The 114,317-nt window shown below is 62.3% G+C and carries 106 protein-coding genes and 3 tRNA genes (2 of these 109 running past the window's edge); 28 read left to right on the forward strand and 81 right to left on the reverse strand.

The features are described 5' to 3' along the window. The 13 genes from sufD to PG2093B_RS04975 all read right to left on the reverse strand — a co-directional run. A protein-coding gene (sufD, locus tag PG2093B_RS04915; RefSeq protein ID WP_129897532.1) for a Fe-S cluster assembly protein SufD crosses the window boundary here: on the reverse strand, positions 1-401 show its beginning. 826 nt of this gene lie to the left of the window's left edge; the window shows 401 of its 1,227 coding nt (coding positions 1-401); the start codon lies at positions 399-401; its stop codon lies beyond the left edge, outside the window. A gap of 3 nt (positions 402-404) precedes the next feature. Then, positions 405-1,859: a Fe-S cluster assembly protein SufB gene (gene sufB / locus PG2093B_RS04920; protein ID WP_051125530.1), complete on the reverse strand. Its 1,455-nt coding sequence runs from the start codon at positions 1,857-1,859 to the stop codon at positions 405-407. 134 nt (positions 1,860-1,993) lie between these two features. Next, entirely contained in the window at positions 1,994-3,637 is a 1,644-nt protein-coding gene (locus PG2093B_RS04925; RefSeq protein ID WP_129897533.1) for a L,D-transpeptidase family protein, read from the reverse strand. A gap of 144 nt (positions 3,638-3,781) precedes the next feature. Next, positions 3,782-5,458: a CTP synthase gene (locus PG2093B_RS04930; RefSeq protein ID WP_026643143.1), complete on the reverse strand. Its 1,677-nt coding sequence runs from the start codon at positions 5,456-5,458 to the stop codon at positions 3,782-3,784. Positions 5,459-5,509: 51 nt separating this feature from the next. After that, positions 5,510-6,412 carry a helix-turn-helix transcriptional regulator gene (locus tag PG2093B_RS04935; protein WP_129897534.1) on the reverse strand — a complete coding sequence of 301 codons (903 nt, stop codon included), beginning with the start codon at positions 6,410-6,412 and terminating at the stop codon, positions 5,510-5,512. Between the two features lie 9 nt (positions 6,413-6,421). After that, on the reverse strand, positions 6,422-8,734 hold the full coding sequence (locus PG2093B_RS04940) for an ABC transporter permease (protein ID WP_129897535.1): 2,313 nt from the start codon (positions 8,732-8,734) through the stop codon (positions 6,422-6,424). Between the two features lie 4 nt (positions 8,735-8,738). Continuing rightward, the gene (locus PG2093B_RS04945; protein WP_129897536.1) at positions 8,739-9,524 is read right to left on the reverse strand and encodes an ABC transporter ATP-binding protein; all 786 of its coding nucleotides are present in this window, start codon (positions 9,522-9,524) and stop codon (positions 8,739-8,741) included. A gap of 195 nt (positions 9,525-9,719) precedes the next feature. After that, positions 9,720-12,506, reverse strand: coding sequence for an InlB B-repeat-containing protein (locus PG2093B_RS04950; RefSeq protein ID WP_129897537.1), 2,787 nt, complete (start codon positions 12,504-12,506; stop codon positions 9,720-9,722). A gap of 225 nt (positions 12,507-12,731) precedes the next feature. Further along, a complete protein-coding gene (locus tag PG2093B_RS04955) occupies positions 12,732-14,264 on the reverse strand; it encodes an alpha-amylase (RefSeq protein WP_431520214.1) in 1,533 nt (510 codons plus the stop codon). Positions 14,265-14,583: 319 nt separating this feature from the next. Continuing rightward, positions 14,584-19,812: a type I pullulanase gene (gene pulA, locus PG2093B_RS04960; RefSeq protein WP_129897539.1), complete on the reverse strand. Its 5,229-nt coding sequence runs from the start codon at positions 19,810-19,812 to the stop codon at positions 14,584-14,586. 463 nt (positions 19,813-20,275) lie between these two features. Further along, positions 20,276-21,067 (reverse strand): hypothetical protein, encoded by a 792-nt coding sequence (locus PG2093B_RS04965; protein ID WP_129859618.1) that lies wholly within the window; start codon positions 21,065-21,067, stop codon positions 20,276-20,278. A gap of 14 nt (positions 21,068-21,081) precedes the next feature. Then, positions 21,082-21,930, reverse strand: a complete 849-nt coding sequence (locus PG2093B_RS04970; protein ID WP_129897540.1) for a hypothetical protein — start codon at positions 21,928-21,930, stop codon at positions 21,082-21,084. Positions 21,931-21,934: 4 nt separating this feature from the next. After that, complete coding sequence (locus tag PG2093B_RS04975) at positions 21,935-22,588, reverse strand: hypothetical protein (RefSeq protein ID WP_129897541.1); 654 nt, start codon at positions 22,586-22,588, stop codon at positions 21,935-21,937. A 168-nt stretch (positions 22,589-22,756) separates the two neighbouring features. Here PG2093B_RS04975 and PG2093B_RS04980 point away from each other — a divergent pair, with 168 nt between their 5' ends. From PG2093B_RS04980 to PG2093B_RS04990, 3 genes are all read left to right on the forward strand, one after another. After that, complete coding sequence (locus PG2093B_RS04980) at positions 22,757-23,182, forward strand: hypothetical protein (RefSeq protein WP_026643149.1); 426 nt, start codon at positions 22,757-22,759, stop codon at positions 23,180-23,182. A gap of 101 nt (positions 23,183-23,283) precedes the next feature. Then, positions 23,284-23,958 (forward strand): hypothetical protein, encoded by a 675-nt coding sequence (locus PG2093B_RS09065; RefSeq protein ID WP_242502825.1) that lies wholly within the window; start codon positions 23,284-23,286, stop codon positions 23,956-23,958. Between the two features lie 27 nt (positions 23,959-23,985). Then, entirely contained in the window at positions 23,986-24,951 is a 966-nt protein-coding gene (locus PG2093B_RS04990; RefSeq protein ID WP_129897542.1) for a GIY-YIG nuclease family protein, read from the forward strand. A gap of 53 nt (positions 24,952-25,004) precedes the next feature. On the opposite strand, the gene aroQ is transcribed toward PG2093B_RS04990, so the two are convergent. From aroQ to aroC, 3 genes are read right to left on the reverse strand one after another with little or no spacing between them, the layout of a single operon-like run. Then, positions 25,005-25,466 (reverse strand): type II 3-dehydroquinate dehydratase, encoded by a 462-nt coding sequence (gene aroQ / locus PG2093B_RS04995; protein WP_026643152.1) that lies wholly within the window; start codon positions 25,464-25,466, stop codon positions 25,005-25,007. A gap of 54 nt (positions 25,467-25,520) precedes the next feature. After that, on the reverse strand, positions 25,521-27,167 hold the full coding sequence (locus PG2093B_RS05000; protein WP_129897543.1) for a bifunctional shikimate kinase/3-dehydroquinate synthase: 1,647 nt from the start codon (positions 27,165-27,167) through the stop codon (positions 25,521-25,523). 5 nt (positions 27,168-27,172) lie between these two features. After that, a complete protein-coding gene (gene aroC / locus PG2093B_RS05005) occupies positions 27,173-28,360 on the reverse strand; it encodes a chorismate synthase (RefSeq protein WP_129897544.1) in 1,188 nt (395 codons plus the stop codon). Positions 28,361-28,404: 44 nt separating this feature from the next. Here aroC and PG2093B_RS05010 point away from each other — a divergent pair, with 44 nt between their 5' ends. Beyond that, entirely contained in the window at positions 28,405-28,866 is a 462-nt protein-coding gene (locus PG2093B_RS05010; RefSeq protein WP_129897545.1) for a prepilin peptidase, read from the forward strand. Here PG2093B_RS05010 and mltG read toward each other — a convergent pair. The 6 genes from mltG to PG2093B_RS05040 all read right to left on the reverse strand — a co-directional run bounded on the left by mltG (position 28,863) and on the right by PG2093B_RS05040 (position 34,682). After that, the gene (mltG, locus tag PG2093B_RS05015; protein WP_129897546.1) at positions 28,863-30,044 is read right to left on the reverse strand and encodes an endolytic transglycosylase MltG; all 1,182 of its coding nucleotides are present in this window, start codon (positions 30,042-30,044) and stop codon (positions 28,863-28,865) included. The genes PG2093B_RS05010 and mltG overlap by 4 nt on opposite strands. Before the next feature lie 27 nt (positions 30,045-30,071). Then, positions 30,072-30,521 carry a Holliday junction resolvase RuvX gene (gene ruvX, locus PG2093B_RS05020; protein ID WP_129897547.1) on the reverse strand — a complete coding sequence of 150 codons (450 nt, stop codon included), beginning with the start codon at positions 30,519-30,521 and terminating at the stop codon, positions 30,072-30,074. Positions 30,522-30,527: 6 nt separating this feature from the next. Continuing rightward, positions 30,528-33,224 carry an alanine--tRNA ligase gene (gene alaS / locus PG2093B_RS05025; protein ID WP_129897548.1) on the reverse strand — a complete coding sequence of 899 codons (2,697 nt, stop codon included), beginning with the start codon at positions 33,222-33,224 and terminating at the stop codon, positions 30,528-30,530. A 56-nt stretch (positions 33,225-33,280) separates the two neighbouring features. After that, a complete protein-coding gene (locus PG2093B_RS05030; protein ID WP_026643158.1) occupies positions 33,281-33,517 on the reverse strand; it encodes a hypothetical protein in 237 nt (78 codons plus the stop codon). Further along, complete coding sequence (locus PG2093B_RS05035; protein ID WP_129897549.1) at positions 33,517-33,918, reverse strand: DUF948 domain-containing protein; 402 nt, start codon at positions 33,916-33,918, stop codon at positions 33,517-33,519. The genes PG2093B_RS05030 and PG2093B_RS05035 overlap by 1 nt, the downstream gene beginning before the upstream one ends. Positions 33,919-34,004: 86 nt before the next feature. Next, positions 34,005-34,682 (reverse strand): histidine phosphatase family protein, encoded by a 678-nt coding sequence (locus PG2093B_RS05040; protein ID WP_129897550.1) that lies wholly within the window; start codon positions 34,680-34,682, stop codon positions 34,005-34,007. Between the two features lie 39 nt (positions 34,683-34,721). Here PG2093B_RS05040 and PG2093B_RS05045 point away from each other — a divergent pair, with 39 nt between their 5' ends. After that, a complete protein-coding gene (locus PG2093B_RS05045) occupies positions 34,722-35,087 on the forward strand; it encodes a phage holin family protein (RefSeq protein ID WP_129897551.1) in 366 nt (121 codons plus the stop codon). Positions 35,088-35,195: 108 nt separating this feature from the next. On the opposite strand, the gene rpsD is transcribed toward PG2093B_RS05045, so the two are convergent. Continuing rightward, complete coding sequence (gene rpsD, locus PG2093B_RS05050) at positions 35,196-35,822, reverse strand: 30S ribosomal protein S4 (RefSeq protein WP_022857629.1); 627 nt, start codon at positions 35,820-35,822, stop codon at positions 35,196-35,198. 216 nt (positions 35,823-36,038) lie between these two features. Next, the gene (locus tag PG2093B_RS05055) at positions 36,039-38,531 is read right to left on the reverse strand and encodes a UvrD-helicase domain-containing protein (RefSeq protein ID WP_129897552.1); all 2,493 of its coding nucleotides are present in this window, start codon (positions 38,529-38,531) and stop codon (positions 36,039-36,041) included. A gap of 213 nt (positions 38,532-38,744) precedes the next feature. Between PG2093B_RS05055 and PG2093B_RS05060 the strand changes: the two genes are divergently transcribed. Genes PG2093B_RS05060 through PG2093B_RS05075 form a run of 4 tightly spaced genes read left to right on the forward strand, consistent with a single transcriptional unit; the run spans position 38,745 to position 42,306 of the window. Beyond that, positions 38,745-39,326 carry a xanthine phosphoribosyltransferase gene (locus tag PG2093B_RS05060; RefSeq protein ID WP_129897553.1) on the forward strand — a complete coding sequence of 194 codons (582 nt, stop codon included), beginning with the start codon at positions 38,745-38,747 and terminating at the stop codon, positions 39,324-39,326. A 21-nt stretch (positions 39,327-39,347) separates the two neighbouring features. Further along, entirely contained in the window at positions 39,348-40,691 is a 1,344-nt protein-coding gene (locus PG2093B_RS05065) for a nucleobase:cation symporter-2 family protein (RefSeq protein ID WP_129897554.1), read from the forward strand. Between the two features lie 26 nt (positions 40,692-40,717). Continuing rightward, positions 40,718-41,101, forward strand: a complete 384-nt coding sequence (locus PG2093B_RS05070; protein WP_242502826.1) for a DUF3737 family protein — start codon at positions 40,718-40,720, stop codon at positions 41,099-41,101. A gap of 5 nt (positions 41,102-41,106) precedes the next feature. Next, positions 41,107-42,306, forward strand: coding sequence for a MalY/PatB family protein (locus PG2093B_RS05075; RefSeq protein WP_129897555.1), 1,200 nt, complete (start codon positions 41,107-41,109; stop codon positions 42,304-42,306). Between the two features lie 30 nt (positions 42,307-42,336). Here PG2093B_RS05075 and PG2093B_RS05080 read toward each other — a convergent pair whose 3' ends face one another. Then, positions 42,337-43,245 (reverse strand): transcriptional regulator, encoded by a 909-nt coding sequence (locus tag PG2093B_RS05080; protein WP_242502827.1) that lies wholly within the window; start codon positions 43,243-43,245, stop codon positions 42,337-42,339. Between the two features lie 299 nt (positions 43,246-43,544). Here PG2093B_RS05080 and PG2093B_RS05085 point away from each other — a divergent pair, with 299 nt between their 5' ends. Together PG2093B_RS05085 and PG2093B_RS05090 are read left to right on the forward strand one after the other, a co-directional pair. Then, a complete protein-coding gene (locus PG2093B_RS05085; protein WP_129897556.1) occupies positions 43,545-44,546 on the forward strand; it encodes an NADP-dependent oxidoreductase in 1,002 nt (333 codons plus the stop codon). Positions 44,547-44,830: 284 nt separating this feature from the next. Beyond that, positions 44,831-45,856, forward strand: a complete 1,026-nt coding sequence (locus PG2093B_RS05090; protein ID WP_129897557.1) for an adenosine deaminase — start codon at positions 44,831-44,833, stop codon at positions 45,854-45,856. A 183-nt stretch (positions 45,857-46,039) separates the two neighbouring features. Here the strand turns inward: PG2093B_RS05090 and PG2093B_RS05095 are convergent, their stop codons facing one another. Beyond that, on the reverse strand, positions 46,040-46,861 hold the full coding sequence (locus tag PG2093B_RS05095) for a helix-turn-helix domain-containing protein (protein WP_129897558.1): 822 nt from the start codon (positions 46,859-46,861) through the stop codon (positions 46,040-46,042). 360 nt (positions 46,862-47,221) lie between these two features. Here PG2093B_RS05095 and PG2093B_RS05100 point away from each other — a divergent pair, with 360 nt between their 5' ends. Continuing rightward, positions 47,222-48,430 (forward strand): ATP-binding protein, encoded by a 1,209-nt coding sequence (locus PG2093B_RS05100; RefSeq protein WP_242502828.1) that lies wholly within the window; start codon positions 47,222-47,224, stop codon positions 48,428-48,430. 39 nt (positions 48,431-48,469) lie between these two features. Here PG2093B_RS05100 and PG2093B_RS05105 read toward each other — a convergent pair whose 3' ends face one another. Both PG2093B_RS05105 and PG2093B_RS09070 read right to left on the reverse strand, forming a co-directional pair. Next, entirely contained in the window at positions 48,470-48,910 is a 441-nt protein-coding gene (locus PG2093B_RS05105) for a GNAT family N-acetyltransferase (RefSeq protein WP_129897560.1), read from the reverse strand. An 82-nt stretch (positions 48,911-48,992) separates the two neighbouring features. Continuing rightward, the gene (locus PG2093B_RS09070) at positions 48,993-49,916 is read right to left on the reverse strand and encodes a hypothetical protein (RefSeq protein WP_242502829.1); all 924 of its coding nucleotides are present in this window, start codon (positions 49,914-49,916) and stop codon (positions 48,993-48,995) included. Positions 49,917-50,128: 212 nt separating this feature from the next. Between PG2093B_RS09070 and PG2093B_RS05120 the strand changes: the two genes are divergently transcribed. Further along, positions 50,129-51,268, forward strand: a complete 1,140-nt coding sequence (locus PG2093B_RS05120) for an FUSC family protein (RefSeq protein WP_129897561.1) — start codon at positions 50,129-50,131, stop codon at positions 51,266-51,268. Between the two features lie 184 nt (positions 51,269-51,452). Here the strand turns inward: PG2093B_RS05120 and guaA are convergent, their stop codons facing one another. After that, the gene (guaA, locus tag PG2093B_RS05125; RefSeq protein ID WP_129897562.1) at positions 51,453-53,015 is read right to left on the reverse strand and encodes a glutamine-hydrolyzing GMP synthase; all 1,563 of its coding nucleotides are present in this window, start codon (positions 53,013-53,015) and stop codon (positions 51,453-51,455) included. Between the two features lie 472 nt (positions 53,016-53,487). Here guaA and PG2093B_RS05130 point away from each other — a divergent pair, with 472 nt between their 5' ends. The 3 genes from PG2093B_RS05130 (at position 53,488) to PG2093B_RS05140 (ending at position 59,295) form a co-directional block, all read left to right on the forward strand. Continuing rightward, entirely contained in the window at positions 53,488-55,965 is a 2,478-nt protein-coding gene (locus PG2093B_RS05130; RefSeq protein WP_129897563.1) for a phosphoketolase, read from the forward strand. A gap of 245 nt (positions 55,966-56,210) precedes the next feature. Continuing rightward, positions 56,211-57,890 carry a phosphate acetyltransferase gene (pta, locus tag PG2093B_RS05135; RefSeq protein WP_129897564.1) on the forward strand — a complete coding sequence of 560 codons (1,680 nt, stop codon included), beginning with the start codon at positions 56,211-56,213 and terminating at the stop codon, positions 57,888-57,890. Positions 57,891-58,068: 178 nt separating this feature from the next. Then, on the forward strand, positions 58,069-59,295 hold the full coding sequence (locus PG2093B_RS05140) for an acetate/propionate family kinase (protein ID WP_129897565.1): 1,227 nt from the start codon (positions 58,069-58,071) through the stop codon (positions 59,293-59,295). 197 nt (positions 59,296-59,492) lie between these two features. Here PG2093B_RS05140 and aroA read toward each other — a convergent pair whose 3' ends face one another. The 34 genes from aroA to PG2093B_RS05300 form a co-directional block, all read right to left on the reverse strand. Further along, positions 59,493-60,875 (reverse strand): 3-phosphoshikimate 1-carboxyvinyltransferase, encoded by a 1,383-nt coding sequence (aroA, locus tag PG2093B_RS05145; RefSeq protein WP_129897566.1) that lies wholly within the window; start codon positions 60,873-60,875, stop codon positions 59,493-59,495. Positions 60,876-61,294: 419 nt separating this feature from the next. Further along, the gene (locus tag PG2093B_RS05150; RefSeq protein WP_129897567.1) at positions 61,295-61,702 is read right to left on the reverse strand and encodes a phage holin family protein; all 408 of its coding nucleotides are present in this window, start codon (positions 61,700-61,702) and stop codon (positions 61,295-61,297) included. After that, entirely contained in the window at positions 61,699-62,607 is a 909-nt protein-coding gene (locus tag PG2093B_RS05155) for an N-acetylmuramoyl-L-alanine amidase (protein ID WP_129897568.1), read from the reverse strand. The genes PG2093B_RS05150 and PG2093B_RS05155 overlap by 4 nt, the downstream gene beginning before the upstream one ends. Positions 62,608-62,649: 42 nt before the next feature. Then, on the reverse strand, positions 62,650-62,865 hold the full coding sequence (locus PG2093B_RS05160; RefSeq protein WP_129897569.1) for a hypothetical protein: 216 nt from the start codon (positions 62,863-62,865) through the stop codon (positions 62,650-62,652). A 75-nt stretch (positions 62,866-62,940) separates the two neighbouring features. Next, a complete protein-coding gene (locus tag PG2093B_RS05165; protein ID WP_129897570.1) occupies positions 62,941-64,197 on the reverse strand; it encodes an SGNH/GDSL hydrolase family protein in 1,257 nt (418 codons plus the stop codon). Positions 64,198-64,205: 8 nt separating this feature from the next. Continuing rightward, positions 64,206-64,568: a hypothetical protein gene (locus PG2093B_RS05170; RefSeq protein WP_129897571.1), complete on the reverse strand. Its 363-nt coding sequence runs from the start codon at positions 64,566-64,568 to the stop codon at positions 64,206-64,208. A 9-nt stretch (positions 64,569-64,577) separates the two neighbouring features. Continuing rightward, entirely contained in the window at positions 64,578-65,780 is a 1,203-nt protein-coding gene (locus PG2093B_RS05175) for a hypothetical protein (RefSeq protein WP_129897572.1), read from the reverse strand. Then, on the reverse strand, positions 65,780-66,898 hold the full coding sequence (locus tag PG2093B_RS05180) for a hypothetical protein (RefSeq protein WP_129897573.1): 1,119 nt from the start codon (positions 66,896-66,898) through the stop codon (positions 65,780-65,782). The genes PG2093B_RS05175 and PG2093B_RS05180 overlap by 1 nt, the downstream gene beginning before the upstream one ends. 3 nt (positions 66,899-66,901) lie before the next feature. Further along, positions 66,902-67,633, reverse strand: coding sequence for a hypothetical protein (locus PG2093B_RS05185; protein ID WP_129897574.1), 732 nt, complete (start codon positions 67,631-67,633; stop codon positions 66,902-66,904). Then, entirely contained in the window at positions 67,630-70,593 is a 2,964-nt protein-coding gene (locus PG2093B_RS05190) for a tape measure protein (protein ID WP_129897575.1), read from the reverse strand. Before PG2093B_RS05190 ends, PG2093B_RS05185 begins: the two co-directional genes overlap by 4 nt. A 16-nt stretch (positions 70,594-70,609) precedes the next feature. Then, the gene (locus PG2093B_RS05195) at positions 70,610-70,855 is read right to left on the reverse strand and encodes a hypothetical protein (protein ID WP_129897576.1); all 246 of its coding nucleotides are present in this window, start codon (positions 70,853-70,855) and stop codon (positions 70,610-70,612) included. 98 nt (positions 70,856-70,953) lie between these two features. Further along, positions 70,954-71,304, reverse strand: a complete 351-nt coding sequence (locus tag PG2093B_RS05200; RefSeq protein ID WP_129897577.1) for a hypothetical protein — start codon at positions 71,302-71,304, stop codon at positions 70,954-70,956. A gap of 81 nt (positions 71,305-71,385) precedes the next feature. Beyond that, positions 71,386-72,018, reverse strand: a complete 633-nt coding sequence (locus tag PG2093B_RS05205) for a hypothetical protein (protein ID WP_129897578.1) — start codon at positions 72,016-72,018, stop codon at positions 71,386-71,388. 28 nt (positions 72,019-72,046) lie between these two features. After that, positions 72,047-72,433, reverse strand: a complete 387-nt coding sequence (locus tag PG2093B_RS05210) for a hypothetical protein (RefSeq protein WP_129897579.1) — start codon at positions 72,431-72,433, stop codon at positions 72,047-72,049. Beyond that, entirely contained in the window at positions 72,430-72,633 is a 204-nt protein-coding gene (locus PG2093B_RS05215) for a hypothetical protein (protein ID WP_165369713.1), read from the reverse strand. The genes PG2093B_RS05210 and PG2093B_RS05215 overlap by 4 nt, the downstream gene beginning before the upstream one ends. Before the next feature lie 11 nt (positions 72,634-72,644). Continuing rightward, a complete protein-coding gene (locus PG2093B_RS05220) occupies positions 72,645-73,013 on the reverse strand; it encodes a hypothetical protein (RefSeq protein WP_129897581.1) in 369 nt (122 codons plus the stop codon). A gap of 76 nt (positions 73,014-73,089) precedes the next feature. After that, a complete protein-coding gene (locus PG2093B_RS05225; RefSeq protein ID WP_129897582.1) occupies positions 73,090-73,482 on the reverse strand; it encodes a Gp19/Gp15/Gp42 family protein in 393 nt (130 codons plus the stop codon). A 12-nt stretch (positions 73,483-73,494) separates the two neighbouring features. Then, positions 73,495-73,656, reverse strand: coding sequence for a hypothetical protein (locus PG2093B_RS08965; protein WP_165369714.1), 162 nt, complete (start codon positions 73,654-73,656; stop codon positions 73,495-73,497). Then, positions 73,649-74,611 (reverse strand): major capsid protein, encoded by a 963-nt coding sequence (locus PG2093B_RS05230; protein ID WP_129897583.1) that lies wholly within the window; start codon positions 74,609-74,611, stop codon positions 73,649-73,651. The genes PG2093B_RS08965 and PG2093B_RS05230 overlap by 8 nt, the downstream gene beginning before the upstream one ends. 19 nt (positions 74,612-74,630) lie before the next feature. Continuing rightward, on the reverse strand, positions 74,631-75,227 hold the full coding sequence (locus PG2093B_RS05235) for a capsid assembly scaffolding protein Gp46 family protein (RefSeq protein ID WP_165369715.1): 597 nt from the start codon (positions 75,225-75,227) through the stop codon (positions 74,631-74,633). A gap of 64 nt (positions 75,228-75,291) precedes the next feature. Then, positions 75,292-75,373: transfer RNA gene (locus PG2093B_RS08970), tRNA-Tyr, on the reverse strand. 62 nt (positions 75,374-75,435) lie between these two features. Further along, the gene (locus PG2093B_RS05240) at positions 75,436-76,755 is read right to left on the reverse strand and encodes a hypothetical protein (protein WP_129897585.1); all 1,320 of its coding nucleotides are present in this window, start codon (positions 76,753-76,755) and stop codon (positions 75,436-75,438) included. Between the two features lie 67 nt (positions 76,756-76,822). Then, the gene (locus PG2093B_RS05245; protein ID WP_129897586.1) at positions 76,823-78,226 is read right to left on the reverse strand and encodes a phage portal protein; all 1,404 of its coding nucleotides are present in this window, start codon (positions 78,224-78,226) and stop codon (positions 76,823-76,825) included. Next, complete coding sequence (locus PG2093B_RS05250; RefSeq protein ID WP_129897587.1) at positions 78,223-79,662, reverse strand: terminase; 1,440 nt, start codon at positions 79,660-79,662, stop codon at positions 78,223-78,225. Before PG2093B_RS05250 ends, PG2093B_RS05245 begins: the two co-directional genes overlap by 4 nt. Then, positions 79,643-80,164: a hypothetical protein gene (locus PG2093B_RS05255; RefSeq protein ID WP_129897588.1), complete on the reverse strand. Its 522-nt coding sequence runs from the start codon at positions 80,162-80,164 to the stop codon at positions 79,643-79,645. Before PG2093B_RS05255 ends, PG2093B_RS05250 begins: the two co-directional genes overlap by 20 nt. Before the next feature lie 142 nt (positions 80,165-80,306). Further along, positions 80,307-80,630 (reverse strand): HNH endonuclease, encoded by a 324-nt coding sequence (locus tag PG2093B_RS05260; RefSeq protein ID WP_129897589.1) that lies wholly within the window; start codon positions 80,628-80,630, stop codon positions 80,307-80,309. A 270-nt stretch (positions 80,631-80,900) separates the two neighbouring features. After that, positions 80,901-81,593, reverse strand: a complete 693-nt coding sequence (locus PG2093B_RS05265) for a hypothetical protein (RefSeq protein ID WP_129897590.1) — start codon at positions 81,591-81,593, stop codon at positions 80,901-80,903. Positions 81,594-81,782: 189 nt separating this feature from the next. Continuing rightward, positions 81,783-82,001, reverse strand: a complete 219-nt coding sequence (locus PG2093B_RS05270; protein ID WP_129897591.1) for a hypothetical protein — start codon at positions 81,999-82,001, stop codon at positions 81,783-81,785. After that, positions 81,998-82,201, reverse strand: a complete 204-nt coding sequence (locus tag PG2093B_RS05275; protein WP_129897592.1) for a hypothetical protein — start codon at positions 82,199-82,201, stop codon at positions 81,998-82,000. Before PG2093B_RS05275 ends, PG2093B_RS05270 begins: the two co-directional genes overlap by 4 nt. Continuing rightward, the gene (locus PG2093B_RS05280) at positions 82,198-82,530 is read right to left on the reverse strand and encodes a hypothetical protein (protein ID WP_129897593.1); all 333 of its coding nucleotides are present in this window, start codon (positions 82,528-82,530) and stop codon (positions 82,198-82,200) included. Before PG2093B_RS05280 ends, PG2093B_RS05275 begins: the two co-directional genes overlap by 4 nt. Further along, positions 82,527-83,552 (reverse strand): helix-turn-helix domain-containing protein, encoded by a 1,026-nt coding sequence (locus PG2093B_RS05285; protein WP_129897594.1) that lies wholly within the window; start codon positions 83,550-83,552, stop codon positions 82,527-82,529. Before PG2093B_RS05285 ends, PG2093B_RS05280 begins: the two co-directional genes overlap by 4 nt. Then, complete coding sequence (locus tag PG2093B_RS05290; protein ID WP_207214999.1) at positions 83,549-83,998, reverse strand: RusA family crossover junction endodeoxyribonuclease; 450 nt, start codon at positions 83,996-83,998, stop codon at positions 83,549-83,551. The genes PG2093B_RS05285 and PG2093B_RS05290 overlap by 4 nt, the downstream gene beginning before the upstream one ends. A gap of 126 nt (positions 83,999-84,124) precedes the next feature. Then, complete coding sequence (locus tag PG2093B_RS05295; RefSeq protein WP_129897596.1) at positions 84,125-84,394, reverse strand: hypothetical protein; 270 nt, start codon at positions 84,392-84,394, stop codon at positions 84,125-84,127. Between the two features lie 118 nt (positions 84,395-84,512). Beyond that, positions 84,513-85,013 carry a hypothetical protein gene (locus tag PG2093B_RS05300; protein WP_129897597.1) on the reverse strand — a complete coding sequence of 167 codons (501 nt, stop codon included), beginning with the start codon at positions 85,011-85,013 and terminating at the stop codon, positions 84,513-84,515. A 140-nt stretch (positions 85,014-85,153) separates the two neighbouring features. On the opposite strand from PG2093B_RS05300, the gene PG2093B_RS05305 reads away from it, so the two are divergent. Next, positions 85,154-85,720, forward strand: a complete 567-nt coding sequence (locus PG2093B_RS05305; RefSeq protein ID WP_129897598.1) for a hypothetical protein — start codon at positions 85,154-85,156, stop codon at positions 85,718-85,720. 113 nt (positions 85,721-85,833) lie between these two features. Here PG2093B_RS05305 and PG2093B_RS05310 read toward each other — a convergent pair whose 3' ends face one another. Then, the gene (locus tag PG2093B_RS05310) at positions 85,834-86,511 is read right to left on the reverse strand and encodes a hypothetical protein (protein ID WP_129897599.1); all 678 of its coding nucleotides are present in this window, start codon (positions 86,509-86,511) and stop codon (positions 85,834-85,836) included. A gap of 96 nt (positions 86,512-86,607) precedes the next feature. On the opposite strand from PG2093B_RS05310, the gene PG2093B_RS05315 reads away from it, so the two are divergent. Further along, positions 86,608-86,859, forward strand: a complete 252-nt coding sequence (locus PG2093B_RS05315; RefSeq protein WP_129897600.1) for a hypothetical protein — start codon at positions 86,608-86,610, stop codon at positions 86,857-86,859. Between the two features lie 159 nt (positions 86,860-87,018). On the opposite strand, the gene PG2093B_RS08975 is transcribed toward PG2093B_RS05315, so the two are convergent. Together PG2093B_RS08975 and PG2093B_RS05320 are read right to left on the reverse strand one after the other, a co-directional pair. Further along, positions 87,019-87,183 carry a hypothetical protein gene (locus tag PG2093B_RS08975; RefSeq protein WP_165369716.1) on the reverse strand — a complete coding sequence of 55 codons (165 nt, stop codon included), beginning with the start codon at positions 87,181-87,183 and terminating at the stop codon, positions 87,019-87,021. Continuing rightward, on the reverse strand, positions 87,180-87,431 hold the full coding sequence (locus PG2093B_RS05320; protein ID WP_129897601.1) for a hypothetical protein: 252 nt from the start codon (positions 87,429-87,431) through the stop codon (positions 87,180-87,182). Before PG2093B_RS05320 ends, PG2093B_RS08975 begins: the two co-directional genes overlap by 4 nt. 94 nt (positions 87,432-87,525) lie before the next feature. On the opposite strand from PG2093B_RS05320, the gene PG2093B_RS05325 reads away from it, so the two are divergent. From PG2093B_RS05325 to PG2093B_RS05350, 6 genes are all read left to right on the forward strand, one after another. Beyond that, positions 87,526-87,912 (forward strand): helix-turn-helix domain-containing protein, encoded by a 387-nt coding sequence (locus PG2093B_RS05325; RefSeq protein ID WP_129897602.1) that lies wholly within the window; start codon positions 87,526-87,528, stop codon positions 87,910-87,912. Positions 87,913-88,031: 119 nt separating this feature from the next. Beyond that, on the forward strand, positions 88,032-88,688 hold the full coding sequence (locus PG2093B_RS05330) for a coiled-coil domain-containing protein (protein WP_129897603.1): 657 nt from the start codon (positions 88,032-88,034) through the stop codon (positions 88,686-88,688). 223 nt (positions 88,689-88,911) lie between these two features. Next, positions 88,912-89,385, forward strand: coding sequence for a hypothetical protein (locus tag PG2093B_RS05335; RefSeq protein WP_129897604.1), 474 nt, complete (start codon positions 88,912-88,914; stop codon positions 89,383-89,385). A gap of 165 nt (positions 89,386-89,550) precedes the next feature. Then, complete coding sequence (locus PG2093B_RS05340) at positions 89,551-90,585, forward strand: hypothetical protein (protein ID WP_129897605.1); 1,035 nt, start codon at positions 89,551-89,553, stop codon at positions 90,583-90,585. Positions 90,586-90,819: 234 nt separating this feature from the next. Then, positions 90,820-91,743, forward strand: coding sequence for an Abi family protein (locus tag PG2093B_RS05345; RefSeq protein ID WP_129897606.1), 924 nt, complete (start codon positions 90,820-90,822; stop codon positions 91,741-91,743). 239 nt (positions 91,744-91,982) lie between these two features. Beyond that, positions 91,983-93,251, forward strand: a complete 1,269-nt coding sequence (locus PG2093B_RS05350) for a tyrosine-type recombinase/integrase (RefSeq protein WP_129897607.1) — start codon at positions 91,983-91,985, stop codon at positions 93,249-93,251. Between the two features lie 96 nt (positions 93,252-93,347). On the opposite strand, the gene PG2093B_RS05355 is transcribed toward PG2093B_RS05350, so the two are convergent. Continuing rightward, positions 93,348-93,421, reverse strand: a tRNA-Pro gene (locus PG2093B_RS05355). Between the two features lie 96 nt (positions 93,422-93,517). On the opposite strand from PG2093B_RS05355, the gene PG2093B_RS05360 reads away from it, so the two are divergent. Next, entirely contained in the window at positions 93,518-94,747 is a 1,230-nt protein-coding gene (locus PG2093B_RS05360; RefSeq protein WP_129897608.1) for an ABC transporter permease, read from the forward strand. 90 nt (positions 94,748-94,837) lie between these two features. Here PG2093B_RS05360 and glgX read toward each other — a convergent pair whose 3' ends face one another. The 14 genes from glgX to PG2093B_RS05430 all read right to left on the reverse strand — a co-directional run bounded on the left by glgX (position 94,838) and on the right by PG2093B_RS05430 (position 111,888). Then, on the reverse strand, positions 94,838-96,958 hold the full coding sequence (gene glgX, locus PG2093B_RS05365; protein ID WP_129897714.1) for a glycogen debranching protein GlgX: 2,121 nt from the start codon (positions 96,956-96,958) through the stop codon (positions 94,838-94,840). Positions 96,959-97,093: 135 nt separating this feature from the next. Beyond that, positions 97,094-97,711 (reverse strand): NUDIX hydrolase, encoded by a 618-nt coding sequence (locus tag PG2093B_RS05370; RefSeq protein ID WP_129897609.1) that lies wholly within the window; start codon positions 97,709-97,711, stop codon positions 97,094-97,096. Then, on the reverse strand, positions 97,701-98,621 hold the full coding sequence (locus tag PG2093B_RS05375; protein WP_129897610.1) for a Nif3-like dinuclear metal center hexameric protein: 921 nt from the start codon (positions 98,619-98,621) through the stop codon (positions 97,701-97,703). The genes PG2093B_RS05370 and PG2093B_RS05375 overlap by 11 nt, the downstream gene beginning before the upstream one ends. Positions 98,622-98,651: 30 nt before the next feature. After that, complete coding sequence (gene polA, locus PG2093B_RS05380) at positions 98,652-101,483, reverse strand: DNA polymerase I (RefSeq protein WP_129897611.1); 2,832 nt, start codon at positions 101,481-101,483, stop codon at positions 98,652-98,654. Between the two features lie 23 nt (positions 101,484-101,506). Next, complete coding sequence (locus tag PG2093B_RS05385; RefSeq protein WP_129897612.1) at positions 101,507-102,292, reverse strand: ANTAR domain-containing response regulator; 786 nt, start codon at positions 102,290-102,292, stop codon at positions 101,507-101,509. A 260-nt stretch (positions 102,293-102,552) separates the two neighbouring features. Further along, on the reverse strand, positions 102,553-103,161 hold the full coding sequence (locus PG2093B_RS05390) for an NUDIX domain-containing protein (protein WP_129897613.1): 609 nt from the start codon (positions 103,159-103,161) through the stop codon (positions 102,553-102,555). Between the two features lie 102 nt (positions 103,162-103,263). Further along, positions 103,264-103,488, reverse strand: coding sequence for a helix-turn-helix domain-containing protein (locus tag PG2093B_RS05395; RefSeq protein WP_129897614.1), 225 nt, complete (start codon positions 103,486-103,488; stop codon positions 103,264-103,266). Between the two features lie 123 nt (positions 103,489-103,611). Next, a tRNA-Leu gene (locus PG2093B_RS05400) sits at positions 103,612-103,685 on the reverse strand. A 186-nt stretch (positions 103,686-103,871) separates the two neighbouring features. After that, positions 103,872-105,314, reverse strand: coding sequence for a pyruvate kinase (pyk, locus tag PG2093B_RS05405; RefSeq protein WP_026643180.1), 1,443 nt, complete (start codon positions 105,312-105,314; stop codon positions 103,872-103,874). Between the two features lie 161 nt (positions 105,315-105,475). Then, the gene (locus PG2093B_RS05410; protein ID WP_129897615.1) at positions 105,476-106,453 is read right to left on the reverse strand and encodes a TerC family protein; all 978 of its coding nucleotides are present in this window, start codon (positions 106,451-106,453) and stop codon (positions 105,476-105,478) included. A 57-nt stretch (positions 106,454-106,510) separates the two neighbouring features. After that, positions 106,511-108,622: an excinuclease ABC subunit UvrB gene (gene uvrB / locus PG2093B_RS05415; RefSeq protein WP_129897616.1), complete on the reverse strand. Its 2,112-nt coding sequence runs from the start codon at positions 108,620-108,622 to the stop codon at positions 106,511-106,513. 8 nt (positions 108,623-108,630) lie between these two features. Beyond that, the gene (gene coaE / locus PG2093B_RS05420) at positions 108,631-109,272 is read right to left on the reverse strand and encodes a dephospho-CoA kinase (protein WP_129897617.1); all 642 of its coding nucleotides are present in this window, start codon (positions 109,270-109,272) and stop codon (positions 108,631-108,633) included. Between the two features lie 107 nt (positions 109,273-109,379). Then, positions 109,380-110,861 (reverse strand): 30S ribosomal protein S1, encoded by a 1,482-nt coding sequence (gene rpsA / locus PG2093B_RS05425; protein ID WP_022858591.1) that lies wholly within the window; start codon positions 110,859-110,861, stop codon positions 109,380-109,382. Positions 110,862-111,003: 142 nt separating this feature from the next. Then, positions 111,004-111,888, reverse strand: coding sequence for a bifunctional methylenetetrahydrofolate dehydrogenase/methenyltetrahydrofolate cyclohydrolase (locus PG2093B_RS05430; RefSeq protein WP_129897618.1), 885 nt, complete (start codon positions 111,886-111,888; stop codon positions 111,004-111,006). Positions 111,889-112,012: 124 nt separating this feature from the next. On the opposite strand from PG2093B_RS05430, the gene PG2093B_RS05435 reads away from it, so the two are divergent. The 3 genes in view from PG2093B_RS05435 to PG2093B_RS05445 are tightly spaced (at most 40 nt apart) and all read left to right on the forward strand, a layout consistent with a single transcriptional unit that may run on beyond the window. Continuing rightward, positions 112,013-113,041 (forward strand): metal ABC transporter solute-binding protein, Zn/Mn family, encoded by a 1,029-nt coding sequence (locus PG2093B_RS05435; protein WP_242502830.1) that lies wholly within the window; start codon positions 112,013-112,015, stop codon positions 113,039-113,041. Positions 113,042-113,081: 40 nt separating this feature from the next. Next, on the forward strand, positions 113,082-113,963 hold the full coding sequence (locus PG2093B_RS05440; protein ID WP_129897619.1) for an ABC transporter ATP-binding protein: 882 nt from the start codon (positions 113,082-113,084) through the stop codon (positions 113,961-113,963). Between the two features lie 22 nt (positions 113,964-113,985). Next, positions 113,986-114,317, forward strand: partial view of a metal ABC transporter permease gene (locus tag PG2093B_RS05445; RefSeq protein ID WP_129897716.1) — the 5' portion only. It continues 505 nt past the right edge of the window; 332 of the gene's 837 nt are visible here — the first part of the coding sequence; the start codon lies at positions 113,986-113,988; the stop codon falls past the right edge of the window.

Raw genomic sequence — 114,317 nt, forward strand, 5'->3', positions numbered from 1 at the left:
ACCGGCTGGTCCGGCTCTCCCAGCATGTCCACGACGGTGGCCGTGCGTACGCTGTTCCATTCCACCACCGACACGCGGTCGTTGGGCTTGCTCACCGTGCCGCTCAGATCGCAGCCGATGTCCACACGGCGCACCTGCACGACCGACTCATCGATCGCGGAGCCGTCGATGTACCGCACGTCCACGCTTGTCGCGCCGCTCGGCTTGAACACGTCGAAGAACTCCTCGATGCGCTCGACCGGCGTGAAGCGCCAATCCTCCTGCTTGCGCGTCGGCATGGCGAAATCGGCCAGGTCGAACGAGCGTGGGTTGGTGTCCGCGCTCGACGGCATCGCCGCGGGCACAGCGTACGGGTCGTTGGGATCCGCGACCGGGATGTTGATTTCTTTGCGGTCTGCCATCGGTCAGCCCACCGATCCTTCCATCTGCAGTTCGACAAGGCGATTGAGCTCAAGCGCGTATTCCATCGGCAGCTCACGGCTGATCGGTTCGACGAACCCGCGCACGATCATCGCCATCGCCTCTTTTTCTTCGATGCCACGGCTCATCAGGTAGAACAACTGGTCTTCCGAGACCTTCGACACCGTCGCCTCGTGGGCCATCGACACGTCGTCTTCGCGCACGTCGACATGCGGATAGGTGTCGGAACGTGAGAAATCGTCCACGAGCAGCGCGTCGCACACCACGTTCGAGCTGGCGCCCTCCGCGCCGTCCACGATCTTGACGAGACCGCGGTAGGCGCTGCGGCCGCCGCCGCGCGAAATCGACTTGGCCACGATCGTCGAGCTCGTGTGCGGGGCCAGATGGATCATCTTGGCGCCGGTGTCCTGGTATTGGCCTTGGCCGGCGAAGCCAAGCGACATCGTGGACGCGTTCGCATACGGTTCGGCGAGAATGCACGCCGGGTATTTCATCGTCGCCTTCGAGCCGATGTTGCCGTCGACCCATTCCATCGTGGCGCCTTCGCGCACATAGGCGCGTTGCGTGACGAGGTTGTAGACGTTGTTCGACCAGTTCTGCACGGTCGTGTAACGCACGCGCGCGTTCTTCTCGACGATGATCTCGACGATCGCGGCGTGCAGCGAGTCGGTCGAGTAGATCGGCGCGGTGCAGCCTTCCACATAGTGCACGTACGAGCCTTCGTCGGCGATGATGAGCGTGCGTTCGAACTGGCCCATGTTCGGCGTGTTGATGCGGAAGTAGGCCTGCAGCGGGATGTCGACGTGCACGCCCTTCGGCACATACACGAACGAGCCGCCCGACCATGCGGCGGTGTTGAGCGCGCCGAATTTGTTGTCTTCCGGCGGCACGACGGTGCCGAAGTACTTCTTGACGAGCTCGGGGTATTCGCGCACCGCGGTGTCGGTGTCGACGAAGATGACGCCCTGCTTGGCGAGGTCCTCCTGGATCGAGTTGTAGATGACCTCGGATTCGTACTGTGCCGCGACACCGGAGACGAGACGGCTTTTCTCCGCTTCGGGGATGCCAAGGCGGTCGTAGGTCTCGCGGATGTCGTCGGGCAGGTCCTCCCATGTGGCGGCCTGCTTGCCGACCGGCTTGACGTAGTACTTGAAGTCCTGCGCATGGAAGCCGGAAAGGTCGACGCCCCATTTCGGCATGGGCTGTTCGACGAACGCCTTGTACCCGCGCAGGCGCATATCGAGCATCCATGCGGGTTCGCCCTTGTCCGCCGAGATCTCACGGACCACCTCTTCGCTGATGCCCTTCTTGGCGGCCTCGCCGGCGGCATCCGAATCATGCCAGCCGTACGAGTATTCACCGAATTGCTCGATGATCTCGTCATCTTGTCTTATCTTGTCTTCATTGACGCGTCCTCGATCAGCCACATACTGGTTCATCTCCACGTCAGACGCTGCGTTGGGCAAAGGATGTTCCGCCACAGGTCGCCGCCTCCATTCACAAACTACCGGACAATACCAATTCCTGACCTAACGTAACAGACCGGCGCGCAAACACGCCAGAGGCCGCCACGTCACTGCTGTACATGAACGCTCGTGCCCATGCCGGCGAAGTCGTAGAACCACTCCGCCACATCCCAGCCGATGCCGATGCAGCCGTGCGACGTGTTCGCACCCATCGCGGCGATCTGCGCGTCGGAGTACGGCGTGCTCGTGGCGATGCGGTGGATCGCGCAGCCCGACTTCGAGAAGTAGTTCACGAAGCCGACGCCCTTGACGTCCCAGGTCTCCTTCTTGCCATCGGAGAGCGTGAGCGTGCCGGACATGTCCTGTGTGGGGTACTTGAGCCAGATCTCGAAATCGCCCAGCGGCGTGCACATGTCGCCCGAGGGGTTGCACGCGCCGGTCGCATAGTCGTTGCCCTGCCCAGCGGACATCGAGAACGACTTGACGAGCTTGTCGTCCTGATACGCGTAGACCTTGTGGTCGGACAGGTCGACGACCACATGGCGCTTGATCTGCTTGACCTTCATCGGGTCGACCTCGCCGGCCACTTTGACTGTGCCCTTGCCTTCGGTGAGCACCGGCAGCGCGTCGACGCCGATCGAGGCGTCTGCGCCGTCTTTGATCTTGACGCCGTCGTGGCCTTCCTCGATCACTTCCGTCTCGGTGCCGTTGCCGTTCACAATGACCTCGCGGTCCACTTTGGTGGAGGTGAGCGAGCCCTTGATCGTTTCGTCGTACTGCTGCTGCAGTTTGTCGGCGCTGAAGACGAGCACGCCGTTGCGTGCTTCGTTTTCGTCGAGCGCAGCCTCGGTGTCGGGTTCGATGCGCGACGAGGCGATGAGCATCGGCGCGGTGAACTGTGCGATCTCATGGTCGCCGACCGCGACGCCCACCTTGTTCGCCACCAGTTCGTCCACCGTCTGCTTGGCCTGCGTGGCCACGGCATCGGTGACCTGCGGTTCGATGTCCTTGAGCTCGACCGTCACCGTCTGCGGCTTGGTGTCGCCGAACGATTCGATGGCCGCGACCGCGGCTTCTGCGGCCTCGGTGGGGTCCGCGCCGCTGCCGTTGGCCGCGGGGGTCACCTCGACCTCACCGCTGTCTTCGTTGACGGTCAGCTCCGCATTGACTGGCTTGACGCTGTTGGTGCCCAGATGTTCATCGAGCACGGTGGGATCGGCCTGCGCCACGTCGATGGAAGGGGCCACGTCTTTCTTGTCCCAGAACGCGTAACGGTCCCACACGGGGTCGTTGCGCTTGGCGTCCACCGCATCATGTGCGATCGCCTGCGCGTCCACGCTCACCCCAAGGTCCTTGGCGCTCACTTCGGCGGTCTTGTCGCCGTAGGCCACCGGCACCTTGGTGGCGTTCACCTGATCGTCGATCATCGTGGCGATCTGCTGTTGTGTCTTGCCGGCCACATCGTGCCCCCACAGCGTGGTGCCCGGCAGCGCGCGGTTCTGGAAGAACGCGAATGTGCCAAAGCCCGCCGCCACAAGCAGCACGACCACGGCGAGCACGATCCACGGCCAGACATGATGCCGTTTGGCAGGCGCCGCGGGGGCCGCCGCCGCGTTGAACCCGTCGATCGGCTCGACGGAAGGCAATGGAGTGAACGCCTGGGTCCGCTCCCCCTCGGTGCGGTGGACAGGTCCATTCGGCGTGCCGCCGCCGCCCTGGGGCAACGGCTGGTTTCCATCGTGCAAAGACATTGGCTTCCTCGTGCTGTTCAGATACTGATAATGCGAGTCTTATTATGCAACATGGCCGTGAACGCCACAGTGCTCACGGCCATGATACCTACAAAACGTGCACGCGCAATGTGGTGTACGCCACATTGCACGGGGTTTGCACACTTACTGTGCGATGTGGAGGCGCTCCTCCTTGTGCTCGAGCGCGGCCTTGACGAGCCCCGCGAACAGCGGATGCGGCTTGGTGGGACGCGACTTGAACTCCGGGTGCGCCTGGGTGGCCACATAGAACGGGTGCACCTCGCGTGGCAGTTCCACGAACTCGGTGAGTTCGCCATCCGGGCTCTGGCCGGAGATGACGAGACCGCCGTCGCGCAGCTGCTGCTTGTAGGCCACGTTCACCTCGTAGCGGTGGCGGTGGCGTTCGGTCACATGCGTCGTGCCGTACAGTTCGGCCACGAGGGAATCCTCGAGCAGATCCGCCGGGTAGGAACCCAGGCGCATCGTGTGGCCCATGTCGCCATTGCCGGCCACGATGTCCTTCTGCTCCTCCATCGTCGCGATCACGGGGTTCGGGCAATCCGGGTCGAACTCGGTGGAACCGGCGTCGGCGATGCCCAGCACGTCGCGGGCGTATTCGATGACCATGGACTGCAGGCCCAGGCACAGGCCAAGCGCCGGGATGCCGTGCTCGCGGGCGTAGCGCAGGGCGCCGATCTTGCCGTCGATGCCTCGGATGCCGAAGCCGCCGGGCACCACGATGCCGTCCACCTGGTCGAGCGCCGCGGCGGCGCCTTCCTCGGTCTCGCAACGGTCGGCCGCCACCCACTTGACGTTGACCTTGGCCCAGTTGGCGAACCCGCCGGCCTTGATGGCCTCGGTGACCGAAAGGTAGGCGTCGGGCAGGTCGATGTACTTGCCCACGATGGCGATGTTGACTTCGTGCTTGGGGTGGTGCACGCGTTCGAGCAGGTCCTCCCACTCGTCCCAATCCACGTCGTGGAACGGCAGGCCGAGTTCGCGCACCACATAGGCGTCGAGGCCTTCGTCGAACAGCACCTTCGGCACATCGTAGATGCTGTTGGCGTCCACGCAGTTCACCACGCCTTCGGCGTCGACGTCGCACATGAGCGAGATCTTGTCTTTGATGGACTGGTTGAGCGGGCGGTCGCTGCGCAGCACGAGCGCATCCGGCGAGATGCCGAGCTGGCGCAGCATCATCACCGAATGCTGGGTCGGCTTCGTCTTGAGCTCATGGGCGGCCGCGATGTACGGCACGAGCGAGACGTGGATGAACATGCAGTTCTCCGGGCCCAGATCGCGGCGCACTTCGCGCGCGGCCTCCATGAACGGCTGGGATTCGATGTCGCCGACGGTGCCGCCGATCTCGGTGATGATCACATCGACGTCGTCGGAGGCCTGGGCGCGCATGCGCGACTTGATCTCGTTGGTGATGTGCGGGATCACCTGCACGCACTGGCCGAGGTATTCGCCGGCGCGCTCCTTGCGGAGCACTTCCTGGTAGATCTGGCCGGTCGTGACATTCGCCTTCTGCGAAAGGAAGACGTCGAGGAAACGCTCGTAGTGGCCGATGTCGAGATCGGTCTCCGCGCCGTCCTCGGTCACATAGACCTCACCGTGCTGGAACGGGTTCATCGTGCCCGGGTCGACGTTGATGTACGGATCGAGCTTCTGCTGCAGCACACGCAGGCCACGGCTGCGCAGCAGACGGCCGAGGGAGGAAGCGGTAAGACCCTTGCCAAGGGAGGAAACAACGCCGCCAGTGACGAAAATGTGCTTGGTGACGTGTTCTTGAGCATTGCCATGTTGTCTTCTAACCATGGGTCTTCATGGTATCGCTCCGCCGTGACATGGCGCGGTGTTCATCACCCCTCACCTGCCCTCGATGATCAGCTCGCTCGCCACGCCGTTGAGTTCGACGATGTTGGGCGAATCCTCGTCCTGTCGCACCCCTGCTCCCACGATTGCGCGCGTGCGCAGCCCGTGCGTCAGTACGGCGATCGGCACGTCCTTCGGCACGGTGATGCGCGAGGTCGACGACAGTTGGTTGACGTCGACGCGCCCGTCGATCGACGCACAGTCGATCTCCATGTCGAGGTTGCAGTTGACCTCCACATGCGCGTGCACGTCGTCGAGGCTGAGCCGCGGCGTGCGCACATCGAGTTCGAGGCCGTCGCATGTCAGGCCCCGCACATGCGCCTCCTGCGCCTTCGCCGCGCATTCGACCGTCGTCACATACCGCTGCGGCACCCAGATGATCACCGTCACGTCATCTTTCGCGAGCGTCTCGCTGATGCCGGTGCCGCGGCGCACCTGCACGTCGAGGCGTTTGGGCCTGTCGTCGACCGAGACCTTGAAGTGGCGCGCCAGGCTGGCCACGGTGTTCGACACGACGCGCACACGCAGCTGCTCGCCGTCATATCCGCGGATCACGCACGCGTAGATCGACCCGCAGTCGATGTCGAAATGCTTGCCGCCGTCGACGTCGTAGTTCGTGGCGCTTTCGTACCGGTATTCGCCGCGCGCCGGCCCCGCGTGCGCGTCGTCGACGCCGAGCAAGGCGTCGACGCTCACCGCGAAGACATCGGCGAGCGCGACGAGGCTTTCGAGTTCCGGCCGGCCGGCGCCGCTTTCCCATTTGGTGATGGCCTGCCGCGAGACGCCGATGCGGCGCGCGAGTTGTTCCTGCGAGAGCGCGGATTGTGCACGCAGGTCCTTGAGGCGTGTGGAGAATTCCATTGTGCGCGCCTTGGGTGTGGCTGTCTGTTCGTCCATGGTGGTCTCCTATTCGGTGATGAGCTGGTAGGGGCTGATGGTGCGGATCGGGGTGGCGAAGCCCAGGGCGAGCGCGCCTTGCACGGCGGTCAGGGCGAGCGCAGCGGCTATGGGCAGCAGGGCTGGGTGGTCGAATTGGCTGCGCATGACGCCCACTGTCGCGAACAGCGCGTCGGTCACGGGCCGCGCGGCCATGCCCGCGACGAGCGCGCCGAGGACGGCGCCGGCCGCGGTGGCGGGCATGAGTGCTGCGGCGATCTGGCGCATGAGCTGTCCGCTGGTGTAGCCGAGGGCTTTGAGTATACCGAAACGGCGGCGTTCGCGCACAATCGTGGACCGGATGACCATCATCAGCACCAGCCCCGTCAGGCCGATTGCGAGGATGAGCATGGCGAGGCTGACGGCCGACATGATCGATCCGTACATCTGTTGGCTCGTGTCACGCATGCGTTCCATGTCGGTGGTGTGCGTCACGAGGTCGGCGCACGTGCTTTCGATCGCACGGATGACGTGTGCGGTGTCGGCCCCGTCGCAGTACACGTAGAGCGTGTGCGGACTGTATGCGAAGTCCGGGTCGAGGCGCGTATAGCCGGCGTTGGTCAGTTCGCAGACGGTGCCGCCGTCGTTGACGCTCTGGATGTAGCCCACGACGGTGTAGCTGAGCGCGGCGCCGCCGTGGCTCACCTTGACTTTCGAGCCGATTGTATGCGCGTCGGCGAGCGCCGATCCCACGGCGATCTCATGCGCGGTGGCGGGGTGGTTGCCTTCGTACCGGATGTCGTTGCGCGTGGCGTCGAAGTCGTCGCTCACGAAGGCGGGCATTTGGGTGCCGGCGATGCCGACGCGCGCCGTGGTGTATGCGATCACGTTCTGTACGCCACGGATCGCGCGGATGCGTTGCGCGGCCTCGGCGTTGCCCCCTGCGGCTGGTGTGGCGATGACCTGCGGCGTCTCCGTGGACAGCGTGTTGTACAGGTTGCCGGGTGTGACCGCGGCGTTGTAGGCGAGCGTCGCGGCGAAGCTGACGAGCAGCGTCATCAGGAACGCCATGCACCCCACGAGCAGGTTGCGCGCAGGGGACGCGGCGGCCTGCTGCAGGCTGACCGCCGTGCGCGCACTGCCCGGCATGCGGTTGAGTGGGCGCATCGCGTGGCGCCGGCCTCGCGCGTCCGTGCCGCGGATCGCTTCGATCGGCTGCAGTGCGCGCAAGGAACGTACGCCGATCCACGCGAACAGCAGTGTGACGCCAGCGAGCGCGGCGATGGTGATGGCCCAGGCGCGCATGTCGGCCTGCGCATGGAACGTGAAGCCGGCCTGCAGCGCGATCAGCGAGCCGATCGCCGGTGTGGCGAGCGTGGACAGGGCGAGTCCAATTACCGTGGCGCCCACGCACACGAGCAGATACGGCGCCATCATCGCGCGCGAGATCATCGCACCGGTGTAGCCGAGCGCCTTGAGCACGCCCATGTCGGTGCGGTCGGTCTCCACGATGTTGCGGATGTGGAATGTGCACAGTGCGAGGCTGACGATGGTGACGAGCACGGCGAACACCACGAGGATGAGGATGATGAGCTGGCTGACCATCATGCGGGTCGCGCGCACGCTGCTGGCGTCGATCGCCGCGGCCACGGGCGTGCCCGCTTGCGCGAGCGCCCGCTCGAGGCGTGAGCGCACGGCGCGTGGGTCGGCACCGGCGTCCACGCGCACCGCATATTCGGTCATGCGTGATTCCGGATGGTCGCGCTCGAGCTGCGCGAAGCGCGCGGCCGGGGCGCTGAAGGCGAGGATCTGCGATCCGGCGTTGCCGAATTCCATCTCTTCGACCACACCGGCGATGCGGAACGACTCGTCATGGCCGGCCAGTTGCAGTTCGATCCGGTCCCCCGGCGCGAACTGCCCGAACCGCGCCGTGTACTGCGCGATATAAAGGTCGCCGCTGTCGCCCGATGTCGCCAACACGCGCGTCTGGTTGAGTGTGCGCGGCGCGTCGGCGTCGGCGATCATCGTGCGGATGGCGAAATCGGTGCCGCGGAAATCATGGATCTGCGTGTCCATGAGCAGCACGTCGTGGGGCTCGACGGCCGCGACACCAGTGGTGTGGTCGATCACGTCGCGCACATCGGCAGTGGCGGCTGTACGCGGCACCACGATGTCCACGTCCGCGGTGTGCAGTTCGTCCGCGAGCGCGGTGTAGCGCGGGCCGACGGTGAACAACAGGGTGAGTGCGGAGCCCAACATGCAGGCGGCGATGAGGATGATCACGCCGAATCCGAGGAAGGTCCCCTTGTTGCGGCGCCATTGGTGCAGGGCGAGTGTGCGCATCGGGTCACCACCCCATCTCGTTGAGGAACACGGCGAGCGTGTGTTCGCGCTCACCGTACGGTTCTCCGCCGTCCCATGCGCCGAGCGTGCATTCGCCGGCGATCGCGCCGTCGCGCAGGTACAGCACACGGTTGGCGCGCAGGGCGCTGTGCCGGTCGTGGGTGACCATGACGATGCTTTGCCCGTTGGCGTGCAGTGTGCAGAACACGTCGAGCACCGCCTGGGAGTTGTGTGAGTTGAGCGCGCCGGTCGGCTCGTCGGCGAACACGAGTTCGGGGGCGTTGATCAGGGCGCGCACGATGCTCGCGCGCTGGGCCTCGCCGCCGGAGACCTGTGCGCTCGTGCGCGCCTGGGCGCGTTCGTCGAGGTGCACGAGCGAGAACAGTTCGCGCGCTTTGGTGGTGATGCGCGGCTTGGAGCGCATCGTGAGCGCACCGGCAACGATCACGTTGTCGATGAGACTCATGCGTTCGAGCAGCTGGTGTTGTTGGAACACGAAGCCGCAGTGCGCGCGGCGGAACACGGCGAGCGCGTCGTCGCGCATGTCGGTGATGGTTTCGCCGTCGAACTTGATGGTGCCGGCGGTGGGGCGCTCCAGACCGGCGAGCGCGTAGAGCAGGGTCGATTTGCCCGCGCCGGAGGGGCCCATGATCGCGGTGAAGTCGCCGCGGCGGATGTCCACGTCGAGTCCGTTGAGCACGGTCTGTTCACGGTCGGCCGTACGGAACGATTGGGTCAATCCGCGGGCGCTGATGATTGCGGTGCCGGTCGGCGGGTGGCTGTGTGCCATGGTGGCTGCTCCTCGATGGTCAGGGCGGCGGCCGGGTGGCGCCGCGTCGATGAGGCCACCGTACGGGGTGGGTCCGGTGCCCACAAGCAACGAACGCCGACACCACGGGATTTCCATGCTACGTTCCGTAGCATCGGCGGAATTCCAACGATGTGGTGTCGGCGTGTTGTGTGGTTGCCCGGTGTGGGGCGGCCGTCAGGCGCGCTTGCGCTTGAAGGTGATCATCGCGCCTCCGGCCGCGATCGCGGTGGCTGCGGCCACCAATAGGGCGATGGCCGAGGCGCCGGTGGACGCGAGGTCGACCGACTGCTGGCTGCCGCCCGCCTGGGTGCCGCTGCCGGTGGAGCCCGGCTCGGTGCCGCCCGTGTCATTGCCGTCCGGATCCGCCGGCGAGTCCGGCCCCTCGTCGCCGGTGCCCGGTGTATCCGGCGCGGCATCGATGCGCTCGAACTGGGCCTCGACGTAGACACTGTGCGCGGGCATGGCGAAGGTGTTGTCGTCGGCGATGACCGCACCGCCTTGATTCACCTTCCATCCGGCGAAGCGGTAGCCGTCATCGGGTGTGGCGGTCAGTGTGACCGTGGCGCCGGGCGCCACGTCGGCCGTCTTGTCCGCGGACGCGGTGCCACCCTCCCCCGTGCTCACATGCACGGGGAACAGCGTGTTCGCCACACGCCACAGCTGGGTGCCGTAGAACGGGTTCGCCGTGCCGATGAGCATGTAGTCGTCGGTGTTGCTAAAGATGCGCAGGCCATGGTTGAAGGGGTCGCCGAACCCGTCGTCGGCCACGGTCTCGACTTTCACGCCGCCTTGCGCGTCCTCGCTGATCTCGAACAGGTTGAAGCCGCGCTTCGACTTGGCCAGGTACGGCAGGGACTTGAAGAACGCCTGCATGTTCTGCTTGGAGGCGAGCTTGAGGAGCGTCTCGTAGAGCTTCTTGAGGCTCTCGGGGACCTTCGGCAGCGCGGTGAGCGCGGCGAGCATGTCACCGTAGGCGTCCACGAATTCCTCAGATGCCCGCTCGTCCAGCTGCGGCGTCAGGGAGCCCAGCGCGCTGTTGATGGCGAACAGTTCCCCTGCGGTGTTGGCGTCGTCAAGGCTTTCCGGCACGATGCTGCCGTCCTTGATGCCCTTGACAAGCGATTCGCGCTGGGCGTCGGTCAGGGTGACCTCCTCCTGGGCATCGCCGCCGGCATCGGTCTGGGCGGGGGCGTCCGCGGCGGCGCGCTCGCTCGCCTGCTGGCATGCCCAATCGACAAGCGCGTCCGGATTGTCCGCCGACGGACGCACGGAACGGGTGCGCGAGAACGTGGCGGCGTCATCGCGCTTGAGCACGATCTCAAGGAACGCGCGCAGATGCTGCACCGTCGTCTTCCACTCCTGCGCGCTCATGTGCAGGATGTCGCCGTTGGTGAATTGGGCGATCGGCTCGAGCAGCGTCGTCGTGTTCATCGTCGACAGGTACATCTTGCCTTCGTGCACGGCGGTCTGCCACGTGTACTGGTTCATGTTGTTGCCGTAGCCGCTGCCCAGGCCGGTGCTGCCACCGTCGGGGAAGGTCTCGTTGGCGTCGCCCACGAGCATCTCGACGTTCTCGTTGGCGTCCATGCGGTACAGGTTGATCGACTGCTCGAGGTTCGTGGCCTGGGTCATGAAGTCCATGTTCATCGCGAATCCCTGCAGCGCACTCGACACATCGTTGTAATCGCCGATGTAGAGGTGGTCGCCGAAGACCTGCAGCGTGCAGGCGCCTGCGCTCACACGGCTGGCGTCGAGGCCGTAGGTGTATGTGGCGCCCTTGGCGATGTCTCCGACGAGCGGGCGCCAGCTCCAGTCGGCTTTGTTCGTCGCATCGCCGTTGTTCTCGCCCACATAGATGGCGAAGGAACGCAGTGTGCCGGTCTGCTCGTTGCGCGTGTCCGCGTTGCCGGTGCACACCACGACGTAGAGCTTGCCGTTGAATTCGAGCACCTGGTAGATGCCACCACCGCCATTGACGTCGGAGCGATGGATCGCCGGCAGGTTGTCGAAGCTCGCCATGTCTGCGATCACCTTGTATGACCCGGGGACCGACGGCGTGTTCGACGCCACCAGATAGGCCGCGCCGTTGCCGTTCGCGTCGACCTTGAGGTCGCCTGCGATCAGCGTGTCCTTGAACGAACCGATCGCGCGCGTGGAGGTGAACACGTTCTGCTTGACGAGCGCGCGGAACCCCTCCGTGTCCACACTGTTGTGCACGAGCGTGAGCTTGTCGCCGTCGGCCGGGTCGATCTCGTAGATGCACGGGAAGCCGTTCTGCATCGCGATGGCGGTCTGGATCTCGCGCTGGTCGAGGTCCGGGTTCGCCGTGTCCATGACCATGCCCTCGAAATAGAGCTTGCCGTTCATCTCGAACGCGCTGCGGAACGTGGGGATGATGCCCTTGCCGCCTTCAATGCCCGCGCTCTTGGACATGAGGATCTTCGTCTCGCCGGTCTTCACATTGAACTTGAACAGCACACCGCCGGCGCTCTTGCCGTCGGGCTCGCCCAGATACATGTGTCCTGCGTACATCGTCTGCATGAGGTTCTTCGCCGCTTCGGCAGACATGCCCATGTTGGACGCCATGCCATGGCTCAGGATCGCCTGCACGCCAAGGCCACCGTACATGGTGCCGATGTACACCCAATCGCCATGGGATGCGGCGGCGTAGCTGTAGGACTGGCCGCGGTCGCCCTGCCCCTTGTCTGATTCCGTGATCTTGCCATCGCCGATGTAATCGACGACGCCGTCGGCTGCGCGCAATCCGCCCTGTGGATGGCTGACTTTCTCGAAGCGCATGCCGTTGCCGTTGAGTGCGTTGTAGGCGTTGAGCACGGAGTCACCGAGCGAGTCCCGTTCGACCGCGTGCGCTGCGCCGACGCCCCCGCATGTCAGTGTGGCGCACGCCGTGATGGCGCCGATCGCCGCGGTGAGTTTTTGCCTGAAGGCCTTCGTATTCATCTATCTCCCTAATCGATGTGCTGCGGGCATCGCTGATGCCATCGCAACCACATGGTTATATACGACATTCCCGCTACCGTTGACCAGTATACAATATCGCGACTAGCGAATTATATGTGCCTCCGTTTCCACGACACCACCGCCTTCACCAAACCACCACGAATACGGCAGTGCGGCCGGTGCTTTCGATACGCACCGGCCGCACTGTGGAGGCGATCCGCAAGGTCAGTCCTGCTGTGGCGTGCTCGGATCGACCGCCACGGGAGACGACGGATGTGCCTTGGCCGTGGCCCCCGCGTACAGCGCCACCGCGGATCGCGCGGGGATGGACGTGCTCACCTTCCCCTTGCGCACGCGCACCGTCTGCGAGCAGTCCTGCACTGCGTAGACATTGCAGTATTCGCCGTCTGGCATCGAGGTCTCGAATTCCACACTGGCCTCCTCGTCACCGCCATTCATCGCGATGAATCCCTTGCCTGTGCGCGAGAAGGCGATGACAGCGGGATCCTCACCTTCCTGCCAATGGTCCACGGCGGTGCCGTGCACATAGTTGTGGAATGCGATCATGCCGCGCGTGGGCGTCCACCGCTGCTCGCAATTCCATGGGCCGTCGTTCATGGCGCACGCCTCGTTGAAATTCACGTCGGGCACGCTCGTCTCGGTGGCGCCTGGCGCGCCCGCGTCGTTGTCGGTGAACCGGTAGTCGGAGATCAGCCGGGGCGTGCCGTAGTCGTAGGCGAGCGAAAACGCGTTCGCGAGCGCGAAGGCGGCGCCGTTCTTATACGACAACGCTTGGCCGTTGCGTTCGGTGTCCCAGTTCGTCACGAACACGTTCGCCTTGTCGGTCGGGATCGCGTAAGGATTGCGTTTGGTGTCGCCAAGGCGCTCGCGCAGGTCCGACAATGCGTTGAGTGAACCGGGCACATTCGATTTCATAGCACCGGCGAACGCGAATTGGGTCACGGTGCCGGTGTCGAAGTAGTTGGAGGGCTGGATGCCCTTGGCCTCACCGGCGTTGCCGATGACCTCCTGGATCCAGTAGATGTCTTGTTCCGGCACTTCGATCTTCTTCGCCATCGCCTGTTTGAGGGCCTTCACGTCTTCGGCATCGATGTGTTTGACGGCGTCCATGCGGAAGCCCCGCACGCCAATACGGTAGAGTTTGGCCAGATAATCCGATTGCAGGTCGCGCACTTTGGCGCTGGATGAGTCGAAGTCCCACATGCCGCTCAACCGGCCCTGCTGCACTTCATCCTGATCGCGGTAGTTGCTGATCGATGCGCCGTTGTTGTAGTCATGGAAATCATGGCTGTTCACGCCTTCGGGGTGTTGCCCCTCGTTGCCGGTGAACCCGGGGTAGCTTCCGGTGCCCGGGTTGTACCGGGTGCCGGCCACACCGGTGAGTTCCTTGTTCTCCCCCGCCCCGGTCGTCTGGTTGAGCACGACATCGGCGATGATATCAACCCCGGCCGCTGAGCATTCCTCGATCATGTGGGCGAGCTCCTTCTCGGTGCCGAGTTTGGAGTCAAGCCTGTAGCTCACCGGTTGGTATGAGGTCCACCATTGGGTGCCGCGGATCGATTCCTGCGGCGGCGAGATCTCCACGTAGGCCACTCCGGCAGGACCATAGGTCTGTGTGCATTCGCGGGCGATGGAATTCCATGGTTGCTGGAACGCGATCACCTCCACATCGGTTTTGCGGGGCAATGCCGTGCTGCCTGTGTCGGTATGACCGCATGCGGCTAGCGGTGCGAGCACCAACGCCATGCCGGCGCATGCGGCACACGCCCGGACCACTGTGTGGCGCACTGTGCCAACGGGCCCACGCAGTATGGATGGTGCGGTGTGAGGTGTCCTCGTTGTCATCGGACCGTTGTCCTTCCTTCTCAATCATCACCCGGGCCGGCGGCGGCGCGGGCGCTCGTTCCCACTGTAATCGCCGATGGCGCGGCGCAACGCCGTTGGTTCGCGTGACATGCATATGTGCGCCGATAATGCGCGAGGAGGATGCCTTGTGGGGCATCCTCCTCGGTATTCAGCTGATGCGCGCCGTTATGGCGCCTGCACCGTTGCCGTCTCAGTCACGGCGGCGGACGATCAGCAGACCGGCGCCCGCGGCCACGAGGGCCACTGCCACAGCGACCAGCAGCGCGATGGCCGAACCGGTCGAAGCGACACCGGCCACCTGCTGCGCGGCACCGGAGGACGACTGCGAACCCGCGGCGTTGCCACCCGGCTGTTCGCCGGCGGCCGGCTTGTCGGTGTCGCCGGGCTCATCCGGGTTGGCCGGAGTATCCGGCTTGGTCGGCTGATCCGGGGTGTCCGGCTGGCCGAGGTCAGAGACCGGGGCGAGCAGCACCGCGCTATGGGCGGGCACCACCACGTTCTGGCCACCCTTGACCGAGATCGCGGCACCGGCCACCGAGGCATCCACACCATCGGCATTGTCGGCCTGGGCCACGGCCTGGACCGGATGCAGGTAGGTATGGCCGTTGGACACGAGCACGCCGTAGTCGCCGGCGGCCACTCCCGGCACGGCGGCGGCCTCATCGCCGGCGTTGAGCGCCACCACATAGGTGCCGTTGTCGCGGGCGATCTCGTACGCCACCACATTGTCGGCCGCCTTGAGTTCCTTCGTGCTGTTCGAGATCTTCTTATAGCTCTCGACACGCAGCGCGGAGGTCTTCTTGCGGATCGCGATGAGGTCCTTGACGTACTGGGCGTGGTCACCATAGTCGGCGTCGTTCATACGGTCCCAATCCACGGCGTTGACCGCGTCACCGGACTTGTAGCTGTTCTCGTCGCCGCCCTTGGTGCGCAGGAACTCCTGGCCCACCTGGAACTCGGAGATGCCGAACGCCATGAAGACGGCGGAGTTGGCGAGCTTCGAGGTCTCGATGACCTTCGCCTTCCGTCCGGCTTCGTTGAGGGCTTCGTTGCGGCCCTGCACAAACAGCGACTTCTCGAGCTTGTCGTTGAGCGTCAGGTTGTCGTGGATCTCCACATAGTTGACCATCTGGCCGGCATTCGCGTACTTGACGTTCGCGTTGCCGTTCGTGCAGAACGCGCCTTCGGCCGTGCCGTCGAGGTTGCGGCAGCCGAGCATGTTGTTCATGATGAGCGGTTCCATGCCCTGCTTGCCCGAGACGAACCCGTTGTCCTCATCGGAGAACACCGAGCCCTTGAGGCCGTCGCGGATCGAATCGTTGAAGAACGCGATGGTGGAGTTCGGGGTGACGAGCTGGTAGCCGTTGGGCTGGATCGACATCGCGGACTTGTCCATCGTGGTGTTCATATCCCAGCCTTCGCCGACGATGATGATCGACGGGTCGATCTTGTCGAGGGCTGAGCGCACCTGCTTCATCGTCTCCACATCATGCAGGCCCATGAGGTCGAAACGGAAGCCGTCCATGTTGTATTCCTTCGCCCAGTAGGCCACGGAATCCACGATGTACTTGCGCATCATCGCACGCTCGGAGGCGGTGTCGTTGCCGCAGCCCGAGTTGTTGACAAGCGAGCCGTTCTGGTAGCGGAAGTAGTACCCCGGCACCGTGAGTCCGAACGGGTTCGCCGCGGCATCGGCAACGTGGTTGTACACCACGTCCATGACCACGCGCAGGCCGTTGGCATGCAGACCGTCCACCATCTGCTTGGCTTCGACCACGCGGTTGGCGGGGTCGGTCGGGTCAGAGGCGTAGGAGCCTTCCGGCACATTGTAGTTGAGCGGATCGTAACCCCAGTTGTAGTTGGAGTCATCGAGCGGCTTCGTCTCGTCGACGCTCGCGTAGTCGAACATCGGCTGGATCTGCACATGCGTGATGCCGAGCTCCTTGAGGTAGTCCACGCCGGTGGACTTGCCCGCGGAGTTCGTGGTGCCGTTCTGGATCATGCCCAGGTACTTGCCGCGCTTTGCGGCGTCCACACCGGAGTTCTCGTTCTTCGTGAGGTCGCGGATGTGCGTCTCCGCGATCACCGCGTCGGTGTTCTTGGAGAACGGCGCCATGCGGCCCGAGTCCTTGACCGTCGTCTTGGCCGGCGACAGCACCACGGAACGCTTGCCGTTGACCACGGAAGCGCGGGCGTACGGGTCGGCGGAGTCGTTGACGGTGCCATCGGCGAACGACACGCGGTAGATGTAGGCGGTGCCGTCGGCGACCTTGGCCGTGGCGCTCCACACACCCTTCTCGCCGCGGTCCATCGCGATGGTGTCGGCGGCTTCGGCGTCGGCGGTCTTGGCGTCCTTGAACGTCACGAGCTCGACCTTGCTTGCGGTCGGGGCCCAGAGCTTGAATGTCGTGCCGTCATCCGCCCAGGTCGCGCCAAGGTCGTCGCCGTCGTAGGCGTATTCCTTGTCGAAGGCGTCAGTGCGCACCACGGAGCCCGCGACGGCGTCGGCCGAACCGAAGCCCTCGATCTCGACCGTGTACTTCGCGGTCAGGTCGAGGTTGTTCTTGAGCGTGATCGTCACGGTGGTGCCATTGGCCTTCACCGCGTCGATGTCGACGGCATTGCCCTTGGCGCCGGTCACCTTCACATCCCCGGCCTTGACATCGGCCGGCTTCGTCAGCTTCGCGTCGATCGCGTTGTTCTGCGCGATCTCGGCCGTCGAGATGCGGGCGCCGAGCGCTGGGCGCGCCGTGTAGACGGTCGCGTCATCCTGCAGGAGCCAGACTTCCGCCTTCGCTGTGCCGTCATTGCTGAAGACGAGGGCATTGGCGGTCATCTTGATGTCACCGTCGGAGCCGTCCTTCTTCTTCCATTCGTCCACACCGTAGCGGCGCAGCAGACCGAAGTCCGATTCGCCGTTGGATGCCTGGTAGGTGTAGTTCGAGAACGATGCGGTGGCGAGCTCGCCCCAGTCATCATGGCCCGTGAACTTCGAAGCGAAACCATTGCTGTTCGAGTTCCACATCCACAGATCCCACTGCGGGACCTTCGTCTCGGTGTCGTCGGCGTTGAAGTACAGGCCGTCGTTGCGCATGTAATGCACGGTCACGTCGACCTTGTCGGCCTTGCACTTGTAGTCGGCGGGCGCTTCCAACTGGGTCTCACGCGGCGAGTTCACGCCGTCGACCCACACTTCCACAGTGCCGTTCTTCTCGGTGAACTTGACGTCACGGTTGCCGTCCTCGGGATCGTCGCTGACCGCGACCCTCTTGGACCAGTCCTCGGTGGAGATGATGAAGCTGAAGTCGGAGAGCTCCTTGTCGAACGTCAGTTCGGCCACCTTGCCATAGCAGTCCTCACCGGTGAACTGGTAGCGTGCGCCGTCAAGGCCGTCGCCGGTCTTGGTCGTACCCCACGTCCACAGCGAATAGTCCGGATCGCCCGGGGCCTCCTTGTAGTGGATGACCACACGGGACTGGCCGCCGATCGCCTCGGGGTTGCCCACCGACAGCGAGCCGTCCTCGACCGCGACATGCGCGACGCCCTTGCGGATCAGATAGTTCTGGCCGCCGTTGCTGTCCCACTCGCTGGCACCATTATTGAAGCAGATCTGATGATCCTCACCCTTGGTGTCGATCGTCTTCGTGTAGTAGCCCTGCGCGTCCGGCCCTTCCATCTGCTCGCCGGGCACGGCGGTCCAGTCGGAGCCGGCGCCATGGTGCACGAAGACCTTGTCCCACGTGTTGACGGGCTTGTACCACACGGTCGTCGTCTGGTCGTCCGGCTTGACGGTGTTGTCCGGGATGACGACGTCCGGGGTGCTCGGGTCAACGGCCACGTCAGACACGGGGTGCGTCGTCTTCGTTGCACCGCCGTAGATCGCGATGGCTTGCATCGCCGGCACGGTCACCTTGACCTTGCCGCCGGAGACGGTCACGGTCTTCGAGCAGTCCTGCACTCCGTAGACGTCGCAGTACTCGCCGTCAGGCATCGATGTCGCGTATTCGGCCGTCTTGTCTTCGGTCGAGTTGTTGATCGCGACAAAGCCCTTGTCGCCACGCGAGAACGCGATGTTATTCGCACCGTCGTCCTGCCACTGCTCGACGGCGGTCCCATCCACGTAGTTGTGGAACGCGATCATGCCGCGCGTCGTCGTCCAACGCTGCTGGCAGTTCCATTCGCCGTCCTTCGTCGAGCACGCCTCGTCGAAGTCCACGTCAGGCACTTCGGTCGCGATCGCACCCGGGGCGCCGTTGTCGTTAACGTCGTACTTATAGTCCGACAGCAGGCGCGGCGTGCCGTAGTCATAGGCGAGCATGAATGCGTTCGCGAGCGCGTACATCGAATCGTTCTTGTACGTGATCGCACCGTCGTTGCGAGCGGTGTCCCAGTTCGTCACGAAGACGTTCGCGTCCTTGGACGCAATCGCGTTCGGATTCGACGACAGGTCGCCGATGCGCGTCGAGAGGTCCTTGAGTTCGGCGATCTTGCCCTTGAACTTCGCGTTGAGGTCCGACTTGTAGTCGAACTGCGTCACGGTGCCGGTCTCCAGGTAATTGCGCGGCTGGATGCCGGGCGCTTCGCTCGCATTGCCGATGACTTCCTGGATCCAGTAGATGTCGTTGGCGTTCTTGCCGACCTTCTGGGCCATCTTGTCTTTGATGCCCTTGATGTCCTCGTTGTTGATGTGCTTGACGGCGTCCATGCGGAAGCCCTTGACGCCCATCTTGTAGAACTTGGCGAGATAGTCGGACTGGATGTCCTGCACCTTCTCGCTCGACGTGTCGAAGTCCCACATCGAGTTCAGGCGGCCTTCCTGCACCTCCTGCTGGTTCTTGTAATCGGAGACGCTTGCGCCGTTGTTGTAGTCATGGAAGTCGGCGGCGGTCACACCTTGCGGATATTGGCCGTTTTCGCCGGTGAAGCCCGGATAGTCGCCGGTCAAGCCGTTGTACTTCGTGCCCGCCACACCGGTCTGCTCGCCTGCAGCGACATCCAAACCGGTCGTCTGGTTGAGCACGACGTCGGCGATGATGCCGACGCCCGCGGCATCACATGTCGTGATCATGTTCTTGAATTCGGCTTCGGTGCCGAGCTTCGAATCGAGTTTGTAGCTCACCGGCTGGTAGCTTGTCCACCATTCGGTGCCCTGGATCGATTCCTGTGGCGGTGAGATCTCGACGTACGCCACGCCTTGCGGGCCGTACGTGTTCGTGCATTCCTTGGCGATCGAATTCCATGTCTGCTGGAATGCGATCACTTGCACGTCCGTTTTCGCGGGGAGGGTGGTCTGCCCGGTGTCCTCCGCGGCGTTCGCCGCCATCGGCACTGCGAGCAGGGCGCCCGTGCCGACCATGGCAACGGCGACGCCTATGCCAGTGGTCCGGCGCATGCAGTCTCTAACCTGCTGAATCACCATAGATGTTCCATTTCTCTTTTCCCTGGACTGGCCCATCCATGAAGCGCTTTGTAAAAACCTCCACCACTCCATCAACGAGCCAGCATGCCAAAGTATGCAAAAGCCTCACATGCTTCTCTTGCATGGATTTCCGAGGAGCTCAGCCACGAGCTTTGCACACGTTTGCAGTGAAATCAGGAATATTCTACACTATTTCTGCACGGATCTGCCACACTTCGTTCACATTGTGCGACACAATGAATCCCCTCCGCCCAAAGAGACGAAGGGGATTCGCAAGGTTGTACACGGTTGTGCGGGATTTACCCCTGTTCAACAAGTGGATATTGCAGCTCATTTGGCGAGCTCGGCCGCCGTCTCGAGTGCGAGTTTGTACCCAAAGAACCCGAGTCCGGTGATAGCACTGATGGCCAGCGGCGCCGCATATTCAGGCATATGCGATATTCAAGTGCGGGAACAACGAAACCTAGCCAATGAACGCCCTGTTGTACACGCCACAGGACACCTCATCCACGTATTGCACTTGCTGGCAGAACATCACGAAGTGCTTATTGATCACATATTGGTTAAGCCCAACGGCTGCTTCCATCTCCTCAACGAAAGCAGCCTCCCCTTTCGTGTAGCCAATCTGCGCCACAAAACATGCAAAGGCATCGGAAGTCCATGGTTCATCCGCTTCCGAGACGGTCCCCTCAACACCTCTCCACACATTCAACCCATTGTTCGACAGCATGATTGGCGGTAGATCAGGATATGCATCACAGTGCGTGGCGTATGCCTGCGCCAATGGAATCGAGACATCCGGATGAGGGCGATTATTCATGCGCACAAGCAGCACAACGGCAACAACCGCAATCACCGCTACGATGGCCCATACTCTTGGGGACGCGCTGATGCTCGCCATGGAACGGCGCGTGGCAGCCTGTTCAGGGGGACGTCTGGAAACGGCATACGCAGACAGCATACGGTCGACATCCACACCTTGGAACAAATACGGCAATGCATAGCCATCCTCACCATCGATGTGCACATCCCATGGATTGTCACGGATCCAGAGATCCCCATGCACAGGCAATACGGCACCCGACTCCCGCCGCCTCCCCTGCAGTACGTGCACACGGTACGCCGGCACTCCATCGTACGCGACGCCTTTGGTCAGCGCGGGGTCGGTTGAGACGTCGACCACCAGGCCAAGCGCATCCAGTCCAGCACCGTCAACGACGATGATATCACCCAATCTCATGGCTCTGCGGGTCATCTGCCATCCTCCATTCAAGTCATGCGCGAGTAGAACACCATATCGTCAGAGACGCTGTTGGGTTGCGCTTCGCCGTACGGTTTGATGATGAGATACGCCACTTGCGCCGGTGGGTTCGATGCATCGATCCCATCGATGGGCAATATGTTGTCAGGCCCCACGCGGACCACTTCCAATGGCTTCTGCACCATGATGATGCCGGCCGAGGCAGGAGCGCCAGTGGACTGGTCATATGCCGGCTTATGCACTGTCTCGCCGTCACATGAGCTTGCATCCGTTTGGGTGCTGCAGTCGATGCGGTAGGTGTATTCGGTGACCATGTGGAATTGTTGCCTGAGCGTCGCGGGGTCTTGCTGGCTTTGATAATTAGGGACCATCAGGGTCGACGTCTGCCCGTCCGGCAACGGGTTCGCATCACCCATCTGGGAGGTGTCCAGCACAAGCGGCATCGCCTGCCCCTCGGTCTGTGGCGTGATGACGACGCAAGTGACACCATCCTTCTGGCACCATCTGCCACGGACGTTATCCGGATCGAACTCACCCTCCCCTGATTGCGCTCCGGCTTTCTCGGAGCTGTTGGCGGATGATGTTGATGCATCTGTGGAAGCCGATCCGCTCGACGCCGAATCATCCGAGGAGGCGCCACCATTCGTATCCCCCTCGCCGAATGATTCATCCCCACTGCGGACATCACACATGACCACACTGTCGAAACCCATGCCACAGCGAATCTTGATATCCATCACCGTTTGCCAAGGCAACGATTCCAATTGTTTGGGATTCGTCACGAGGTTTCCGACGGAGGCGCCGATAAGTGCTCGCCAGAGCGACAATTCATTGGCTCCCGTATCCTGCTCGCCCATTGACTCAAGCATGCACCCCAATGTCGCTGAATCGAGCCCATCGGTACGGGGGGGCAACCGTTGCATATTGTGCGCCGAGCCCTGTGCTGATCGTCTGCAGATCGCCGCACTGCCTCAGTAGCCCCAGTGCATATGAATCAGTACTGTCAATGAGGTTGTCCAACCGTTCCTGCCGTTGCTGTTCAGCAACCTGCTGCCGGTGACGCTTCACCAAGACACCCGCACCCAGCACGACCGCAACCACACAGACCACCGCGATAATCCACTTTATGATGGCTGTGCGCCGTTTCCGCCTGTTCCATGCCCCCTCCTCATCAGAGGTCATGCTTTTGCGTGCCACGCCGGCTTTCGCCAGCAGCCTTGCCACATCCTCACCTTGGAAGTGCTCCGGCAGCGCATACCCATCCTCGCCATCGACCCGCACATCCCATGGATCATCGTTGATCCAGATGTCCGTATCCGCCGGCACAGGCGACCCATCGGCATGACGGGAACCACACAATATGCGTATCCTATACGCCCACTTGCCTTGGGAGGCATTCCCCAGGCCACCGGTTTTTTCAGCATCGCCGGATATCTCCTCGACGATGCCGAGCGCCCTGACGCCACGTGCATCGACAACGACGATGTCACCAGTTTCCATCTTCCTGCGCCCCATCGCTTCTCCTTATCTTTTTATCTTTTATAAAAGATAAAAGTAGCTAGAACTGTAATCCACGCCCAGCGACCTGTCAAATCGTCGTACGGAGCCCACGGCAATCCCGACATGCCCGAATGTTGCTCTATCTTGGTAAAAAGATAATGAAGTACTTTGCACGGAAGGACGATGATGGCCGAAATCGTCACCATGAAGATCGGACCGCGAAAGATCCTGGACTACGACGAACAAGACCCCGACAACCATGCGATCACCGCAATCGGTTGGCAACCGGGCCTCTCCCAGCGAGACGTCTGGAGTTGCAGCGCCGGCTGGTGGAAGCTCGAACCGGGGCGCGCGGTGCGATGTGATATCGGCATCATCCTCAACCCGGACAACGTCGTCGTCTGCGTCGCCAAAATCAAGGGCATCGTCAAACGCGACGACATGCGCATGTGGTTCCTCGGTGACCTCGCCGGCGAGCGCTACGACCCATGGATCGGCAAAACGCTCGAACGCAACGATTCGAAAAACCCTATCGCCTATTTCGACGAGCGCGCGATCATCCCACCCGAGGCGGTCACCGCGGAGACGACGACGCTCAACAGCAAGTAAAACCGGCTGGAACACGCAATGGGGCACGCTCATCATCATTTTATCTTTTATATAAGTTATCATGATGCAAAGATACTGTCCGCGCATCGAAGAAGGCACCTATGACCACGCTTGGGTTCCGTTATCGCATTCGCCAGAACACCGATGTTCCGCGCTCGGTGCGCGCGGACAATCTCGAACAAGCGGTCACCGGATGGTTGTCCACGCTCGCTTGGTCGGATTGGACGGTCGCCTCACCCTCGGAGGACAAAACGACAGCCCTCGCCGTGCCATTCACCTCCATCGCACGGCTGCAGTCCGCCGGTGCCCCCGGGAACGACTTCCGTGAGCTCAACATCATGGCCTTCGACGGCAAGCCGTTCTATCGTGAGCTCATCGATGACGAACATGGCACGAACATCTATGATGAAGCCATCGACCGGTTGTGGCAGACCGTACAGCTGCTCGAAATCGCCGCAGATGCGGCACACAACGACGGCGCCATCATCGATATCGGCAGGCATCGTATCGCCCTTGCCGAGGAGGAGACGACGTTACTCCCCCCGTTGTGCCTTGACGAAATCCCCCGGTTACCGGATTCCCTGAACACCTTCCGCTCCAAGTTGCGCCCCGTTTGGCCGGCGGATCTCACGTTGTTCGGAACGGCGGACTTCACGGTCGACGATGGATGGTTCGACATGATGTCCCAAGGAGCCACCGCATTGGACGACGCCTATTGGCACGCGCAGCGCCATGACCTCGCCGACGCCGGGGGCCAACACCGCGTGCAGCAATGACCGCACACTGCAAGAAAGGAACAGATCATGGAGCATGACAACTCACCGATTGGATTCTTCAAGATGCTCGGCATCACCGAGAAGGAGCTCTCGGAGTATTCAATCAGGTTGAATCAGAGCAGCGACGCATGGTTCGATGCTATGACAATGTATTATGAGCAGCACGATGCGCTGATGGATTGGGTGTTCACACGCAGGTGGAACGGCAGCAGGGCCGGTGGCAATCTACGGCGGCGCAAGGTGCTGCAGTTCATCCAGCTCAACAGCCGTGAGAAACCGGCAACCCATTGGCTGTTCATCGGCGGCTATGAGGTTGGTGACACGGTGATGCGCGGAGGCAACGAGGTCTATCAACGCAAACCGATCGAGCGCTTCCGCCCCTTCGAAGCGCGCACCGTCGTCGTCTACCGCAAGAGGCGAGGCGCGATACAGATGGTGAACGACATGGCCGATGCCGGGCTGCGGGCGCGCTTCTTCGACACGATGATCGTCGAGAAGATCGCGCAATCGCCTGTGTCCGCGATGCCGTTCCCCGGATACGACAACGTACGTCTGTCCTTCAAAGAGCTCGTCGCCGCCGTACATAACGACGAATGGCGCGGCGCACTGGGAGCTGTCAACGCCGTGTATCTGCAGACCGACACGCTCACCGGTTGGCACTATGTCGGTTCGGCCTACAGCCGCCATGGTGGCGAACGTGGCCTGTTGTCACGCTGGCAGGAATACGCGCAAGGCGACCACACCGGCGGCAACACGCTATTGAAAGACCTGGTCGCCGAACAAGGGGTGTCGTACATCGAGGAGCACTTCCAATATTCGATCCTCGACATCTTCGACCCCCGTGTGGCGAACCGCACGATCATCGAACGTGAGCACTGGTGGATGGATACGCTTGGCTCGGTGCGAAATGAGAAGGCCGACCACCCCCATGGCTACAATTCCAAGCTCCAGTGGCGCCGTACCGGTGAAGGAGAGGATGCCGGCACTGACTGACAGGTCGTCTGGCGCCCTTCCCCTCATCGTATCGGTGTTGGAATGTATTCCGCTCACGCCTTCGTCAGCTCGGCCACCGCCTCAAGCGCGAGTTTGTAGCCGAAGAAGCCAAGGCCGGTGATCGTGCCGGTGGCGACCGGGCTGATCACGGAACGCTTGCGGAACTCATCGCGCGCGGCCGGGTTCGAGATGTGCACTTCGATGAGCGGCATATCCGCATCAAGCACCATGTGCGCTGCGTCGGCGAGCGCATACGAGTAATGCGTGAACGCGGCCGGGTTCATGACAACCGCCTTCTGCCCCTCGGCCGCCTCGTGCATCCACTGCACCATCTGCGCTTCGTCGTCGGTCTGCCGCACGTCCACGTCGAGACCAAGCTCCTGCGCCCACTGCGTGCACAGCCTGCGCAGCTGCTCGAGGTCCTGCCTGCCGTACACGTCCGGCTGCCGTACGCCGAGGCGCCCGAGATTCGGTCCGTTGACGACGATCACCTTGACTGGCTCAGCTTCGGCCATATCCACTCCAATCCTTTGCGGGCTTCCCAGCCCCATGATAATACCGTCTGCGCGTCACGCCTGTTGGCGCACGCGTTCGAACGCCTCGCGCACCGCTTGAGCATCGGGGGCGTTGAGGTGGAACGGCTTGCCGATCTTTTCGAGCCCCACGAACCGCAGTGTATTACCGCGCGCCTTCTTGTCGCGGTGCATCAGGGCGAGTACCGCGTCGAAATCGGCGCCGTTCCAAGACGTGGGCAGCCCGAGCCGGTCGAGCAGGTCGTAGGTGTATTCCACGGTCTGACGGTCGAGGTGCCCGGTCAGGTTCGACAGTTCGGCGGCGTAGATCATGCCGACGGCCACCGCGTTGCCGTGCCTCCAGCGGAAATGCTCGAGTTGTTCGACCGCGTGGCCGAACGTGTGGCCGTAGTTGAGGAACTCGCGCAGGCCCGCTTCCTTGAGGTCGGCGGACACATGGTGCGCCTTGACGCGCACGGTGCGTTCGATGAGTTCGGCGACGACGGGTTTGAGGGGCGAGTCGAGGAATGTCTCGCCGTCAAATGCGCGCAGTTCGCTGGCATGCTCCTCAAGGATCGTGAGGATCTCAGGGTCGCGGATGAAGCCTGATTTCGCTACTTCGCCGAGGCCTTCGATGAAGATGTCGTTCGGCAGCGATGTGAGTGTGCGCAGGTCGGCGAGCACGCCGGCCGGCGTGTAGAACGAGCCGACGAGGTTCTTGCCTTGTGGTGTGTTGATGCCGGTCTTGCCGCCCGTCGACGCGTCGACCATCGCCAGCAGCGAGGTCGGGCAGTTCACATAGCGTACACCGCGCATCCATGTGGCCGCGATGAACCCGGCGAGGTCGGTGCAGGCGCCGCCGCCAAGGCCGACAATCGCGTCGGACCGTGTGAAGCCTTCGTTGCCGAGCCTTTCCCAGATGCCGTTGGCCACGTGCGCGGTCTTGCCCGCTTCGGCGTCGGGCACCACAATGTCGCTCACCTCGTAGCCTGCCTTGCGCAGGATCGCGCGGGCGCGGTCGGAGTGGCGTTGCACGGATTGCGTATGGATGAGCGCCACGCGCACCGGACCTTCGCCGAGCACGTCCGGCAGGTGGTTCAACGCGCCTTCGCCGATGCGCACGTCGTAGGGTTCAATGCCGGAACCGTCGACATGCACAATGCCTTCGTCTGTCATCTCGATCATCTTTCTCGCTGCGGTTTTCGGGGTCATGCCGTGGGTGCGTACCACGACGTTGCTCACGGCACGGTAGGTCGGGTCGCGCTGTTCGTAGAGGGCCATCCAGCGTGCATCGGCGTCACCGTCGAGCATCGGCCGGCCGCCGGCACGGCGTGCTCGGGTCATGGCCTCATGCGGGTCCGCCTGCAGGTAGATCACCTTGCCGCCGGCGCGCGCGTATGCGGCCAGCCCTTGCTGCACGGCCGGCGTCATCGGGGCGCCCCCGCCCAGCGCGTAGATGCCGTCGAATCCTTCGAGCGTCTCGAGGATCACCTCGCGTTCCACCTCGCGGAACGCGGTCTCGCCCTGCTGTGCGAAATACTGTGGGATCGACATGCCGATGCGCCGTTCGATCTGGATGTCGGCGTCGCGGAACGGCAAGCCCATCATCTGCGCCATTTCCTTGCCGAGCCGGGTCTTGCCCGCCCCCATCATGCCGATGATGACGGCCAGGGGGCGCACTGCCCCATCAGGTGTATTGGCCATGGCACTCACCGCATGTGCTCTGGCCACGAGGCCAGGTAGCTTTCAAGGTTGCGCCGTGTCTCGTCCACACTGTCGCCACCGAACTTCTCGAGCAGTTCGCGGGCCAAGGTGAGGCGCACCATGGCCTCGACCACAACGGCCGCAGCCGGCACCGCCGTGCTGTCGGAACGCTGGTTGATCGCCTGGGCCGCCTCACCCGTGGCCACATCCACGGTGCGCAGCGCCTTGGGGATCGACGGGATCGGCTTCATCGCCGCGCGCACGCGGATCGGCTGCCCATTGGACATGCCGCCTTCGATGCCGCCGGCACGGTTCGTCAGACGGTCGATATGGCCGTCATCGCCCACCACCATCTCGTCGTGCGCCTGCGAGCCCGGACGCATCGCTTCAAGGAACCCATCGCCGATCTCGACGCCCTTGATGGCCTGCACGCCCATGACCGCGGCGGCCAAGGCGGCGTCGAGCCTGCGGTCGGATTCCACATAGGTGCCGACGCCTGCCGGCATGCCATAGGCGATCACCTCGACGACACCGCCAAGGGTGTCCGCATTGGCTTTCGCCTCATCGATGCGCGCGATCATCCGCGTTTCGGCGTCGCTGTCGAGCGTGCGCACGGGCGAGGCGTCCAAGCGCTCCACGTCGTCGGGGGTCGGGTCCGCCGACTGTCCCTCGACACCTGCGCCACCGATGGAGAGCACGTGGGAGACGGTGCGGATGCCCGCCACCTGCTCGAGGAACCGTGCGGCCACCTCACCCAAGGCGACGCGCGAAGCTGTCTCGCGTGCGCTTGACCGTTCAAGCACCGGGCGGGCGTCATCGAAGCCGTACTTGCGCATGCCGGTCAGGTCGGCGTGCCCGGGGCGTGGACGGCTCAACGGCGCATTGCGGCCCTCGCGCGCGATCTCGTGATCGAGCGGGTCGGCGCTCATCACTTCCGTCCACTTGGGCCATTCGGTGTTGCCGATCTCGATGGCGATCGGCGAGCCGAGCGTGCTGCCGTGGCGCACGCCGGTGAGCAGACGCACTTGGTCCTGTTCGAATTTCATGCGCGCGCCACGGCCATACCCCAGCCGTCTGCGGGCGAGGGCCCCACGAATGTCGTCGCTCGTGACCTCAACCCCGGCCGGAACCCCTTCGATCATCGCCACAAGCGCCTCGCCATGCGATTCGCCCGCCGTCTGCCAACGCAACATGCCCGCTCCTTTATCTCGGTGAATACTGCGACTATCTTAACGGTATGCCGTACCTTTGCTACCTGCCGAGTCTGCTCTTCGGAATCGCCGTAAGCGCGCACGATGTGCGCACGCGGCGCATTCCGCGCGCATGGATCATGTGCGGCGTGCTGTGCCAGCTGGCGGCATTCACCGTGGCCGCGGCATATGCAGGACGATGGGAAGCACTCGCCGGAGCGCTCACCGGCATGGTGGCGGGCGCCGGCATCCAGTTGGCGCTCGCGTTGATGCGTCCCGGCGCGGTCGGGCTGGGCGATGTCACACTCTGCGCGCTCGTGGGATGCGCCGTCGGCGGTCACTCCTCCACCGCCTTTGTGCTGTGGTGGATGTGCATGGCGGCCATCGGCGCGGGATGGATCCTGGCATGGCAGGCACTGCGGCATATGCAGATGACCGGTGCAGGCAAAGTGCCGTTCGCACCGGTCATCGTGGCGGCGGGAGTCGCCGCCATTGCGTTCTTGGGTTAGTTCGCGCCGTCGTTGTTCTGCTTGTACTCCTGCACGTACTGTTCGAACTGGTCGTAGTTGTCGGTGAACTTGGTCTCACCGGTCTTGAGGTTCGTCGTCACGAAGTACAGCCAATTGCCGTCGCTGGGGTGCATCGCCGCCTCGACGGCGTCATCGCCCGGATTGCTGATTGGGGTGGGAGGCAGTCCCTTGTTGACGCGCGTGTTGTATGGATTGCTGCCGTCGTTGAGCTGGTCGTTCGTCAATTCGGCGCCGTTGATGCCGAATCCATAGGCCACTGTGCTGTCCATGCCGAGCGACATGTCGTCGTTGAGTCGGTTTTGGATGACGCGGCTGACCATGCCGTAGTATTCGGACGAATTGACCTCTGCTTCCACGATGGAAGCGATGATCAGTGTGCGTTCACGGTCCGTGCCTTGCGGCACACCCAGCTCGTCGAGCTTGCTGATGCGCGCCTTGACCATATCGGTAAGGATCTGCGTGGCGCTGGGGTCCGCCGAGACGTTGTACACGCCCGGCTCAAGCCAGCCTTCGAAATTGCCGTTGGCTTCCGCCGGCAGGATCTTCGACGCCTCTTCGGCGTTGGTGGTGACGGCCTCGAAGTCCTTCAGTTCGATGCCGGACGCCTCGGATGCACGTTCGAGCACCGCCTGCAGACGTTCGCCCTGCCGCACTTCCACGAAGCCCTTGGCATTGCCTTGGTCGGAGAGGATCTGCGCGGCCTGCGACGCCTTCATCTGGTGTTTGAGCTCATAGGTGCCCGGGTACAACGTCATGTCGTTTGCGGAGACCACGCCGGTGAACGCGTCCACGGACTTGATCACGTCCTCCCGCACCAGATGCTCGGCGATTTGCGTCACGCCTTCCCCGGCGGTGACCGTGAACGCGACACTGCCGGAGCCCGGTCCCGGGTAATCCTCGACGACCGAGGAATCCGCAAGGGTGTTGTGCCGCCATTGCTTGACGGCGCGGTAGGCGTAGATGCCACCGACGATCAGCGCGATGACCACCGCAATCACGATGGTGAGTTTCACCATCCTATGGCGTTGCTTGCTTTTGCGCTTCATGCGCATGTCACGACGCGACCGGGGTGGTGCAGGGGGTGCCCCCGCATCGTCCTGTTGCGCATTCCCCCATGAATCATCGTCATTGAAAAAATCATGGATGTCGTCTGACACGCTTGCTCCTCATAACTTCATCTATGCTCATGGTCGGTCGAGCGCCATCTGGAGGATGGTCACCGCGGACTGCTGATCGACGACCGCCCTGTGGTGGCGACTGTCGACTTGGGCATCGAATAGCCGCCGATGGGCGTCGACCGTCGTCAGCCGTTCATCTATGAGCATAACATCTGGCATCCATGTGATGCCAGATTGTGGATCATTCCGCTCATGTTCAAGCCGTGTGACCAGATTGGTGGACCAGCGGCGCGCCTTTTTCGCGCTACGCCCTTCGGTCCCATCCATATCCAGTGGCAGGCCGATGACAACACGATCCACCCGGTTGTCTTCGATGACGTTGAGCACGTCATCGAACGCCTCGAAATAATCCCGCCGGACTGTGATGTTGCCGGCGGGATGCGCCAGCGTGAGCTCCGGGTCGGACAATGCCAGTCCGACCCGTGCGTTCCCCAGATCAACGCCAAGCCACACCATACACGCTCAGGCCTTCGCGGCCTCACGCTGCAGTGCTTCGAGCGCGGCGTCGATCTGCGTCGCGTCGGAGCCGCCGCCCTGGGCGAAGTCGGGCTTGCCGCCGCCACCGCCGCCGAGCATCTTGGATGCGCCACGCACCAGGTCACCGGCCTTGATGCCGTCCTTGCGCGCAGCCTCATTCGTGGCCACGGCCACCATCGGGCGGTCGTCCTCGTTCACGCCGGCGAGGGCCACCACCACGGGCTTGTCGTCTCCCAGACGGTTGCGGATGTCCATGACGGTCTTGCGCAGCACGTCGAAGGAACCGAAGTGGCCGACATTCTTCGCGGCCACCACAACCGGCGCGTTCGATTCCTTGGCGGTCTGGATGATCCGCGGCACCGAGGCGGCCAGCTGGGCCTCGTACATCGACGCGAGCTTGCGGTCGGAATCCTTGAGCTTGGCGAGCAGCGTGTTCACACGCTCGGCGAGCTCGTCGGGGCGCGCGTTGAGCGTGTCGGACAGCTGCGAGACGAGTGCATGCTCACGTGCGTTGTAATCGTAGGCGCCTTGGCCCACGAGCGCGTCCACACGACGCACGCCGGAACCCACCGAGGCTTCGGACAGGATGTTGACCATGCCGATCTTGCCGGCGTAGTCGACGTGCGTGCCGCCGCACAGCTCACGGCTCCAGCCGTCGTCGCCGATCGTCACAACACGCACCACATCGCCGTACTTCTCACCGAACAGGTGCATGGCGCCGAGCGCAATGGCGTCGTCGAACTTCATCTCCTGTGTCGACACACGCAGATTGTCGCGCAGACGGTCGTTCACGCGCGCTTCCACAGCGCTCATGAGCGACTTGGTCGGGGCCTTGGGCCACTGGAAGTCGAAGCGCAGGCGGTTCGGCGCGTCTTCGGAACCGCGCTGGGTGGCCTGTGGGCCGAGCTCCTCACGCAGCGCCTTGTGCACGATGTGCGTCGCGGTGTGCGAACGGGCGATCGCGCCACGGCGTTCGACGTCGATCTCCGCGGTCACTTCGGCGCCGACGACGAGCGTGCCTTCGATGAGGCGGCACTGGTGCACGATGAGGTCCTTGATCGGCTTCTGCACGTCGTCCACCTCAAGCACGGCGCCATCATCGGAGACGATGTCGCCCTGGTCGGCGAGCTGGCCGCCGGCCTCCGCGTAGAACGGCGTACGGTCCAGGATCACCTCGACGGTGGCGGGGGCCGACACCGCCGGCACCGAGCCGACGCCTTCCTGCATGATGCCGATGACACGGCTGCGCGACGTCATGTCGGTGTAGCCCAGGAATTCGATCGGCGACTGCATCTTGTTCTTGAAGTCGTCGTATTCGCTCAAGTCCACGTTGTGGCGCTTCTTCAGCGCATCCTGGCGGGCGCGCGACTTCTGCTCGTTCATCAGTTCGCGGAACTTGGCCTCGTCGACCTTGACGCCCTGGTCCTGCGCCATTTCGAGGGTCAGCTCGATCGGGAAGCCATAGGTGTCGTGCAGCGTGAACGCGGCGTCGCCGGAGACCACCGGCTGCGCATCCTGCTTGCCTGCCGCCTGCTCCTTGGCCTGCTTCACGGCGACGTCGAAGATCTCGATGCCGTTCGTCAGCGTACGGCGGAACGCGTCCTCCTCGCCGTACGCGGCTTCGGAGACATCGTGGAACGTGGTGGCGAGCTCGGGGTAGTTCGGCTCCATCGCGGCTTCGGAGACCGGCAGCAGTTCCGGCATCACCGGCGTCATCACGCCGAGCACACGCATCGCCTCGATGGTGCGGCGCAACAGTCGGCGCAGCACATAGCCGCGGCCGGCATTGCTCGGGCGCACGCCATCGCTCATGATCATCAGCGCCGAACGCACATGGTCGGCGACGACGCGCAGCTTGACGTCGGCGTCGGCGTTCTCGCCGTACTTGACGCCCGCGAGCTTTTCCGCGGCTTCGATGACCGGGAAGACCTCATCGGTCTCGTAGATGTTCTGCTTGCCCTGCAGCAGGTATGCCAGACGCTCAAGGCCGGCACCGGTGTCGATGTTCTTGTGCTTGAGCTCGCCGGCGATGTGCAGGTCGGTCTTCGACTTGACGTTGTCGACCATGTAGTTCTCGAACACGAGGTCCCAGATCTCGATGTAGCGGTTCTCGTCGGCGATCGGGCCGCCTTCCTTGCCGTACTCGGGCCCACGGTCCACGTAGATCTCCGAGCAGGGGCCACCGGGGCCGGGGCCGCCGGTCGTCCAGAAGTTGTCTTCCATGCCCAGGATCTGGATGTGCTCGGGGTCGACGCCCTCGTTGCGCCAGATGGCGCGAGCTTCCTCGTCGTCGGTGTAGGTGGTCATCCACAGCTTTTCGGGGTCAAAGCCGTAGCCGCCCTGCTCCACCGGCAGGGTGAGCAGCTCGTAGGCGTAGTGGATGGCCTCTTCCTTGAAGTAGTCGCCGAACGAGAAATTGCCCAGCATCTGGAAGAAGGTGCCGTGGCGGGTGGTCTTGCCCACCTCTTCGATGTCGAGCGTGCGCACGCACTTCTGGTTGCTCGCCATACGGTGACTCGGCGGGGTCTGCTCCCCCATCAGGTACGGGATGAACGGCACCATGCCGGCGATCGTGAACAGCGTGGTGGGGTTCGGCGAGATGAGCGAAGCCGACGGCACCACCAGATGGTCGTGCTTCTTGAAATAGTTGAGATAGGTCTGTGCGATCTGCGCGGTACGCATGTAGGGGGACGCTCCTTGGTATGTCCTATGTGGTTGTGGGTTGGCTGCGGCTGGGGTCACTGCAGCTTGTCGATGTAACGGTTGTTGAGCTCCGCTTCGCGCGTGCGGCGCACCTGCGTGAACTCATTAACGAGGCCTTCGAGCGTGCGCATGCCCACGTTCTCCTGATCGGGCCCCAGCAGGAATTGGCGCGCCTTGTCGGGCGTGTTGGCTTTCACATACGCTTGGGCCTTGCTGACGGCGACGACTCCGGCGACCACACCGAGCCCCACCCAGAACAGACGTTTGAACATCACTCCCCCTTGGCTTCTTCGACGATGACGGAGGCCTTGCCGGCCTTGTTCTTATGCAGGAACGATTGCGCGGTGACCTTCATCGCATAGAACGTGGAGGCCAGCTTGATGACCGGCTTGCCCAGGAACGAGCCGTAGAGGTTGGTCAATGCGCCGACGTTGTTGGCTGTGCTTGACGCGGCGGCCGAGATCTTGTTCACGTCGGTGAGCGACTTGTTGACCTGCTGCACCGTGGTCACGCCCTCATCGAGCGCCGGCAGCGCATGGTCGCCGGTCTCCTTGACGGTGTCGGCGATCTGGTCGAACAGCTTGCCAAGACGGATCAACGGGTAGATCAGGAATCCGGCGAGGATGGCGAAGGCGATCGCCGCGATTAGTCCTGCAATTTCACCAGCACCCATGGATGTGCACCTCTTTCTTGGTCACGGCATACGCCACGACGACTCTTACCCGCATTAGCGTAACCAATCACCCAGACCAGCCAAACTCAACGCTGATTGTATGAGACGACCCGCAGCGCGGAATCAAATGGCTCGCTTGTATCGAAATCGAAGACGGTCACCGAACCGTTCGCGGGCCGTTCGCTCAGGTCGTAGCCGGCCGGCGCAAAGCGTTGCATGAGGCTGAGCAACGTGTTGCCGTGCGATATCTGCAGCACATGGTCGCCGTCGTGCAGGTCCGTGTTGGAGGCGATGAGCGCATACCCGCCGGCGATGCGACGCCAGTATTCGTCATCCGACTCGGCGTCGTGGAACGGGTCGGCCTCCTTGAGGAAGTCGCGTGTGGCCGCCAGTCCGTACTGCGCCACAATCGCCTGATAGGTCGGGGCGCCGTGCGGGCCACCGGCCGCCAGCCATGCCATCGACATGTCCTGGCCTTCGTAATACCCATAGAACTGTTCCCTGAAATGCATGTCAGCCACAAGCGCAGGGCGCCTATGCCCCGCCTGCCCATTGGCGTCGAGGATGCGTTCGGCGGTCGTCTGCGCCCGTGTGGTGTCCGAGCAATAGGCGGCGGCGAGATCGATGCCCGCCAGCAGCGATCCCGCATGGTCGGCGTCGGCGAGGCCGGCTTCGGTGAGCGGCGAATTGGACCACCCTTGCAGGCGGTTGTACCGGTTGAAGAACGTCTGACCGTGGCGGACAAGATGAAGATGAATGATCATGGTTCACGATTATCGCACCGCACCGGCATAATCAATACCATGGCTTCATTTTTTATCCGGTGGCTCGTGCTCACAGTGGCGGCCGCCGTCATGGTGCTGCTGTTGCCCGGCATGCATGCCGTAGGGCACCCGCCCATTCTGGGCATCGCGGCGTTTTCGTTGTTCATGGCGTTGCTCAACGCCTCCATCAAGCCGGTCGTGCAGACGCTGGCGCTGCCGTTCACCATCCTGTCGTTCGGCATCCTCGCGCTCGTGATCAACTGGCTGTTCATGGAACTGGCATCGTGGCTTTCACTGAGCCTGTTCGACGTGGGCGTGACGATCGACGGGTTCTGGTGGGCCACGCTCGGCTCGATCATCATGTCGGTTGTCTCCGGGATCGTCAGCGCCGCGATCGGCTCGTGAGCCGTTCCCCGCTGCCGCACGGTTCCCCACAACCAACGACGCCCCGCAATTTGCGGGGCGTCGTTGTGTATGTCCTTGAACTGTATCAGTACAGTAAGTGGATCCAGATCAGCGGGCGTAGAATTCGACCACGTACTGGATGTTGACCTGAACCGGAATCTCCTCCGCTTCAGGAAGGCGGGTCAGCGTGGCCTTGAGGGAGGCCAGGTTGACGTCGAGATAGCCCGGGACCGGCGGCAGCACATCGCGGTGCGTGCCTTCGGCGGCAATCTGGAACGGCACCATGGTCTGGCTCTTCGGCTTGACCTGGATGGTCTGGCCCGGCTTCACGCGGTAGGACGGGCGGTCGACGATGTTGCCATCCACGAGGATGTGGCGGTGCACCACGAACTGACGGGCCTGTGCGGTGGTGCGGGCGATGCCGGCACGCAGCACGAGGGCGTCGAGGCGGGTCTCGAGATCGGTGAGCATCGCGTTGCCGGTCTGGCCGGCGGTGTGGGTGCCCTTCTCGTACACAGCGCGCAGTTGCTTCTCCGACACGCCGTACTGGGCGCGCAGACGCTGCTTTTCGCGCAGACGGACCGCGTAATCGGATTCGGCGCGGCGGCGGGTGCGGCCATGCTCACCGGGAGCATACGGACGCTTTTCGAAAAGGCGCTGAGCCTTGGGGGTCAGTGCAATGCCGAGGGCGCGCGAAAGACGCACCTGACGGCGGGAACGCTGAACGTTCGTCATGTGTTTGTTCCTTTGGTTGTTCTGTCGTTGTCTGAACGGAACACAACGCCTGCGGCGCTGTGTTGAGCCAGCCTCTCCGATGCTTCGTCGTGCCATACACGAACGGCGCTCATCGCGCCGCCGACCCATCGACGGGCTAAGGCTCCAGACGATGCCGGTCCTGTATGAATCGGCACCAGCAAAGCATTCTACACCGGCCCTATGGACGTGGGCCCGTCAGAGCTTTTCGATTGGCGCCACACGCAGCATGAGCCGCTTGACGCCGCTCGACCCGAAGTCCACGGTGATCACCGAGTTGCGTCCCTTGTCCTGCGCGTCCACCACGGTGCCCAAGCCGAATTTGTCGTGGGTCACCTTGTCACCGACGGCGAAGTCCTCGATGCGCAAGTGGTTGTCGGCCTTCAGCGACGACGCGGGCTGCGCCGGCTGGCGCACCGGAGCCCGGCGCGTGGTGACCTTGCCGGCATGCGCCGCGGATCCACGCACGCCGGACCCGTAGATCGAACGCGACCCGTACGACGACCCACCGAATGCGCCCGAAGCATCGAACTCGTCGTCGTTCCATCCACCGTGTTCGCCGAAGTCATGCGAGGCGTTCGCGCGCCAGCCGGAGCGCATGCGCTCCATGCCCGCCTCCTTGCGCTTCCAGTCGATCAGGTCGGCCGGGATCTCGTCGAGGAACTGGCTCGGCATCATTTCGGCCGACCGCCCCCACTGCGCACGCACGGCGGCGCGCGTGACGAACAGGTGCCGCTTGGCGCGCGTGATGCCCACGTACGCCAGACGGCGTTCCTCGGACAGCTCACTGGTGTCTTCCATGGCGCGCGCATGCGGGAACGTGCCCTGCTCCATGCCCGTCAGGAACACAACCGGGTATTCGAGGCCCTTGGCGGTGTGCAGCGTCATCAGCGTCACCTTGCCGGAATCCTGCGATTCATCGGGCAGCTGGTCGGAATCGGCCACAAGCGCCGTCGTCTCGAGGAACCCGGCGAGCGTCGCGTCCGGCGTGTTCTGCTCGTATTCGGCGGCCACGGACTGCAGCTGCGACAGGTTCTCCACGCGCGACTGGTCCTGCGGGTCCTGCGACTTCTTGAGTTCCTCGAGCAGCCCACTGCGCTCGAGCACCTCGGCCACGATCTGCGATGGCTTCGCATCATGCTCTTGGGCGAATTCGCGCAGTTCCTGCATCATCTGGGCGAAGCGCATGAGCGGGTTGAGCGTGCGCGCCGTCATGCCCTCGATCTGGTCCGCGTGCGCGACGCCGTCCCAGAACGTGCCGCCGATCTGCTGGGCGTACAGGGTGACCTGCGATTCCGCGCGCGCGCCAAGGCCACGCTTGGGCACGTTGAGGATGCGGCGCATATTGATATCGTCCGCCGGGTTCACGATCGCCTGCAGATAGGCGAGCGCGTCCTTCACCTCACGCCGCTCGTAGAACTTCGTGCCGCCGATGAGCTGGTACGGCACGCGCGCCTGGATCAGCCCCTCTTCGAGCGACCTCGACTGCGCGTTCGCGCGGTACATGACGGCGATGTCGCTGTAACGCACGCCGTCGTCCGTGTGCAGGCGCTTGATCTGCGCGGCGATCCAGTGCGCTTCGAGCTGTGCGGTGTCTGCGGCGTATGCGGTGATCCGCTCCCCCGCGCCCGCGGCGGTCCACAGGCGCTTCGGTTTGCGGCCCTCGTTGTGTGCGATGACCGCGTTCGCCGCGTCGAGGATCGTCTGCGTCGAACGGTAGTTCTGCTCGAGCATGATCGTCTTCGCGTTGGGGAAATCCTGTTCGAAATCCTGGATGTTGCGGATGTCAGCTCCGCGGAACGCGTAGATGGACTGGTCGGAATCGCCCACCACGGTGATCCACGCCGGCCCTACGCGCCCTGCGCCGACGGCGCCCATGTCCGCATGTTCGCCGGCGTCCACGCCCGCGAGCTCACGGATGAGCACATACTGCGCATGGTTCGTGTCCTGGTATTCGTCCACGAGAATATAGCGGAACTTGTGGTGGTAGTACTCGGCGACGTCCGGGCACGAGCGCAACAGTTCCACTGTGCGCACGATCAGGTCGTCGAAATCCACGGCGTTCGCCGCGGCGAGCCGGTGCTGGTATTCCGCATAGACGACCGCATACAGTTCCTCCGGATTGCCGATGCGCCCCACACGGTACCCGCGCTGCCCGGGCTTGAAGTCCGGCGCGTACTGGGCGAGCATCTCGCGCGCACTCGTCAGGTTGTTCTTGTAATCCGAGATCCGCGCAAGAATCGAGCGGGGTGTGTAGCGCTTGACATCGAAGTTGAAATCATTGGCGATGAGCTTGATGAGGCGCTCGCAGTCGGCGGTGTCGTAGATGGTGAAGCCGGATTTCAGGCCGATGCGCTCGCCGTCGCGCCGCAGGATGCGCACACACGCGGAATGGAATGTGGAGACCCACATGCGGGAAGCGACCGGCCCGATGAGCGATTCGAGGCGTTCGCGCATCTCCGCTGCCGCTTTGTTGGTGAAGGTGATGGCAAGCACCTGGCTCGGCCATGCGCCGAACTGCGTAAGGATCCAGGCGATGCGGCGGGTGAGCACGCGCGTCTTGCCCGAGCCGGCGCCCGCGCCGATGAGCAGGGCCGGTCCGCGGTATTGGACCGCTTCGGCCTGCTGGGGGTTCAAATCGCCAATCAGCGCCTCTGGTGGTCTGGCGATGACGTCGGGATCTTGCTGCACGTCGCTTCCTTTCGTAACCATGGGACCCGGGAACAGGCCGGCTACCATATCTAGCACACCGATTGGTCACCTCGCGACGGCACGCGTCGGCGCTGTACGCCGTGGTCAGTTGCACGGCGTACAGTGATGCGACATATTCACCCAATAACACGCGCACCATATTGGAGACCCTGTGCCGCCACCGGTGCCGCATTCCCAGATGGAAGGACGCAGATGCTGGAACTTGAGGAACGGATTAGGCAGCAGGGAACGGTCAAGCCGGGCAATGTGCTCAAGGTGGACGCCTTCCTCAACCATCAGTGCGACGTGGCGCTGTTCGACGCCATGGGTGCGGCGTGGGCCCAACATTTCCAAGGCAAGCCGATCACCAAGATCCTGACCATCGAGGCTTCCGGCATCGGCATCGCGTGCGTGGCCGCGCGCCATTTCGACAACGTTCCGGTCGTGTTCGCCAAGAAGGCGCAGTCGATCAACCTCGACGGCGAGCAATACGTGACGCAGGTGTATTCGTTCACCAAGCAGCGTGAGTTCCCCGTGATCGTGGCCAAGAAATTCCTGTCGGCGGCCGACCATGTGCTCATCATCGATGACTTCCTCGCCAACGGCAAGGCGCTTCAGGGGCTCATCGAACTGTGCGAGGACGCCGGCGCCACGGTGGAGGGCATCGGCATCGCCATCGAAAAGGGCTTCCAAGGTGGCGGCGACCGTCTGCGCGAAGCGGGATTCGACATTGATTCACTGGCCATCGTCGAGTCGATGGATGCCGACAACGGCACCGTGACCTTCCGGCACTGACCGCACAGGAGGAGTCCTAAGGTGAAGCAGCACCGCAGTGAGGTCTCGTTCGCCACGCTTTCGTCGCTCGACGCACCCGTCTCGTTCTGGCGCGGCATACCGTTCGGGTTGCAGCATGTGCTCGCCATGTTCGTGGCCAATCTCGCCCCCATCTTCCTCGTGGCGGCAGCAGGCCACATGAGCGCCACCGATTCCGCCCGCATCATCCAGTCCGGCCTGCTTGTGGCGGGCCTGGGCACCTGCCTGCAGCTCTACGGCATATGGCGCATCGGATCGCGCCTGCCGATGGTCACCGGCATCTCGTTCACCTATGTGGCCGCGGCGATCGCCATCGTGGGCCAACAAGGCTATGGGGCCGTGGTGGGCGCGGTACTCGTCGGCGGCCTGCTTGAAGTCGCGTTGGGGCTCACGGCCCAGTATTGGGCGCGGTTCGTGCCCCCGGTGGTGTCCGCCGTGGTGGTCACGTCGATTGGGTTCTCACTGCTTTCCGTGGGCGCCGAAAGCTTCGGCGGCGGCTCGGGCGCACCGGATTTCGGCAGTTGGCAAAATCTCACGCTCGGCACGGTCTCATTGGCCGCCTGCCTCGCGTTCCAGCTGCTCATGAAAGGCGTGGCCAAGCAGCTTTCCGTACTGTTCGGCCTGGTGGTGGGCTACCTGCTGGCACTGTGCCTCGGCAAAGTGGACTTCAGTGGATTCGCGCACCTGCAGGTGGTGAGCCTGCCCACGTTCATGCCCTTCAAGCCGGAATTCGATTGGGGTGCCATCATCTCGATCGGCCTGCTCTACGTCGTCTCATCCGTCGAAGTGCTGGGCGATACCGCGGCACTGACCAAGGTCGGCCTCAACCGCGCCCCCACCAAGAAGGAGACTGCTGGAGCCATCGCCGGCGACGGCCTGATCTCGTCGGTCTCCGGCCTGTTCGGCTGTCTGCCGCTCACCTCGTTCGCCCAGAACATCGGCCTGGTGGCCATGACCAAGGTCGTCAACCGCAAGGTGATTCTCTCGGGCGGCCTGCTGCTCGTGCTCGCGAGCTTCGTGCCGGCCGTGTCCGAGGTCTTCAACTCCATGCCGCAGGCGGTGCTTGGCGGTTGCACGATCATGATGTTCGGCAACATCATCCTCTCGGGCTTCCAGATGATCTCCGACGCCGGCTATACGCAGCGCAACATCACGATCGCCGCGCTTTCCTTGACGATCGGCATCGGCTTCACGCAGGTCTCGGCGATCTTTGTGAACTTCCCGCCGCTGTTCCAGTCGATTTTCGCGCACAACTGCATCGCAGTGGCGTTCGTGGTGGCCGTGGTGCTCAATCTGCTGTTGCCCGGCGAAGAACGCTTCCTCGCCACCCCCGACCAGCGCCGCTAACGCAATCCAATGCCACACAAAGCATATTGGGCACGAACACAATCACACAACAACTACTCACCGGAGAGCGCGCGCTGTTCCAGGCGCAGGACCTTGCCATCCGGGACTGCGTGTTCGAGAACGGCGAATCACCGCTCAAGGAATCCCGCGGCATTACCTTCGAGAATTGCACCATAGAGAGTCTGCAGGGGCTGTGCTATGTCGATGGACTCACCATGCGCGACTGCCGCCTCATCAACACCACGCGCGCCTTCGAATACTGCACCGACATCGACGCGCAGAGCACCACGCGAATCGACGGCATCGTCAATCCCACCTCGGTAATCATCCGCGCGCCGCAATTCGGCGAGATCGTGCAGAACGACCCCGCAATCGACCGGTCGCAGATCACCATTGTGGAAACGGAGTGAACGACATGGACATCAACGAACGCATACCGGCATTCGACGACGCGGTGGACCGCACCTCGATCTGTTCGATGAAATGGGACGTGGCCGAAGGCGAACTGCCGATGTGGGTGGCGGACATGGATTTCGCCACGGCACCGTGCATTGTCGAGGCGCTACGCCAGCGGGTATCGAACGGAACATTCGGCTACACCGACGTGCCTCCCACCTGGAACGCGGCGGTCGCGCAGTGGTGGGGCACACGGTACGGCATGAGCGTCGAGCAAAGCCACATCACCTTCACCACCGGTGTGATCCCGGCCATTTCCTCGCTGGTGCGCTCGCTGACGAACGTCGCGGAGAAAGTCGTCATCCAGCCGCCCGTCTACAACATCTTCACGAATTCGATTGTCAACAACGGCCGCCGTGTGCTGAACAACCCCCTGCGGTACGTCGACGGCGCGTACAGCATGGACTTCGCCGACCTCGAGCGCAAACTCTCCGACCCGCTCACCCGACTGATGATCCTATGCAACCCGCAGAATCCGAGCGGCAATGTCTGGAGCGCCGACGACCTCGCCCGTATCGGTGAGCTCTGCGCACGCCATGACGTCACGGTCATCTCCGACGAGGTACACTGCGACATCGTGCGCCCCGGCATGGTGCATACGCCGTTCGCCGCGGTCAATGATCTCAACCGCTCGATCTGCGTGACCTGTTCCTCCCCGTCGAAAGCATTCAATGTGGCGGGACTGCAGTCCGCCTACTTCATCTGCGACGATGAGGGAATCCGTGCACGCGCGGTACGCGGCGTCAACACCGACGAAGTCGCTGAACCGAACGATTTCGCGGTGTTCTCGACAATCGCCGCCTATACGCAGGGCGCGGCATGGCTCGAGCAGCTGCGCCGTGTGGTGCAACGCAACAAAGACCACGTCATGGAACGGCTCAAACGGGATTGCCCAGGCCTGATACGCATGGTGCCGTCAGACGCCACCTATCTCGCATGGATTGACTGCAGTGGTCTCCTCGAGCACACCGGAGAGCGCACCGCGGAACGGCTCTGCACGTATCTGCGCGAACATACAGGGCTCGTGCTTTCCTACGGCGGCATCTACGGGGCCAACGGCGAGCGCTTCCTACGCATGAATCTCGGCACGCGCGCTGATCTCGTCATCGATGGCACGGCGCGTCTGATCGACGGCACGCACGGCTACCTCAACGCCTGACCGCGCACAAACAGCCACAGGCGAACCCTATCAGTCGAAATCCGGCTCGTACTTCTTCTTCGCATAATGGACGACGATCCATTTGATGACGAAGGTCATGCCGAGTGTGACGGCGAGGGGAATCCAGAAATACGAGGTTCGTAGCGTCGGCAGGAAGTACAGTGCGAGTGCGCCGAGCACTCCGAGGATGGTCGCGAAGCTTGTCAGTGATGTGGAGAAGTCACACAGCCTCTTCTCCGCAAGCCGTGTTTCGCGGCGTTCGTCGGACTCCTGGGTGCCGAGCTCATAGATGTTGATAAGGCGCAACGCCTTGAAATTGTAGAGGAAGAGGTTCGTGCGGACACCCATGACGAACCCATAGATGTAGAGCCAGCATCCTATTGCGAGACTCGTACGGGACAGTCCGGCGACGAATTCCCCCGGCCAACGCGCACCCCAATGGAGAATCGCCGCATGCACGCCGATGATGACCACCGTTGCAAGGATCGCGCACAACACGCACATCTCCCATCCCTGCCTGCGGGCACGGGGCGTATAGAACTGTTCGATGCGCCTGAACGCACGGCGGTAGTCGTCATGGTCCTCCGCCACGTGCTTCAGTATCGTGTAACCGATGAGCACGCCGATAATCTCGATGATGAACGATTCCGGATGCCGTTGCACTTCCGGCAGTTCCACGATCTCATGTGTCATGAGTCCGATAAGGCGGTCGACCCCTTTGACAATCTCCTCGACGTCCGCTGTGTTGCGTTCCGGCAACAGCGCGAAGAACCGGCCGGCTGCGAAGCCGAGGATGATGATGGCCACGCCGGTCGCGATCCTGCGTGCGCGTCTGCGGGCGTGCATGTCGTAGCCGAAATAGTCGCCATGCGCGGCGATCTCCTGCAGTCTTGATTCCTTCGATACCGCGGCGGCCAAGCCGTCCCTGTCCGTGCTCATTGGTCACACCCCATCCGTGTTCGTTCCATACTCGTCTCGATTCACATGCCAGGCATTGCCGATTCCGCATCGCCTCTTTGCCGACCAGCGTAGTCCGGAGCTTTCGCGCATGCCCCACATGCTCGCTGTCAGCGTTGCGTCCCTTCCGTGCCAACGGCCCCAAGACCACACCAAACTGCGCGGTCCCGCGATGTGCAAAAAGTCGGTTTTCCGCGCCGTATTCCCATATATCTCCATAGGAGAATCAATTCCAGCTGTCATAGAATCGCATCGAGTCCCACGACGATGCAAGGAGAATCATGAAGGCAGCGGTATTGGACCGGTATGACCGCCAGGGAGCCACACTGCAGGTACGCGACATACCCAATCCGACGATAGGACCGGACGACGTCCTCGTGCGTGTGACGTTCGCGGGCGTCAATCCACTGGACAACATGATTGTGCGCGGCGAGGTGAAGCTCATCGTGCCGTACCGCACGCCACTGACGATGGGCAACGAGTTCGTCGGCGTGGTGGAGAGGACCGGAACACGGGTCACGCGATTCTCTGAGGGCGAGCGTGTATATGGGCGCATGCCGTTGGATGCCATCGGCGCGTTCGCGCAGTTCGTATCCATCCCCCAATCGGCGCTCGCGGCGACTCCGGAGTACATGAGCGACGAGGAGGCGGCCTGCGTGCCGTTGACGGCGTTGACCGCATGGCAGGCATACGAACTCATGCATGTGGCCGAAGGCGGACGCCTGTTCATCTCCGGGGCGACGGGAAGCCTGGGCGCGATGGCGGTGCCGATCGCACGCGACCTGGGCCTCGAGGTGTCCGTCAGCGGTGGCGCCTCCGGCCGGCGGCGCATGCTCGACATGGGCGTGGCGACCTTCGTCGACTACAAGACGCAGGACTACGCCACGATGCTGTCGGGCATGGACTACGTGCTCGATACGGTGGGTGACCGTGAGATCGGCAAGGAGCTGGGCATCCTCAAACGGGGCGGCACCCTGGTCTCGTTGCGCGGCACGCCGAATGGCGCGTTCGCCAGGCGCATCGGATTGCCTTGGTACAAGCGCGTCCTGTTCGACGCGGCCGGCATGAGGAACGACCGTCTGGCTCACAGGCGTGCCCAACGCTATGAGTTCATCTTCGTGCATGCCGACGGTGCCGGCCTCGACAGGGTCTCGCGCATGTTCGAGCGCCACGAAGTGCATCCGACCGTCAACGATGTCTATGATCTGGCACAGGTCAACGACGCCATGGAGCGCGTGCGTCGCGGCGGCTCGAACGGCAAGACGCTACTGCGTATCGGCTGAGCGTCCCCGCGGGGAATCATCCATTGCACACCCCCATATGCACATACCGTCGTGTGCCGTCCATTTCCATGCTAACGGCATTGCGTTCCGCTTACGCCCGCAGCTTGGCACCGCACGGGGCAATCAGGTTCCCCACCGTATTCATGGACCGGGGGCAGGGCCCTCGTCCATTTGCGCATCACCGCCCAAGGGTGGATCGGCACGGACTTCGGTGGTGCGCCGGCAGAGTGGCAAACGGGTAGAATATGAACGTCCGGGTCCGAACCGTCGGGGAATGAGGAATCATGGTGGATGAATACACGCGACAGGCGCTGGCATCGATGCCGAAATGCGAACTGCATCTGCATATCGAGGGAACGCTTGAACCACAGCTGGCGCTTACGTTGGCCGAGCGCAATGGCGTCGCGCTACCTTGGACGAACATCGACGAGCTCAAGGCCCAGTACGAATTCGAGGATCTGCAGTCGTTCCTCAACCTCTATTATGCGCTGATGAAGACGTTGAAGACAGAGGAGGATTTCAAGGACCTCATGCTCGCCTATCTCACACGGGCGAACGCGAACGGGGTCAGGCATGCGGAGATCTTCTTCGATCCGCAGGTGCATGTGTGCACGAATGGACTGGGGTTCAACACGGTGCTCGACGGCCTGCTGGAGGGCATGGCGATCGGACGCGAGCGTTTCGGCATCACCGGCGGCCTGATCCTGAGCATCGTGCGCGACATGGATATCGATTCGGCGAACATGATTCTCGATCTGGCACAGCCACGGAAAGCCGAGATCCTCGGCATCGGCCTGGATTCGGCGGAAGTCGGGCATCCACCGGCACGATTCGTCGACCAGTTCGCGCGTGCAAGGCGGTTTGGCTGGCATTGCGTGGCTCATGCCGGTGAGGAGGGCCCTGCCGCGTATATCCGTGATGCGCTCGATCTGCTGCATGCCGAGCGCATCGACCATGGCATTCACATCCAAGACGACACGGAGTTGCTGGAGCGTGTGGCGCGCGATGGCGTTCCGCTCACCTGCTGCCCGCTGTCGAACCTCAGGCTGCAGGTCGTGCACGACATGCGCGAGCATCCGATTCCCCGATTCCTTGACGAAGGGGTCATGTGCACGATCAATTCGGACGATCCCGCGTATTTCGGCGGCTATGTTGCCGCGAACTACACCGCGCTCGTCTCCATCGGCATGTCGATGGAGACGTTGGCGGCGCTCGCCGGCAACTCGATCGACGCGTCGTTCGCTCCGGAAGCTCGCAAAACGCAGCTCCATGCGGAACTCGCCACATGGCGAACGAGGCACGGGCTCTGATTATTCCTCTGCACCCACATCGATGAACGATCCCATATGGTGCATCAATGCGGATGCAGACGTGTCAACGTCGTCTCATGCGGCCCTGCGCCAAGCACCAATACCTTATCCGCCCATAAGGCGGAAGGCCGCACGGAGACATCCCCGCCATGCGGCCTTCAATGTGGCATAGCTGCATTGCGGTCACCCGACCACGGTTCTCCGGGTGAAGGCATACCGGACGAAACAGGTACCAGACGCAATCAGGAGGCATGCGATGGTGAGGGTGTCGGAGATTTCAAACTCCGGTTCACCAAGCATATGCGACAGGATGAGGTTGATGACGATTTCGAGCAAGGCCGCCAGCACGCAGGCCGCACCCCATGCAACAAGCCGACGGCGGCCATCGCATATCCGGAAGATGACAACCACCGCCCATAGGAACACAATCGCCGGAATCGCGGTCGCCGCGCCGATGGACAGTACCCGCCCCTCATTCAGCAGATGACTGAGCACAAACAGGTATGGAATCGTGAGCACCGTCAACGCGCCCAAGCCAACATATACTCCCCTGCCACCCATGCGCATCGCCGGCACGATGACCGCCCACGCATAAAGGATGGAACTGACGGGAATCCACGACCAAGTGAGTGCCCCTGATATGGACAGATCGCAGATCAGGCATATCAGTATGCCCACAAGCATCAACGCGGAAAGCGCGATCGCCGTGACACGGTTCCAACGCACGGCGCGTTCGTCTTCGCGCTGCAACGCGAGCAGGTTCTCATCGGCCTTCTCCTCGATCTCCTCTTTCGTCAGCTCCTCCCCGCTGAGCAGTTCGTTCACCGTGATTCCCAGTATGTCGCATAACGGCAACATGATGGATGCGTCCGGCATGCTCTTGCCGGTCTCCCATTTTGAGACCGCCCGGTCGGTGATGTTCAGCTTCTGCGCCAACTGCAGCTGGGTCAGGTTCTTCGCCTTGCGTCGTGTGGCGATGAACGCGCCGATTGTTGTCTGATTCATCGTCTTCGCTCCTTTCGCCCTTCACGCTACAGGCAGCATCGGCGACAAGGCGCGATCCCACCCATGTTTCGACTGAACCGTTGGTTGAATTGTGGAACTCAACCAATGGTTGAGTCCGGATTCGCACGCCCTTTGGCGGGCGTTACCGCCATCAGCCAGCTGCACGCATGTCCATGCACAATGCAGCCGAGCGCTCCCGGACAGTTTCGTCAATCATATCTGACAAATTCATCTACATCACTATGAATAACAGTTATATCTTACATTTATGCAATATTATGTTAAACTGTCAGATACAACTGACATTTTGAACAAACAGAGACCACACACATGAAACAGTACATCGACCGACCACAGTATATGGATCTGCTCGAATCCCATCTCGACTCCGAGCAGGTCAAAGTGCTACAGGGCATTCGTAGGTGCGGAAAGTCGAGTCTGCTCGAAATGCTCCGCACGCGTCTGCTCGAACGCGGGATTCCGGAACGGAATATCTATCGCAAGCGTTTCGATGAATTCGGACTCCCCCTCGCATTCACCGCAGAACAGCTCATCTCAGAGCTACAGCACATGCTGAGCCAGTCAGATGATTCGAAGATGCGCTATGTCTTCCTGGACGAAATCCAAGAGGTGCATGACTGGCCAAAGGTGGTGCGCGGACTGCACACGCTGGACAATGTCGACGTGTATATCACCGGTTCGAACGCACATCTGCTCTCAACAGACCTTGCGACCGCACTAGCCGGCAGAACAGTGACCATCGACGTGCATCCGCTCTCGTTCAAGGAATACCTTGCATTCACGCGCGCACTGTTCGAAACCCGTGCGAACCTCTCCCATGATGAACTGTTCGCGGATTACGTTCGTTTCGGAGGCATGCCCACACTCTTCGCACTGCGAGAATTCTCCGAGGATGGGATCGCCCGCGAACTCGAGTCGGTATACAACACCGTCATTCTGCGCGACGTCGCCCAGCATCTGCAGATTCGTGACATTCCTTTGCTCAATCGCCTTGTCACCTATCTTTTCTCGACATCGGGAAATCTCTTTTCCGCTCGAAAAATCGTCGGAGCGCTCATGAGCGGCGGCCGAAAGACTTCGGTCGAGACCATCGAGACATACATCGACGGCCTCACGCGCGCATTCATCCTGTTCGCGACCGTGCAGTTCGGCCTCCAAGGAAAGGATCTGCTGAATCCACTTCGCAAGTTCTATGTCGAGGATTCAGGATTACGCAACATCGCAAGCGGCTTCTCCTCGCAGAATTACGGATTCCAATTGGAGAACATCGTCGCGAATGAACTGCGCAGGCGTGGATATGATGTGCGCGTCGGGAGCCTGCGGAGAGGTGAGGTCGATTTCATTGCACAACAATTCGACAAGAGAATCTACATTCAAGTCACCGAGACGATGCTCGACGACACCACCCGTGCACGGGAACTCGCCCCTTTGCAATCACTGGCGGATTCATTCCCGAAAATCGTGCTTACGCTTGACAGATTCCACCTCGGCATGACCTCCGACGGTATCGAGATCCGCAACATCGTCGATTGGCTGCTCGATTCGTGAGCGTTGCCGGAGGCAACCACACACCCACTTCCCCGCACACTACAGCCATTGGATGAAGGCGGTCTTGTCAGTGCTGTTATAGCCGGCATGACGGTAGAAATCGAGCGTCTTCGGATCATGGGAACCGGTGAGCAGCATCATCTTGTAACAACCGGCCTGCCGTGCGAGCGCCTTCGCATGGTCGAGGCATGCGGTCGCATAACCACGGCCACGCGCGTCGGCGCGCGTCACGACGTTCTCAACGAACGCATATGGACGTACGCCACGCGTCAGATTCGGAATGATGACGCATACGCATGAGGAGACGATGTCCCCATCGTGCTCACATACGATGAGATGGTGGTCGGGATCGGCGAGGATGCGCTCCCACGTGTCACGCAGATGCCCGTTGTGTTCCGGAACCGATTGCTCGTGCAGGTCGAGGTACAGCTCGAGCAATGCGTCAAGGTCCCTTTCGTGTGCTTCCCTGATATCCGTCATGCCCCGTCTCCTTCATCATCATGCCCGCCTTCTGTATGACCGCCCATATTATCGCATCACGCGACGGCGCATCCATGCCGGCTCATGACCGTGGCGGATTCCTACGAACAAGAACGCCTTTCATATTCTCCGTCTCATTGTGCACACCGAAGATGAGCCGCTTCTCTTCCTCGGTGCAATCGATCAGGACCTTGATCTCCGAATCCCGCTTCACCAGATCCACCACGCAGATGATCGCATCGATGCCGCACGTTCCCGTCCCCACCCAGACGTCGATTCCGTCCCCATCCATCGATGTCGTATCGCGCAGATACCCATAATCAACCGGATAGATGGAATCGGGGTACCGCGGATGACTTGTACCCCTTGGCCTATCGATCACTATCGTCGATGTGGCGGCCAACCCATCCAGGATCCTCCAGAACCCATCATCCTCCATCGCATCAGTATTCTGTTGGCCCTTCGCGCTACAGGCAGCATTGCCGGCGAGGCGAGGTTCCATCAATGTTTCGGATGAACCATTGGCTGAATTGTGGGACCCGGCCACAGGCTGAGTCCGGATATGTCCCTGCGTAATGCAGGCGAGCGCTTGCGCCATCTCTTCCCGTGACATGAGCGTATGGATGCACACACCGCGATGTGCGGCGGCATAGTCCAGTGCGGCAATCATCTGTGGACGTCGCTGGGTGGGAAAGTCGATGATGCACCGCCGGAACTCCTCATCGAATTCACACTCGGCCCACGGCATGTCCTCGCGTTGCGCACCGATACGATGCTCGACGCCCGCAAGACATACGTCGGTAGGGATATCAAGGAAGAACACGGTGTCGCAATGGTCGAGACGCTGCGGCAACGTCCGGATGTAATTCCCGTCGACGATCCATGCGTCCTGTTCGAGGATCGCCTGCAGTCGTGCGTCGAATTCCTCACGCGTGACGGTCGTGCGGTCTGGTTTATGCCACAGCATGTCCAGATAGTACAACGGCAGTCCGGTCACATCACGCAACCGGCGCGCGAATGTGCTTTTGCCAGCTCCAGGGCATCCAATGACAAGTACGCGTCTCATATCCCCCTACTATGCCATGGCCTTTTGTCCATCTCCGCCCCCATGCAGGCGGCATGCGTCCACTCCCTACATGAGTCGATTCACGGTATGCCTCTTCCACACGAACGAGGAATACGCAAGCCCAAAGCCATTTGCACCATACGGCTGCTACCATGAAGCTGAAAATCACCAGGAACAGGAGACGCGCCATCAACGAACCTTCCTTCTACCAACTTCTTCAGATTGACGCCCATGGGCTATGGGCGAAGGTGAGGACGACCACAGAACCGCGGAAAAAGACGCGTCTCATCTTCGCCATGTCAGTCAGGAGCATCCTGCTCGTCTCCTTCGCCATCGTGTTCATCGGCGGGCTGTCGGCGGTGTTCGACCCCGAGAACTCCGGACTGGCCGTGGCGGGGTTCTGCATCCTGCTCGGCATCAAGCATGTTCCCTATGGATACCGTGCCGCCGACAGCGTTATCGCGCTGGGGCTCGTATTGGCTGCCATGGTCTGCGGAGGTCTGGCGGCCCAGTCATGGCCGCCCGTTCCCTGCCTGATGGTGAACCTCCTGCTCATCGCCCTCATCCTGGTGCTCGTCGCCGACGATCCTCGAATGGGCAACGCCGGGATTTATGTGTTCGGATACCTGTTCGTAAGCCAGACGCCCGTGGAGGGGACGGCGCTTGCGAGCCGGTGCGTGCTGGCGCTACTGTTATGGCTGGCCTGCGGCGCCGTACTCCTGCACAAGCACCACGGGAAGTTTCAGGATGTTCGACTGCATGACATGTTGGCCAAATTCAATGCATCCAGCGCAAAGGGACTCTGGCGGATCAGGCTGTCCGCAGGGGTGGCTGTGGCCTTGCTCATCGGGGAACTTGCGGGACTGCCCCGAGGTGTATGGGTGGGCTATGCCTGCATGTCGGTGCTTCTCCCCTTCGGCGAAGCGGGAGCAAGCCTGCCGATGCGAGGACTGCAGCGCATAGGCGGGGTTGTCGTCGGGTCGCTGCTCTATGCCGGATTCTCGCTTGCGGTGCCTCCCGGGTCCCGCATCCTGTTCGGCCCCATCGCAGGCATCTGCATGGGATTCTCCACCAAGTACATGGTGAACAACGCCCTCAATTGCTTCGGTGCCCTCCTGCTTGCCGAGAGCATTTACGGAGTCGCCGGGTCCGTGACGTTGCGGATCGTCGACAACATGATCGGTGTGCTCTTCGCGATATGCTGCACCGTGCTGTTCTCGCTTCTGGAACGCCATGTCTCCCCCGGCGAGGCACCGGCAACCAACAGCACTAAGCCGTTAACGCATATATAATCCCTTTCCAGACAGCGCGCGCGCATTCATCCCAGAAGAAAAGGCCTGCCGAAAGCACTTCGGCAGGCCTCGTCATGCGGAGCACAATCCTTAAGGCAATCGGTTCATGCGATTTCTCATGGAACAGACTCAATCATGCTCAATGGAAGGCAACGCAAAGCGTTCCCGGACCAGAGTGGCACACTCACTCCCATTCAATAGTCGCCGGCGGCTTCGACGTGCAATCGAGCACGACGCGATTGATCTGACGGCATTCGTTCGTAATGCGCGTCGAGATCGTGGCAAGCACGTCGTACGGCACACGCGACCAGTCAGCGGTCATCGCATCCTCGGAGCTCACTGGGCGCAGCACGATAGGCATGCCATACGTGCGTTCGTCACCCTGCACGCCCACCGAATGCACATCTGCGAGCAGTACGACCGGGCACTGCCAGATGTCACGGTCCAGACCGGCCTTCGACAGTTCCTCGCGGGCGATCGCGTCGGCATCGCGCAGCACATCCAGACGTTCCTTGGTGATCTCGCCGATGATGCGGATGCCGAGGCCCGGGCCCGGGAACGGCTGACGCCAGACAATTTCGTCGGGCAGTCCCAGTTCGGTGCCGATCGCGCGCACTTCATCCTTGAACAACGAACGCAGCGGTTCGATGAGTTCGAACTTGAGGTCGTCTGGCAGACCACCCACGTTATGATGCGACTTGATGTTGGCCGCGCCATCGCCACCGCCGGACTCCACGACATCTGGATACAACGTACCCTGCACGAGGAACCTCACCTCCTTGCCCTCGCTGCCGGCGGCCTCGATGACCTGACGCTGTGCCTTCTCGAATGTGCGGATGAACTTCTCACCGATGATCTTGCGCTTCGTTTCGGGGTCGGACACGCCCTTGAGGGCATCGAGGAAGTCCGCGGACGCGTCCACGGCGATCAGCCGGATGCCTGTCGCCGCCACGAAGTCATGCTTGACCTGCTCGGCCTCGCCCTTGCGCAGCAGGCCATGGTCCACGAACACGCAGGTGAGCTGATCGCCGACCGCACGGTGCACAAGCGCTGCGGCGACGGCGGAATCGACGCCGCCGGACAGGCCGCAGATGACCTGTGCATCGCCGACTTGCTCGCGGATCTTCTTGACCTGGTCGTCGATGATGTTCGCGGCGTCCCAGTCACGGCCGATGCCCGCGCAATCATGCAGGAAACGCTCGATGAGTTCCTGCCCCCGCGGCGTGTGTTTGACCTCCGGATGCCACTGCACGCCATACAGCTTGCGCATCGGGTCCTGCATGGCCGCGACCGGAGCGCCCTCGGTGTGGGCAAGCACCGTGAAACCTTCGGGAGCCTCCTTGACCGCCACACCGTGGCTCATCCACGTGGTCTGGTCCTGCGGAGAGCCGGCGAGGATGCCAGCCGGATCGTCGATGACCGTTGCGGTCTTGCCATATTCACCCAGCGCCGCCTTGTCCACGTCACCGCCGAGTTCGTGCGCCATCACCTGGAATCCATAGCAGATGCCAAGCACCGGTACACCAGCCTCGAACACCTTCTTGTCGATGGACGGGGCGCCGGGCTCGAACACCGAAGCGGGACCGCCGGAGAGGATGATCGCCTGCGGGTCCTTGGCGAGCATCTCCTCGACCGGCATGGAATGCGGCACCAACTCCGAATAGACGTTGGCCTCGCGCACGCGACGGGCGATCAATTGCGCGTATTGGGCGCCGAAATCAACGACGAGTACAGGCCCTTGTGCCATAAGTTGAACCCCTTAAATACATAGGTATGTTGTGGCGTGTAATTGACATACTCCATTGTGGGCGTGCAAGTAGACAACGCCATGCCCACATGGGGCCGCCCGGGGTGGCGCAGTGGCCGAAGCGGCCCCATTGCCCGCAATGTGCGGTTTATCGCAACACGCCGCCACACATTGCGCCCAATCGAACGGCGCCAATCACGCACATATCCTTGCAATCATTGCTATTGCAGCGTTCCACAAGAATTGAGCGGCGATTCGGGAATGCACAATTCACATGGTCAAGTTTTCAAAAGAGGTAAGAAATATCACATTCTCGCACACACATGCCCAAAAAGAAGCAAAAAGTCAGAGAGTTCACGTAACATGATTCTCGATTGGACACGGGGTTCCTCCCCAGTGGGAGGACATGCGGATCCCGTGGCCACATTGGAACAAACAATCGCACATATTGTGCAGGAGTACAGGAGTACACATGACAAATCCTGTTATTGGCACCCCGTGGCAGAAGCTGGATCGTCCGGTTTCCGAAGAAGCCATCGAAGGCATGGACAAGTACTGGCGCGTCACCAACTACATGTCCATCGGCCAGATCTATCTGCGTAGCAACCCGCTGATGAAGGAGCCCTTCACCCGCGACGATGTGAAGCACCGCCTGGTCGGCCACTGGGGCACCACCCCGGGCCTGAACTTCCTTCTCGCCCACATCAACCGCCTCATCGCTGACCACCAGCAGAACACCGTGTTCATCATGGGCCCGGGCCACGGTGGCCCGGCTGGTACCGCTCAGTCTTACGTTGACGGCACGTACACCGAGTACTACCCGAATATCACCAAGGACGAAGCTGGCCTGCAGAAGTTCTTCCGCCAGTTCTCCTACCCGGGCGGCATCCCGTCGCACTTCGCCCCGGAGACCCCGGGCTCGATCCACGAAGGTGGCGAGCTTGGCTACGCGCTCTCCCACGCGTACGGCGCTGTGATGAACAACCCGAGCCTGTTCGTGCCGTGCATCATCGGCGACGGCGAGGCCGAGACCGGCCCGCTCGCCACCGGCTGGCAGTCCAACAAGCTCGTCAACCCGCGCACCGACGGCATCGTGCTGCCGATCCTGCACCTCAACGGTTACAAGATCGCCAACCCGACCATCCTCGCCCGTATCTCCGACGAAGAGCTGCATGACTTCTTCCGCGGCATGGGCTACCACCCGTACGAGTTCGTCGCCGGCTTCGACAACGAGGATCACATGTCGATCCACCGTCGTTTCGCCGAGCTGTTCGAGACGATCTTCGACGAGATCTGCGACATCAAGGCCGCGGCCCAGACCGACGACATGACCCGTCCGTTCTACCCGATGCTCATCTTCCGCACCCCGAAGGGCTGGACCTGCCCGAAGTTCATCGACGGCAAGAAGACCGAAGGCTCCTGGCGTGCGCACCAGGTCCCGCTGGCTTCCGCCCGCGACACCGAAGAGCACTTCGAAGTCCTCAAGGGCTGGATGGAATCCTACAAGCCGGAAGAGCTCTTCAACGCCGACGGCTCCATCAAGGATGACGTCACCGAGTTCATGCCGAAGGGCGAGCTGCGCATCGGCGCCAACCCGAACGCCAACGGCGGTGTCATCCGCGAGGATCTCAAGCTCCCTGAGCTCGATCAGTATGAGGTCACCGGCGTCAAGGAGTACGGCCATGGCTGGGGCCAGGTCGAGGCTCCGCGTTCCCTCGGTGCATACTGCCGCGACATCATCAAGAACAACCCGGATTCGTTCCGTATCTTCGGACCGGACGAGACCGCATCCAACCGCCTCAACGCGACCTATGAGGTCACCAAGAAGCAGTGGGACAACGGCTACCTCTCCGGCCTCGTCGACGAGAACATGGCCGTCACCGGCCAGGTCACCGAGCAGCTCTCCGAGCATCAGTGCGAAGGCTTCCTCGAGGCCTACCTGCTCACTGGCCGTCACGGCATCTGGAGCTCCTACGAGTCCTTCGTGCATGTGATCGACTCGATGCTGAACCAGCATGCGAAGTGGCTCGAGGCCACCGTCCGTGAGATCCCGTGGCGCAAGCCGATCTCCTCGGTCAACCTCCTCGTCTCCTCGCACGTGTGGCGTCAGGATCACAACGGCTTCTCGCATCAGGACCCGGGTGTCACCTCGGTCCTGATCAACAAGACGTTCAACAACGATCACGTGACGAACATCTACTTCGCGACCGATGCGAACATGCTGCTCGCCATCTCCGAGAAGTGCTTCAAGTCCACCAACAAGATCAACGCGATCTTCGCGGGCAAGCAGCCTGCTCCGACGTGGCTCACCCTCGATGAGGCCCGTGCCGAGCTCGAAGCCGGCGCCGCCGAGTGGAAGTGGGCTTCCAACGCCGAGAACAACGATGAGGTCCAGGTCGTCCTCACCGCCGCTGGCGACGTTCCGACCCAGGAGATCATGGCCGCTTCCGACGCCCTCAACAAGATGGGCATCAAGTTCAAGGTCGTCAACGTTGTTGACCTCCTGAAGCTGCAGTCCCGCGAGAACAACGACGAGGCCCTCACGGACGAAGAGTTCACCGATCTCTTCACCGCCGACAAGCCGGTCCTGTTCGCGTACCACTCCTATGCCCAGGACGTTCGTGGCCTTATCTACGACCGTCCGAACCACGACAACTTCAACGTTGTCGGCTACAAGGAGCAGGGCTCCACGACCACGCCGTTCGACATGGTCCGCGTCAACGACATGGATCGCTACGCGCTCCAGGCCGCTGCCCTCAAGATGATCGACGCCGACAAGTATGCCGACAAGATCGACGAGCTCAACGCGTTCCGCAAGAAGGCGTTCCAGTTCGCAGTCGACAATGGCTACGACATCCCGGAGTTCACCGACTGGGTCTACCCGGACGTCAAGGTCGACGAGACGCAGATGCTCTCCGCGACCGCGGCGACCGCAGGCGACAACGAGTGAGCCTAAGGGGTAACGCTTCCCGGTAATCAGCATACAGGGAATCAGGGCGTGTGGAAATTCGTTTCCACACGCCCTTTTCATATCATCTGAGCATGCGTCCCCGGTCACAGGTGCGACCCGTGACCGGGTGAATTGCCACGTGACCGCCAATGCGTACAATGGAAGAGTGCGTGCCTTTCCCCCGCACGCGCAGCCATGCACCACCCCGCATGCACGCAACGTAGCATGCATCATAAGGAGTCATTGTGAGCCTCAAGAATGTGAGCATCATCAGTCCCGAGCCCGGCAATGGACGCAACGTAGTCGCGCTCGGTCTCATTGCCCTGCTCGCCAAGACCAATGTCACGAGTGTGTTCCGCCCCGCCGTCTCGTGCAAGGAGACCTTCACCGACACGCTGCTCGACTATGCGAACGCGCACCAGACCCGCGAGCAGGCCATCGGCGTCACCTTGCGCGACGCGCGCATCAACAAGCAGAGCGCCCGCGCGCAAATCGTCAGCAAATTCATCGACACGAACGCCCAGCTCAATCCCGAAGTGCGCGTGATCGTCGGCAGCGACCGCAATGGCGTGGGCGACCCGGAACGATTCAGCTTCAACGCCGACGTCTCCGCCGACCTGCAGGCGCCGGTGTTGTTGACCGTCTGCACGCTGCACCGCACCCCCCAGCAGGTGCATGAGACGATTGAGGCATGCACCGAGGTCATCGTCAACGCCGGCACCAAGGTCATCGGCGTGTTCATCACCGGCTGTGACGAGAACCAGTGCACCTCACTGCGCACCTATTTCAATGATTACGATGTACCCGTCTGGACGGTGCCGTTCCTCGACCTCGAGGAGAGCGCCACCCCCAACGACGCCATTGGCTCTTTTGCCGCACATGTGCCGGCAGATGAACTGCTGCACACCCTGGACTCCCCCTTCGTGCCACCGACCACCCCGTATGCCTTCCAATACGACATCCTCGCGCGCGCCAAGAAGAACCGCAAGACGATCGTACTGCCCGAAGGCACTGACGACCGCATCATCACCGCCGCGAACTACCTGCTCGAATCGAATGTGGTCGACATCGTGATCATCGGCGAGCGCGACGAGATCCTCGAGCGCGGCAAGAAGCTCGACCTCAAGTCGCTCGACAAAGCACGCTTCCAGTCGATGGAGGACGAGCAGCTGCTCACTGAGATGATCGACAAGCTGTGCGAGTTGCGTGCCAAGAAGGGCATGACCCCTGATGTGGCCCGCAAGACCTTGCGCGACCCGAATTATTTCGGCACGATGCTCGTGGTGCTCGGACAGGCCGACGGCCTTGTCTCCGGCGCCATCAGTTCGACCGCCAACACGGTGCGCCCGGCCCTGCAGCTCATCAAGATGAAGCCCGGCACCAAATCCGTCTCCGGTGCGTTCCTCATGTGCCTCAAAGACCATGTGTCCGTGTTCGCCGACTGCGCCATCAACCTCGATCCCGATCCGGAGCAGCTCGCCGACATCGCGTTGCAGTCCGCCCAGACCGCCAAGGCGTTCTCGATCGAACCGCGTGTGGGCATGCTCTCCTACTCCACCCTCGGTTCCGGCAAGGGCCCGGATGTCGACCTGGTCGTTCAGGCCACGTCGATCGTGCGTGAGAAGAACCCCGACCTGGCGCTTGTGGGCCCGATCCAGTTCGATGCCGCATGGTCGCCGGATGTGGCCAAGGTCAAGGCGCCCGGCGATCCCATCGCCGGCCGTGTCTCTGTGTTCGTGTTCCCCGACCTCGATTCGGGCAACATCTGCTACAAGGCCGTGCAGCGCTCCTCCGGCGCCGTGGCCATCGGCCCGATCCTGCAAGGACTCAACAAGCCGGTGAACGACCTGAGCCGAGGCGCGCTGGTGCAGGACATCATCAACACGATCGCGCTCACCGCCATCGAAGCCCAGCAGAACGACTGAGGTACACCACACAACCATGAACACGATGCGGGCGTTGTGGCTCCACTTCCCTATGGATCAGAGCCACAACGCCCGCATTGTGTCGTCCGTCATCTTTTTGTAGCAAACGGCGAGTACCCTGTACTTCTGGAAAGCCGCAACAGCGGTGAACACAAAACACCAATGGAGGATGCCCAGAATGGCAAAAACCGTCCTTGTTATCAATTCCGGCTCCAGCTCGATCAAGTACCAGCTTGTCGACCTTGAAACCGGCGAAGGTATTGCCTCGGGTCTCGTTGAGAAAATCGGCGAGCCGATCGACGGCCACTACAAGTACGAATACAACGGCGAAAAGCACGAGCTCGAAGAGCGCATCGACAACCACGAGCAGGGCCTCAAGCGCGTGCTCGGTTTCTTTGAGGAATACGGTCCGAGCCTCGAAAGCGCCGGCATCGTGGCCGTCGGCCACCGCGTGGTCCAGGGCGGAAGCACCTTCCCCGACCCGGCCCTCGTGACCGACGAGACGATCAAGCAGGTCGAGGACCTCGCGGTGCTCGCTCCCCTGCATAACGGCCCAGAGGCCAAGGGCGCCGAGGTCATGCGCGAACTGCTGCCGGATGTGCCGCAGATCTTCGTGTTCGATTCCTCCTTCTTCCAGCAGCTGCCGAAGGCCGCCAGCACCTACGCGCTCAACCGTGAAGTCGCCGAGAAGTACAAGATTCGCCGTTACGGCGCCCACGGCACCTCGCACTGGTACGTCTCCTCGAAGGTACCCGAGGTTATTGGCAAGCCCGCTGAAGGCCTCAAGCAGATCGTGCTGCACATCGGCAACGGCGCCTCCGCTTCCGCCGAAATCGACGGCAGGCCGATCGAGACCTCGATGGGCCTGACCCCGCTCGAGGGCCTGGTCATGGGCAGCCGCACCGGCGACATCGATCCGGCCGCTGTCTTCCACCTGATCCGCAATGCGCACATGGATGTGGACGAGCTCGACGACCTCTTCAACAAGAAGTCCGGCATGATGGGCATGACCGGCTTCGGCGACATGCGCGAAGTCCACCGCCTCATCGCCGAAGGCGACGAGAACGCCAAGCTCGCGCTCGACGTCTACGTGCACCGCATCGTGAGCTACATCGGCGCCTACACCGCCCAGCTCGGTGGCCTCGATGTCATCACGTTCACCGCTGGCGTCGGCGAAAACGACGAGATCGTGCGCCGCATGGTCTGCGAAAAGCTCGCCCCGTTCGGCGTCAAGCTCGACATGGAGAAGAACGACACCCGTTCCAAGGAACCGCGCATCATCTCCACGCCGGATTCCTCGGTGATCATCGCCGTCGTCCCGACGAACGAAGAGCTTGCAATCGCACAGCGTTCCGCCGCCATCGCCGAAAAGGGCGAAGACACCTACGGCAACAAGATCGCCTGAGCGATCTGCGCCATGCGTCTCACTGAGCGATAAAAAGAGGCCAGCCGGATTCGGCTGGCCTCTTTCGTGTTCCCCCCACAGGAATTCATTCTGCCATAGCGTAGCATGAGCGCGTCGCCAAGACCATATATGTTGACAAAACGTTCACAACTGTTTTCCTGTGGTATTCCCTAATGCATGGACTGCTCCATAACGGTTTACTTGTGCTGTGCCAGCATCGCGGTCCACAGGCCGGTGAAATCGGGGATCGTCTTGCGCGTTGTCTGCACATCCTCAACCGCGATGTCCGGGATGCGCAGGCCCAGCATCGCCGCGAACGTGGCCATGCGGTGGTCCGCATAGGATTCCATGACCGCGCCATGCAACTGGTCTTGCGCAACCGGTTCGATTGCGATGCCATCGGCGAGCTCATGCGCATGCGCGCCCACACGTTCGATCTCATGCACGAGCGCCTCCAGACGGTTGGTCTCATGCCCGCGCAGATGCCCGATGCCGGTGAGCGCCGACGGGCCGTCCGCGAACACAGCGATGGCGGCGATGCTCGGCGCGATCTCCCCCGCGGCGGACAGATCAAGTTCGCCCAATGCCCGGATGGTTCCATCAGAGCGCACCGTCAGCGTGCCACAGTGGCGGTCGTCGAATTCCTCGCAATCAGCGAGCTCGTTGAACGAAGCGTCGTCAAGCGTCACGTCGGCGCCGAACCGGTGCAGGATCGCCGGCAACAGACCGCCGGGCTGTGTGGTGTGCGCCGGCCAGTTCGGCACGCTCACCGATCCCGACGCGATCAGGGCGGCACCCAGGAACGGCGCGGCGTTCGACAGGTCCGGCTCGACGGTGATCTCCTGGGCCATCGTCAACGCACGCGGTTCGACCGTCCATTCGCCGCGCTGGGGCATCTCGACCGTGCCACCGGCGGCATTGATGTCTTCCATGGTCATGCGGATGTGCGGCAGGCTCGGCAGTTTGCGGCCGGTGTGCCTGAGCGTCAGGCCGTTCGGCAGACGTGACGCCGCGAGCAGCAATCCCGAAATGAACTGCGACGAAGCGGAGGAATCGATCTTCACCACAGGGCGACGGTTCGACTCCAGCGTCGTCGGCGGGGTGACAGTGAACGGCAGATGTCCTTCCTCCCCGTGGTAGTCGACGTGCGCGCCCAAACGGCACAGACCGTCCAGCAGGGGCTTCATCGGGCGCGCGTACGCCTGCCCGTCACCGTCGAACCGCACCGGACCATTGGCGAACAGCACAAGCGGCGGCACAAAGCGCATCACTGTGCCGGCGAGCCCGCAATAGACGTCGGTGCCGCCGTGGAATACCCCATCGACGGGAGGGGTGATGGTGACGTCCGTCGCATCCTCGTCGTTCTGCGTGCACGTCACGCCAAGCGCGCGCAGTGCCCCGATCATGAGCTCGGTGTCGCGCGAACACAGCAAACCGCGGATATGCACAGGGCGCGTGCTCAACGCGGCGAGGATGAGGAAACGGTTCGACAGCGATTTGCTGCCGGGAATGGTGACGGTGGCGTCAAGCGGCCCTTCGGCGAGGGGCGCCGGCCAAGGTTGGGTATCATGTTCGGTCATAGGCTTCATCGTAATGGCAACGGCTGAACATGGGGCGCGCATCTCACGAATGCCGGCATGGGTGCAGCGGCGCAGAGCGTTGGCGGATTCATGAAAATGCGGGGCCGTGTTGGCGACGGCCCCGCATGATCGTCGGGCTGACAGGATTTGAACCTGCGACATTCTGTCGCATATGGCAGGTTTTTCAATTCCGCCGCTAGTGTTTCAAATGTTCGCTAATGCTTGATTTTGCAATGGTTCGTGAACACCGCTCATGTTTGGCCTGTGGGTGGTTTTTTCAGGATAGTCTGCGTTCATCGTACCGTTTTCGTACCCCAGTTCTTGGTTTGTACGCGTATTCTTGACAAGTGGGTAACGGAAAAGAGCCCCATGTATCCAAGGTGACCGGATACATGGGGCATGTTTATTCGCGCTGAATATTATTCCACTGGACGCTTCTGATCGTGGTTTCCTTCGACGGTATCCGCGGTCTCGATGACGAGGTCGACGTCCGTCTGATGTTGCGGGAATCTGGATGCGATGCCGGCGATGTGGGGGTTGATCGCTTTGAGGTTCTCGAGGATGCTGACGCATTCGGTGAGGACCACGTAGACGCACACACAGGTCATGAGGGGCACGGCGAGGGTGATCTGCGGGGTGACTGCCGCAGCCCACTCGAACAGGCCTGCCAATACGATGGCGCCCATGAAGCCGATCTTGTGGAACAGGCCACGGCGCAGGGCTTGGGATTGCATGTCGTGCAGGTACCAGGCCTTGCACAGGCCGGAGATGACGTCGAGGGCCATGAAGGCGAGTGCGACGATGATGAGGACCCAGTTGATGTTCATTTGCGCGCCTCCAGTTTCGCGATGACCTTGTCTGCGATCCTGTCGATGGTCTCGTCGGTCAGGTGCATTTCGGCGGTCTTGTCAGGACGTTTGTTCCCGGGGTTGGGGATGAGCGCGCGAATGCGTTTGTCCATCCAGTCGATGCGCGTCCATAGGTCTGCGCGGTTGGGTTTGCCATCGATGCCGAGCATGCCGGATGCGCTCGAATCGGTGCGCAACAGCATATCGATGACTTTTTTGAGTTTGCCCATGATAGAGCGCAGTTGGTTGTTCGCGCCGTTGGCCGCGTTGTCGATGCCCGTGAGCCTGTCCCGTGCCTGTGTGCCGTGTGTCTTGTACTGCCATACGGCTTCGGCGATTTTGTTGATGTCGTTCTGTGTAACCACTTCGGTCTCCTCTCCTCCGCCGGTGCCGGCGAGAATCTGGTTTGCTTGGTTGATGACATACTGGTAGTCGAGCCCGTTCGGCGCGAGGTCCGGACAGGTGGTGTGGTCGGTACCGGGGATCTCGCGATGCAGATAGACGTTGCCGTTGAGGCCGTCATGGATGAGACGGGGCCATCCCATGCGTCGTGCGATGTCGGCACATAATCGGGCCGAGGCGTCCATGCAGGCGCGTGTGCAGCGGTTGGCGCTGAGCCCGCCCTCGTGCTCGATGCTGATGCCGGTGGCGTTGCTCAACCAGTCCGCATCGGCCCATGCGGTGTCGGATTCCGACACGTATTGGTGGATTGCGCCGGTTGCCCCGATGCCGTACGTACTGCTGGTTTTCGTAGCGGGGTTCAAAAATGTGGCGTCCGTGCCCGCCAGATAGCCGGCCATGATATGTAGGGTGATGTGGTCGATCTTCTGGCCGCGCCGGCCTGGTTCGTAGTTCGGCGAGCCGACCCATGTCGCATTGACCATGTCGCTCTTTTCCTTTCAGGGTCATGGGCGTCAGCCCGGTGGTTATTGGTTTTCCAAGAGCCATATGCGCCGTAGGCTTGGTGTGATGGTCTTGCGGTGTTGCACGGGTGCGGTGCCGGAGTAGTTGAGGCGTAGGCGCAGTGTCGTGGCGGCTGATATGTGGATGCTGATCTTCCTGCCGGTGCGGATCGTGTATGCTGCGTCCGTTTTGTCAGAGAACACGATCTCCGCGTACATCAGGCCGGTGGCCTCGGGCACGTGCAGTTCGTATTAGAATCCGCCATCACGCCCTCGATGAGATCCACAATCTGGTCAGTCATGATTCCTCCTTGGTTAGATGGCGTCGAGTGAGAGCGGGTATGAGGCTGTGAACGCGACCTGTGAGAATGATGCCCATGGGGTGGTGGTGTCTCCTTTGTCGAGATGGACATCCATGGTGGTGCACCCGTATCGGTTTGGATAGATTTGGACACTGCCCTGATAAACCGGTTTTCTACTCGCATAGGCACATGCCTGCGCGAAAATCGTGCGGGTTGGGGGGAACGGTAGATATTTTTTGCTTGAATCGTAGGTCGTGTTTTCCGGGCCTCGTTCGGGGATCGTGCACAATCGGAGCGTGGCGTGACGGTCTGCAGCCGTGGGAGAGCCAACGCTGGGGTCTATGTCACGTGCCCATCTGATGCTTTTGCAATCGAAATGCAGTGTGACCAGTCCCGGGCCGATCTCGAAGATAAGACGACGGTCCCCTGCGGTCGGTATTACTAATTCGCTGCTCGTCAGTGCGGTCGATTCGGGGAAATCATCCTGGCCATAGCGCTGCAAATCCGCATAGCAGACGCTGCCGGCCTTGAGGTATTCGCTGCCGCCGCGCAACGCCGCCGCGATGATGCCCGCGAAATACACGTACCCCGCTTTGGTCAGGTGCTGCAGGTTCTCCCTGGCGTCCGCGTCGGTGCGATAGAACATGAAATCCCGGTACATGGGCAGCCACATGCTCTCAGGATGCACACTCACACCGGCGTTCGTCGCGCGTTCGATCAACTCCGCATACATGAAATTGAACCCTTGGTTGGGTGTGCGGGGCATGTTCGGGAACAGGTGGGCGGGCACGCCGGGCCACGCGGCCTTCACCTTGGCGCACAAGTCCTCTGTCTGATCGATGATGTCCCTACGGGTCTGTGTGCCGTTGAAAATATTGTTCGTGCCACCGACAATCACGATGGCGGTGGGATGTTTGGCGGTCGGATCGGCGAGCGCTCGGGTGATCTGCGCGTTGGCCATGTGGGTGAGTTGGTTGCCGCTCACCCCATAGTTTTTGATCCATTGCGCGCCCAACTCCTGTTGCAGGACCTGTGGCAGGTATCCGCCGTAATAGGCGGTCCATGAGTCGCCGAGCATGATGATACGCTCACCGCCACGCCGGGTGAGTGCCTGCCATGTGGCCGACGCGTCCGAGTCGATCGCCGCGGCGATGGCCTCGTCATTGCTCACGGCGTTCACGCCCGGCAACCCCTGTTCTCCGCGGGGGCCCTGATAGCCGCGCGGCCCCGGCATGGTTGCTTCCTGTAGATCGATGATCTGATCCGTCATGGCTCCTCCTAATCGCTCAATGTCCAATAACCCCAGCCGATCGTGCGCCGCTCACCCGTGAGAGTGTTGCGCACGGTGACCTTCCATTGGCCGGATCGCCTCGTGTCCCACTGGTCGCCCGTGAACGCGTTCGCGGGGATGTCGCAGACCGCGTAGCCATCCGACGTCATCGTCTGGCACGCATGCTCAAACCACAGCTCCCGCCCATCAGGCGAGCGCAGTTTGATCTGCCCGGCCCACGCGCTCAGATCGACCGGTGTGGTCTCGCCGGTGGTGAGGTTGCGTTTGCGCCACCTGCCGCCGATGCGCTGGGTGTCGCCACGCACGAGCCGGATATCCAATCGGCCAACTTTTGTACCTGTCACTGCCATTGGTGCCTCCTACTTCTTTTCGAGTGCATCGACGCGTTTAGTGAGGTTCGTCAGGTCGAGGTCGATGCGCCATGCGGTGTCGCTGGTGGACTTTTCCAGTTTTGAGATGTGGTCCACTGTGTCGTTGAGCCGGTTGGTGAGCGATTGCAGGTTGGTGACCGTGTCGCCTTGGTCGCCGACGATGATGGTTAGCTGATCCTGCTGTCTTTTCAGCTGGTCCTGCGCGTTCTTGATGTCGGTCTGCTGGCTTGCGAGCTGTTTTTGTTGATCTGCGAGCTGGTCCTGGGCCGCTTTGAGTGCTTTCTGCTGGTTGGACAGCTGGGCCTGCTGGTCCGCGAGCTGCTGCTGTTGTTTCGCGAGTTCATCCTGCTGCTGTTCGAGCATGTCCTGCTGCTGTTCGAGCAGGACCTGCTGCACGCCCTGCGCCTGCGTCAGCTCGTCGAGTTTCTGCGTGACCCCGCCAAGCTCGGTGCCCGTTGGACGATTCGCCTCGCGTTTTTCGGCTTCACGCCGACGGGTGGCCTCGACCTGCCGGCTGGCCCAATCGTTCAGACCGCTGCTGTATGTGCGGGTCGGGGTGATGGGCTGGTCGACCGGTTCGCCTTGGTCGTCGCGGATCGCGTCGACGATCGCCTCGGCCAATCGGGCGTGCCCCTCGTCGTTGGGCAGGATCCCGGATGATTGCAACCCCGTGTCGGTGCCGAGCACGGTGCGTAGGTTGACGGCGAGCGCGTCTGCTTGCCGTGCTTGGCCGAGGATGGCGGAGACGATGGTCGTCGTGTCCGCGAGTTGGGTGTCGTTCATACCGGCGAGGCTGCCTGAGCCGGCCGCCCAGATGATGCGCGCCTGTGGAAACGCTTTTCGGCATTCGTTGGCGGCGTCGCGTGCTTTGTAGATGACGGCCGGGAGCGCGCTGACCGGGTCCTCGAGACCGCCGGCGAGGATGACGTAGGCGACCGCGTTGTGGTCGTAGCTGGTGTCGTCACGCGCAGCGTAGCAGCGGGTGACGAGCCCGTTGGACACGGTCGCGCTGGCCGACGCGTAGTTCTTTTCGGTGAGGCCGAGGTCGCGGCTGGCGATGCTGCTCATGCGGTTGGCCGGTGCGGATGCTCCCCCACCTGCGGCGATGATGCCGCCGATCCATACGATGATGGTGCCGGCGCGGGCTCCTGAGCGTAGGAGTGGCGCGGCGCTGGGTCCTGCGGTAGGCATTAGCACACCTCCTTGCATGTGACGGTGAGCAGGTCCGACCCGGTGTCCCCTGAGATGTCGGTGACTTTGAGTTCGAGGGTCTGATCGCCGAGGTAATCGTCAGAGAATCTGGTGACGGCGTGGTCGCCGACCTGTACGTCCCATTCCTCGCCGACTTTGAGGCTGAAGGTCTCGTCGGGCCAGCAGCCGTTGGCGAGTTGGCCGGTGGCGTGCTGTTGGAGGGTAGAGAGGCGTTCGACGGTGGTGTGTGCCGTGTTGGCGGATTGCATGAGCCCGTAGCCGGCCAATGGTGTGGCGGTCCTGCGGCACATGAGTGTCTTGTCGGAGTCTTTGCCTCCTGTGGCCCATACCTGGTTCGTCAGGTTGCTGCCCGACCCGGAGACCGATTCGAGGTCGACGCGGCTGTCGGGCAGCGTGGTATCCCACATGTGCGTCGTGGTGATCAATTCCGGTTTGCCGGCGCGCAGGAGGAACCGCAGATGGTTGTCTGGCGTGAGGTATGGGTCGAATACGACCTCGTTGCCACCCGACAGGTTCATAATGTCACTGATCCTGTCCGCGACCGTCGCGAGATCCCACGAGAAATAGGTCCGCTGCTTATCCCCCGGTTCCTGGATGGACGGCAGGTCGATGGGGAGGTCCTGCCATTTCTTGGTCTCGAGGATCAGGCGCACGATGCACACCCACCACCACGTGCGTTTCCACGCGAGCGTCATGTTCGCCGCCGGATGCTCTTCATCGACGAGCACCGTGCCGTCACGCCACCCGTCCTTCAAGGCCGCATTGAGCACAAGACGCTTGGTCAGCAGCGTCAGTCCCCCGCCGCAGGTCAGACTCAGCGAGCGCGAGCCGGCGTCCCACTGCAGGTCGGTCAATGGGCCGGCGTGGATCACGGAGCGGCCCCGTTGCAGGGCGATCATGCACTTCCACGGCCTGAGTGTCGACCATAAATCGAGTTGTTTGGCCTCGCGGCTGAGCGGCACCGTCACACTAAGGCTACCGGGTTGTTTAATGCTCTCTTGCCATTGGGCCGCCGAATACGGCAGCCGGTACAGATGCTCGCCCGTGGTGATCGCATAGGCGTGCACGGTGCATGGTTCGAGGTCGAGCAGGCTCATGGGTCACCTCCAAGCGGGGCGGATCCCGACGTCGAGCGTCGAACAGTCGGTCTGGATCGTGAGCAGGGTTTTACCGGGTTGGACGGGCAGCGCCCAGTCCGCAATGACCTGCCCGGCGGAAGGAATCATGTCACGCGTGTCCAGCAGGAGTTCGCTAGTGTCGCCCTCCCACTCGATCTCCGCATCGCCCCACACGGCATACAACGTCGTGATATGCGATGCGGCACGGAACCGGATCCACGTGGGCGCGGTACCGAGGTTGGCGAGGTGGAGCCGCCCGGATTGCGGGGACTGCCACAGCCATTCGCCGTATTTGTAGGGGTCGGGGCAGTAGAGCACGAGGGTGCATTCGAACGCGGTCTGGGTGACGAGCATGCCGGCGGCCGGGTCGTCGGCGAGCCAGCATGTGCAGGTGCGTGTGCCGAGCTGGTCCTCGACGGTCAGGGTCAGTGCGTGGCCCATGAGCGCGCACAGGCGTTGGCTCATGAGCGCAGCCTGCACGCTGGAGATGGCGTGTTCGAGCACGTGGATGCTGACGGTGCGCCCGGGTTGGGTCAGGCGCGACGGCCAGTAGCATCCGTCCTGTTGGGGACGGTCCAGACCGGCCTCGCGGACGGCCGGCGTGGAATACCAGCCGGTGACGCCGTCCTTGAGGATGGTCAGGTCGTGGTCGAGGCTGCCGTCGCCGTCCATGACGATCGTGTCGTCCGTCCCGGTGAGGGTGATGCGCATCATTCACCTCCCCATCCGGCCCTGGCCCGTGTCTCGCGCGCGTCGATCTTGGCGACCACGAGGTCGGGGTCGTTCGCGTAGATGTTGTATGTGCGGTTGTTGGTGTCCCCGCCATAGGATGTCGTCCCGGATTTGGCCGACCCGTTGCGCGCATACGTCTGGTCTGTCTGTTTGCGCATGCCGTATGCCATGGTGGATGCGGCCTGATCGAGGATGGCGTCCATGTTCGGCAGGGACGCCTTGGCCAGGCCCATGCCGGCGGCCGCCACGTCGCCCTCGCTTCGCTGCATACCGACCACCATGCCCGCGGCGATCTGTTTGCCGACGGTGTCGCGGAAAAGGCGGGACGGGGAATTGATGCCCAAAAAGGTCTTCACGCCGTCCCACGCGTTCTTGGCCACGTTCTTCGCCGCGTCCCACAGTTGGCCGGCCGCGCCCACCAAACCGTCCTTGATGCCGGTGATGATATTCATGCCGATCGACCCCCAGTCCACATTGCCGAACGCGTCCTTGACGGCGCCGATGATCTGCGGGATCGCGCCGATGAGTTGCGGGATCGCCTGGATCAGGCCGGTGATGAGGGCGATGAGGATCTGCACGCCCGCATCGATGATGGCGGGCATGTTGTTGGCCAATGTGTTCACGATCGATGCGATGATCTGCGGGAGCATCGCGATGAGCTGCGGGATCGCCTGCACCAGTCCGTTGATCAACGCCATGAGCAGTTGCATGCCCGCTTCGAGGATCGCCGGCAGGTTGTTGAGCAGCGTGGACACGGTGGTCTCGATGATCTGCGGGAGCATCGCCACGAGCTGCGGGATGCATGCCACGATGCCGTTGACCAACGCGGTGAGCAGTTGCGTGCCCGTCTCCAATATCATCGGCAGGCTCGTGATCACACCGTTGATGAACGTGGTGATCAGGGTGGGGATCATCTCGATGAGCGTGGGCAGCGCATTGATGATGCCGGTCACGAGGCCTTGCAGCAGTTGCATGCCGCCCTGCAGGATGTGCGGCATCTGGGTGATGAGGGCCTGGAGCAGTGTGCTGACCATCTGCACCGCGGACGGTATGAGCGTGGGCAGTTGCTGTCCAAGACCCTGCAACAGTTGGAAGACGATGCTCGCGCCCAGGGAGACCAGGCCCGGCAGGTTGAGCGTGACCGCGTCGATGATCTGCCGCACCATCTGGCCGCCGGTCTCGATCAGCTGCGGCAGCCGGGAGGTGATGGATTGCGCGAATTTTGAGATCAGCGCCGGTCCTTCCGACGCCGCCTTGTCGATCATCGACTGGATCTGGCCGAGCATCGCGGTGTCGAGCGAGCCAAGGCCGGCGAGCAATGCGGCGATGATGCCGCCGATGCCGATGAACTTCATGAAATTGCCGGGTTTGAAGAATCCGACGACGAGCGAGCCGACCTTGCCGAACACGGTCTGGAACCCGGAACCGAGCTTCGACCCGATGCCGCTGGCCCATGTGCCGAACACATCGGTCACGACATGCAACGATCCACTGATCTTGCCGCCGACCTTCTGGAAGAACCCGCCTATGGATGCGATGACGGGATTGTTTCCGAACGCCGCCGCGATATTGGACAACCCCGATTTCGCCCAGTTGACCGCTTTGCCGAGCGCGCCACCCACCGCGCCAGACAGACGCCCAGCCTTGTCCTTGATGGCCCCGGCGACCGTGGATACTGCGATGACCACGGGATTGTTCTCGAAGGCGAACGCGAGGCCGGCGAGCTTGGTGGTCGCGGTCTTTTTGAGGTCCAGTCCTTCGACGACCAGCTGGATGGCGGCCCACCCGTCCTTGGCGGCGCCTTTGGCGCCATCGAACACCTTCTTGATGCCGGACACCATGCCGGACGCCCCACGGCCGATGGTCTTGCCACCGCTTTCGATGGCACCGCCCAACTGGTCGAACACGCCGAGGATGCCGTCGACGTTGCCACCGACCAGGGTCAGGGCGCCGAATCCCCCGGCGAGCAATCCCAGTTGGTGCAGCATGCCCGTGACGCTTGTCTGTCCGGAATCCAGTTTGCCGCTGAACGTGTCGAGCCATTGGCCGGCCATGTCGACGGCCCATGCCAAATGCTGTCCGAACTTGTCGGCGAGAGCGCCGATTCCGTTGGCGAGCTGGTCGACCACGGGGATGGCCTTGTTGCCCAATTCGGTCAAGGCCCCGATGAGCGGGGTGGCGAACTTCTCGCCGGCACGGCTGAACGCGGCCTTGAGGTTGGAGAGCATGCCGTCGAAGGATTCGCCTGCGGATTTGGCCGCCCCACCGATATGCTCGCGCATGGCGGCTTCGAACTCGGCGAAGCTGACCTCGCCTTCCGTCACCATTTCTCGCGCTTCGGCCGCAGTCACCTTGTAATGATCGGCGAGGTACTGCAGGACTGGGATGCCGGATTCCATGAGCTGCATCAGCTCGTCGCCCTGCAGTTTCCCGGAGGCGGCGACCTTCTGGAAGATCAAACCGATATCGGTGAGCTCACGTCCCGAGATCTGCGCGACGTCGCCGATGGTGGTGAGAACTGTGGTCAGCTCGTCGCCCTGCTTAATACCTGACGCGATCAGGCCGGCGGCGGCGCTGGCCGCGTCACCGAGTCCGAACGCCGTGCCCTTGACGGAAGCGAGCGCGTTGCTCATGATGCCGTCGACGCTCTTGGTGTCGTGGCCGAGGGCCTTGAGTTTGGTCTGGGCGCGTTCGATGTTGAGCGCACGGTCGAAGCCGCCTTTGGCGGCCAATGCGGCCAGGCCGCCGCCGACGGCCGTGATGGCGCCGAGACCGACCTGGCCTACTTTTTTGAATGCCGTGCCGAGGTTGCTGACGATGGTGCGCCCGGATTTGCGTACGCCGGCGGCGGTGGACTGGTCGATCTGCCCTTCGATGGCTTTGCCCAGGCCTTTGGTGCTGGGGCTGATGATGATGTAGCCGGTTCCCAGTTCCTCTGCCATGGGTCACCTCCGTTGTTCAGTCGATGCCGAGGCGCTGGTTGAGCGTGTGGCGTGCCTGTGGGTCGTGTGGTTTGGGGTCCATGGCGTGGCCGGTGGCGTCGGTGGGTTGTTGCCAGTCCGGTTTGCGGGCCGAGGTCGTTGAGTGGCTGAATGCGTAGAGGATGCGGTCGGCCGAGTCGGGGATCCATGCCCAGTTCGCGAGTGTGGCGTGGCAGTGGCTGGCATGGTCCTTGAGGATCTCCCGGAACATGGCCCATGCCACGTACAGCGGTAGTGTTTCCGGGTCGTAGAGGCTGTGCCATGCGTGGAGCCAGTCGTATTGGAGGGTGGCCCTATGGTTGCACCAGAACCATATGAGGGTCAGGCTTTTGGGTCGGTGTCCCCGTATGTGCCCCATGCGTTGATGATGGCGCCGAGGTCGGCGATCTTGTCGCCGCTTTTGTCGAGTTCGCGGCCGAGCAATGGGTATTCGCGCTGCAGGTAGGCGAGGAAGACGGCGAGCACGCCGATCTGTTCGTCCTGGGTGAGGTTGTCCCATCCTCGGGCGACGACGGACAGGCCCGAGGTGAGCAGTTCGATGGGCAGTTGGGCCGAGTCGTCCAATCGGGGCAGCTGCATCTTGATGTGGCCGTATTGGATCTTGACCGGGCGTGCGTCCGCGTCGGCGTCGGCGGATACCGCGGTGGGTGTGATGGTGATGGTCTCGCTCATGGCTGTTCCTTGTCGTCGGTGTGTGGGTGTGAGGGGCCCGCCGTGCATGCGGCGGCGGGCCCTGGTGGAGATGGGTTTGGGTCAGGCGGCAGGTGTGACGTCTTCGGCCATGCCCCATGCCTTCCACATGTACGGCGCGTCCGTGCCGCCCTTGTAGGTGCGCAGGGTCATGCCGTAGTTGAGCAGGTTGGAGATGTTCCACTGGAAGTCCTCACGTTCGTTGACCTGCGCCTTGGGCAGATGCACGATGATGAGGTTGCCGGCCTGGGTGAGTCCGGCGATCACGTACTGGGCGTATTTGGTGACGTCGGTTCCCGTCACGGTCAGGGACCCGTCCGCGGCCACGGTGGCGTCGAAGTACGTTTCGAGGACCTCTTTCTTGGATTCGAGCGCGGCGAACGCGAAGGTCCAGTATCCGCCGCTGGCCATGGAGACCACGTTGTCGCCGTTGTGGGCGGCGAAGTCGTTGGAGTCACCGGATTCGGGGTGCACCGTGATGCCGTCCTCGCTGAAATAGCCGAACGGGAGTTTCCCCTCGGCCGGCCTCCAATCCGCTTTGAGCTCCCCTATGGTGGTGTCTCCCACGTCGTAGCGGAAGACCGCCGCTTCCTTGATCAGGCGCACGAAGCTGGCGTCGTTGCCGGATTTGACGAAGTCCGTGTCCGTCACGGATGTCTGGGCCGCCGCTTTGGACGGTGTGGTGGATGTGGCCATGCTGGCCTCCTTCTGGTTGTAGGTTGAGTTAGATACAGGCGACGGTGAGCAGGAGTGCGCCGTACACGTAGTCGACGCCGAGGTTGGCGTCGTGGTTGTCCATGGGACCCGACTGGACCGCCACGTCGCACAACGGCCAGTCGAGCCGGTGGTCGAGCATGGCCTGCGCGGCCAGCCTCCACAGTTGTTGCGCGTCCGTGTGGTCGGTGACGCCGGCGTCATCGTGGCTGTAGGCGCTGATGGTGAGGGTCCACCGTTGGGTGGCCGCCGTGGGCTGCGCCCCGGCTCCGAGGGTCAGGAACAGTTTCCGGTTGCCCGGTGGCATGTCGTAACCCACCGGCACGCCATCGAGCGCGGACTGGATGGTGGCGATCACAATGGCTGAGGGGTCGGCCGTGAGCAGTCGCATGCTCATATGCGCACCTTGCCCAGGATATCGCTCATCAGGCCGCGGTGCGCGTCCTCGACCTCCATCGGGATGGTCGCAACCACGGAGCCGCGGTCCCGGTCGTCGTTGCGCCATACCTTGATGCTGGGGTGCACTTCGGCCATGCCCTCGACCTGTTCCTGCACGTTGTCGAGCAGTTGCGTGTTGTGCAGGAGCTGCTTCTGCACGTTGGCGCGGTTCAGTGTGAATTTGCGGCAGAATCTACCCATTGGTCTTCCCCTCGTTCGCAGTGCCATTGCCAGCCGATGACACGTTCACCGCGCCGCCATTGCATGGGGGCTTCGGTGACGGTCATCGTCTCGCCGCGCACATCGATGAGGTCGCCCTCACGGATGTCGAGCACGGCGTGACCGCGCCGGTACAGGTCATAGCCGGAGACCAGCGTGACCCGCCCGGTCTCCATCTGGCGTTCCCTCGTAACAGGCGCTACGAGCACGCCGATCGCGCCGACCGGCTCAGGCGGTTCGGCGTGCCGGTGTCCGTCCATCATGGTCACGCGGCTCCGGGAGACCGTGACGGTCTCGTAATCCATTGGAATCACACGCAAACCTCCCCGAATCGTGTAGCGTAGTCACGCCGGTTTGTCAATGTGCTAGCAACTTTTCCCGAACTAGCAAATCTCATTATTTGGTATGTTCGTAGGTGAGGGTGAACGCGCGCCCACGCCTTGGGTTGAGCGCGCGCCGTTCCTCGTCACGCAGATAGAGGTTGCCGCTGGGGTTGTCAAACGTGTACGTGTCCTGGAACGAGCCGGTCGTCTGGCTCATCTGCCTGACACCGTCCGGCACGTCGACGCCCGGCGAGGCCATGGCACGCTGCACCATGGCGCAGCACACGTCGGCGCAGACGCCAGGATTCGCCTGTTCCGCCGCATGCCAGCCGGGGCATTGCGCGCGGATCAGGCGTGTGGCACGGGCCAGCAGCACGCCGGCCCTGCCCCGTTCGGAGTCGAGCAGCGGGTGCCACCCGGCTTCGAGTTCGTCCACCGACGCGAACGGTTCCGTATCCGGTGCCATGGCCGCCCTCCCTTATTCGCCGACGGGCTCGACCGTCTGTTCGCCGGTGTCGATGTTGCGGGTCACCCGGCGGCGGATGCCGTCCGGGCAGTCCACGTCGAACACCTCGATGCGCCCGGCCAGTGTCTCCCCGGGGGTTTCCGGCTCGGGGTCTGCGGTGGTTTTCCTAGCCATTGAGCACTCCCTTCAGGCGTGCGGCGGCCTTGCCACCGAACACGGCCATGCCGCAGTAGAACTCGATGCGCGTGCGGTAGGCGGGTTTGCTCTGCAACTGGCCGAGGTCCTCGACCTGCACGCCGCCGTTGGTCAGGCCGGTGACGGCCTGGTCGCCCTCGTCCGCGCCGAACTTGACGGCGTAGATGGAGGACGAGGCTGTGGCAGTGCCCTGCGTCTCGGTCAATGGCAGGATGTCGACGGGCGTGGCCGCGGCGGTCGTGCCCAAGTCGAGGATCGGGATGCCGTTCCACTGGATGGCGCGTTTACCGGTGATGTCCTCCATGAGCACCGTGTCCAGACCCACATGGCGCAGTGCGGACGCGATCTTGCGGATGATTTTCGCGTTCGCGTAGATCGCGCCGTTCGTGCCGTTGATGCCGGGCACTGCGGCGAGCAGTTCGTCGAGCTTGTCGAGGAACGTGTGGATGTCCGCGTTCGAACTGCCCACGACGGGCAGGCCGTTCGTGGCGGCGTCGATGACCTGGTTGCCTGTCAGGCGCTTCTTCAACCCGTCGAAGCTGTTCGCGTCAGTGGACGAGTCGCCGTTGATGAACGTGTCCTGGAACTTGTACGAGATCGCCTTGACCTTCATCGCGGTCTGGGTGGCCCGCTGATCATTGAGGTTGGAGCGAGTCTGCTGGATGAAGCGGTCCACATCCGCATCGCCACCCAATATCGCGAGCGTCTCGCTCTTCTGGTTGACGGTGCCAGTGGATTCGGAATAGGATCCGTTGACCGCCCTGAATTCCACACCCGGCAGGGTGGCCTCGGAATTGTATGCGTAGGCGTTGCCCTCGATCTCGAGCATCGGGATGCGGTCGAGGACCGGGGATGTCTGCACGAACGTCTCGAGGACGCCCTTCTGCAGGTCGGTGGTCGACAGTTTCGCCGCCTCCGTCAATGTGATGGCCATGATGGCCTCCTTTCGTCAGTCAGTTGTTGTAGGCGTCGCGCAGCAGGTCCATGCCGTGGCGGTCATCCTTGGGCATACGCCCGTCGGTATGCCCCGCCGGTGGAGCTCCCCTGCGTCCCGTCTTGCCGAACTGCTCCTTGAGCGTCTCGGCCGCCGCTTTCAGCCCCTCCTCGTCGTCCGCGGAGAGCATGGCGAGCACGTCCGCAGGCATGCCTGTCTCTTTGGCGACGCGGGAGACGAGCTCATGCCGCTGCTTCTCGGCGGCGAGCTTGTCGCGTTCCGCCTCAATCGCGGCGAACCGCTCGTTGAGCTTGTCTATGTCGGACTTGCCCGACTCCTGCTGCTCGTCGTAGGCTGCGGCCTTTTCCTTGAGCTGCTCGTAGTCCTTGAGCTTGGCCTCGTACTTCTTCTCGATCTCGGCGACGCGTTTGGCGAGCGCATGGCTGAACTCCTTGGACGCGTCCGTACTGTCGCCGGAGTGTTCGCCGTTTGGCTCCTGCTGTGGCTGATCCTTCGGTTCGGTGTCGGACGAGCCGCCTTCGCCGTCGCTGGCGATGGTGCGGTACGGGCGTGGGCTGGGCTGCTGCCAGAGGTCGGGGTTGTACAGTTTCGGCATTGCTGTTTCCTTTGCTGTGTGGTGCGCACGGTTAGCGACGCGGCGTGCGGGGTCCGCGGATACGTGGTGGATGCAGGATTCGCACCTGCGCGGCATACAGCGCCCGATGTACGGTCGGGTCCGGTCGGCTACTGCGGCAATCCACCGGTTGTGGGTATAATGGAATTGAGGTGATGCGTGGATCCTGAATAGGAGTAAGGGTGTCACCTCATTCGATTCTTAGGACATTGCCGTCCTTTTTGATTTGGATAACCCCTGCAAGACCATGCAGGCGCGCTTGTCTCGCCAACTCGGCGGACAGCCAATCATCATCGAGGTGCACATCCTTGCCGTTGAACACCACCCTGCAATCCGCAACCGGGCTCGGCCACGCCTTTTTGAATTGTTTCTTGGCTGTTCTCAGGCTATTTTCCACGACTCTTTTGCCATCTGCGGTAGGGCTCTTGATTTCCCAGAATTGGCTTCCTATTTTCAAATCGATGTTCGAGTGTCCTTCAGGGGCGTCTTCCTCAAGAGTGGTAAGGATGAAGCCGTTGGCTTGCAGTATGTCAATTGCAAATAGATCCCTCGGCTCGACTTTCTCGATTCTCTCCCGGGATTTCAGATAGGTCACTACGGGTGGGTCACCCCCATTGAGCCATTGTTTCGACCTCTGCCGGGCTTCCGATAGTTCCAGATTCCTTTTCCAACGGCTGTATGAGAACGGTTCGGGATGGCGTTTGTCCGGGGTGAACGCCTGCACGTATTTGTCGTATTCCTTTTCCGTGGTGAGTCGTGCCACGGTGTCGGCGCAGGCTCGCCACCGTTGTTCGAGCAGGTAGGGGTTGTAGCCGCTGATCTTGGATTCGACCCAGCTGGGCACGACGGCGCAGTCGCATGCGCCGTTGTGGAAGGATCCGCCCAGGGAGGCGGTTTCCTCGGTGAGGTAGTCGAAGCCGCGCGATGCGAGCATCAAGCAGAATTCGCAGGTCTCGCCTTTGGGTATGCGTGCCCATCGTGGTTGGGTCGGGTCCATGCGGATGTTGTTCTGGACATGCATGCGCCCCGCTGATTGAATCCACTTGGATATGTAGTCGAGGTAGTCGTCGATGTTGCCTGTTGACGGCCATAGGTCGTCGATGCGAATGCCGGCTTTGTTGTGCACGTTGCCGTCCGCGTCCGGGATCACGTCTCTTAGGTGCAGGCCGGGCACGTCGGTGTTGTTCGTGCCGCCCGACAACTGCCAGATCAGGTCGTCGCGCGACGGGTAGCGGGGAGCCTCATATGGGGGCAGGTCGATGTCGTACGCCGCGGATGTGGCGGTGCGTACCTGCGTGTAGTAGTCCTGCGCCACCTGGGCTCCCATGTCCCCGTATCGTTGGATGATTCGCCGTGCCTCCTCCACACGGTCCTGGTCGGTGGGCCAATGGAACTCGTCTCCCCACACGGCCTTGAGGTCCCATTGGGCCTTGCGTTGCAGGTCTTCGATCTGACGGCGGTAGTTCACGTAGCTTTGGTCGATGAGCTTTTCCGCTTGTTCCGTGCTCATTTTCGGGGGTTTCGGATACGATGCCGTCATTTCGCCCCCTCATTTATGCTGTCACTCGACTTTCATGTCACTTTCCGGATTGCGTGGCAGGGGTTTCGCGCAGTTGCTGGCCCATCGCGTCGAGCGCCTCCTGCGCCTTGCGTTCCCGGCGTTCGTACCGCAGGATCCTGCGTTGCTCGTCGCTCAAATCGAGCATGTCGTACGTTACCTCGCTGTCGGCCGGCAGGATGTTGGCCTGTACGAGTTTGACCGCGGCGTCGGCGGCCGCGGCCCGGGACGGGGTCGACGGGTTGCGCCATTGGGGACGCACGGCCTGCACGTCGCCGTCGCCGGCGGCCTGTTGGGCGCGGGCGATGATGTGGCGCCATGGGTTGCCGAACCACCGGTGGCATTTCTCGGCGAGCAGGCACAGTTCCTTGGTGGCCTTGTCGATCGCCTCGGCCGAACTGGGGTTGTCGGTGAGCACGCCCATCGCGTCCGGCGGCAGGCTCGTTGCCGACGCGAACATCGTCGCGGTCTGCCTCAACTGCGCACTGTGGGGTTCAAAGCTGTATTGCGTGAACTGGCCGACCTGAGGCACCTCGCCGGATGCGGAGTCGCGTGGCAGGATGAGCATCTGATCGAGCATGAGCCGCCAGCGTGGGATCGGATTTCCGTTCTCGTCGGTGAACATCTCCTCGCTCGCACCCAGGATGTATCGGGGCGGCACCGAGTAGAGTTCGGCCTGCAACTCGCTGCGCAGGAACGTGCGCACGGCGGAATCGGTCAGACTCATGACGGTGCGGTCGATGCGGCTGCGTCCGAACGGGCGTCGTTCATCGGGCTTGTAGGCGAACAGTTCGCATGGGATGCGTTCTGCGTCGTCCTCGTACCGGTCGGCGACATGCCAGCCGGTGCGGTCGTGTTCGATGGTGATGGTCATGCCGTAGCGCATCAGGTACGCGCAGTTGATGTGCCTGTAATCGTCGGACACGTCGAACAGGAGCGCGCTTTCAAGCCGGTGGCGCCGCTTGTCCCATATGCCGGTGGCCACGTCCGCGGTGAACTCCTGGACGATCACGGCCGGCTCTCCCAGATCCGTGTCGCCCTCGAGGACGGCCACGAAACTGCAGGAGTGCACGAGCGCGTCGCTGTGCACGCTGTCGGCGACGGCCATCAGGTCATTGACGTCCATGATGGACTGCACCTGGTCGGTCAGGTCGTCGCCGGACTCGGATTGCAACCCGTCCATGACCACTCGGTTGGACAGGCCTTCGACCGCCTTGGCGGGCCATCCGACGACGATGTCGATATCGGCGGCAACTGGCGGCAGGGCGTAGCCGATGTCGTGCAGTTCGTTGCGACCGTCCATGTAGGCGCGGCGCAGCCGGTTGCGCTTGCGTTTGGCGGTCAGGCGCCGCAACAGCGTGCGGTAGAGCTTCTGTTCACTGGAATCCAGTCCGCTGATCGTGTTGGGGAAGGTCAAGCTCATGGCAGTCGTATCACCCTTCTGGTCTCGAGCGGGTTGCGGTGTGTGGTGCACGCCCCGTGCAGGGCGAGCGTGACGGCGACGAGCGGGCTGATGTCCACGTCGGCGGTGCGTTTGTTCCAGCCGAACGCGCCGGCCTGCCCGATGTTTCGGGTGGTCGCCCCGCTGACGGCGATGTCGAGCGCTTCCTGGCCTTGCAGGTGGCGCAGGTGCCCGTCGCGCAGCATGTCGGCGAACCGGCCGCATGCCTGGCCCATGTCGGTGGCGCTGGTCAGCGTGACGCGCACGCCACGGGACTTGAGGTCGGGCACGAGCACGGTGGCCGGCGACTGGGCGTCGATGACGATGCTGCACGTGGTGGGCCAGCGGCTGGCGAGCCATTCGACGGCCCATGCGATGCCATGCTGGCCCGTGTCCCGGTATTCGGCGAGTTCGATGTGGGCCGTCTTGTCCGGGTAGCGCATGCATGCGCCGATGGCGAGCGAGCTGCGGTCCGGGGGCATGTCCACGGCGAAGCTGGTGGCCCCTCCCCCGTGGCGTTCGGCCACCGCACTATCCGCCCATTGCTGCGGGTCGATCGCATGGGTGGTGTCGGTCTTGTCCCAGATGCCGAGCGCCTCACGGCGGAAGGAGTCCTCGGAGAGTGTGTTGCGCAGTCTGCTGATGGCCTGTTCGCTGGTGCGGTGCGGGTAGCTGGGGTTGGCCTGCGCCCATTGGCTGTGGTCGTCGCTGTCGCAGTCCGGGTCGGCGGACAGTTCGATGTAGGCGGTCCCGTCACGGCCGGCGAGCGCGGCTCGCCGTTTGTCGGCGAACACCTCGCACGGATCACCGGGTTTCGGGGGGTTGCCAAGGAAGACGGCGAGAGGGTCGGGTGCGGTGTTCATGACGGGGATGAGGTTGTCCAGGGCGCGCACGGTGAGGATCTGCGCCTCGTCGAACACTTCCATGTCCGCGCCGTGCAGGCCACGGCCGAAGCCGTGTTCGCGGGCTCCGAACAGGATCGCGCTGTTGTTGGCGAACCTGATCTCCTGTTGGCCGTTCGCGCGCCTGATGCGGGAGATGTAGGGGTGGAACACGCTGGTGCGGCCGCCGGCGAGGTCGGCGAGGTCGTTGAAGGTCTGGTCGCTGGTGCGGCTGTGGTGCGCGGTCCAGATGACGGTGAGGCCGGTTTTGAGCAGGCATTGGATGAACATGCCGGTGCCCAGTGTGTAGGTTTTGCCAATCTGGCGGCATGAGCTGAGGGTCAGTCCGCTTTCCCCACATAGGTAGCGGCCGTCGTGCCCGCGGGCGAACAGGAGGGTGAGCAGTCCCTGTTGCCATAGGTCGTAGCCGATGCCCGCCTTGCGGGCGACGTGGTTTATGGCGTCGAAGTCGCTGGTGGCAATGGAGCCGGTGGGCGCGTGGAAGTGCAGGGCGAGTTCAGATAATCTGCGCTCCATGGCGTTCCTCGCTCTCGGTGTGTGTGGCCGGTTCGGCGGCGAGCAGGTCGAGTCCCGATGGCTGGTCCTTCTTGGCCGCTTCGAGTTTCTCGCTCACTTCGATCAGCATCTTGGTCAGACTGGAGATCGCACCGGGCGGGGTATCCGGGTCGTCGATGACCTGTTGCAGTTTGGCCTTGCTGCGGCGCAGGGTCGTTTCGATCGGTTCGTCGAGATCGCGTTCCAACGCGGCCGCGTCCCATGTGTGGCGCCGGTTGGAGGAGATGTCGCGTCCGGTGTATTCGAACCGGTCTCCCCCGTCGCCGTCGACCAGTGGCTTCTCGTCATGTGGCGCAGGCGGTGCCGGTGCGGGCTTCTTCCTGCGCGGGCAGGGCGATTCCGCTTTGGCGCCCATTTTCTTGCGCAGGTAGTAGGCCTTGTCCCGGCATCGTTTCGAGCAGTACTTGGGTTTGCGCCCCGACCATGGTGAGGTGATCTCCGTGTTGCAGATGCAGCATTTCATTGTGCCGGCCGCCTTTCGTCGGGTTTCGTCGGATTCCGACGAAACGGAGTGTTCCGGGGGGAGAATGGCCCTGCACCTGAGGGTGCCCAAACCGGGCCACCCGGGGTATCCTCCCCAGGTGCCTTCGGCTGGTTGCCGGCGTCTACCAACCGCTTGTGGCGAGTGGCAGTGATGTCGCTTTCGGTTGTGGCGCGCCTGCGAGATGTGCTCGCGCGTACTCGTCGCTCTTGTTGCTTTTGAGCCGGTTGCAGCGTCGGTGCGTCAAGCGCACATTGTCCCAGCTCAATGGGTCGCCGCCTCGTGACACGGGTGTGATCTCGTCGACCTCCGGGCTCAACGGGTGCGGTGTGCGCAGGTTTTTGTCGACTGGCTGTCCGCAGATCGCGCACGTGTCGTATGCGGCGAGCACACGGGCGCGCAGCTGGCGGCGGCGGGCGCCGTTGCGGTTGCGTGGGTTGGTGCCCATGGGTGCGCTCCTGTGCTCAAGTGTGGTGGCTCGTGGCCCGGCGCATGCCGGTGTGGGTGGCCGGCTGTAGCGGGCACCCCTCAATGGGTTGGTCCGCCGTGGGTTGCGGAACAGGGGGCGGGGGTCATCTGATGCACCGGGCCATGGGCCTGATATGCGAACACCCTCCCAAGCCATCACGGACCGGGAGGGTGTTCATGCGCCTGTGCTTACACGCGTAGCGCAATATTAGACATGATAGCGTCCACAGTCCAGAGTGTCAACCTTGGTTCACACCAGCTTCCTAATCACGTCGGCGAGCGCGTAGACGGGCCCTTGCTCGCTTTCGGCCACCGGGGCGATCCTGCCGCGGCGACGCCATTCGCAGATGGTCTTGCGGCGTGCGTCGTAGCCGCATGAGCGCAGGAGCGTGGCGAGTTCGGCGGCGGTGCCGACCACGCCGGAGGTGAGCAGCCGCAGTTCGTGGGCGGCCATGACCTGGTCGAGCGGCACGGGGCGGCGGCACATGTCGCACACCCAGTCGCCGGTGTGGCGTTCGGGGATCCATACCGCGTACCCGCACCATGGGCACACGCCGACATAGCGGTGCGCGGTGTCGGGTTCCGACAGGCGGCATATGCGCGTCCATGCCTGGTCGAGCAGGCGCATGATGTGCGTGGTGTCGCACCGGTTGGCGAGCGCGTGGCATGCGTGGTCGTCGTCGAGGTTCTCGTACAGGTCGGTGATGGGGCCGGTGTGGGGCAGGATGTTGGCGGCGCGGGTAAGCATGCGGGCGAGGGTGTGCAGTTGGTCGAGCAGGTCGAGTGCGGCGAGGTTGACCGGTGTGGGTGCGGTCGTGGCTCCTTGGGCCGGTTGGCGTCGGATGCGGATCTTCTTCGAGGCGATCAGGCGCAGCAGCGGCAGTTTGCCTTTGATGCGGTGGATGGCTGTGTGGATGTCGTGTGCGTTCGGCGTGGTCGTCATTGGCCTTGGGTCCCTTCTGCTAGAGTGTTCACTGCGAGCGAAACAGTCCTTGAGGTTCCCGGTGGGGGCCGAGGGGGCTTTTTCTTTTGCCGGTTGGTCTCTCTTCAATTGTATTCGAACATGTGTTCTATTCGTGTCGGCCGCCGAGCCAGCCGATCAGGACGGTCGCCAGGATGATGGCGAGCGCGGTCATCGTGTCGCGCATCGGTGTCGGATCCAGTCGATGATGTCGGTGAGGGTCTGTGCCTGCAGGTCGTAGGCGTCGGCGATGGTGACGGTGTGCGGCACGTCGTGTTGGCTGCGTTGCGCGCGCTTGGCCGTGGTGCGGGCGAGGTCGCGTCGGCGTGTCAGTTCGTCGAGCAGCGGCCCCGTAGGGATGATGGTCGGCGTTCTGGGTGGTTGGTTCATGTGGTGGGTTCCTTTCCGGTGATTTTGGCCCGCAGTGCGGCGAGGGCCACGAGTTGGCCGGTGTGGTAGGCGGCCATGGTGTGGCGGGTGGCGGTGCGCTGGTCGTGTCGGTCGGCGAGTGCCTGGTCCATGATGCGGTCGATCTCGTGGTCGATGATCTCGGCGAATCGGGCGTTTGCGGTGGGTTCCGGTCGTGTCATGCGTGGCCCTTTCGTGTGGTGGTACGGTAGCGGTCGATGAGCTCGTGGTGGTTGGCGATCCACGCGCCCCAGTCGAAGTGCTCACCGGTGTCGGTGCTGCGCCGGCCGTGGCTGTGGCGGTTGCCTTTGCGCATGGTGCAGCCGCGTCCGCAGCCGGCGGTCTGGCCTCGTCTGATCGCGGTCAGGAGCACGTCGTTGCGTTTGATGACGTGGCGGCCGCAGGCGCACTCGCATTCCCACCGGCCGATGCCGCTGCCGTCATGCCAGGGTGCGATGACGAGCAGGTGGCCGACCTGTTTGCCGGGGTGGATGATGGGACGGTTGCTCATGCGCTCGCCTCCTGCCGGTTGAGTTCGGCCGCGGCGGCCTGGCATGCGAGCGCCCATTCGCTGGTGTCGCCGAACCCGCTGGAGGTGTGGTCGTAGTCGGCTTCGTGCGGGCCCATGAGCTCGAGCACGTGTTCGCAGTCCCACCGGTGGGTGTGGCGGGTGAGCGTGGGGTCGGGCCGCCGGTCACAAGGGCGGGGCGGTTGGCGTTTGACCAGGATCCCGCGGCGGGCTCCTTGGCGCAGCCATTTGCGGAACGCGGCGTCGGGGTCGTGGGGCGTGTTGCCCGACTCGTGCACGCGCATGCGGAACCGGTTGGCCTCGGAATCCACGTCGGCGTGCAGTTCGTCGGCGAGCGCCCGTGTTTCGAGGTTCGGGCTCCACAGGTCGATTCCGTCCATGGGCCCGTTGGCCGGTTCGCGGTTGGGCGTCGATCCGGGTGTGGGTTCGTGGCCCGGGTCAGCTGTTCCCTGCTTGTCGGTCGGTCGGTGCGCGCTCGCGCGCGTCGGTTCAGACTGACGGTTTGTAAATAATTTATTATTTACTCTTACGGTTTGGGGCTCATGGGTGAGCCGTCGTTCGGTGCATGGGTGAGCCGTCGTGGCGTTCATGGGTGAGCCGTCGCTGTCTGAACGGGGGCTCACTGGTGAGCTGTCGTCTGTGGAGTCCTGGTTTCTCTCTGGGGGAACGTGCTCGGCGGGCTTTTTGGCGGGTCGGGCGGGGCGTTCGGGCATGTCGACCATGGGCAGGATGTCGTACACCTTGGGGCGTTGGTCGCCGCGGTATTTGAGGGTGTAGCCCTGGTCGTCGCTGATCTCGATCAGGCCGAGGTCGACGAGTTTGGCGCGGGCGCGTTTGACGCTGGCCAGGCTGCGCCCGGTCTGTTTGGCCAAGGTGTCGAGCGAGGGCCATGCCTTGCCCTCGGAGTTGGCGTAGTCGGCGAGGATGAGCAGGACGAGTTTGGCGAGCACGTCGCCGCCGGTGTCGACTTTCTGGACCGTGTGGCCCACGAGCAGGGAGCTCATGGCTCCTCCCTTCGGTGTGGCTCGTCGTCGAGCCAGTGGATGAAGCGCACGCCCTGTTCGCGCATGGACGTGCAATAGGTCTTGGTGAGTGTGGCGTGCACGATGCGTCCGTCGTCGAAGATCAGGCCGCTGTCGGTGACCGCGTCGAACAGGGCGCGGGCGAGTTTGTCGAGATCCGGTTTGACCGCCGGGTGGGTGCGGCGTATGGTGCGTGGGCGCAGCAGGCTCCACACCGCGTCAATCTCGCACGCGTCCTTCCTGCGAGGCAGGCGTTCGTTGGGATGCTCCTGCCACCATTGGCGGCGTATCGTATTGGCCACGGCGCTGCGCCATGGCAGTTCACGCTCGTTGTCGGCGACCAGGCGCCCGTGCTTGCGGCCGCCGACGATCCGGTAGCTGCCCTTGGTGGCCGGGATCCCAGCCACGGTGAATGTCATATCGTCCACGGTCCCCTTCCTTTCTGTGTGCGGACGTGGTGGCCACCGGTGTTGCGGTGGCCACCACGTCACGAAATCTGCGTATACGACGCCTGCCGGCCTTATCCGGTCAGCCCCCATACGATCCGTCATGGCTCATGCCATGGGTTCGCCCCGACCCGCCCTGTCGGCGCCATGCGCGTCGTCATGGACGAGGACGGCAAGCGCGCCGAAGGCGAGCGCCGCGGCCCCGACCAGGAGCGTCTGGCCCGGGGTCAGGCCGGTGTCCTCGATGCCCACGAGCAGGAAGCAGGCAGCTGCGGTTATGGACAGGATGGTGGCGAGCAGGGTCGTGATGATACGGCGCATGATGATGGTCCTTTCTTGTTCGGTGCGCGTCGTATCATCGGGATTGTTCGGTTCCATTGATGACGACGCGACCAGTGTTGTTTTCGGTGGTCGACGGGTCCGTTCCCTTTGGTGTGGGGCGGGCCCGTTTCCTTTTGTCCCCGCTGTACGCGAGGTTGGTGTCGGCCGTGGCCCATCACCCCTCCCCTTCCTGCGCGGCGTTCGCGTATTCGCCGGTGCTGCGGTGCAGGTTCGCGGCGAAGAACTCCAGGACGCGTTCCTTGGAGTATTCCCAATGGTTGGCGTCCTTGATGGGGTGCAGGGGGTGGTCGGGGTCCTTGCGCCACGTGGCGAGCACGTCCGCGCTGATGCCGCACAGGACCTTGAGTTCGCGTGGGCGGTTGCGTGGTTTGAGCGCGGCCTTGAGCGCGGTGAACACCGGGTCCGCGTGCTGGCGGCTGCCGGATTGGCGGTAGTGCCATTCGAGCACGCATTCCTTGGGGTAGAAGATCGATTTGCCGACCTTCACGAACCACGGGCCCGTGCCCAGGGACCGTTGGCAGCCGAGCGTGCCGGTCTTCGTGCCCAGCACCCTCGCGACCGCGTTGGGTGACATGAGCGGCAGCAGTTCGTCCGCGAGCGCGTCCCATTCCTCCCCCACGTGCACGATGCGTGGCGAGTCGAGTACGGCGGTCATGGTCTTGCTCCTTTCCCGCTCGTGGGCGTGTGAACTGGGTGGTGGTGTCGGGCGGCGGAGAAGGGGCCGCCCGACGGTTCTCCTACACTGGTGTCATCGCCGCGAGTACCAGTCGCGGCGCCACGTATAGGAGAAGAATCATGTTCGATGGAATCGATCCGAATCAGTTGATGCAGTCCGTGAGCGAGGGCATGGACCATGTGTCGAAGGGGTTGTCGACGCTCCAGCAGGCGTTGTCCATAGCGGAGAAGGTCAAGGCCATGTTCAAGAAGAAACCCGTGTCCAAGGATCAGGGCGGTGAGCACGGGGTCCCCGCGGCCGCGGATGGCGATGGCGCGGATGTTGCCGGCGTTGAGCCGCATGAGCATGGCGAGCTGGCTCCAGAGGAACGCCTCGGGCAATTGGAGTCGTTGGCGGTGCAGCACGCCCAGGCGTTGGAAGAGGTCCGCGAGGCGACACAACAGTTGGGACAGGCGGTGCAGATGCTCGCGGATGCGGTCATACGCAACGGTCAGGCCGTCATACGCAACGGTGATGCGGTCCTCGCCGTCTACAAGGCCGTCAACACCGATGTGGAGGCGATCGCGCAGCTGGGTGATGCGGTCCAGACGGACACGCGCGCACTCACCGACCACGCGGGCCGTATCATGGCGTTGCAGTCCGCCGTCGACAGGCTCGACGACACGGTCCGGCGGCTTGAGCAATGAGCCGATCAGCGCGGTCTCCTGCCGTATGGCCTGCATGACACATTCGATGCGAGCCATGAGCGCGGCCTCCCGCCCATCATGATCGGCGCCGCATGTCGTTGCATGGAGGATGGTCATCGCGCGCCTTCTTCCGTGTCGGCGTCGATGCTGGCGATCATGTCGTCGAGCAGTTCGCGTAGTTCGCGCAACGCGGTACGCCGGCCCTGGCGGTTGCCGAACCCCCATGCGCGGATCCGGGTCGTCTCGCCGTGTTCGATGGCGCGCACGGCGTCCCTGAGCACGTCGTCCTCCTCGGTCTCGTGCCGTTCGACCGTGGCATGGCGGCCGGCGTGCGCGTTGAGGAACCCGCCGCACAGGTACAAGGGCTCCCCGTCCCCGTCGAGATCGCCATGCGCGCTGGCGGTCGCGGCGCCGGTGTCCGTGACGACCGTGCGCATCTCCTCCGTCTCGGCCAACGGTGCAGCCGGTTCCCGGACCTCGCCGGCGGCCTCTTGGAGGTGTTGGCTGTGCCCGCTGATGGTGTGGGCGGCTGTGCGTTGGGCGTCGATCCACACGGTGTAAATGGTCCTGGTCTTGAGCCACAACTGGTGGACCTCGTTCCAACGTCGCTCGCACGCCTGCGAGCCCAGGCTGATGGCGCCGGAGGCCAGATCAGCGAAGTACTCGTCCGATGCTTCGCGGTATCGCAGCCACGCGTGCGCATGGTCCGCGGCCGCGGCATCGAGGTGTCCAACTGCCGTCTCGCACACCGGGCACCGGCTGGTGTCGGCGTTGTCATGTTGGGCGCTCATCTGGGGCTCCTTGAAGGTTGGGTCCTTTCCCGCCATCGGTAGGCTGAAGGGTGCAGTAACAACTAGCCGCCGCAAGGCGGGAAAGGAAGTATTGAAATGATGGATGTGTTGCATTTGGGCCTTCCCAGAGGCGAGGAGAAGCTCCTCTATATCCGGCAGGAGGACAAGGACGAGCATCTCCCGGAGAAACTGCGCACCGCGGCGAAATCCGGCGGGATTCATCTCGTCCATGCCAGCTTCAACTGCGACGGAAGCGACCCGGTGGATGTGATGGTCAATCCCGCACAGCTCGCATACTGGTACATGGACGAGCAGAAGCCGCAGCCGCTACCCTTCCGTGCGCACTGACGGGCAGGTCCTCGAACATCATGTCGGTGCGGTAGTCGTCGTTGGCCTTCACGATCGTTGTGACGATGGAGGCCAACGCGGCTCCCGCGAACGCGACAGCCATGCCGTATCCGAGCATCCTGATGCCGGCAAGCCACATGCGTTTGAGTTGTTTCACGGTCATTTCGCCCCTCCTTCCCTAGCTGTGAGCGCATCGACATGATCAAGCTCCTTCCATGTCGTCACACCGGCCATGACGGCGAGCGCCGCCACACCCAGGCATACGAGCGTCGCGCCGCAGGTCAGCGACAGGACGATGAAACGTGGTAACCGCATCTCGATCACTCCCCTTCCTTGGACGCGAGCGCCTCAGCACGTTGGATGATGGCGGAAAGATTGATTGTGAGCACGTCAGAGATCTGTGCGAGCTCAGCGATAGTGAACGGATACAGGTCGGGATGCTCGAGTCGCCGCATGAGCGTCGTGCGTGGAATCCCGCTTTTCTGCGCAGCGTTCGCGACCGCTATGTTTTCACAGGCGAGCTCATCATTGACTATCCGAGCCACTGCCTTTACATACTTCGTGATGTCCATAACCGTCATTCTACTGCCCGTTTGGGCACAGTCAAGACGACACGCCGCCCATTCGGGCAGTCTGATTCTGAGAATTTATGCCTATAATGCCCACATGGACATCAATGAGGCAATATCGAGGGTGCTATCTGCGGAGAGGTCCGCAGCTCACCTGACGATCAAGGAACTATCTGCGCAAGCGGATATACCCGAGCGCACATTGATTCGAGTTCTCAAGGGCGAGCGCGACATCAATGTGCTTCAAATCGCGAAGCTTGCTCCAGTTTTCGGACTATATCCACACGAAATCATGGACTCGGCAGAGAAGCTAATTGAACGCGCGGAACGAGGGAATGTACCAGATCTATCTACCACCGACGTCGATACCGCCCCTGCCGATGATGCGAATGCGGCGCTCGCGGACGCGGATAACGGTATCGATATCGATGCGTGGGCTGATCGCATTCGTGCTGAGGATGCGGTGAGCGAGGAGAAAGAATAGTTTTTGGCGCCGCATTGTTGCGGTGCCGGCCCGGCATTCATAAGGGTGGCGGGAACATAAGGCGCAGGTTGTTTGGGGCGTCGTAGAGAACCAGAGAAGATTGAGAGAAGGAGAACATCATGAGCGGGGTGAACCCTACGCCGGAGAAGAAGCATCGTCCGTGGGTCAAGTGGGTCGTGGGTGTGCTCGTGTTCTTCCTTGGCGTCGGCATCGGCGGTTCGGGGTCGGATCCTACGAAGTCGTCGGAGTACCAGGACCTGCAGCGGCAGTTGTCGAGTGAGCAGGCGAAGGTGAAGACCTCGGAGGAGCGTCTCGACGAGTTGGAGAAGCAGCTCAAGGACACAGAGGAGAAGCTCTCCGACTTGGAGGACCAATCCGACGAGTTGGACAAGAGGTCCAAGGAACTCGACGAGCAGAAGAAGAAGCTCGAGGAGCAGCAGAAGTCCCAGGATGAGCGCCAGTCGCAGCTCGACGAGCGCGAGAAGAGCATCGCCAGCCGTGAGGAAGAGAAGAAAAAGCGTGCGGAAGAGCTGCAGGCGGCGCAACGTCAGGCCGAGCAGGAGCAGCAGTCGCAGCAGGTCCAACAGGTCCAGACCAATGAGGCCACGCAACAGGCCGTACCTCAGGCACCGCAGCAGCAGGCCACGCAGAACGTGGGCACCGTGCATGGCGGCGCATTCTGCTCCTCCGAGGGCGCCACGGGAATCTCCGATCGCGGAGGCGCCACCCTCACCTGTCGTGTCGCCGCCGACGGCCGGTTGCGCTGGAAGCGGTGAGCACCGCCCGAGAGCGCGGATAACAGCAATCGGTGTTGGCCTCCGGGGCCTGCCGTAACCGTACCGAGGCTGCGGTGGGCCCTGGAGAAGGAATGGTTTTCCGGTGTCGTCTGAGTGCGGCTCCGGCTTCGTGCCCATAAGGGTGCGGAAAGGATCATGGCGCAGGTAGTCGGGGGCGCCTTTGTAGACCCGTCTTGGCGGGGGTAATAGAGAAAGGGAAATCATGAAGCAGTTGAAGTTTTTGGGAGCCGTGGCGTGTGTAGTTGCGTTGTGCGCGACGTTCGCGGCCTGTGGGTCTGATGGCGGTCAGGCGTCGTCGACGGGCAAGGAGCCGCAGAAGTCGCAGGAATCGTCCACGCCGGTGGAGAAGCCGGCGGACTTGGACGGCAAGTGGACGCAGACGAACGCGAACAGCGAGAGCATGCGCATGGACGCCGAGATCGCGGGAGGCACGATCACCGTGAACTGGGTGCAGCCGGATTCGACGTCCCTGTATTGGACCGGCTCGTACGAGGCGCCGACCGCGCCCGGCGATTGGTCGTGGACCAGCAAGGGCGACACGGAGAAGATGGCGAGCGCCCTGCTGGCCAGCCAGGATGACGCGAAGGAGTTCCATTACACGGCGTCGAGTGACGAGCTTTCGTTCGACGCGACCGCGATGGGTACCACGGTTACGGTGCGTATGAAGCGTCAGTGACGATCAGTGTCGATGCGAGCGGGGTTGCGTATGACTTCCTCGCTCCCCTGCTGTATGCCCACCAACGGCCGGCTGCGTTGGAAGTAGTGAGCAATGAGCTCAACTCTGTGGGCGCAGGATTTCATCCTATTGTCACAATGCTATCCAAAGCAAAGGAAATGTATCATGAGCGGTCTCGAGAAGCGCAAAGCGTCATCGAGGAACGGGGATCTGGCGATGCAAGCCAAGGATGGTCATGAATTAGACTCGGATGATATGTTCAGGTTGAGGAAGCGTCAAAGCAACGGGGACGAGGTTTCCGAGCTAAAGATTCGTTACACCGGGCGTGCCGTCGAGAATCATTCGATTGAGTTACGCACTTTTGCCCCTTCGTTGCTTGGCGTAGCTGACGCAGTGGATAGGTATAAGGCGCTCTGCTGCCCCGACTCGGATCTGCAGATACGGGTGACTTCCACTGAACCTGGCTCGTTCATTGTCACACTACATCTTCTGGTCGGCGCCGCCGTAAGCATCGGAACCGGGATGGGCTGGGACAACGTCGCAAACATTTCAAATGTCGCGGATGGGATTCTCACCATTCTGAAAATCTTCAAGAGGCGTTTCCAAGAATCTGGAGCGGTGTCGCCACTGCCCCACGAGGTGGTCAAAGAGACGGACACCGATGTCGAACTCAAAATCGGGAAAGCCAAATTGCGGGTGAAGCGTCACACGTACGAGGCTTCATGCGATGGCAAACTTGCCCACGCTTTGGGCGATGCAGCGAAACCGGCCACGGAACATGGATATGGCGACGTCGTGTTCTCGCATGGCAAGCATCCAGATGATATGGTGGACATCAACGCCGAAGTCTCATCGGCAATGAGCAAGGCCGTAATGGAACAGGCCGAATTACCGCCGGAGGTCGGCGAGCGCCTCCTGAAGATAGACACCATTCAGATGAATTCCCAAAAGTGGAGGCTGACCGGCGATGACGGCACAAACTGGTGGTTCATCGCCGACACTGTCTTTCTCAACGAGTTCCATGACGGCAATTACGTGTATCATCCCGGGGACATGTTGCAAGCGCAAACCGAGGTGAGGAAATGCCTTCAGGATGGAGACACGAAAGTGGTCTCAAGGAGAGTGCTGGTGGTCAAGAGAATCATTTCTTCCAAAGGGTCGGTTCACCCAATCCAACCACAATTCGATTTGGATATCTGAACTTGAGAAAATGTCTTGTGTATTATGACATCACAATTTAATCCCCACATGTTCGAAGATCGAAGCATATTGCGAGCGCGTGCGGGATGATCCAGCGAAACCCATTGGAACACGCGTTGATTGTGGCAATCAACGGAAAGGTACTAAAATGAAAACTAACAGTAGCCCTCCAGGCCTCTTCCACTTCTGTGGTATGCACAAACCGGAGGGTTCTTTTCTTTTCGGAGGACGGTCATGAAGGATCCGAAAACGCTTGATGAGATGATCGGAATCTTCGAGGAACGGGGACTGGCCCTCGATGACAAAGACATCGATAGTTTCCGCACTGTCCTCTATGACTGCAATTATTATCGTCTCTCGGGGTATTTCCGCGCATTTCAGGTGGATCCATCGCATGGGGACAATCGTTTCGTCGAAGGTACTTGTGTCGATGATTTCCTGACGCCGTACTTGATGGATGAGAGGCTCCGTTCTCTTGTGTTTGAGGGTACGTCGCGGTTGGAAAGGACCATAGGGGCGAGGTTCTCGTATCTGCTCGCCCAGAATGATGGCGCGTATTCCTATATCGATGAGAATTCGTACAACGAATACCGTACCGTCAGCGACAAGAATGCCGCGCTGTCGCAGTTCCCGTCACGTCAGAGTCCCCGCTCACAACTGTTCAATGAGCTTTGCCGATGGTTGTCCCAGTCGAAGGAGGTGTGCATCCGTCACTATCGGCGACGGAATCAGCCTGTGCCGATATGGGCCGCGGTGGAAGCAATCCCGTTCGGTACCTTGTCGAAGATGCTGTCGCTACACAAGAATACGCAGGTGTTGCGTGAGCTGTATAAATCGTTGGGGTTCCGGGGTCGGGAGTGGAGAACGTGCGCGCCGTCAGCCATCCAGTCGATGAGTTATCTGCGCAACATGTGCGCACATCATTCCCGTCTGTGGAAGAGGGAGATCATTTCGGCTCCTCCCATGCCGCAAGGTGCACAGCATCAGTTCTCCAGTATGGAGTTTTCGGACAAGTCCGTCGCGAAGTCATTGGTGGTGCTCTCCTACCTCGTGGACTACATCGCAGGCGATGAAGAGTATTCACTCCGTCTATGGGAGTTTGTCAATAGCGACGCCTCGTATTCGGATGGCATCCACCATGCCGCCCATTGGGAATAACGGCTAGAAGAAGGGTGAGGATCGACTATCCCCGAGAGGGAAGAACACCCGTGGCATTCTTATCGCCGATCCGAGAACCATCATACGCTTGATACAGCATCCATGCCAAGCTAAATCATAGTGAATGAACGCATGGGAACGGGTGTCGCCCACGGCAATGGGCGGCACCCGTAGATGCTTGTAAATGTTGGATTTTAAAGCCCTTCCAGTGTAGCAGGTGGGGCGGGAAGGAGCCCATCATGGGCAAGGTCATCATCGACGACCGTTGGCTGCGGTGCGACAAGGATGGCAATCCCCCGGACAAGAGGGCGAAGCAGGCGTTGGCCAGGGCACACGATCCCCTCACCGCGGCGGTGCCGGACAAATGGCGCGCCAGCGATTACGGGAAAGGCTCGCGTTGGCGGTGCCGCTGGTATGTGCTGCTGCCCGACGGGAGGCGCAAACAGCAGACGAAGAAGTTCCGGCGCCTGCAGGACGCGGAGGCGTTCGCCGCTGCCACGGAGGATGCGCTGCGCAGCGGCAAGTACCATGACGCACGGCAGGGCAACCGCCCGTTCGGCGAGGTCGCGAGCGCATGGATGGGCACGAAGATCGATCTGCGGGATTCGACATATCGCCGGTACGAGCGTGAGTTGAGGATCCATGTCCTGCCGAGGTGGGGCGGTGTGCCGGTGGGGCGCATCGACACGGAGAGCGTGCAGCAATGGGTGAACTCGTTGCATGACGGGTCCGCCGACACCGTGGAGTCGGGTGTCCCGTTGGCGGCGCGTACGATCCGCAACATCGTGCGTGTGGTGTTCGGTGGCGCGATGGAGTATGCGCGCGGCATGGGGTATATCGTCTCCGACCCGTTGGAGCGTGTGGTGACGCCGAGGATCGTGCGCCATGATGACGACATGGTGTTCCTGAGCATCCAGGAGGTGGAGGACCTCGCCGATGCCGCCACGGAGCTGGGTCGTGACGTCGACGGCCTATTGGTCAGGTTCCTGGCGTACACGGGTGTGCGTGTCGGTGAGGCGACCGCGTTGACCGTCGGGGATGTGGACTTCGCGGGCGGCCGTGTCAGGGTGTCGAAGACGTGGAGCGTGGACAGGGACGGCAAGGCGAAGCTGGATGCGCCGAAGAACGGGCGTGCCCGTTGGGCGGCGTTCCCCTCGTTCCTGCTGGCGGATCTGGCCGTGCTGTGCGATGACGTCGACGAGTCCTCTCCCCTGTTCCGCGCGGCGCGTGGCGGCACGTTGTGGGTGCCGAACTGGCGCAGCCGCGTGTGGACACCGGCGGTGCGCGCGGTCGGTCTGGAGGATTCCGGGGCGAGCATCCATTCGCTGCGGCACACGTACGCGTCGATAGCGATCGCCGCGGGCGCGGACGTCAAGACACTGCAAGCGCAGTTGGGCCATGCGTCGGCGACGATCACGTTGGACACGTACGCAGGCCTATGGCCCGAGCGTCTAGGCGAGGTCGCGAGCGCCGTGGACGGTGTGCGTGCGCGTGTGTTGTCCCGGTAGGTTGATGCCGTCGTACCTTTTTCGTACCCCTTGGCCGTGGGTGGTTTCATGTGGAAACGAGAAGCCCCGGGATTCCAATGAATCTCGGGGCGTTTGTCGGGCTGACAGGATTTGAACCTGCGACATTCTGCTCCCAAAGCAGACGCGCTACCAAGCTGCGCCACAGCCCGAGGCGTGAACAAAGATGCTTTCACGCACAAGCGATAACTATACCATGGCGCGTGACTAATTCGATACAATGGGGTGTCGAGTGGAAAGGCAAGCGTATGGGACGGCATCAACGAGCTGAATCATTGGGACTCATATCCTTTGTCTGTTGTGCCCTTGTCGGGTGCGGCGGCATGTATCTGTATCTGCAATTGGCCCCCGCGTTCTGGCAGTTGTCGCAACGCCGGTTCATGGCATGCGCTGCGATTGTTGCAGCTTGCGGCGTAATCTCGTTCATCATCGGCTACATCCACCGCATGCGCCTGCTCGACGTGCAGAAAGGGTGGGTGCACACGGTGCGCCGCGTCTTTGAGATCCTCGCGCTCTCCATCGTCTACGCGTCCACGCTGTTCCTCATGTCGTACATGCTGTTCTCCCTCGTGAATTCGATCATGGGCAAGGCGATCTTCACGTCGTACATCCCCGCATTGACCGCGGCCTTCGCCGGTGTGAGCGGGTATCTGACGTTTGTGCAAGCCGAGTTGATGAACGCCAAGACGCTTTCGGCGCTCCTGCCCTTCTTTGTGATTGCCGGCGTGAGCACCGCAAGCTCCACGACGACCGATCCACACTGGTTCCGCAACAATTTCTCGGAGCTCGGCGACCGTACCACCTTTGCCGCGCGCATGTTCAACACCACCCTCATTCTGGGCGGTATCTGCATCATCATCATCACGTACTTCGCCATATCGGAGCTCATCGCCACCTACCGCATCGTGCGGCCGAACGGCGACATCGCCATCCGCCAACCGAACGTCTCCTACAAGATCCCCCGCTTCAAGGTACGCATCACCATATTGACCGTCATGCTCGTGCTGTCCGGTGTGGCGTTCATCGGCATCGGCACATTCCGCTACACGCCCCACCCGATTCTGCACAATGTGTTCGCACGCGGCATGCCGGTCCTCATGTTCATCATGCTTGTGGCGCTCCCCTGGCTCGCCCCGCAGCTCTCCAAGGCCTTCTTCGCCATCTCCGACCTCGCCATTGTGGTCTGTGCGCTCGTGGGCATCTCGTGGCTCATGGGCAACAACACGCTGACGAACGTCGAAGCGCTCGCCGCCATGCTGTTCCTGGGCTGGTTCATCGGATTCTCACGCCAGATCGCCGCAATAGAAGCGGACCGCATCCAACGGCAGATCCTCGCGCATCAGGTCATCAACCCGGCGGCGCTCGACAAGATGATCGACGCCGAAGAACAGGCAGGGTTCAGCACGGTGCTCACCGATATGAGCAGCCCGATGCTGGCGAACGAGGCGAAGAACACGGTACAGTCATTGGCCAAGTGACATGGCCATTGCGTGATGGGGGCGGGCCCCGTCCACACATCGGATGTGTGGACGGGGCCCGCCCCCATCACGCAATGGCCATCCGCCGGCTCAGTTGTCCGAACGCCGTTCCTTCTTCTCGTCGCTCATGAGCAGCATGAAACTCCTCGACTGCGCGGTGATCGCGAAACCGGCCTCGTAGTTGAGTTCGGGGCCCTTCGGATTGTGGGTGTCCACGATGAGCTTCCACTTGCGCCCGTACTGCTCGTCGGGAAGCGTGAACATGATCGGCTCGTAATGCGCGTTGAAGATGAGGATGAAGTCATTGTCGACCATCGTGTTGCCGTACCAGTCGGGTTCGGGGATGTCACTGCCGTTGAGGAACACCATGATCGAGAAGGCGTGCGTGTTGGACCACGCCTCCAAGTCCATGATGTTGCCGTTGTGGTCGAACCATTCCACTTGCGGCAACGCGTCAGGCGCCATGTTCGCGTCACGCCCCATGAAGAAACGGCGGCGGTGCAACACCGGATGCTCCAGACGCAGGTGCACAAGCTTCGCGACGAACTCGCACATGTCCTTCTGGTAGTCCTTGAGCTTCCAATGCGTCCATGAAATCTCGTTGTCCTGGCAATAGCCGTTGTTATTGCCCAACTGCGTGCGGGCCACTTCGTCGCCGCCGCAGATCATCGGGATGCCTTGGCTGAGCAGCAACGTGGAGAACATGTTGCGCATCTGGCGGTGGCGCAACTCATTGACATCACGGATTGTAGTGGGGCCTTCCACACCGCAGTTCCACGAACGGTTGTGGCTTTCGCCGTCCCTGTTGTCTTCGCCGTTCGCCTCATTGTGCTTGTTGTTGTAGCTGACCAAGTCGTTGAGGGTGAATCCGTCGTGCGCGGTCACGAAATTGACCGATGCCACGGGCTTGCGCCCATTGTGCTGGTACAGGTCGGAACTGCCCATGATGCGGCTGGCGAATTCAGGCAGTGTGGACGGCTGCGAACGCCAGAAATCGCGCACGCAATCCCTGAAATGCCCGTTCCATTCCGACCAGTTCGGGGGGAAGCCACCAACCTGATAGCCGCCGGAGCCCAGATCCCACGGTTCGGCGATGAGTTTGACGCGTGAGATGATTGGATCCTGCTGCACGATGTCGAAAAACGCCGACAGTTTGTCGACCTCCTGGAACTGGCGTGCCAGTGTGGCGGCCAGATCGAAGCGGAACCCGTCGACGTGCATCTCCTGCACCCAATAGCGCAGGGAATCGGTGATGAGCTGCAGAGTCTGCGGCGAGCGCATCAGCAGGGAGTTGCCGGTGCCGGTCGTGTCGAAGTAATGCATCTGGTCGTTGTCGACAAGGCGGTAATATGCCTGGTTGTCGATGCCTTTGAAACTCAGGGTGGGCCCCATGTGGTTGCCTTCGGCGGTGTGGTTGTACACCACGTCGAGGATGACCTCGATTCCGGCAGCGTGGAACTCCTTGACCATCGCACGGAATTCGTTGACCTGCTCACCGCGTTGTCCTTGGCTCGAATAGGCGTTGTGCGGTGCGAAAAATCCGATGGTGTTGTATCCCCAGTAGTTGTTGAGGCCCTTTTCCTGTAGGAAGGGGTCATTGACGAACTGGTGGATCGGCATCAGTTCGATTGCGGTGATGCCCAGTTTCTTGAGGTATTCGATGACGCTGGGATGCGCCAGGCCCGCATAGGTGCCGCGGATTTCCGGGGGCACGTTCTTGTTGAGGTTGGTCATGCCACGCACATGCGCTTCGTAGATGACCGAATCCGAATACGGGATGAAGGGGTGTTGGTCGTTGCCCCAGTCGAAGAACGGGTTGATCACGGCGGACTTCATGGTGTGCGCCGCCGAATCGAGGTCGTTCATGTCGTTGGGGTTGTCCGAGTCGTTGAACCAGTAGGAATAGAGGCTTTCGTCGCCGTCGATGTTGCCTTCGATGGCCTTGGCGTAAGGGTCGAGCAGGAGTTTGTTCGGGTTGCACCATTGCCCGTTTGCCGGGTTGTAGGGGCCGTAGACGCGGTAGCCATACCGCTGTCCGGGTTGGATGCCCGGCAGGTAGATATGCCAAACGTATGAGTTCTGCTCGGTGAGTTCAACGCGGGTCTCGTTGTCTTGTTCGTCGAACAGGCAGAGCTCCACCTTCTCGGCCATACGGGAAAACAGCGCGAAATTGACACCCGCTCCGTCATAGCTTGCGCCAAGCGGGTACATGGAACCAGGTCTTGTTTGCATTGTTCCAGTATGGCACACCGGTCGCTAACTCGTATTATTTCGTTCAATGAGTAGTTCGTGCGCCATTGTCGGGGGCATTGTTTCATGCATGGCGCCCGGTAGGCGTGGTTGTCGTCAGCTTATGCGCCGAATCTGCTCGTGGAGAATCGCGATCATCGAATTCGATGCGGTGATGGGCATGGCGCGCAATCGCTCCCAATCGACCCAAGCCGATTCCACATGTTCATCGGCGTCGAACTCGCAGTGTTCGCGTGTCCACGCATCGAGGTGAAGCACGTAGATGTGCGCGAGTTCGTCAGTCATGCCTTCCGAGGAATACCAGTCACCCACATGGTCGAACCGTATGGCGGCATCGGATTGCGGCACCACACCGGTTTCTTCGCGCAGTTCACGCAATGCGGCGTGTTCCGGGTCCTCTTCACCGTCGATCAGGCCGGCGGGCAGCCCCACGGCATACATGTTCGATCCTGCCCGGTATTCGCGTTCCACGAGGTAGGTGTCGCGCACGGTGTCATGCACCAGCATGACGACGCACGGCGCATGATGAATCACTTGGCGACGGATTGTCGTCGTGCCGCCATCGTTGTGTGTCAATGCGACGCGCCGGTCCTCGACACTGAAAATCGCCCCCGTGTACACGGTCTCGCTCGTGACAACAGACGCAGGCACATCCATGTCGATGCCATCCGACGTATCGTCAAATGTGCGGTTGAGTTGCAGTTCATCGGCCATCGGCGTCTCCCGCCGTCATGTTCGCGCCGATCGACAGCGCCCATGGATCCGTGTTCGTCTTGTTCCACCGCACCTGTGGGCGTTGACCGGTGGCCACTTCCACCGCGTTCGGCACATCTTCGAGCGCATAGCGGAACCACAACGATTCAATGGCGCTGTGTGGCGTGTTGATCAATGCCGGCCGCAACTGTGCATCGCCAGTGCCGAGCATCACGCCCTGTGCACGCATCGCAGCCTCATATGCGGACTGCTGCAGTTCGTCGGTGGCCGGATGGTGCCGCAGGTCGCTCGTCACATAGACATCCACCCCCAATGCATTGACCGTGCCGAACATCGAATCGCCCGAACCGGGCAGCACCGCGACGGAACGCACCATGGCATCCAATGATCCTGCCACCTGCACACCCAACTTGGTGGCGGGCAGCGCCTGTGCCACGGCATCCGCGAACTCGCGCAGCCTCATCGGCTCGGCGAGTCTGCCGACACGGCCCAATCCGACCGGGTGCGCGGCCAACGGATCGTCAATCGGTTCCATCGGCGTCTGATCGATCAGTCCGAACGCGTCGGCGGCCGCCTGCCCCACACCGCGGTAGGACGCATCCGCATTGGTGTGCCCCACCCACAGCGCACAGCCATGCTGTGCCAATGTCTGCACGGTCTGCCCGCGGAACGTGAGGCCTGAGACCTCATGTACGGCGCGGAAGAACAGCGGGTGGTGGCAGATGAGCAGATCCGCCCCACTGCGCACGGCGTCGTCGACCGTCTCCATCGTCGGATCGGCGGCGAAGACAATCGACGAGACCTCATGCGTCAGGTCGCCCACGATCAGTCCCGGATGGTCCCAGTCTTCCGCGTAACGCAGCGGATAGAGCGTTTCCAGAACGTCCACGACCTGTTTGAGTGTTGCCATGCTTCGGGTCCTTTCCCGTGTTCGGTGGGGTCAGTGCGCCGCACGTTGCCAATCGGCGCCGATGCCGGTGGACACGTCGAGCGGCACCGCAAGATCCACCGCGTGTTCCATCGCGTCCTTGACGAGTTCGGTCACCTCGTCGACTTCGCCCGGCGCCAGTTCCACAACCAGTTCGTCATGAATCTGGAGCACGATGCGGCTCGCGAGCCCGTGTTCGCGCAATGCGCGGTCCGCGCGGATCATCGCGATTTTCATGATGTCCGCCGCCGACCCCTGGATCGGCGCATTGAGTGCCCCGCGTTCGGCGGCGTCGCGCGCATTGCGGCTCGCTGACGTGAGCTGCGGGAAGTAGCGGCGCCGGCCGAAGATCGTCTCGGTGTACCCGGTGCGCCGCGCGTCCGCGACCAGTGACTCCAGATAATCATGCACTTTGCCGAAGGTCTGGAAATACTGGTTCTTCAGTGCGTTCGCCTCAGATACACCGATGCCGAGCTGTTGCGAAAGACCGTAGGTGCTCAATCCGTACGCCAAACCGTAGCTCATCGCCTTCACACGGCTGCGTTCGCTCGCGCTGACGTCGTCCACAGGTTTGGCGAACACGAGGCTCGCGACGTATTTGTGGAAGTCGGCGCCCGATTTGAACGCCTCGATCAGCGCCTCGTCGCCAGACAGGTCGGCCATGATGCGCAATTCGACCTGCGAATAGTCGGCGCTGAGCAGCGTCTCGTATCCGGGCCCCGGCACAAACCCGGAGCGGATCTCGCGGCCGGCGGCGTTGCGGTTCGGGATGTTCTGCAGGTTCGGGTCGACCGAGCTCAACCGTCCGGTCGCCGTTACCGTCTGCGTGAACGTGGTATGGATGCGACCATCCTGCGGATTGATCGCGTCGATCAGCGTCTGCACGATCTGCTTGAGCTTGTTCGTTTCGCGGTGGCGCAACAACGCCCCCAGGAACTCGTTGGCCTTGGAGCCTTCCTCGGATTGCGCGAACAGCGCGGTCAGGGCCGCGGCGTTGGTCGTGTACGACCCCTTTTTGGTTTTCTTGGTGGGCGTCAGCTTCATTTCGTCAAACAGCACGGTGCCCAACTGCTTGGGGCTCTGCAGATTGACCTCACGCCCGGCGCTTGACCATGCGACCTCTTCCATGCGCGCGGATTCCTCACTGAACTGCTCATACAGTTCGCCGAATCGCGCACGGTCCACGCTCGCACCGGTCTTCTCCATCTGGAACAGCACCCGGGATGTGGGCAGCTCGATGTCGCGCAGCAGCGGGTATTGGTGCCGCTGCTCCACATCCGGCGCCAGATACCGGGCGAGTGCCGTCACCAATGCCGCCCGTTCGATGCACTCCTGCTGGGGGTCGCCCCCTTCGGTCTCGATGTCGAATGCCAACGTGCCTTGGGCCGGGGGTTCCTCCGTATCGACCGACACGTTGAGGAAGTGCTCGGCACACGCCTCAAGTGTGCCGCCTTGGAATTCGGGGTCGATCAGGTAGCCGGCGAGGTTGGTGTCGAACAATGCAGTGGGCAGCTGGATGCCTGCGGCGTCCAGCATATGCAGATGCTCCTTGAAGCCGTGCACGCACAGGCTGCCGGCACGCGTGTTCAACAGGTCTTGCACCGTGGCGCGGAATATGTCGCTGGTGGGGTCGATGACGACGGCATGGTCCGATGCCATGATCGCCATCATCTGCATCGAGGCATGGCCCGGCTTCGCGCTTCCTTGGGCGTGGAGTGTCCATGATTGAGCCACCGCTTCGGCGCATTGCACATGGTCGCGCCTGTATTGCCCCACGATGTCCAACGTGGCGGCGGGGTCGCTGCCATGCCTATCGGGTTGCGGGCAATACTGTTCGATCCAGGCTTTCAGCGCCGCGGCGTCGCCCACGGTGTCGACGACCGGTTCGACGATGCCCGGGATGTCCCGTGGCTCCACGGGCAGTTCGGTCTCTCCGGCTCCCCCATTGTTGAAGGTCTTCAGCAGTCGGGTACGCGTGCGGCTGCCAAATTCCAGCTGGCCGAACAACGCTTCCAACAGATCCGGGTGCACGTGGCCGAAGGTGAGGTCCTGCATGCCCACGCCCAGATCGAGGTCGCGCACAAGCGCGTTGACCTTGCGGTTGAGTTTGACCTGCTCGATGTTGTCGCGCAGCGCCTGGCCTTTCTTGCCGCCAATCTCATCGGCATGCTCAATGATGCCCTCCAGGCCGCCGAACTGGTTGATCCATTTGGCGGCGAAGCCATCGCCGACGCCGGGCACGCCCGGGATGTTGTCCGCCGTCTCGCCGCGCAATGCCGCCAAATCAGGGTATTGCTGCGGTGTCACATGGTATTTGTCAAGCACCGCCTGTGGATCCATGTGCTTGAGGTCTTTGAAATGGTACCCTGGATACAGCACCGTGATGTGGTCGTCGATGAGCTGGAAGGCGTCGCGATCGCCCGAGAGCACCAGTGTCTTGTACCCCGCTTGCTCACCCATGGTGGCCAAGGTGGCGATCACGTCATCGCCCTCATACCCCGGCTGTTCCACGTACCGTACGCCCAATGCCTCCAATGCCTGCTGGATGAGCGGCAACTGGCTCAGTAGCTCCTGCGGCGCCGCTTCGCGCGTTCCCTTGTATTGACCAAGCAATTCGTTGCGGAATGTGCCGCCCTTCACATCGAAGGCGATGCCGATGCGGTCGGGGTGCTCGGCTTCGATGACCTGCGCGAGCATGGTCAGGAACCCATAGACCGCGTTGGTGGGCTGTCCCTCTTTCGTGGTGAAGTTCTCTACCGGCAATGCGAAAAACGCACGGAACGCCAATGAATGGCCGTCCACGGCCAGCAGGGTTCCGTGCGTGGTGGTTGGTGAGGTATCCATGATGTCCAATCAGGTTCGGATGATCAGTCGTCGTTCGCGGCGTCGTCACCGTACTTTTCGATGATGGCCATCGCCAAACGCTTCTTGGGGATGCGCTGGTCCATCGAGGTCTTCTGAATCCAGCGGAATGCGCCTTGTTCGGAGAAGTTGGCCTTGTCCATGAGCAGTCCCTTGGCACGGTCGACGAGCTTGCGTTCCTCGAGCGTGTCTTGTGTCTTCTTGAGCTTCTCTTCGGCGTCCTTGAGCTTTTCCTGTGTGGCCTGCAGTTCGGTCTCGTTGCGTTCCACACTGTCGAGCAGGTCGTTGATCTCCGCAAAACGCCCCATGGCCACTGCCAAGGCGGGCAGGAGCTTCGATTCCTCATACGGCTTGGTCACATATGCCATCGCTCCCGCGCCGATGGCCTGCTTGACCAAATCCGTCTGCGAGAACGCGGTGAGCATGACAACCGGAGCGATGTTCTCGTCGCAGATCACACCGGCGGCGGTGATGCCGTCCATGTGCGGCATCTTGACGTCCATGCACACCACATCCGGACGCAGCTCGCGGGTCAACGCAATCGCCTCTTCACCGTTGGCCGCCTGCCCTACCACGTCGTACCCGTTGTCTTCGAGCATCGCCACCAGATCCATGCGGTTGACGGATTCGTCTTCGGCCACCACCACGGTGGGGTTGGTGCGCTCCGGTTGGGCGTCGTCCTTCGCTTGCGGCTCGCTTGCCGCCCCATCCTCCTGGTGGGCGATGTCGTCGAGTTCCTCTTCGGTGAGCACTTCCTGCTCATGCTCCTGCTCATTGTGTTCCAGTGTCATAGCAGCCTCTTTCGCGTTGTCAAACCGGCTGGGCCACGCCAACCGACGGTTTCATCGTTCCATCACCATGATGGCCGGCACCTTGCCTTGCGCCTGCGCACCGCCCCATCCCTCATGGACATGCCGGTGCATGCGCGCGCACCGCGTCTGGCACAGCGCCGCCAACCTTGGTGCAAACCATTGCATCAAGTGGTCTCCATGCAGTATAGCGCACACCATGGTGCGCCACGCATGGCACCAATGCCATGGAAAACCGGGCTTCAGCCCAGATGTTCGTCGCCCACCATGTGATTCGGCGCGAAGTACACACGCTGGATGGCGATGATCGACTTCGCGTCGAGGATGGTGCCGTTCTTGACCATGTGGAACGCTTCTTCCGGGGTGAAATAGCGCACGGACGACATCAGGGCGTCATCGTCGTTGCCGGCATGCACCGCCTTGAGCCCCGAAGCGAAGAACAGCGCGGTGTACTGCGTGGAATAGCTCGGGGTGTTGATGAAGCGGCAGAACTGCGTGAGGCGCTCGGCCTCATACCCCACTTCCTCCGCAAGCTTGCGCTTCGCCACATCCAGCGGACGCTCCCCTTGCTTGATGGCATGCCCAGCGGGAATCTCCAGTGTCCAACGGTGCACGGGGATGCGGTATTGCTCGATGAGCGGGATCAGCCCATCGTCGGTCAGACCAATGACCCCGACCGAATCGCCGTTGTTCTTGTGCACGATGAGGCGGTCGAAATGACCGATGTCACGCGAATCGAACGATGTGCGGTCGATGTCGAAGTAATGGCCGGACAGAATGGTCTCACGTGATTCCTCAGTGACAGGAGCGGCGCGCCATGGATCGAACCTGCGGTATGTGGCTTTGCTCATGATGTTCCTTTCAACCTTGAACAGCTGTGTCCATTGTACGCACAGGGTCTTTGCACGTTCCGCACCAGCGAACAAGACCATGTGCCGGACGGCTTCATGAGGTCAGGGCCTGTATTCGAGCAAGTCCCCCGGCGTGCAGCCCAGCGCTTCGCAAATCGCGGCGAGGGTGGAAAAACGGATCGCATTGATGTGGTTGTTCTTGATTTTCGACAGGTTCGCCTGCGTGATGCCCACGCGCCCCGACAACTCGGTCAACGACACCCCGCGTTCAAGCATGATGCGGTCGAGATGCACCACAATATGCGAATCATCGAAGCGCTGTACCATAATCCGCCACGGTCCTTCCACGCTGGTCCCTGCTGCCTGTGCCGTGGCTTCCATACACACGGCGCATATGGTCACCATCGGCACATATGCAAGGAGGCCCGCTTTTCAGCGGGCCTCCGGTTGTGCCCCCGGTGGGACTCGAACCCACACTGTACAGATTTTGAGGCTGTCTCCTCTACCAATTGGGATACAGGGGCGTGCGCCTTGCGGCAACAATTGACGACTATACCACATGCATCGACGGACACACCACACGCTGGCGTATTCATGGCAATGAACGAACCGGGAGACGACTGCGGGCCGGGTACCTGATCATGTAGACACCCGGCCCACAGCGGCTATCGGGGCATTCCAGCCATGTGGAGTGCCTTCAGCGTTTGCAATCAGTCGCAGGCGCCAACCGTGTGCACGTAGATCGTGTCGGTGCGGCCCGGCTTGTGGTCACCCTGGGCGGAGCTGAGCACCACGATCTTGTCGCCGTTGGAGACCTTGCCGGCCTTGCGCAGCACTTCGTCGGTGAACACCATGAGGTCGTTGCGGGACATGTCATGGTAATCCTCGTCGAGCAGCAGGCCTTCGGTGCCCCAGCTCAGCGCGAGCCAGTGGTAGGTGTGCTCGTTGGTCGTCAGGCCGTAGATCGGAGTGGCCGGGCGTTCACGGGAGACGCGGTGCACAGTGGAACCGGTCTGCGTGTAGGCCACGATCGCCTTGGCGTTGAGCTTCTCGGCCAGGTCGACAGCGGCCGACGAGACGGCGCCGGTGCTCGACATGTCGAGGTCCTTGAGCTTCGGAATGCGGTCGAAACCGTGCTCGGTGGCATAGCCGGAGATACGGCTCATCGTCACCACGGTCTCGGTCGGGTATTCACCGACGGCGGTCTCGTTTGACGTCATCGTGGCGTCGGCGCCGTCGAGCACGGCGTTGGCGCAGTCGGAGGCTTCCGCACGGCTCGGCACCGGGGAATGCACCATGGAGCCGAGCACTTCGGTGGCCACGATGACCGGCTTGGCGTACTGGCGCGACAGCTCGATGCAGCGCTTGGTGACAAGCGGCACCTCTTCGAACGGCATTTCCACGGCCATGTCGCCACGGGCGACCATGATGCCGTCGAACACCTTGACGATGTCTTCGAGGTTCTCCACGGCCTGCGGCTTCTCGATCTTGGCGACGATCGGGATGCGGCGACCCTCTTCGTCCATGATCTCGTGGGCTCGGTCGATGTCGGTCGCGAAACGCACGAACGACATGGCGATGATGTCGGCGCCGGTCTGGATGGCCCAGCGCAGGTCGTTCTCGTCCTTCTCGGTCAGGGCGGGCAGCGACACCGCGACGCCCGGCAGGTTGATGCCCTTGTGGCTGGAGACCGGCCCGGCGACAATGACCTTGGTGTGCACGTTGTTGCCTTCGACCTTCGTCACCTCGAGACGGACCTTGCCGTCGTCGATGAGGATCGGGTCACCCGGATGGCAATCGCCCGGCAGGCCCTTGAACGTGGTGGACGTGATGTGTTCATCGCCTTCGACGTCATCGGTCGTGATGATGAACTCCTGGCCTTCCTTGAGCTGCACCTTGTCTTCGCCTTCGGCGTTCTTCTTGAACCAGCCGCAGCGGATCTTGGGGCCCTGAAGATCGACGAGGACCGCCACGTTGCGGCCGGTGGTCTTGGAGGCTTCGCGCACGTTGTTGTACACACGCAGATGGTCTTCCGGGGTGCCGTGCGAGCGGTTGAGACGGGCCACGTCCATTCCCGCTTCGACGAGCGCGGTGAGGTTTTCGAGAGATTCAGTAGCTGGACCGATGGTATCTACGATCTTTGCTTTACGCATGAATGCCTACCTATTCTGTGTTGTTTCTTCGGGGGTCGCCCGAATGCCTTTTTCAGCTTACTCCACGGTGGCGCTTTGGAGTGATTTCGCGGAGCGTCATATGTGAGCGCTCACATTCTCCGTTGTACCGGTATGTGGGTACATCGGGGCACAACCGCGGGTCATTTGGATTCGACGGATTTCATTTTGACGACGCTCGCCAGGGCCGCGCCGCCGATCGCGAGCACAATGACCGCGAGCGAAAGCCATGTCGGCACTTCGGGCACCGCCGTGATCGGCTGCCCGTGGTTGATGAATGGCAATGTGTTGCCGTGCAACGCCTCCAGGATGAGTTTGACACCGATGAATCCGAGCACCACGGAAAGGCCAAGCGGCAGGTAGACGAGTTTGTCAAGCAAGGCCCCAAGCAGGAAGTACAGCTGCTGCAGACCCAGCAGCGCGAAGACGTTCGACGTGAACACAAGGAACGGGTCCTTCGTCAGGCCGAAAATCGCCGGGATCGAGTCAAAGGCGAACATGACGTCGGTCGTGCCGATCGTCAGGAACACGAACAGCATCGGCGTCCAATACTTGACGCCGTTCTTCGTGACGCGCAGCTTCTCCCCCTCGTAGTCGTTGGTGATGCGCGAGAACTTGCGCAGGACGCGGATGAGGGCGTTCTCATGGAACTCCTCGTCGTCGTCCTCGCCGCGCGCCACCTTGACTGCCGTATAGATCAGGAAGGCGCCGAAAAGGAAGAACACCCAGGTGAACCGTTCCACGAGCGCGGCGCCGATGAGGATGAACACGCCTCGCAGCACGAGCGCGATCGTGATGCCGACCGACAATACGAATTTCTGCAGTTTCTTCGGCACGGCGAAATTCGACATGATGATGACGAATACAAAGAGGTTGTCGATGCTGAGCGAGTATTCGGTGAGCCAGCCCGAGTAGAACTCGATGGCGGGCTTGGCCCCGGCGATCCACCAGATCAGACCGCCGAAGACGAGGGCCATCGCCACAAAGAACACGATATGCTGTACGCATTCCTTGGTGGAAGGCACATGCGGGCGCCTGCCCAGCACGAACAGGTCGACGATGAAGAAGGCGGCCAGCACAATGTATGTGCCGATCATGAACGCTACGGGTGTCTCAGCCATAAGCCACAAGCTTACGGAGTGTCGGCGACGGGACTGGAGTCCCGCCGCCATGCGCATCTACCGCTTCGCTTCGGTCATGGCGCGCAGCTCCTTCTTGAGGTCGCGGATCTCGTCGCGCAGGCGCGCCGCAAGCTCGAATTGGAGCTGTTCGGCGGCCGTGTGCATCTGGTCGGAAAGCTGGCGGATCAGATCGGCCAGATCCTGCGCCGGCAACCCCGCCTTGAGGATCTCCTCATGGCGGCGGTCGGCCTCCTCGGCACTGATCGAGGGAACACCCAGATGCGAGTTGCCGGCCTTGTTGGCGTTGCGGTAGCCGCCTTCGAGCAGTGTCTGCGTATCCACGTCCTCTTTCGCGAGCATGTCGTTGACATCGCTGATCTTCTTGATGAGCGGCTTGGGGTCGATGCCATGTTCCTTGTTGTAGGCGATCTGGATCTCGCGGCGGCGGTCGGTCTCCCCGATCGCCTTGTCCATGGCCGCCGTGATCTCGTCGGCGTACATGATCACCGTGCCCGACACATTGCGGGCGGCACGTCCGATCGTCTGGATAAGCGAACGGTACGAGCGCAGGAAGCCCTCCTTGTCCGCGTCGAGGATGGCCACGAGCGAGACCTCGGGCAGATCGAGGCCTTCACGCAGCAGGTTGATGCCAACGATCACGTCGATCTTGCCTTCGCGCAGTTCGCGCAGCAGTTCGACACGCCGCAGCGTATCGACATCGGAATGCAGGTATTCGACCTTGATGCCGCGTTCGAGCAGATAATCGGTCAGGTCCTCGGCCATCTTCTTGGTCAGCGTCGTGACGAGCGTGCGCTCGTGCTTCGCCACGCGGTCCTTGATTTCTGCGAGCAGATCGTCGATCTGACCTTCGACCGGCCGCACCTCGACCTTGGGATCGACCAAGCCGGTCGGGCGGATGATCTGCTCGACCACGCCGTCACTCAAGCCGAGTTCGTAATCACCGGGCGTCGCGGAAAGATAGACGGTCTGCCCCACGCGGTCCAGGAACTCGGGCCATTTGAGCGGCCGGTTGTCCATGGCCGACGGCAGGCGGAAGCCATGCTCGACGAGCGTGCGCTTGCGGCTCGCGTCGCCTTCGTACATCGCGCCGATCTGCGGCACGGTCACATGCGACTCGTCGATGACGAGCAGGAAGTCGTCAGGGAAGAAGTCGAGCAGGGTGTGCGGCGGCGTGCCGGGCGCACGGCCGTCGAAATGGCGCGAATAATTCTCCACGCCCGAGCAGACGCCCACCTGCGCGAGCATCTCAAGATCGTACGTGGTGCGCATGCTCAGGCGCTGCGCCTCGAGCTCCTTGCCCTGTTTGCGCAGTTCGGCCACGCGCTCGTCGAGTTCCTTCTGGATCGAGGTGAGCGCGCGTTCCATGCGCTCCGGGCCCGCCACATAATGCGAGGCCGGGAAGATGTGCACTTCGCTCTCCTGCCCGATCACATCGCCGGTCAGGGGGTGCAGGGTGGAAATGCGGTCGATTTCGTCGCCGAAGAACTCGATGCGGATCGCGAGCTCCTCGTACACCGGGATGATCTCCACCGTGTCGCCGCGCACGCGGAATGTGCCACGGGCAAAGGCGATGTCGTTGCGTTTGTACTGCATGTCGACGAACTGGCGCAGCAACGTGTCGCGATCGATCTGCTGGCCTTCCTTGAGGAACAGCATGCGGCCCGCGTATTCCTCCGGCGTGCCGAGTCCATAGATGCACGAGACCGTGGCGATCACCACGCAGTCGCGCCGCGTGAGCAGATTCGCCGTGGCGGCGTGGCGCAGGCGCTCCACGTCGTCGTTGATGTTGGAATCCTTCTCGATGTAGGTGTCGGTCTGCGGAATGTACGCTTCGGGCTGGTAGTAGTCGTAGTACGAGACGAAGTAGCTGACGGCGTTGTCGGGCATCAGTTCGCGGAACTCCGCGCACAGCTGCGCGGCGAGCGTCTTGTTCGGCTCGATGATCAGTGTGGGACGCTGCAGCCGTTCGATCATCCACGCGGTGGTGGCGGTTTTGCCGGTGCCGGTCGCGCCCATCAGCACGACGTCGTTCTCGCCGTTCTCGATGCGCGTGGCGAGTTCTTCAATCGCTTGGGGCTGGTCGCCGGAAGGCTTGTACGGCGACTTGACCACGAACGGTCTGTTGGTGCGCTCGATATTGAATCCCATGGCGATCCTTACTCCTCGTCGAACCATTCCTCAACGAGGTTATCAACATAATCGAACATCTGTTCTAACGGCTGTGTCGCGTCGATGACGACATTGGCGTACCGCAGCCGGGAGGCGTCACTCCCCTGCTCCCGCACGCGGATCCGCGCCTGCGCCTCAGACATGCCGCGCGTCTCGACGAGCCTGCGCACACGCACTTCCTCCGGCGCCACCACGCAGGCCACGGCGTCGAACGCGAACGGTATCGTCTCCATGACTTCGCCCAGCAACGGAATGTCATGGACGATGACGTGCCTGCGGCCATCGCCGACAAGGACGCGCTCCTTGTTTCGGGCGAGCTCATAGACCTGCGGGTGCATGATGCCATTGAGTGTGGCGACTGCGTTTTGCGGCGCATCATCCCCGAACACACGCCCGGCCAACGCGCGGCGGTCGACACCGCCCTGATCGTTCAGGATGCCGGGACCGAACGCCTCCACAAGCGGGTTGATCGCCGGCGAGCATGGTTCCTGCAGGATATGTGCAAGGAAGTCGTAATCAATCACATCGGCGCCGTCTTGGGCCATTCTGGCCGCGACAGTGCTTTTGCCTGCGGCGATGCCGCCCGTGAGCGCGATGCGCACGAACCGTTTCCCTTCGATGGTCTGCATGAGATGCCTCCTTATGTGCGCACACCACTCACAGGTCCCATATGGCAGGAGGCGCCATGCGCGCGTTGCGCATGGCGCCTCCTGCATCGAAGCTAGAGCTCAGCTGCTCACTTCTTCTCGCTCAGCAGCTGCTCACGCAGAGCGGCCAGCTGGTCGGAATCGGCGAGCGTGCCGGTGGACTCGGTCTCGGACGAGTAGTTCGAGGTTTCCTCGACCTTCTCTTCGTTGGCCGCGTTCTGGCCGTCCTCGGCGGCCGAAGCCTCGGCGTTCTCGAGTTCCTTCGCGACGAATTCCTTGTGCTGCTCCCACAGATCGTGAGCGGCGGCGTACTGGGATTCCCATTCCTCGCGCTGCTTCTCGTAACCGGGGATCCACTCGTTGGTGTTCGGGTCGAAGCCTTCCGGATACTTGTAGTTGCCTTCCTCGTCGTACTCCGCCGGCATGCCGTAGAGTGCCGGATCGAAGTCCTCGGAGCTCGGATCAACGGAGTCGTTGGCCTGCTTGAGCGACAGCGAGATGCGGCGACGGTCGAGATCGACGTCGATGACCTTGACGAAGACCTCTTCGCCCGGCTTGACCACGGTCTCGGGGTTCTCGACGTGGCGGTTGGCGAGCTCGGAGATGTGCACGAGGCCTTCGATGCCGTCTTCGACGGAGATGAAGACACCGAACTGCACGATCTTGGTGACCTTGCCACGCACGATCTGGCCGGGGACGTGGGTGCGCGCAAAGCGCTGCCACGGATCTTCCTGGGTGGCCTTGAGCGACAGCGAGATGCGCTCGCGGTCGAGATCGACGTCGAGCACCTCGACGGTGACCTTGTCGCCGACCTTGACGACCTCGGACGGGTGGTCGATGTGCTTCCAGGACAGCTCGGAGACGTGGATCAGGCCGTCAACACCGCCCAGATCGACGAATGCGCCGAAGTTGACGATGGAGGACACCACACCTTCGCGGATCTGGCCCTTCTTGAGCTGCGAGAGGAAGGTCTCGCGCACTTCGGACTGGGTCTCCTCGAGGTACTGGCGGCGGGACAGGACCACATTGTTGCGGTTCTTGTCGAGCTCCAGGATCTTGGCCTTGATCTTCTGGCCAATGTACGGCGACAGATCGCGGACGCGACGCATCTCGACGAGCGAGGCCGGCAGGAAGCCACGCAGACCGATGTCGACGATGAGGCCGCCCTTGACGGCTTCGATGACGGTGCCTTCGACAACGCCGTCCTCTTCCTTGATCTTCTCGATGTCGCCCCAAGCGCGCTCGTACTGTGCACGCTTCTTGGACAGGATCAGACGTCCTTCCTTGTCTTCCTTGGTGACGACAAGGGCTTCGATGGTGTCGCCGACCTTGACGACCTCATCCGGATCGACGTCCTTCTTGATGGAAAGCTCACGGGAGGGGATGACACCCTCGGTCTTGTAGCCGATGTCCAGGAGGACTTCGTCGCGATCGACCTTGACGACGGTGCCTTCAACCAGATCACCATCGCTGAAGTTCTTGATGGTGGAATCGACTGCCTTGATGAAGTCGTCGACGGTGCCGATGTCGTTGATGGCGACCTTTTCGACTTCTGTATTGTTCTGTGCCATTAATGTGGTTCTTACAAATAGTTGGATGGATAGGTTCGTTCTTCAGTTATGCGTCAGGCCGGCCTTTCAGTCAGCCAATCACCTATACTAACCGCAACCATGCCCAAATCATTCCATGGATTTCGGGCGTGTCGCGGGTGCTTCAGGCAAGCCCGGCCCAGCGCTCCGCGGCCTCGACCACGTTGCGCAGCAGCATGGCCCGGGTCATCGGCCCCACCCCGCCTGGATTGGGGGTGTATGCGCCGGCCACATCGTAACAGCCGTGATCCACGTCACCCTTGATGCGCATGCGGCCCGTCTGGTCGTCATAAACCCGCGAGACACCCACATCGACGAGCACCGCACCGGGCTTGACGTCTTCGGGTGTGACAAACCCCGCCTTGCCCACCGCCGCGACCACCACATCCGCCGAACGGATGTGGGAGGCCACGTCCCGCGTGCCGGTATGGCACAGCGTGACGGTGGCATCCACTTCGCGCCGCGTGAGCATCAGGCCGATGGTACGGCCAATCGTGATGCCACGCCCCAGCACGCACACCTCCTTGCCATGCAGGTCCACGCCGTAATGGTCGAGCAGCTCAATCACACCACGGGGCGTGCACGGCAGTGGCGTGGTCAAAGGTCCGCTCGTATGCAGCACGAGTTCGCCGAGATTGAACGGGTGCATGCCATCGGCGTCCTTGGCCGGGTCGATCGCATCGATGACGGCATTGGCGTCAATGCCCTGCGGCAGCGGCAACTGCACAATATATCCAGTGCATGCGGGATCGGCGTTGAGCGCGCCGACGACGTCGAGCAGCTCCTCCTGCGTGGTGTCCGCCGGCAAATCGTGCCTGATCGAGGCGATGCCGATTTCCTCGCAATCCTTGTGCTTGCCGGCAACGTATTTGACCGAGCCCGCGTCTTCGCCCACAAGCACCGTGCCGAGCCCGGGAACCACGCCATGGGCGCGCAGACGCTGTACACGCTCAGCCAAATCGGCCTTCACTTGCGCCGCCACCGCTTTGCCGTCGAGTATGATTGCCATGAGAAAAGCACCTTTCCTGTTCGATTCGCTTCGCCATATCGTAGGACGTGGGGAGCCCGCGCCGCCGTGCCGTCTCATGATGGTGCGGCATACGGGATGCATCGCATCAACGGAGGACAACACCATGACGCACACACGATTCCATTCACGCATCCGCATGGCCATGGGAGCGCTGTGCGCCATGGCCATGGTGCTGGCGGCAGCCGCCTGCAGCTTCAACCCGCAGCCTGAGCACCCCACTGCGAGTGCGTCGCAGACCACCACAGGCCCCATCACGCTCGTCGCCTCCCTCAACCAATGGGGGTCGCTTGCCGCCGCGATCGGCGGTGATGACGTGAAGGTGACGTCGATCCTCTCCTCGACCACGGTCGACGCCCATGACTTCGAACCCACGGCGCAGGATGTGAAGGCGTTGCACAACGCCGATGTGGCGCTCGTCAACGGCGCCGGCTACGACACCTGGGCGAGCAAGAACATGGCGTCGTCCACAACGTGCATCTCCGTGAGCGACATCGTGGGCGCCATGGATGGCGACAACCCCCACCTGTGGTTCTCACGCGACGCCCGCTTCGCCATCGCGAGCGAACTGGCCGACACGTTCAGCCGCCTGCGTCCGGACGAGAAGAAGACGTTCTCGAAGAACCTCAAAGCATGGCAGACGCGTGAAGACACGCTGGAACGCCATATCCACGAGTTCAGCAAGGCGCATCCGGATACGACGTACGCCGCCACCGAGGACGTGGCGTATTACCTCATGAGCGACATGGGGTTCGAGGACCGCACGCCGCAGGGGTACACGCAGGCGATGATGAACGACGCCGAGCCCACCGCCGCGGACATGCGCGATTTCAAGGCATTGCTCGCCGACGATGGTGTGGACCTGTTCATCAACGGCGCACAGACCGCCACCGAACTGACCGACGGCCTTGTCAAGGACGCCCGGAACGCGAAGATTCCGGTGCAGACCGTCACCGAGCAGATGCCCAGCAATTACAAGACCCTTACCGACTGGATCGAGGTGCTCTTCACACAGATCACCGAAAAAGTCGATCCGTCGTTCGTCCCCTCGGCTGAGGATGATGAGTCCGCATCGAGCGAGAACCCCAGCCCGCAGGCGAGCACGGACACCAGTTCACCTGCGGACGCCGACTGAGCGGCGCCGAGACGTACACACTGCACGCAAAGGAGCACTGATGGAACAGACGCGCACGCGCGTCACCGCGGACGATCCATGCATCGTCTGCACCGACGCCGCGATCCGCCGCGGTGACACCACCATATGGAGCCATGGCACCTTCGCCATCCCCCGCGGCACCGTGACCGCGGTCGTCGGCACGAACGGCGCCGGCAAGACGACGCTGCTCAACGCCGAACTGGGGTTGATCCCACTGTCGCATGGCAGCATGCGCGTGCTTGGCGGAGCGCCGGGCACGAACAACGCGCGCATCGGCTATGTGCCGCAAAGCTATACGTCAGACATCGACTCGAGCCTGACCGCCGAACAATCCGTGCTTTTGGGGTTGACCGGCACCCGGTTCGGCATCCACCCTGTCACGCGGGCGCAGCGGGCGAAGACGCGTGAGGCCATGGAGTTCACCGGCATCGCCGACAAAGCGAAACTGCGCCTGTCCGAACTGTCGGGGGGCCTGCGCCAACGTGTCGCCATCGCCCAGGCTCTCGTGAGCGATCCCGAACTGTTGATGCTCGACGAACCGCTCGCCAACCTCGACTTGGCGAGCCAACGCGCCACGGTGCGCATCCTCGCGCAGCTCAATTCCGAGCTCGGCATGACGATCCAGATCGTCGCCCATGACCTCAACATGCTGCTGCCCATCCTGGATGGTGCAGTGTACCTGCTTGATGGGCACCCGCATTACGCCCGCCTCGACCAGGTGCTCGACTCCGATCTGCTCACCCACCTGTACGGCACGACGGTGCAGGTCGTGACCACCCCGCAGGGCGACATGTTCGTGACTCCGGCGCTCACCAGGCCGGATGCTTCCGCCGACACGCACCGCACCGATGAAGTCGCGCAATTCCATCACCATGAATACGACCACGACCGCGCACAGTAGACGGTAGAAAGACCTTGTGCACATGAATTCACTCACCTACGACCCGCAGTGGGTCTCGACCATCACGTCCCCCTTCATGCTCAACGCGTTCATCGCCGGGCTGTGCATCGCGCTCGCCGCCGGCGTGGTGGGGTATTTCACCATCGCACGCAATTCGACGTTCGCGGCGCACGCCTTGGCGCACATCGGCCTGCCCGGCGCCACGGGGGCGGTGCTGCTGGGGCTTCCCGTCTCGTTCGGCATGGGCGCGTTCGCGCTTGGCGGCGCCTTGGTGATCGCGGCCCTGGGCAAACGCGCCTCGCAACGCGAGATCGCCACAGGGACCGTGCTCGCCTTCGCCACCGGCCTTGGCCT

The sequence above is a fragment of the Bifidobacterium pseudolongum subsp. globosum genome (genome assembly GCF_004155535.1).
GTDB lineage: Bacteria > Actinomycetota > Actinomycetes > Actinomycetales > Bifidobacteriaceae > Bifidobacterium > Bifidobacterium pseudolongum_C.

What these genes read in the sequence shown, in the direction of transcription:
- PG2093B_RS05435 (WP_242502830.1), top strand. Translation starts at nt 112,013, where the DNA reads ATGACGCACACACGATTCCATTCACGCATCCGCATGGCCATGGGAGCG.
- PG2093B_RS05305 (WP_129897598.1), top strand. Translation starts at nt 85,154, where the DNA reads ATGTTCGATGGAATCGATCCGAATCAGTTGATGCAGTCCGTGAGCGAG.
- PG2093B_RS05090 (WP_129897557.1), top strand. Translation starts at nt 44,831, where the DNA reads ATGGTGGATGAATACACGCGACAGGCGCTGGCATCGATGCCGAAATGC.
- alaS (WP_129897548.1), bottom strand. Translation starts at nt 33,224, where the DNA reads ATGCGTACCGCGCAGATCGCACAGACCTATCTCAACTATTTCAAGAAG.
- PG2093B_RS04940 (WP_129897535.1), bottom strand. Translation starts at nt 8,734, where the DNA reads ATGCGCACACTCGCCCTGCACCAATGGCGCCGCAACAAGGGGACCTTC.
- PG2093B_RS04930 (WP_026643143.1), bottom strand. Translation starts at nt 5,458, where the DNA reads ATGGTTAGAAGACAACATGGCAATGCTCAAGAACACGTCACCAAGCAC.
- PG2093B_RS05370 (WP_129897609.1), bottom strand. Translation starts at nt 97,711, where the DNA reads ATGGCCGATGAACTGCAACTCAACCGCACATTTGACGATACGTCGGAT.
- PG2093B_RS05100 (WP_242502828.1), top strand. Translation starts at nt 47,222, where the DNA reads ATGGATCTGCTCGAATCCCATCTCGACTCCGAGCAGGTCAAAGTGCTA.
- PG2093B_RS05320 (WP_129897601.1), bottom strand. Translation starts at nt 87,431, where the DNA reads ATGGACATCACGAAGTATGTAAAGGCAGTGGCTCGGATAGTCAATGAT.
- PG2093B_RS05075 (WP_129897555.1), top strand. Translation starts at nt 41,107, where the DNA reads ATGGACATCAACGAACGCATACCGGCATTCGACGACGCGGTGGACCGC.
- PG2093B_RS05140 (WP_129897565.1), top strand. Translation starts at nt 58,069, where the DNA reads ATGGCAAAAACCGTCCTTGTTATCAATTCCGGCTCCAGCTCGATCAAG.
- PG2093B_RS05200 (WP_129897577.1), bottom strand. Translation starts at nt 71,304, where the DNA reads ATGAGCGAGACCATCACCATCACACCCACCGCGGTATCCGCCGACGCC.
- PG2093B_RS05170 (WP_129897571.1), bottom strand. Translation starts at nt 64,568, where the DNA reads ATGGCAGTGACAGGTACAAAAGTTGGCCGATTGGATATCCGGCTCGTG.
- PG2093B_RS05010 (WP_129897545.1), top strand. Translation starts at nt 28,405, where the DNA reads ATGCCGTACCTTTGCTACCTGCCGAGTCTGCTCTTCGGAATCGCCGTA.
- PG2093B_RS05230 (WP_129897583.1), bottom strand. Translation starts at nt 74,611, where the DNA reads ATGGCCATCACATTGACGGAGGCGGCGAAACTGTCGACCACCGACCTG.
- glgX (WP_129897714.1), bottom strand. Translation starts at nt 96,958, where the DNA reads ATGTACCCGCTTGGCGCAAGCTATGACGGAGCGGGTGTCAATTTCGCG.
- rpsD (WP_022857629.1), bottom strand. Translation starts at nt 35,822, where the DNA reads ATGACGAACGTTCAGCGTTCCCGCCGTCAGGTGCGTCTTTCGCGCGCC.
- PG2093B_RS05240 (WP_129897585.1), bottom strand. Translation starts at nt 76,755, where the DNA reads ATGAGCACGGAACAAGCGGAAAAGCTCATCGACCAAAGCTACGTGAAC.
- PG2093B_RS05360 (WP_129897608.1), top strand. Translation starts at nt 93,518, where the DNA reads ATGGGACGGCATCAACGAGCTGAATCATTGGGACTCATATCCTTTGTC.
- PG2093B_RS05165 (WP_129897570.1), bottom strand. Translation starts at nt 64,197, where the DNA reads ATGACGGATCAGATCATCGATCTACAGGAAGCAACCATGCCGGGGCCG.
- PG2093B_RS05285 (WP_129897594.1), bottom strand. Translation starts at nt 83,552, where the DNA reads ATGAGCTCCCTGCTCGTGGGCCACACGGTCCAGAAAGTCGACACCGGC.
- PG2093B_RS04945 (WP_129897536.1), bottom strand. Translation starts at nt 9,524, where the DNA reads ATGGCACACAGCCACCCGCCGACCGGCACCGCAATCATCAGCGCCCGC.
- PG2093B_RS05325 (WP_129897602.1), top strand. Translation starts at nt 87,526, where the DNA reads ATGGACATCAATGAGGCAATATCGAGGGTGCTATCTGCGGAGAGGTCC.
- PG2093B_RS05235 (WP_165369715.1), bottom strand. Translation starts at nt 75,227, where the DNA reads ATGCCGAAACTGTACAACCCCGACCTCTGGCAGCAGCCCAGCCCACGC.
- PG2093B_RS05295 (WP_129897596.1), bottom strand. Translation starts at nt 84,394, where the DNA reads ATGGAACCGAACAATCCCGATGATACGACGCGCACCGAACAAGAAAGG.
- PG2093B_RS05155 (WP_129897568.1), bottom strand. Translation starts at nt 62,607, where the DNA reads ATGGTCAATGCGACATGGGTCGGCTCGCCGAACTACGAACCAGGCCGG.
- PG2093B_RS05350 (WP_129897607.1), top strand. Translation starts at nt 91,983, where the DNA reads ATGGGCAAGGTCATCATCGACGACCGTTGGCTGCGGTGCGACAAGGAT.
- sufB (WP_051125530.1), bottom strand. Translation starts at nt 1,859, where the DNA reads ATGAACCAGTATGTGGCTGATCGAGGACGCGTCAATGAAGACAAGATA.
- PG2093B_RS05345 (WP_129897606.1), top strand. Translation starts at nt 90,820, where the DNA reads ATGAAGGATCCGAAAACGCTTGATGAGATGATCGGAATCTTCGAGGAA.
- PG2093B_RS05040 (WP_129897550.1), bottom strand. Translation starts at nt 34,682, where the DNA reads ATGATCATTCATCTTCATCTTGTCCGCCACGGTCAGACGTTCTTCAAC.
- PG2093B_RS05255 (WP_129897588.1), bottom strand. Translation starts at nt 80,164, where the DNA reads ATGAAATGCTGCATCTGCAACACGGAGATCACCTCACCATGGTCGGGG.
- PG2093B_RS08965 (WP_165369714.1), bottom strand. Translation starts at nt 73,656, where the DNA reads ATGGCTAGGAAAACCACCGCAGACCCCGAGCCGGAAACCCCCGGGGAG.
- PG2093B_RS05430 (WP_129897618.1), bottom strand. Translation starts at nt 111,888, where the DNA reads ATGGCAATCATACTCGACGGCAAAGCGGTGGCGGCGCAAGTGAAGGCC.
- PG2093B_RS05265 (WP_129897590.1), bottom strand. Translation starts at nt 81,593, where the DNA reads ATGACGACCACGCCGAACGCACACGACATCCACACAGCCATCCACCGC.
- PG2093B_RS05085 (WP_129897556.1), top strand. Translation starts at nt 43,545, where the DNA reads ATGAAGGCAGCGGTATTGGACCGGTATGACCGCCAGGGAGCCACACTG.
- PG2093B_RS05270 (WP_129897591.1), bottom strand. Translation starts at nt 82,001, where the DNA reads ATGAACCAACCACCCAGAACGCCGACCATCATCCCTACGGGGCCGCTG.
- PG2093B_RS05185 (WP_129897574.1), bottom strand. Translation starts at nt 67,633, where the DNA reads ATGATGCGCATCACCCTCACCGGGACGGACGACACGATCGTCATGGAC.
- polA (WP_129897611.1), bottom strand. Translation starts at nt 101,483, where the DNA reads ATGGATACCTCACCAACCACCACGCACGGAACCCTGCTGGCCGTGGAC.
- aroC (WP_129897544.1), bottom strand. Translation starts at nt 28,360, where the DNA reads ATGTTGCGTTGGCAGACGGCGGGCGAATCGCATGGCGAGGCGCTTGTG.
- PG2093B_RS05060 (WP_129897553.1), top strand. Translation starts at nt 38,745, where the DNA reads ATGCTGGAACTTGAGGAACGGATTAGGCAGCAGGGAACGGTCAAGCCG.
- PG2093B_RS05315 (WP_129897600.1), top strand. Translation starts at nt 86,608, where the DNA reads ATGATGGATGTGTTGCATTTGGGCCTTCCCAGAGGCGAGGAGAAGCTC.
- PG2093B_RS09065 (WP_242502825.1), top strand. Translation starts at nt 23,284, where the DNA reads ATGACCACGCTTGGGTTCCGTTATCGCATTCGCCAGAACACCGATGTT.
- PG2093B_RS05410 (WP_129897615.1), bottom strand. Translation starts at nt 106,453, where the DNA reads ATGGCTGAGACACCCGTAGCGTTCATGATCGGCACATACATTGTGCTG.
- PG2093B_RS05385 (WP_129897612.1), bottom strand. Translation starts at nt 102,292, where the DNA reads ATGACACTGGAACACAATGAGCAGGAGCATGAGCAGGAAGTGCTCACC.
- PG2093B_RS05250 (WP_129897587.1), bottom strand. Translation starts at nt 79,662, where the DNA reads ATGGAGCGCAGATTATCTGAACTCGCCCTGCACTTCCACGCGCCCACC.
- aroQ (WP_026643152.1), bottom strand. Translation starts at nt 25,466, where the DNA reads ATGGCCGAAGCTGAGCCAGTCAAGGTGATCGTCGTCAACGGACCGAAT.
- PG2093B_RS05210 (WP_129897579.1), bottom strand. Translation starts at nt 72,433, where the DNA reads ATGAGCATGCGACTGCTCACGGCCGACCCCTCAGCCATTGTGATCGCC.
- PG2093B_RS05440 (WP_129897619.1), top strand. Translation starts at nt 113,082, where the DNA reads ATGGAACAGACGCGCACGCGCGTCACCGCGGACGATCCATGCATCGTC.
- PG2093B_RS04975 (WP_129897541.1), bottom strand. Translation starts at nt 22,588, where the DNA reads ATGGGGCGCAGGAAGATGGAAACTGGTGACATCGTCGTTGTCGATGCA.
- PG2093B_RS04980 (WP_026643149.1), top strand. Translation starts at nt 22,757, where the DNA reads ATGATGGCCGAAATCGTCACCATGAAGATCGGACCGCGAAAGATCCTG.
- PG2093B_RS05150 (WP_129897567.1), bottom strand. Translation starts at nt 61,702, where the DNA reads ATGAACATCAACTGGGTCCTCATCATCGTCGCACTCGCCTTCATGGCC.
- PG2093B_RS05260 (WP_129897589.1), bottom strand. Translation starts at nt 80,630, where the DNA reads ATGGGCACCAACCCACGCAACCGCAACGGCGCCCGCCGCCGCCAGCTG.
- PG2093B_RS05205 (WP_129897578.1), bottom strand. Translation starts at nt 72,018, where the DNA reads ATGGCCACATCCACCACACCGTCCAAAGCGGCGGCCCAGACATCCGTG.
- PG2093B_RS05130 (WP_129897563.1), top strand. Translation starts at nt 53,488, where the DNA reads ATGACAAATCCTGTTATTGGCACCCCGTGGCAGAAGCTGGATCGTCCG.
- PG2093B_RS04990 (WP_129897542.1), top strand. Translation starts at nt 23,986, where the DNA reads ATGGAGCATGACAACTCACCGATTGGATTCTTCAAGATGCTCGGCATC.
- PG2093B_RS04950 (WP_129897537.1), bottom strand. Translation starts at nt 12,506, where the DNA reads ATGAATACGAAGGCCTTCAGGCAAAAACTCACCGCGGCGATCGGCGCC.
- pyk (WP_026643180.1), bottom strand. Translation starts at nt 105,314, where the DNA reads ATGCGTAAAGCAAAGATCGTAGATACCATCGGTCCAGCTACTGAATCT.
- PG2093B_RS05340 (WP_129897605.1), top strand. Translation starts at nt 89,551, where the DNA reads ATGAGCGGTCTCGAGAAGCGCAAAGCGTCATCGAGGAACGGGGATCTG.
- PG2093B_RS05245 (WP_129897586.1), bottom strand. Translation starts at nt 78,226, where the DNA reads ATGAGCTTGACCTTCCCCAACACGATCAGCGGACTGGATTCCAGTGAA.
- PG2093B_RS05105 (WP_129897560.1), bottom strand. Translation starts at nt 48,910, where the DNA reads ATGACGGATATCAGGGAAGCACACGAAAGGGACCTTGACGCATTGCTC.
- PG2093B_RS05120 (WP_129897561.1), top strand. Translation starts at nt 50,129, where the DNA reads ATGAAGCTGAAAATCACCAGGAACAGGAGACGCGCCATCAACGAACCT.
- coaE (WP_129897617.1), bottom strand. Translation starts at nt 109,272, where the DNA reads ATGCAGACCATCGAAGGGAAACGGTTCGTGCGCATCGCGCTCACGGGC.
- PG2093B_RS04965 (WP_129859618.1), bottom strand. Translation starts at nt 21,067, where the DNA reads ATGACCCGCAGAGCCATGAGATTGGGTGATATCATCGTCGTTGACGGT.
- PG2093B_RS05180 (WP_129897573.1), bottom strand. Translation starts at nt 66,898, where the DNA reads ATGAGCCTGCTCGACCTCGAACCATGCACCGTGCACGCCTATGCGATC.
- guaA (WP_129897562.1), bottom strand. Translation starts at nt 53,015, where the DNA reads ATGGCACAAGGGCCTGTACTCGTCGTTGATTTCGGCGCCCAATACGCG.
- PG2093B_RS05300 (WP_129897597.1), bottom strand. Translation starts at nt 85,013, where the DNA reads ATGACCGCCGTACTCGACTCGCCACGCATCGTGCACGTGGGGGAGGAA.
- pulA (WP_129897539.1), bottom strand. Translation starts at nt 19,812, where the DNA reads ATGGTGATTCAGCAGGTTAGAGACTGCATGCGCCGGACCACTGGCATA.
- PG2093B_RS05190 (WP_129897575.1), bottom strand. Translation starts at nt 70,593, where the DNA reads ATGGCAGAGGAACTGGGAACCGGCTACATCATCATCAGCCCCAGCACC.
- aroA (WP_129897566.1), bottom strand. Translation starts at nt 60,875, where the DNA reads ATGACCGAACATGATACCCAACCTTGGCCGGCGCCCCTCGCCGAAGGG.
- ruvX (WP_129897547.1), bottom strand. Translation starts at nt 30,521, where the DNA reads ATGGTGTGGCTTGGCGTTGATCTGGGGAACGCACGGGTCGGACTGGCA.
- PG2093B_RS05390 (WP_129897613.1), bottom strand. Translation starts at nt 103,161, where the DNA reads ATGAGCAAAGCCACATACCGCAGGTTCGATCCATGGCGCGCCGCTCCT.
- PG2093B_RS05375 (WP_129897610.1), bottom strand. Translation starts at nt 98,621, where the DNA reads ATGGCAACACTCAAACAGGTCGTGGACGTTCTGGAAACGCTCTATCCG.
- PG2093B_RS05045 (WP_129897551.1), top strand. Translation starts at nt 34,722, where the DNA reads ATGGCTTCATTTTTTATCCGGTGGCTCGTGCTCACAGTGGCGGCCGCC.
- PG2093B_RS05280 (WP_129897593.1), bottom strand. Translation starts at nt 82,530, where the DNA reads ATGAGCAACCGTCCCATCATCCACCCCGGCAAACAGGTCGGCCACCTG.
- PG2093B_RS05000 (WP_129897543.1), bottom strand. Translation starts at nt 27,167, where the DNA reads ATGGCCAATACACCTGATGGGGCAGTGCGCCCCCTGGCCGTCATCATC.
- PG2093B_RS04935 (WP_129897534.1), bottom strand. Translation starts at nt 6,412, where the DNA reads ATGGACGAACAGACAGCCACACCCAAGGCGCGCACAATGGAATTCTCC.
- PG2093B_RS05095 (WP_129897558.1), bottom strand. Translation starts at nt 46,861, where the DNA reads ATGAATCAGACAACAATCGGCGCGTTCATCGCCACACGACGCAAGGCG.
- PG2093B_RS05335 (WP_129897604.1), top strand. Translation starts at nt 88,912, where the DNA reads ATGAAGCAGTTGAAGTTTTTGGGAGCCGTGGCGTGTGTAGTTGCGTTG.
- PG2093B_RS05395 (WP_129897614.1), bottom strand. Translation starts at nt 103,488, where the DNA reads ATGGTACAGCGCTTCGATGATTCGCATATTGTGGTGCATCTCGACCGC.
- PG2093B_RS05035 (WP_129897549.1), bottom strand. Translation starts at nt 33,918, where the DNA reads ATGGGTGCTGGTGAAATTGCAGGACTAATCGCGGCGATCGCCTTCGCC.
- PG2093B_RS05080 (WP_242502827.1), bottom strand. Translation starts at nt 43,245, where the DNA reads ATGAGCACGGACAGGGACGGCTTGGCCGCCGCGGTATCGAAGGAATCA.
- PG2093B_RS05330 (WP_129897603.1), top strand. Translation starts at nt 88,032, where the DNA reads ATGAGCGGGGTGAACCCTACGCCGGAGAAGAAGCATCGTCCGTGGGTC.
- rpsA (WP_022858591.1), bottom strand. Translation starts at nt 110,861, where the DNA reads ATGGCACAGAACAATACAGAAGTCGAAAAGGTCGCCATCAACGACATC.
- PG2093B_RS04925 (WP_129897533.1), bottom strand. Translation starts at nt 3,637, where the DNA reads ATGTCTTTGCACGATGGAAACCAGCCGTTGCCCCAGGGCGGCGGCGGC.
- PG2093B_RS05030 (WP_026643158.1), bottom strand. Translation starts at nt 33,517, where the DNA reads ATGTTCAAACGTCTGTTCTGGGTGGGGCTCGGTGTGGTCGCCGGAGTC.
- PG2093B_RS05310 (WP_129897599.1), bottom strand. Translation starts at nt 86,511, where the DNA reads ATGAGCGCCCAACATGACAACGCCGACACCAGCCGGTGCCCGGTGTGC.
- PG2093B_RS05225 (WP_129897582.1), bottom strand. Translation starts at nt 73,482, where the DNA reads ATGGCACCGGATACGGAACCGTTCGCGTCGGTGGACGAACTCGAAGCC.
- PG2093B_RS05275 (WP_129897592.1), bottom strand. Translation starts at nt 82,201, where the DNA reads ATGACACGACCGGAACCCACCGCAAACGCCCGATTCGCCGAGATCATC.
- PG2093B_RS05175 (WP_129897572.1), bottom strand. Translation starts at nt 65,780, where the DNA reads ATGCCTACCGCAGGACCCAGCGCCGCGCCACTCCTACGCTCAGGAGCC.
- uvrB (WP_129897616.1), bottom strand. Translation starts at nt 108,622, where the DNA reads ATGGGATTCAATATCGAGCGCACCAACAGACCGTTCGTGGTCAAGTCG.
- PG2093B_RS04970 (WP_129897540.1), bottom strand. Translation starts at nt 21,930, where the DNA reads ATGGGCGAGCAGGATACGGGAGCCAATGAATTGTCGCTCTGGCGAGCA.